Here is a 115,343-nt window from a genome sequence, read left to right as displayed (position 1 = left end):
TATAATTTAATTGGGGTATCAATGTGTTTTTAGATACAATAAAACTAATATTGTCTTTATCAAATTTTTTTATTTTTTTATTTTTTTCATAAATACAATAATTAATTGTTACACGGTCATATGATTTAACTGCTTTGTTGACTGGATTCCAAATATTTTTTTTATTTTTATTTGTTTCTATGTTTTTTTTAATATCTTCTTCTGTTATTTCGACGTTTATTTTATTCACTTTTATTTGTTTTATATCTTTTATTTGAAATTGTGGATATAGTTCGTAAATTACAGAATATTCAAAATATTCTTTTTTTTTATCTTCATCTTGATGGATATAAAATTTCGGAGAACCAATAATTTTTATTTTTTCTGTCTTTATAAATTCATGAAAAAATTTTTGCATTAGTTTTTTAAATATATCATAATAAATAGCACTACCATACTTTTCTTGTATTACTCTAATAGGAGTTTTTCCTTTTCTAAAACCATTAATTTTAGTTGTTTTTCTAATTTTTATAAATTCTTGAAGAAGAGAATTATTGACTGTTGTTTTTGGGATCTTAATTGTAACACGATGACCTGCATCTTTATTTTTTTCCATAAAAAAATTCATCTTATTACCTCAAAACGATTACTTTTATCAGTGTATTTTATATTTTTTACTATTTTTAAAAATGTTTTTATATATCTTAAGTATAATTATTTTAAAAAAATTATATGATTATGATCATAAATATTTTGATTAAATTCATAAAATATTATTTTTTTTTACACACTTAACATTACTAGTCTTTTTAAGTTTTTTATCTTTCCATTCATTTAATGTGTAAGTATTTAAAGTTAACGAATATATTTTTTTTTCTATCATTTTTGATAGCATTGAAAAAATTATTCGGTGTCTATTAATTAGCGTTTGATTAATAAAATCATCGCTAATAATAATTATTCTTAAATGTGTAAGACCTTTTTTAGAGTAATGATGAAATTGGCTATCGTCATAAATTTCAATAAATTTTATATTTATTTTAGATATTAAATATTTTTTTATTTTTTCTAGAGTCATTAATTGATATTATGTCCTTTTTATTAATAAAAAAAATAGATAAAATTTTTTTATGCTATTTTGATAGTATTATATTGTATTTTTTGATAAATAAATTTTTTAAAAAAATGTAATTTTTAATTTTAAATTTTAACAATTTTTAAAAAATAATTCAATTATTTCACAGATTATTACTTTTTATAAGATAATAATTTTCCTATAAAAATTTTTGATAATAACAGTATTATTAAAGATATTTGAATAAAAAATACATTATTTTTGAGGTTTTTGAATGATATTTTTAAACTATAATAATTTTATGAAAACATTATCATTGATATTAATATTTTTTTTTCTGAATGGATGCAACAATCCACTTCTTAATTCTCATGGAACAATTGCTACAGAGGAATATTCATTAATATTAATATCTTTTATAATGATGTTATTTATTATTATTCCTGTAATTTTCATGACTATATATTTTTCTCTTAAGTATCGTTCAACTAATGTTAATCAGATATACAAGCCTAATTGGTGTGATTCCAAAAAAATAGAAATTGTAGTTTGGACGATTCCTATTATAATAGTTTCTTTTTTAGCATTTTTATCTTGGAGTTATACTCATAAATTAGATCCTAAAAAATCTATAGTCTCTTTAAATAATCCTATAAAAATAGACGCAGTAGCGTTAGATTGGAAATGGTTATTTATTTATCCAGATTATAATATTGCTACAATTAATGAAATTATGTTTCCTGTGAATAGACCGATTGTTTTTCGAATTACTTCAAATTCTGTTATGAATGCTTTTTTTATTCCATCTTTAGGTAGTCAAATATATGCTATGCCTGGAATGACAACAAAATTAAATTTAATTGCTAATGATGTAGGTAAATATAAAGGAATATCATCTAATTACAGTGGACACGGTTTTTCTAATATGAAATTCACCGCAATATCTGTTTTAAAAAATTCAACTTTTTTAGATTGGGTAAAAAAAGTACAAGCATCATCTATAAAATTAAATACAATGAAAACTTTTGATATAATATCTATTCCAAATGAAAATTATTCTATTGAATATTTTTCAAGTGTTAAAAAAAATTTATTTAATAAAATTAAAAACCAATATTCTATAAAACATTTTATCTTAGATGAAAATCTTTCGCATGAAATTGTAAAGAAAAATTTTAATATGGAGAAATAGAATAATGTTTGGAAAATTGACGTTTGATGCCATACCCTATCATGAACCAATTATAATGATTACTTATATTGCGATTATTTTAATTGCATTATGCATAGCATCGACTATTACTTATTATAAAAAATGGAAATATTTATGGTATGAATGGTTTACTACGGTTGATCATAAAAAAATATCTATTATGTATGGAATACTTGCATTTGTTATGTTATTTCGTGGTTTTGTTGATGCTATATTAATGCGTACTCAACAAGTTGTTGCATCAGCAGGTTTTAAAGGTTTTTTACCGCCACATCACTATGATCAAATATTTACAGCTCATGGTGTAATAATGATTTTTTTTGTAGCTATGCCGCTGGTTATTGGTTTAATGAACTTAGTAATACCATTGCAAATTGGAGCCCGTGATGTTGCTTTCCCGTTTCTTAATAATCTAAGTTTTTGGTTAAATGTTAGCAGTGCGGTTTTACTTACTTTGTCTTTGGGAATAGGAGAATTTGCTCAAACAGGTTGGTTAGCTTATCCACCATTGTCTGGTATAAAATATAGTTCAGGTGTAGGGGTAGATTATTGGATTTGGAGTTTACAAATTTCAGGTGTTGGAACAACATTAACAGGAATTAATTTTCTAGTAACAATTTTAAAAATGAGAGCTCCGGGTATGTCTTTTTTTAAAATGCCGGTTTTTACTTGGACCTCTTTATGTACTAATATTCTTATAGTTATTTCGTTTCCAGTTTTAACTGTTACTCTTGTATTGCTGACTTTAGATCGTTATTTTAATTTTCATTTTTTTACTAATGATTTAGGCGGTAATGCAATGATGTATGTGAATTTAATATGGATTTGGGGTCATCCAGAAGTTTATATCTTAGTACTACCAGTTTTTGGTGTATTTTCAGAGGTAGTGGCTACTTTTTCTAAAAAACGATTATTTGGATATGTTTCTTTGGTATGGGCAACATTATCTATTACTATTTTATCTTTTATTGTATGGTTACATCATTTTTTTACCATGGGAGCAGGAGCTGATGTAAATACTTTTTTTGGAATTACTACTATGATTATAGCAATTCCTACTGGTGTAAAGATTTTTAACTGGTTATTTACAATATATCAAGGTCGGGTGCATATGCATTCTTCTATATTGTGGACTTTAGGTTTTTTAGTAACATTTTCTATTGGTGGAATGACTGGTGTGTTATTGTCTGTTCCTCCGGCTGATTTTGTTTTACATAATAGCTTGTTTTTAGTTGCACATTTTCACAATGTAATAATTGGCGGAGTTGTTTTTGGTTGTTTCGCTGGTATTAATTATTGGTTTCCTAAATTATTTGGATTTGTTCTAAATGAAATTTGGGGAAAACGTGCTTTTTGGTTTTGGATAATAGGATTTTTTCTTGCTTTCATACCCTTGTATTTTTTAGGTCTAATGGGTATGACTCGTCGTTTAAGTCAAAATATTGACTCCGAATTTCATATGTTGTTATGTATAGCTGCTATTGGCGCTTGTTTTATTGGTATCGGGATTATTTGTCAAGTTATTCAGTTTTTTATTTCAATAAAAGAACGCCGACACAATTTAGATTTAACTGGTGATCCTTGGGATGGTAGGACTTTAGAATGGTCGACCTCTTCACCTGCTCCACTATATAATTTTGCTATTATTCCTAAGGTTGAAGATAGAGACGATTTTTGGCGAAATAAAGAAGGACAACATTACAATAAATTAATTAATAGTATTAATTATCATGATATTCATATGCCTAAAAATACAGGTTTAGGATTTATGATAAGCATATTTTCATTGTTTTTTGGTTTTTCAGCGGTTTGGCATATTACTTGGTTGTGTATTTTATCTTTTCTTGCAATTATTATTAGTTTATTTATCAATAGTCTTAATGAAGATACTGAGTATACTATATCAGCAGAAGAGATAAAAAAAATTGAGCATCAATATTGGAAAAATATTCAAAAAGCAGGTTTAAAATGATAGAAAATAAATTTAATAATACTATATTAAATAGTAATTCTAGTACGCATGATAAAATATCAGAAACTAAAAAGTTATTTGGTTTATGGATATATTTAATGAGCGACTGTATTATGTTTGCGGTTCTTTTTGCCGTTTATGCTATCGTCTCTTCAAATATATCAATTAATTTAATTAGTAATAAAATTTTTAATTTATCTTCTATTTTATTAGAAACATTTTTATTATTATTAAGTTCTTTGTCATGTGGGTTTGTTGTTATCGCAATGAATCAGAAACGTATAAAAATGATTTATTCATTTTTAACAATAACTTTTATATTTGGCTTGATTTTTTTATTAATGGAAGTGCATGAATTTTATGAATTGATTATAGAAAACTTTGGTCCTGATAAAAATGCTTTTTTTTCTATTTTCTTTACTCTTGTTGCCACTCATGGTGTACATATTTTTTTCGGTTTAATTTTGATATTGTCAATTCTTTATCAAATAAAAAAACTAGGTTTGACTAATTCTATTCGAACTAGAATTTTGTGTTTTAGTGTTTTTTGGCATTTTTTAGACATTATATGGATTTGTGTTTTTACTTTTGTTTATTTAAATGGAGCTATTTAATGAGTAGTTTTTTAAACTTTAATATGAATAAAGAAATGAAGTCTTATTTATTAGGTTTTTTATTTTCTTCTCTATTAACTACACTGCCATTTCTATTGGCAATAGAAAAATTCTTTTGCAGCGAAGTTAATTACATTATTTTCTTGTTATGTGCTATTAGTCAAATTATTATTCATTTCGTATATTTTTTACATTTAAGTTTTGATCCAGAAGAAAGATGGAATCTGATTACTTTATTATTTGTGATCATCATTATTTTCATTGTAGTATTTGGTTCTATATGGATTATGTTTAATTTAAATCATAATACAATGTAAAAACTTAATTTAAGAAAATTTATTTATATGTTTAAAAATTATATAGAAATTACTAAACCTGGTATTATTATTGGAAATTCTACTTTAATTACAGGAGGTTTTTTATTTGCATCTAGACATGCTGCTTTCAATTATGTTTTATTTATATATACTATCTTGGGGGCGTCTTTAGTAATTGCTTCTGCTTGTGTTTTTAACAATTTAATCGATATTGATATAGATAAAAAAATGAAGCGTACAAGTAACAGAGTTCTATCAAAAAAATTGCTTCCTGTTTTTTCTGTATTCAATTTTGCTATTTTTTTAGGCGTTTTAGGTTTATCTATATTAGGTTGTTTAGTAAATTTTATATCAATGAGTTTAGCTGTTTTTGGTTTTTTTATTTATGTGGTTTTATATACCATGTTTTATAAAAGAAGATCATTTTATTCTACATTTATCGGAAGTTTTTCGGGTTCTACACCATCTGTTATTGGTTATACCGCAGTTTCTAATACCATTGATATATGTTCTATATTGTTATTTGTTATTGTGATATTTTGGCAAATGTCTCATTTTTATTCTATTTCTATTATGAGAATAAAGGACTATAGAGAAGCTAAAATTCCTGTTTTTTCTGTTGTGAAGGGTGTTGCTATAACAAAAAAACATATTTTTTTTTATGTTCTTAATTTTTCTTTTTTTAGTTCGTTATTTACTTTTTTGGGTTATTTAAGTTATAATTTTTTACTTCTCTCTTCTATTGTAAATTTTTATTGGTCGTTTTTATCTTATTCTAATATAAAAAAGAATAATGATAAGAAAAATGCTAGGAAACTATTTTATTTCTCAATTATTGTTATTGTTTTTTTTAATTTTTTGATATCAATCGATGTTTTTTTTTAAAATATTTTAATTTATTTTTTTTATAAGCATTTGACTGGTTTAGGTATTCCAGCAATTTTGCTGGCTTGTTTAGCAGGTCCTTTAGGAAAGAGTTTAAATAAATAAATACTATTCATTTTAGATTTTCCTATTTCTTTTTGGATGCTTTTAATTAACATTCTCATCGATGGTGTTATATTAAATTTAAAATAAAATTTACGTACAAAAATTATTACTTTCCAGTGATCAGAACTTAGAGTAATATTTTCTCTTTTTGCGATTTCTTCTGCTAATTTTATATTCCAATCTTTAGTTTTCTTTAAATATCCCTCTGAATCTTTTTCAAGATTTTCATATGTATATAATATTTTGTTATCAGTATTCATTTTTTTGATAAATATATTTTAATCTGGATATAAATTTTAAAAAAATATTAAATTGAGTATAAAGGATTATAAAATGAACTTTTTAGAATTACAAGTTACATTAAGTTTTTGCGTAATTTTTTTATTACGTATGTTAGGAATGTTTATGATTCTTCCTATTTTAAGTAAATATGGCATGCTTTTAGATGGTGGTAATAAATTTTTAATCGGGTTATCAATGGGTATTTATGGAATTTCTCAGGTAATTTTTCAAATTCCATTTGGAATATTATCTGATAAATTCAATCGAAAGAAAATAATTTTACTAGGTCTTTTTATGTTTTTTATAGGAAATATTATATCAGCTAGTATTCATTCCATTTGGGGTTTAATTATTGGTAGATTTTTTCAGGGTTCGGGAGCTATATCTGGTGTGTGTATGGCTTTTTTATCTGATTTGATCCGTGAAGAAAACCGTGTTAAATCTATTGCTGCTATAGGTGTTAGCTTTGCTATTTCCTTCTTAATTGCTGTAGTTTCTGGTCCTATAATTGTTCATTATTTTGGGTTTTTTTCTATTTTTTGGATATCTGCATTTTTATCTATTGTTTGTATGATAATTGTTTGTTTTTTTGTTCCTTTTTCAAAAAAAAATATATTAAAACAAAATAAAACTCTCCATTCATATAAAAAAGTATTAAACTTTGTTTTAAATAAAGTTTTTTTTAGATTTTATTTAGGAGTATTTTTTTTACATTTTTTATTGATGATTAAGTTCACGATGATTCCTAATCAGTTTGAAATATCTGGTTTTTCTTTAGACAATCATTGGAAAGTATATTTAGGTACTATATTAATTTCTTTTTTTGTTTTATTCTTATTTATATTTTATTGTAAATATAAATATATTTTAGAAAATATTATTGAAATTTGTATTTTATTTATTCTTTTTTCAGAAATTATTTTTTTATCAGCACAAAAAAATTTATTATTTTTAATAATTTCTTTACAGATTTTTTTTATATCTTTTAACTTTCTTGAAGTTTTTCTTTCTTCACATCTTAGCAGGCAATTATCAAATAATTATAGAGGTAGTATAATGAGCATTTATTCTACTAGTCAATTTTTAGGTATTTTTTTTGGAGGTGTTTTTAGCGGATGGTTATATAGTTTTTTAAACTTTTCACAGATATTTTATTTTGAATTATTTATAATTTTATTATGGTTGATTTTTAGTTTTTTTCTAAGAAATAGATTTTATTTATAGTATAATCAAATTTTTATATATAATAAATATTTATTTTTTTAGGTGCTAAATATGCATTTTTTTCATCTATATGAGAGATACAAACATCGTATTAATCAAAAATTATTTTATACATTAAATCAGTTGCCTTTTCAAAAATCAAGTCTTTTAAAAGCAATGAAATATAGTGTATTTTCAGGTAGTAAAAGATTGCGTTCATCTTTAATATATTCAACTGGAGATGTTTTTAAAGTTAATATTACTACATTAGATGTTATATCTACTGCCATCGAATTTATTCATTCATACTCTTTAATACATGATGACTTACCCTGTATGGATAATGATAATTTTAGAAGAGGAAAGATATCTTGTCATGTAAAATACGGTGAAAGTACTTCTTTACTTGCTGGTGATGCTTTGCAAAGTCTTGCGTTTAATATTCTATCAAACAGTTTTATGCCAAATGTATCTAATTTAAAACGTATAAAAATGATTTCTGAATTATCTTATTCCATTGGTTCATCTGGGATGTGCATGGGTCAAAATTTAGATTTAGAAGCAGAAAAAAAAGATGTAAATTTATCTGAATTAGAAATAATTAATTTATATAAAACTTCTTTTTTAATGCGTTCTGCTGTACGTTTAGTATATTTTTCTTCTAATAATTTTTCTAAATCTATATTATCAATATTAGATCTTTTTTCGATTTCTATTGGTTTGGCATTTCAAATTCAGGATGATATTTTAGATTTTAAAAAAGATAGTGTAAAAACAGACAATAAAAAAATTATTAAAAAACATACTTATCCATTAATAATAGGTTTAGATGAATCAAGAAAAAAAATAAAACAATTACATAAGAAATCATTTTTAGCATTAAATAGTTTAAAAAAAAAAATTTCAATACCAACATACTAGAAAAATTAATAAAATTTATCATCAAATGTATGAAATAAATTTAATAATGAGTATCTAATGAATTTTAATTTTAACAAATATCCAATTTTATCTTTTGCTAATTCAGTAGAAAATTTACGACTTTTAAGTGTCGAACAGTTGCCACAATTATGTTTTGAACTACGAGAATACTTGTTAGACGTAGTGAGTATTTCTAAAGGACACTTTGCTTCTGGATTAGGTGTAGTAGAAATTACTGTAGCTCTTCATTATGTGTATAATACCCCATTTGATAATTTATTATGGGATACAGGGCATCAGGCATATCCTCATAAAATATTGACTGGTAGAGGTGAAAAAATAAACAGTATTAGAAAAAAAAATGGATTACATTCTTTCCCTTGTCGAGAAGAAAGTGAATATGATTCTTTAAGTGTCGGTCATTCTTCTACTTCAATCAGCGCAGGTTTAGGAATGTCTATTGCAGCTGAAAAAGAAGGTAGAAATAGAAAAACTATATGTATTATTGGTGATGGTGCAATGACTGCTGGTATGGCATTTGAAGCTATAAACCATGCTGGTGAAATACAATCTAATTTATTAGTTATATTGAATGATAATCAAATGTCTATTTCAAGAAACGTCGGAGCTTTAAACAAGCATTTAAAAATTTTAAGAAGTGTTCAAAATACTCAAAAAAACCGAAAAAAAATACGTTTATTGAATAAGAAGCTATTTTTTAAAGATAAACGAATTCAAAATCATTCTATATCTTTTAATTCAATTTTTTCTAATTTAGGATGTAAGTATTTAGGACCATTTGATGGGCATAATATTTTTTCTATTATTAATACATTAAAAAAAATCAAGAATAAAAAAGGTACGTATTTATTGCATCTTGTAACTAAAAAAGGAAAAGGTTATCTTCCTGCTGAGCTAAATCCTATCAAATGGCATACAATATCTTCACGTGATTCATCAGTTTCAAAATCTCTTAGTTATTCAGATGTTTTTGGTACCTGGCTTTGTGAAATAGCTGCATTTGATAAAAAATTAATAGCTATCACACCTGCAATGTGTGAAGGGTCTGGAATGGTGAAATTTTCTCGTCTCTTTCCAAATCAATATTTTGATGTTGCTATTGCTGAACAACATGCAGTTACTTTTGCAGCAGGTCTTGCAATTAGTGGCTATAAACCAGTTGTTTCAATTTATTCTACTTTTTTTCAAAGAGCTTATGATCAACTTATACATGACATAGCTTTACAAAAACTATCTGTTTTGTTTGCTGTCGATAGAGCTGGGATTGTTGGGAATGATGGTCAAACTCATCAGGGAGTTTTTGATCTAGCTTATCTAAGGTGTATTCCAGGTATAGTTATTATGACACCTAGCAATGAAAACGAATGTCGTCAAATGCTTTATACTGGCTATATGCATAATAAGGGTCCTAGTGTAGTAAGATATCCTAAAGGATACGGTGTAGGAGAATTATTAATGCCTATGAATAGAATTCCAATAGGAAAATCTCTTATAAAAAGAAGAGGTAAAAAAATAGCTATTTTAAATTTTGGTATTTTGTTGCACAATGCTTATTGTGCAGCAGAAAAGTTAGATGCAACATTAGTTGATATGCGTTTTGTTAAGCCTTTAGATAAAAGTATGATTTTGAAATTATCTTCTCAAAATAAATTCTTTATCACTCTTGAAGAAGGTGTTATTTCTGGTGGAGCAGGCAGTGCTGTTAACGAATTCATTATGGTAAATAAGATTTTTCTGCCAGTTTTAAATATTGGACTACCGGATACATTTATCCCTCAAGGCACGCAAGAAGAAATTAGACATGTCTATAAATTAGATTCTGAAGGTATCTATAAACAAATATTTTATTGGCTAAGACAATAATATAAAAAATATTAATAGTATAGTATAGAATAGATATGATTTTTTATCATATGATTATGCGATAACAACTTTTTTGTTATATCCCATTTTAAATACTGCTTTATCTAAAACACCATTGATAAATTTATGACTATCTTCAGAACCAAATAATTTAGCTAGTTCAATACCTTCATTAATTGAAACTTTATAAGGTATATCATTTCTTTTATGTAATTCATAAAATGAAATTCTAAGAATTGCCCTTTCAATATGTCCTAATTCTTTTAATGATCTAAATAAATAAGGTTTCATTAAATTATCTATATTTTTACAGTCGTATGTAATTCCAATAATTAATTCATAAAAGTATACAATATCAATATTTTTTTTATTTTTTTCTTTTAAAAAATAGATGGCACTTTCTTTAATATTGTTATGAGATATTTCCCAAGAATACAATACTTGTAATGCACATGCGCGTGCTTTTCTTCGAAAAGATGGTTTCATAAATAAAATTTCTCTTATATATTTAATATATTAGTATTATATTTTTTTGGGAGATAAGATTAATCTTATATCGGGACCTATTTGACAAATATTTTTAAACTTGAATTGAAGAGAGTTCGATATTTTTAATTTTTCATAAATCATACATAATGGTTTTGCTTCATGTCCAAGTATTTTAGGAGCCATATATATAATTAATTCATCAATTAAATATGAATTTAATAAGAATCCCGATAAAGTACTGCCAGCTTCTATCCAAACATTGTTAATTTCTGACTGTCCTAAGAATTTTAAAAGAGAAAATATATTAATTTTTTTATTATGATCTTTTTCTATAATTTGAGTTGTATTTTTAGGCCATATTTTTCTATCAGATTTTAATCTAATTAACCAAATTTTCCCTTTTGTTTTAATAATATTATGTGACGGTTGAACACGATTTTTGCTATCTATAATTACTCTTATTGGATGTTGAAATATTTTATTAGGGAAAATAGATAGTGTTTTTTTATCAAGCTCTTTATATCGTACGTTTAATAAAGGATTATCACTTAAAATAGTAGAACTGCTACTTAGAATTACTGAACTTTTTGCTCGAAATTTTTGAACATCTTGACGCGCCTGTTTTGAAGTAATCCATTTACTATCGCCGTTTCTCATTGCAATTCTTCCATCGATTGATATAGCTATTTTAAGCTGTATTCATGGAAATCCAGTTTTCATTCTTTTAAAAAACCCTTTATTATATTGTTTTGATTCTTTTGATAGCAAACCTGTTTTTACACAAATACCGTGTTTTTTTAAATATAGTATTCCATTACCAGAAATTTTAGGATTAGGATCTATATTAGAAATGACAACACGATTAATTCCAGATTTAATGAGTGCATTACAGCATGGAGGGGTTTTACCAAAATGATTACATGGTTCTAATGTTACATAAGCTGTTCCTCCTTGTGCTTTTTCTCCAGCCATAATTAATGCATTAATTTCTGCATGATTTTTTCCTGCTTGTTCATGCCATCCTTCACCAACAATTATGTTATTTTTGACAATAACACATCCTACATTAGGATTTGGTGCTGTAGTAAATTCACCTAATTTACTAAGTTCTATTGCTCTTTTCATGTAAAATATATCGTTCATATTTAACCAACATATTTTTTAAATTTTTTATAAACTTTTAATCAAAGTGATTAAAACCTTTTTTTTTAAAGATAATTTTCTTTTGGTTATCAAATAAATTAAAACCTTGTTCAATAGGTGTAATGTATCCAATACATGTGAAATTTACTAAGAATTTTTTTTTGATTATTTTTAGTTTATCTATATTTTTTTTTGAGATAGTAAAACATAACTCATAATCTTCTCCTACATTTAATGCCCAATTCAGATAATTTTGACTTTGAAAGTTGTCAATTAAAACTTTTGAAATAGGAATTTTATTTAAATTAATATTTGCTCCGCATTGACTATCATTTAATATGTGATCTAAATCGGCAATTAATCCGTCTGATAAATCAATAGCTGCATTTGCAATTTTTCTAAGAGCCATACCTTCAGAAACTCTGGGTATAGGATTTAAATGTTTTTTAATCAAATAATTTCGTATATTTACGTTTTTTATAAAAATATTTTTTTTAAGTAAAAATAAACCGGCTGCACTTTCCCCAAGAGTTCCAGTTACATAAATCAAATCTCCTATATTAGCATTACTTCTTAGCAATGCAATCTGTTTTTTTAGTAACCCATACATACTTAAAGTGATGCTTAATGATCCGCGGTTTGTATCGCCACCAATTAATCGTACATTATACTTGTTTAATATTTTAAAAAAACTGCTACTAAATTTTTTTAGCCATATATTATTAGATTCAGGCATTGTAATAGATAATGTTGTCCACTTGGGTTCAGCACCCATAGCAGCAAGATCACTGAGATTAACTGCTACTGTTTTATATCCTAAATCTTCAGGAGATATATTTTTTAAAAAATGAGTTCCTTCAACTAGTGTATCAGTACTAATTGCAAGAATATTATTTTTTGGTATTTTTATTAAAGCACTATCATCTCCAATACCTTTAATTTCATTAACATCTTTTTTTTGATTACGTTTAAAGTATTTTGATATAATTTCAAATTCAGTATATTTCATTATAAATAGTTGAATATTAAAATAGATGTTTAATAATATATTACTTTTTTTAATTTTTTCATAACATTAATCATTTCTAATGCGGCTAAAGCGGCATCAGATCCTTTGTTTCCCATTTTTGTTCCAGATCTTTCAATTGACTGCTCAATGTTTTTAGTTGTTAGTATCCCTAGTGTAATAGGTAAAAAATATTGAGCGCTAATTCTAGAAAGACTACTACTAGTATCATTAGCGATATATTTAAAATGATCAGTTTGTCCTTTTATAATTGTTCCTATAGCGATGATCGCATCATATTTTCCAGATTTTGCGATATAACTTGCAATAGTTGGTATTTCATATGTTCCAGGAACATATATTTTTAAGATGTTCTCTTCGTGTACCTGACCTATTCTTTTCAAGGTATCTAGTGCTCCTAGTAATAAATTTTTATTAATAAATTCATTAAATCGAGCAATTATTATAGCAATAGATGAGTTTTCAGCTGTAATTCCTGATTGGATTATATTCATTTTTTATATTTTCTTATTATTTAAATTGATATAATTAATTATTTTTTATTCAGTATCCAAGCATATCCATAATGATTATAATAACCTGATAGTATAGATGCTTTTGTACCAATTCCTTCATAAATATCAAAATGATGGCCTTTAATTGCACCTCCTACATCTAAAGCAATTACTAAACGCATTTCATATTTATTTAAAAACACACCATTTTGATCAAGTATTGGTATTTTTAATAAAATTACACTTCCTTTTTTGATTATAGAATTATCAGCTGCTACTGATGTTTGCGCTATTAATGGTACAGCACTTGCTCCATATACCTGTTTTTTTTTTGTTTCTTTAAAGAACACAAAGGATTCATTTTTTTCAAATAAATCTTGTATTTCTTTGTTTGTGTGTTTTGTAAACCATTTATTAATAGCCTGCATAGACATATTTTTTTTTTCTATATCACCTCGATTTATAAGGATTTGTCCAATTGATTTATAGGGCCAACCATTTTTTCCTGCGTAGCTAAAAAATATTAATTTTTTCTTATTTCCATAATCTATAAATGCACTACCTTGAATTTCCATAATAAAGTTATCTATTAAAGAATTACTATAAGCTAAAATATATTTTTTATCTAAAACTCCATTATATATATCTTTTCTTTTTGGTAAAGGTTCATTTTTTTTTAGATGATAAGGCATAGAATATATCGGATATTTAAAGTTATTTTTTTTAATTTTTCTAGCTTGTACTATTGGGGTATAATATCCAGTTATTTTAACATTACCATAGTTATCTATCCCTTTCATTTGAAATAAATTGATTCCAAATTCATTAAGTTCATTAATATTAGAGTTTTTTTTCAACCATTTTAAAATTGTTTTATAAGTAGACTCATTTTTTAAATATAAAGATGGAGAAAATTTTTTTATTTTTTCCACTTGAATATAAAATGATTCTGCATTAATTATTTTTTTTTTAATATTTATTTGCTTTATTTTTGTCAAATTTTGAATGAGTTTTTTTTCATACTGTTGTCCTTGATTGATATTTATATATGCATATGATTTTTCAAATAAAAAAAATAAACTAAAAAATATTATTGTTTTAATGATTTTTTTTTGCATTTTTATATATTCAAACTTATTGATTAATAAAATATTTTTAATTAACAATTTTTTTATAAAAATTATTGCAATTTTTTTATAAAAGTGTAATATGTATATTAATACAGGCGCGGGGTGGAGCAGTCTGGTAGCTCGTCGGGCTCATAACCCGAAGGTCGTTGGTTCAAATCCAGCCCCCGCAACCAATATATTAAAATTATAATTATTAAAATTATAATTATTCTAAAAAAATTAATTCAACCCTGTCTTTTTTCAAATTATTCAAAAAAACCTTTCAGAATTTTAATATTATCTTGTCCGAGATGATAAAAATTAAATTAACAAAAAAATAATATATATATTGCATTAAAAATGCAAGAGGATTGATATGAAAGAACGTAATACTGAATTAGTTCAGGGTTTTCGTCACAGCGTTCCTTACATTAATGCTCATCGAGGTAAAACGTTTGTAATAATGTTAGGTGGTGAAGCGATCAAATATGGAAATTTTTATAGTATCATTAATGATATAGGATTATTACATAGTTTAGGCATTCGTTTGGTAGTTGTATACGGCGCTTGTCCTCAAATTAATACTAGTTTAAAAGAAAAAAATATCAAAATAATTTATCATAAATCTATACGTATTACTGATTTAGCATCTTTGGAGCAAGTGAAACAGGCTGCAGGAAAATTGCAACTTGACATTACCGCACGTTTGTCGATGAGTTTAACTAACACCCCTCTTCAAGGAGCAAATATTAGCGTGGTTAGTGGTAATTTTATTATTTCACAACCATTAGGAGTTGATGATGGCGTAGACTACTGTCATAGTGGCAGAGTTAGGAGGATTGATAAAAATGCAATTAATTGTCAATTAAATAATGGAGCAATAGTTTTAATTGGTCCAGTAGCTGTTTCTGTAACAGGAGAAAGTTTTAATTTAACTTCCGAAGAAATAGCTACTCAAGTTAGCATTGAACTAAAAGCAGAAAAAATGATAGGTTTTTGTGGTAATCAAGGAGTGATTAATGACGAAGGTAAAATTATTTCTGAATTACTGTCTAATGATATAAAAAATATAATTAAAAAATTGGAAAAAAAAGGTGATTATATTTCCTCTACTGTTCGTTTTTTAAAAGGATCAATAAAAGCCTGCAAGAGTGGAGTTAATCGTAGTCATTTAATTAGCTATCATAAAAGCGGAGCTCTTTTACAAGAATTATTTTCTCGTGATGGTATTGGTACTCAAATGGTTATGGAATCAGCAGAAAAAATAAGAGGAGCTAGTATTAATGATATTGGAGGAATATTAGAATTAATTCGTCCATTAGAACATAAAGGAATTTTAGTTCGTAGATCACGAGAGCAATTAGAAATAGAAGTAGATAAATTTACTATTATTGAACATGATAATTTAACTATTGCTTGTGCAGCGTTATATCCTTTTTTTAAGGAAAAAATAGGAGAAATGGCCTGTCTAGCTGTTCATCCCGATTATCGCAATTCTTCTCGTGGGGACGCATTGTTAAAAAAAATTAAAATGAACGCTAAAGACATGCACTTGAAAAGAATTTTTGTATTAACAACCCAGAGTATTCATTGGTTTCAAGAAAGAGGTTTTATTTTAGTGGACATTGAAGTTTTACCGGAAAGTAAAAAGAAGATGTATAACTATCAGCGTGGTTCAAAAATTTTAATGATTGATGTAATTTAAATATTTTCAGGAATTATTAAAAAAATAAATTACTAAAATTAAAATAATATTTTATTCGTATTTTTAAAAATAGTATTTAAAAAAATTTTTTTATCTGAAAAAATACTTAATATTTTTCGAGATCTTGTTATACCAGTATACAAAGTGTCTTTATTTAAAATATGAGAGTTGAAATTAGGTAGTATTAAAGCTGTATTCATAAATTCTGAACCTTGTGATTTATGAACAGTAATAGCCCAGGCAGTTTTATAATTTCTTAATATCTTTACAGGAATATTATTAATTGTATTGTTTTCTTTTAAAAAAGATACTTGTAAAATGCCATTTTTATTGATGTTAGTAATACCTATATTTCCATTTGATACATTTAGAGCACGATTATTATTAATAATCATAATAGGTTTCCCTATATACCATTCTTCTCCATCAATATAAAAATATTTTATAATATTTTTTTTATACATATTTTCTTCTAACTTTTTATTTATAATATTCACACCAAATAAACCATCATGCAATATGCACAAAACTTGATAATTTTGAAAAGATTCTATTATTTCTTTCATTGTCGCTTTTTTATATATTTTTTCCCAAAAATCTTCATAGTTTAAACATATATTTTTGATCATTTTTTTATATTGTTCAGAAGAGTTAGTTTCATAAAAAAAAATGTTTTTTATCGAATTATCAAATAGACTTTCAATGATCCTAGTTTTTTTCTTAAAAATAGCATTAGACAACGTATAAATACCTGAATTTTTATTAAATCTGTAGTTTTTATTTAAAACACATATATTATCACTAATAAAGTTTGTTGTTTTTTTATTTATTTTTTTACACAATTTATATTGTGTAAGTTTTTCAATACTAATCATAGATTTAAAGCTATATCCATCATTTGCGTAATAACAAATTTTTCTTAGAATAGAACCTGATTCTATTGGACCTAATTGATTATGATCTCCTATAAAAATTAACTTGGTATTTTTTGAAATTGAAGATAATATTTTTTCCATCATTAAAATGTCTACCATTGAGATTTCATCGATAATCAAAACATCTAAATCTAAACAGTTACTTTTATTAAAAAAACTTTTTTGTGATATTTTTTGAATACCCAATAGTTGATGTATAGTTGTAGCTGTAGATGGTAGAGAACACTTTTCTTTTTCAGAAAAATACAGATCAAAGATATTGTTTTTTAGAATTTCATTTAAATGTGTTGTCGCTTTTCCTGTCGGTGCAGATAACTGAATTTTTATTGATTTTTTTGAACTTTTTATTAATGCAATTATTATTTTCAATATAGTAGTAGTTTTTCCAGTTCCGGGCCCACCAATAATAAATGTTATATTATTTATTAAAGTTAATGCTACCGCTATTTTCTGAAAACTCATATTTTTTTGAGGAAACAAATTTTCCAATATTTTTGAGCATTTTTTTTGATTAATTTTATTTTTTTTATTTTTTGTATATAAATAGTTAAAAATATTACTTTCAGATTTCCACATTTTATAGAGATATATTTTTTTTTTATGTAAAACTAAAGGTGTAGAAGTACCACCATTACCAATAGATGCATGTTTTAATAACTCAACGGGCCAATTTATTTTTTTTTCTAAAAGAGTCAATATTTTTTTTATAAATACTTCATTTGAACTAGAAAAAAAATAATGTTTTTCAAAATATTTAATTGGCAGAGAAATATAACCTCTACTGCTTTCATAACTTACACAAGCAGCAACTAACATAACAATATTATTTTTTTGTGCGATAAATTGAGAAAAATAAAAATCAATTGGACGTATAATTTTCAATTTTACAGCTTTTTTTAATAAAATAAGCATATTTTTTATGAAATTAAAGTCATCGTTTTTTTTATTAGAGAATAATTAGGCATAGTATAAAAAATTCCATTGTTCTTTTTTGGACAATCTATAGCACGTAAAAAAAAGTAAAAAACACCTCCAAAATCATCTTTATAATTATAGTTTTTTAGTTTTTTTTGTAAATATTTATGAATCGCTATAGTGTATATTTGATATTGTAGATGATATCTTTTTTTAACTATTTCTTTGTTTATATGTATAGAAGAATAAAAATTATTATTTTTTCCTAACCAATTAGATTTATAATCTAATATATAATATTTTTTTTTCCAAATGAAAACTAAATCAACGAATCCTGTTAACATCCCTTTGACTGGATTGAAAGATAATTGTGGAGAAGTAATAGATGTTGGATTAATAGATTGAATAATTTTATTTAGTTCTGTACTATATAACATATTTTTTATCGGAAAAAAAAATTCTAGTTCTCTTATAGATGATTTTTCATCTATTCTGGATAAAATAATTTTTTCATCATTAAGAGGTGTATTTATAATATTTTTTATCCAATATATTAACACGGAAGTCCATTTTATATGAATATTATATTTTTCTAAGATACAAGAAAACCAATTAGAATTTTTATTCTTTAAAACATGTAAATTTTTTAATATATAATGAATCATTAAACCAGTTTTTTTTCCTTTTGGGAAATTATGTATTGTTAATAGAGATTGATTTTTTTTTTCTTGATTTTTTATACATAACTCTTTTAGAGCAACTTCTTTTTGATGATGTTTTGATAATTTATTTATTTTATTTAATTGACTAAAGCTTGTTATACTCCAAGTATTTCTAATATTTTTTTTGTTTAAAAATTTATTTTTACATATTAAACTAATAGTTTGTGGTTTTCTAGAAAAACTAAAATTATCTGTATTATTTTTTACTTCAATAAAATTGTTAATACTCAATTTTTTTAATTTTTCCAACAGACCTTCATAATTCATAGTCTTTCCACCTTGTATGGTGAATCCTAAACCACTTTGATGAATATCACTATTATTTCTATTTTTTATTATTTTTTTTATTAAACAAGCTAATCCAATACTACAATGAAGAATAGATCTTGTAAGTGCAACATATAAAAAACGTATATCTTCTGCTAACCTTTCCTCGTCTGCTATTTTTAAAAATTTATTGCTATAATTTTCATCAAAAAATGTTTTTAAACTTTTTTGATCGTGATAAATAGCTAGTGTTGATTTTTTAAAATCTATACTAAAAGGTATCCAAACAATAGGATATTCTAATCCTTTTGATTTATGTATCGTAATAATTTTAATCGATGGAGATTCATCAAAACACTTTATACTTTCATTATATTCAGGTTGTGTTTTTGTGGATATTTTTTTTTGAAACCAACGAATTAAAGATATTTTTTTATGAAAAAATTGGAATTGCTCTTGTAATAATTCTCCAATATGTAAAAAATTTAAATTTTTTATATGATTTTCATTAATTTCTGTGCAAAAAGAGTTTTTTTGATATTCTAATATCATGATTTTAATCATCTGAAAAACGCCAATTTTTTCCCATATATCATGATATTCATATAATTTTTCTATTATAAAATAAGAGTTTTTATTACTGATTGTTTTGTTTTCAACTACAAGGGATAATTTTTTTAAAATATGTGAAGCCATTGATTGTTGTAATAATATTTCGTTCTCGGGTTCTAAAATAGATTCTAGTATCCATAGTAATTCTTGAGCATCAAGAGTTTGAAATACACTATTTTTATTAGATGAATATATTGAAATTATATTAAGTTTTTCTAATTCATCTTGAATAAGATCAGCTTCTTTTCTATTTCTAACCAGTATAGCGATATCGTTAGCTGTAAGAATTTTTTCCCCATTTTTAGTAGTGATTTTTGCTTTTCCTGTTTTAGCACAAGTTAACCAAAAACTAATTTCATTTGCACATTGTTTAGAAATCCAAACTTGATAATCATCTATAGATACTTCTTTTTCTTCTTGTAAAAAAAAACTAATTGGAGTTTGAGCGACATCATTAATTGTAAAATTCATTTTTAAGTTTTTACTAGAAGGGACAACCGGTATATATGGAATATTTTTAAATATAAATGGATTTATATTTTGAGAAAATAAAAAATTGATGCTTTTACATATATTTATTGAAGAACGCCAATTAGTATCAAGATAATAGTATTTTTTTATTTTAGATTTTGCATATAAATAAGAAAAAATATCTGCACCTCTAAAGCTATATATTGCTTGTTTTGGATCACCAATAAGAAATAATACTGTTGTTTTGTTTTTTTTATATAAAAGATTAAATATTTTATACTGTTGAATATCAGTATCCTGAAATTCATCAATAAATGCCGCGGGATATTTTTTTATTATTAAGTCTTTTAAAAATTTTTCTTTTTTTATAGTTTTTAATAGTATACTTAACAAGTCATTAAATCCTATCAATGATTTTTTTTTCTTTTCTTTAAGTAGAAACTGATGAATTTTTTTTACAGCATAGATTATAATGACATTTTTCAATGAAAATTTCTTTTTTAATATTTTTTCACTTTCTTCAAATATAATATACTTTGAACATGTATTATTGATTGTATTTTTTTCTATATTTTTTTTTGTAAAGTATTTTAGTATAGAAGGAATAGTATAATCTTTAGTTTCAGATTTAGCCCATTCTGTTATCTTATTAATCCATTTAATTAGATTAAATTTACTATATATTTTCTTATTGATTTCTAAATCGTTAATTGTTTTTTGTATTATTTTATGATAAATCAACCACATTTCTTTAAAAAAAATTATTTTTTTTATATTTTCTTCATGATACATAATCAGTTTTTTATTATTTAATATTTTTGTAGGAAAATTAATGGATTTTATATAAAAAAATGGTTTTATCGTTTTTAAAAGATGGTCTGGGCTTTTATAATCTTGATAGATAATTTTGATAATATCTTCTGGTAGTGTATAAAAAAAACGTCTCCAAAAGTCTTGTGTCGCTTGTAAATATAAATTATCTTCATTCTCAATTATTTTTTCTTCAAAAATATCATTAAAATGAAAAGTATGTAATTGTAATATGTGTTGACAAAAACTATGTATTGTGTAAATAGAAGAGCTATTCATGTCATTTTGTGCTCTTTTTAAAACATAAATAGCTTCTTTTATATCATGTATTTCTTTAAAAAAAAACTGAAAAGAAGAATCTGAGGTCGTTTTATTAATACAAGTTAAATACATATTTTGAATTCCATCTTTGATACGTATATACAATTCTTCTTTGGCTTTATTAGTAAAAGTAACTACCAATATTTCATGAACTAATAGTTTTTTTTTATATATTTTTTTTTCTCCAATACCTAATAATAAACGCAAATATAATAGGACTATTGTAAAAGTTTTTCCTGTTCCTGCAGAAGCCTCGATTAATTTTATTCCATTAAGAGGTATTTTAAATATATTAAGTTTTTCTTTTAAACTATCAATTTTCAAATTGTTATTTTTTTTTTCAACCTTTATTTTTTAAAATGGGAATAAGCCACTTTTCAGCACTCTCACAAATTTTTTTGATGTTCTTTTTATTTGATATGGTAATTGTTTTTTTTAAATAATAATCTTCTTGTTCCCCTTCGGTGTAATTATCTCCTTTCCAGGTATATAATAATTTTTTATATGCTTTTATTTTTGTATAATAATCATTTTTAATACAATTATTTCTTTCATCATAAACCTGGTCAAGCCAAGATGCCCCTGATTTTGTTAAAAAAAGAGGTTCTTTCATGCCCTTTATATATCCTTTAATATACTCTAGTAGATAACTATGTGCTCTATGAGAATTTAAAGAAGAAAAAGACCAAATTTGACTTTTATAACCTATTATTTTGCTTTTCCCACAACCTCCTAATATAGAGTAAATTAAATGTTCTAACCATAAAGCAATACGATCGCTATATCTGATTGAGCTTGTTTTCCAACGCAGCAACCCTGTACTTTGTATTTCAGATAAAACGCCATATATTTGGTATTTTTCTATATTTAAATTAATCTTTTTTTCTTCTTTTTCAATTCTATATTGCATTACTTTATTTGCTATCAATTTCATTTCTTTAATATTTTTTATCCAAAATATTTCCCCGAAAAAATGATAAGGTAGTTTTCCAGAAAGAAGGTAGTGTTGGTATAATTTTGTTATATTTTTATTATGTATGATGTAATCTAGTAGTTTATTTTTTATTTTAAAAGAATTTAATGGATTTACTAAAAAAGTTTCTGTTGTATTGATTTTTTGTTTTTTTTGACGAATTTTAATTTTTAAATGAGAATTATAAAAATATCGTATTGGATGTTTCCAAAAATTTATCAAATCTTTCAAATTAATTTCATTATCAGTATTTTTTTTTAGTAAATTTTTATGAGATATATTTTTTTCTGTATGTTTAAAATCATTTTTTATATCATCTTGTATAAAAGATTCTATATTTTTTGTTTCATAGAAAAATTGTTTTTTATGTTTTTTGCACAGATATTTAGTGATTTTTTTAGAATTTTCTTTGTAACTTAAATTTTGATCGCCTATAAAACAAAAATTTAATGTTATATAATTTAATAACTGATCAACTAAAATTGAAGGATGTACTTTGCTTTCGTCTTTAACAGAATATCCGATATAACTAATATAAAAATATTTTTCGGCACAAGATAAGCTTTGAACAAACAAGTAAGAATATTTTTGATACAGATTAATATCTCCAATTAACGGATACTTTTTTAATAAATTAAAGTTATCTAAATAATTTGTTTTCGGAATACTTGTATGATCAGTTCCAATCATACATATTACTTTAAATGGAATATAACATACAGAATCAGGATAGCAAAAATTTACTACTCCAGGTAAAAATATTTCATGATTATTATCATAATATTTATAGAAAAAAATTTTTTTAAGTATATTAATTGAAATTTTTTTTAAATAATTTGATGATAAACTATCATCAATTATTTCTATCCATTTTTTTTGAATTATTTGAATAGATTTTTCTATTTTTGTGTTATTTTGAAAAAAATCACTAACTAAATCGCTATATAATGAACGCCAATATGTAAGGTATTGTAATTTTGATAGTTTTTTTTGCCATTTTTCTAGTATTTTTATAAATGAAATCAGTTTTCCTATCAATTCCGATCTGGAACCGTTAATAAAACTGCATGACAAAACACCATTCCAAATTTTTTCTGTATCATTCATTGCATAACTAAGAAGTAATTTTTCTATACCGTAAAACCATGTATTTTGTTTATTTTTAGGAAACAACAAATAATTTTTATGTTTTTCATTAATACCCCATCGAATATTTGTTTCTTCTATCCAATGGTATAAAATTTTTATTTCTTCTTCTGAAAAATTAAATTTTTCTGCTATTTCAGGAACATCGAGTAATTCTAATATTTCTTCGTTTTCGAACCGACTATTTGATAAATTTAATATTTTTTTAAAAGACCAAAGCATTATTTCTGTTGTTTTAGAAGATTTTTTAGCGATAAAAAAAGGAATGGTTTTTTTATTATCTATTGATTGAAATATTAAATTAATTGATGAAATATATGTATCTAGTGAAAAAGAAGTAACTACTATATCACCTGGTTTTATAGATGAGTTTTCATTAAGAAATATCAATAATTTTTCATATAACACTTCAATTTCATTTTTTTTATTAAAACAAATATTTATAGAAATTGAATGGTCACTTATTTCTAAAAATCTTTTTTTGCGTGTGAATTCACTATCGTTAAAAAAATTATTTTTAATCTGACTTAATAAACTTTTATTTTTATTTTTTTTAAAGCAATTGATTACTTTATTTTTTTTAGACTTAAGAATATAAAAATAATAAATTTCTTCATATTGTCCCCATAATGTTATTAATGAATCATTTAATATATTTTTTTTTTCTATTTTTATATCTGTAAAAATTTTATTATCTTGAATAAAATTAAATATATTTTTCTTAAATGGGGTAATATATAAGAAATAAATATCAGTATATATACTAATATTTTGAAAAATTTTTATATAAGAAGGATTCATTGAAAAAGAGGAAATAATAAAGAAACGTTTAGGTAAATATTTTTTTTTTATTTTTTTTTCTTTAATTATTTTCTGAATATTATAAAATAAATTAGCAAAATGATCACTAGATTGATTTATTTTTTTTGTATTATGTATTATTTCCATCCATAATTTTATTTGCCATTGTTCGTTTTTGTCAAAAATTGATATATTTTTTTCTATTTCCCATTGATTGATCCATTCAGGACGATATAAAATATATTTTTTAAATATACTGGCCATTAAAAATGAAAATTTAAATTTTTTTATCATATCTTTTTTTTTACTGCAATTTTCAAAAAATTTTTTATTATCTAAAATTTTTATAATTTCCCAAATAATCATAGAATGAGTAAATATATTTTTTAACTCTTTTTTAGATAAAATTATTTTAAATAATTTCCATATAAAATCATTGGGATGATAAAATTTAAAATTAGCAGAAATACCTTTTTTTTCAGCAATAAATATATTTAAGTATTGAAATAGCACTTTGTTATCATAAATAAATATCTCTTTTTCAAAAATATTAGAAAAAGGTTTTTCTTCAATAATATGATATGCTTTTAATAGTAGCGTATTAAGAGAATTTGACTTGTAAATGGTAAACATAGCAATTTATTTTTTAAATTAATTAATTTTTTTGAATTTTTTTGAGGATTATATTATCTTATTTTTTTTTATAAACATGTACATCTAGCTGAGGAAAAGGAATGTTGATATTATTTTTATCTAGTTCTTTTTTAAATTTAGCCATTAAGTCCCAATATACTGTATTTAAATCATGATTTTTACTCCAGCAACGTACTATAAAATTTAAAGAAGATGGAGCTAATTCACTAAGTCCAACTATAATGTCTTTATCTTTAATTACCCTTTCTTCTTTTTCTATCACGCTTCGTAATATTTTTATTACTAAATCGATGTCGCTGTTATAAGATACACTTATAATAAATTCATTACGACGTGCAGGTTCTCGTGAATAATTAATAATATTACCAGAAATAATTTTATTATTAGGAACCACTACTATTTTACCGTCTAAAGTACGAAGTGTGGTATAAAAAATATGAATATTTAAAACAGTTCCTGAAACACTTCCTAAATCGACATATTCTTCAGTTTTTAATGGTCTTAATGTGACTAATAACACACCAGCTGCAAAATTAGATAAAGATCCTTGTAAAGCTAAACCTATTGCCATGCCGGCAGCTCCTAATATAGCTATTACTGATGTTGTTTGTACTCCAATCCGACCTAATGCAGCAATAAATGTAAAAGTAATAATAATATATCGCATTAATGCAGAAAGAAATCCTGCAATAGTTGCATCAATATTTCGAGTAATTAATACTTGATTAGCTCCATTTGATATGATTTTAGATATAAACATTCCGACAACTAAAATAATAATAGCAGATGTTAGATTTATTGTATATCTAAGCAATAATTCTTGATTACGTATCAACCAAGTTCCTGCATGATTGATATTATTTACTACATTTAATTCATCCATTTTAATCTCTGTATATTTTTTATTAATAATTAATAAAGTTTTAGCAATTATTTCTATTTTAATAAATAAAATTTATTTTAATAAAGTTTTTTCGGAGAATATTTTATTTATTCCCCGGGATAAAATTAACAGTCTTTATAAAATATTAAAAGAGTTTAGTTCTTTAAATGATTGTTCTAATCTAATTGATATTGATTCCTGTGATTTTCTTATCCACGTTCTTGGATCATAGTATTTTTTATTAGGTTTATGTTTATTAGTTGTATTTCCTAATTGGTGTTGTAGAAATTCTTTATTTTGTTTATAAAAATCTAAAACACCTTTCCATGCGGCCCATTGTATATCAGTATCAATATTCATTTTAACTACTCCATATTGAATCGATTCTTTAATTTCTTTTAAATTGGAACCTGAACCACCATGAAACACTAAATTCAATGGATTTTTTTCTAGATTGTGTTTAGAACTTACAAATTCTTGTGAATTTTTTAAGATAATAGGGCGCAAATCAATATTTCCAGGTTGATAAACACCATGTATATTACCGAATGAAGCCGCAATACTAAAATTCTTACTAATTGTATTTAGTTCTTCATAAGCATAATTAACATCTTGAGGTTGTGTATAAAGTAATTTTTTATCTATCTTAGTATTATCAATACCATCTTCCTCACCCCCTGTACATCCTAATTCTATTTCCAGCATCATATTAATATTCTTAATTCTTTTGAAGTATTTTTTACAGGTACTAATGTTTTCTTCCAAACTTTCTTTTGATAAATCAATCATATGAGAAGTAAAAAGAGGTCTATTATTATTGAAATAATAGTTTTGACCAACTTCTAATAGTCCGTCAATCCATGATAGTGTTTCTTTAGGACAATGATCAGTATGAAGTATTACTGGAATTTCATAATGCTTTGCCATTAAATGTACATGTTGAGCTCCAGATACAGCGCCTTGAATTGCTTGTTCTTGATTCTCTGATAGTTTTTTTTTATAACCAGCAATAAAAGAAGCTCCTCCATGAGAAAATTGTATGATAATTGGAGATTTAACTCTAGCAGCAGTTTCCAAAACAGCATTAATAGAATCAGTACCTATGCAGTTCACGGCTGGTATTGCGAATTGTTTTTTTTTAGCCAACTCAAACACTATTCGAGCTTCGTCACCATTCATAACACCAGGTCTAATAACATTTAAAATATTCAATGTTTTTCCTATTAATTATTTTGATTTATTTTTAAAATTTTCTTCTAACATTTGTATTGCAGGTAGTTTTTTTCCTTCTATAAATTCTAAAAAAGCTCCTCCTCCGGTTGAAATATAAGAGATATTATTTTTTATATTAAACATATCGATAACAGATAATGTATCTCCTCCTCCTGCTATAGAAAATGCATTGCTATTTGCAATTGTCTTTGCAATCATCTCAGTACCTTTTCTAAAGTTTGGAAATTCAAATACCCCAACTGGTCCGTTCCACATAATTGTTTGAGATTGTGTAATAATACTAATAATTTTTTTAATACTTTCATCACCAAAATCCATTATTTCTTCATCTTCTTTGATATTATCAGGTGATTTGATTATAGCCTGTTCGTTCTTACAAAAATTTTTTCCAACACGAGAGTCAATTGGCACAATAATATTGTATTTATCACGTAATTTTTTAGCTTCAAATACAAAATCTGGTTCATATAATGATTTTCCTATTTTGTAATCAATAGCTAAAAATGTATTTGCTATACCACCTCCAACTATTATTGTATCTGCAATTTTAGACAATTTATTTAATACATTAAATTTAGTTGATACTTTTGAGCCTCCAACTATAGCAACCATTGGTCGTTTTGGTTTTTTTAATGCTTTTTTTAAAGCATCAATTTCACTTATTAAAAGAAGTCCAGCACATGCAATTTTAACAAATTTTCCAATCCCATAGGTAGATGATTGCATTCTATGTGCACTTCCAAATGCGTCCATTACAAATATATCGCAAAGATCAGAATATTTTTTAGATAATTGTTCGTCATTGTTTAACTCACCTTTATTGAATCGAGTGTTTTCTAAAAGTGCGATTTCTCCTGGATTCAGTTTAATACCATCTAAAAAATTATTGGAAAAATATATTTTTGTATTATTAAATTTTTTTTTAAAATATTCAAATATAGGAAATAAGGAATATTTTTTTGTATAATATCCTTCTTTTGGTCTTCCTAAATGAGACATAATAATGACTTTAGCTTTTTTCTGAAGAGCCAATTCAATGGTAGGTAGTGCAGCTAGTATTCTAGCATCAGATTGGATAATTCCATTTTCTATAGGGACATTTAAATCACTTCTTATTAAAATTCTTTTCTCTGTTATATTTAGTTCAGTCATTTTTCTTATAGTCATAATAATACCTTTTACAATTACTTATGTATAATTTATTTTTTTTATTCCATTTTTAAGTCGATTATTTTAACCTGTTATTCCATTAATAACAGGTTCTTAAAAAATAATATATTTTAATTTTTAAACCATGCTCTGATTCCATCTAAAAACATTTGGGTAGAAAGCATAATTAACACCAACCCCATAAGACGTTCTAACGCATTGACTCCTTTTGAACCAAATAATTTTAAGAACAAACTAGATGATAGTAATATTATAACAGTAAAAAACCATGAAATTAGTAATGATCCCACTAAATAAAACATATGATGTAAATATTGATGCGATAACAACATTAATGTTGCCAATAAAGATGGTCCTGCAACTAAAGGAATAGCTAATGGTACTAAAAAAGGTTCTTCAGATGAAGAGATCTCATTATTATTATCTTCAGAAGGAAAAATCATTTTAATAGCGATTAAAAATAAAATAACACCTCCAGATATCGAAACTGTTTCAGTTTTTAAATTCAGAATAATAAGTATCTTTTCTCCGACAAATAAGAATAATAACATTACAATTAATGCTATAATCATTTCACGTATAACTACGATTCTTCTTCGTTTTACGTCTAAGTGTTTTAGTATCGTCATGAATATTGGAAGATTGCCTAAAGGATCCATGATTAGAACTAGCAATATGGTTGTAGAGATTATTTCAGTCATTTTAATCTATTATATCCTTTTCAAGTGATAATCTTTATACATAAAATATTTTTTATAATGAAAAATTATAATTTTATAGTATATTTAAAATTAAAATTAAAAATAGAATTTTCTATTTGAATATTTTTCTTAAAAATTCCTTACATTTTTAAAAGCATATATTTTTCTTATATGAAATTGATGATTATTGATTAATTTTTTACTGATTATTTTAGGAGGCGGAAAAATTTTTACTTTAACTACATATCACTTTTGATAAAATTATTGTTAATGTAAATTATCCGTGTATTGATTTATGATAAAAATTGTTGGTTTAGTAGGTTGGCGTGGAATGGTTGGATCAGTTTTATTAAAACGTATGCAAGAAGAAAATGATTTTTCAAGAATTAAACCTGTATTTTTTTCAACATCTCAATTTGGTCAAGATGGTCCCATTATAAATAATATATCATATAATATTTTAGAAAATGCTTATAATATAGATGTATTAAAAGAAATGGATATTATAATTACATGTCAAGGAGGCTCTTATACTAAAGAAATTTATCCGACTTTAAGAAAAAATGGTTGGAAAGGTTATTGGATAGATGCAGCCTCTAATTTGCGTATGAAAAATGACTCTGTAATTATATTAGATCCAGTTAATTATAATGTTATAGAAGATTCTATAAACAAAGGAATTAGAACTTTTGTCGGAGGGAATTGTACTATTAGTTTAATGCTTATGTCTCTAGGAGGTTTGTTTCAAACAGAACTAGTTGAATGGATTGCTGTATCTACTTATCAAGCAGCTTCTGGAGCAGGTGCGCGTCATATGATAGAATTATTAAATCAAATGGGGATATTATATAAAAGTGTTGAAACAGACTTATTAAAAGGTTCTCATTCAATTCTAAGCATTGAAGATAAAGTAACTAAAATATCACGTAGTGTTAATTTTCCTGTAAAAAATTTTTCTGTTCCTTTAGCTGCAAGCCTGATACCTTGGATCGATACAGAAATGAGTAATGGTCAAAGTCGAGAAGAATGGAAAGGACAGGCTGAAACTAACAAAATTTTAGGCACTAAAGATACAATTTTAATTGATGGTACATGTGTACGAATAGGTTCACTTCGTTGCCACAGTCAATCATTTGTTATTAAATTAAAAAAGGATGTTTCTTTAGAAGATATTGAAGAAATTATTAGAAATCATAATAAATGGGTTGATGTAATTCCAAATAGCATACAAGATACATTGCTAAAATTAACTCCATCTTCTGTAACTGGTACATTAAATATACCAATAGGTCGTTTAAGAAAATTAAATATGGGGAAGAAATATTTATCTGCTTTTACTGTCGGAGACCAACTTTTATGGGGTGCTGCAGAACCTTTAAGAAGAATGTTGAATATATTGATTAATATATAAAATATTTTCTATTACTAATAGTAATAGAATTTTTTAATGTATACACTATATTTTCGTATATATAAAATTTCTATATATTAGATATACAGTGTATATATTAAACATTTGATGATGATAAAAAGTGTTTTTGATATTTTTATCAAAACCTATAATCCTTTTTTTAATAAATAACGATAAGGTTTAACTTTAATTTCATTTTTTAATAATTTATGCTCCATAAAATAACAAAAGTTCGGAATATCTCTCTTAGTTGCAGGATCATCTGATAAAATTAGTATTTTTTCATTATCTTTCATATCACGAATAGTTTTTCTTATTATCATAATTGGTTCTGGGCATCTAAGTCCAATTAAATTTAAAATAATGTTTTTTTTCATTTTTTTATCGAATCTATTTTAAATAGATTTTTTTTTATGTGAGATAAAAAATCAAAAGTATTATTGATTAGTATAATATAATTTTTTTAATAAAATATAATTATTTACAATAGACGGTAAGAGTGAATGAGAATTTTTTCCATAAAAATAATTTTTTCTAATTCTACTAGAAGAAATATTGATACAAGGTGCGTGTGAAAAAAAAATCAAACCACATGGTTGCTTATGTAGCAAATTGCAATCATATACAGTGTTCGAATGAATCCATTTTTCTAATTCATCATTTTTTTGTTTTTTGTGTTTTCTAGGATAAATTAATAAATGAGAATATAATAATATTTCTCTCCAATTTTTCCAAAGATAAAATGTTTGTAAGTTATCTTCTCCTATTATAAAGCATAAGGGTTCTAAATGGCTTATTTTTTTTCTAATTTTTTTTAGTGTGTCTATAGTATAAAAAATATTATTTTTTTTTGTTTCTAAATAACTTATTTCAAATAAAGGATTATTGTGAATAGCAAGTTTGATCATTTTTATTTTATCTGATATGGATGTTTGAGTTTTGTTCCTATGAGGAGGATAGTTATTGGGTAATAGTATTATTTTTTTTATAGAAATATCTTTTGCTAATTTTTCAGCTAAATTAATATGACCATAATGAATAGGATCAAAATTTCCACCAAAAATTGCACATAATTTTTTCATTTTTTTATTAATATATAAAATATTAGTTACATAATATTAAAATTAATTCTTGTAGTTGATTCCAAACATAATTATTATATTTTTTTTTGATATTTACTTCTATTTTTACAAGAATTTGAATAGCTTTTAATAAACTATCGTTGTTAATTTTATTAAATGCCTTGATAAAAAACTTACGTCTTGTTACAAAAATATTATATTTTTCTAACATTACATAAATACTTATTTTTTTTTCACGCTTCATATGAATCAATTGTAACAAATCTTTTTGCAAAGAACGTACTAAAATAAGAGGATTATATTTTTTTTTAAAAAAAATATTTAATATATAAAAGGATTTTTCTGTTTTACCTTGAAATATAGAATTGATCCAATATGATGGAGAAACATCAAAAAACTCAATGATAATTTTTTTTATTTTTTTTTCTGTAATACATGTATCGGGCCATATTATAAATAGCATATCTAAAATTTTATATATAAATAAAGTATTACCTTCATAATATTTACATAATAAAAAAAATGCTTTTTCCTCAATATTTATTTTTTTTTCTTGTATTTCATACTTAATCCAATTAATAAAATTTAAATTATACGGCGTAAAACAAGAAACTATATTGTAGTTTTTAAATTCTTTTAATGATTTATTTTTTTGAATAAAACGTGATAAATGATTGAATTTTAATATTATTAATATATCTGGATGCAATAAAGAAAACATTTTATTAAGATTTTGAATTAAAATAACATTTAACTTTTTTATAAGAAAGTTGATTACTAAAGTAGTTTTTTTAAAAAATAAATTATTAGTTTTATAAAATAAAATAATTTTTTTCCAATCTTGATTTTTTTCTACATCAATTATAATTTTTTCTAGGAATCCTTTTTTATATGCAAAATTCAATATCATATCTTGATTTTTTTCTAATAAAAAAAAATCTTCTCCTAAAAAAATATAAAAATAATGCAATTTTTGCATTAAACTTTTTTTTAGTTCATTTGGATATATATTTTTCATATTAGTAATAACGTTATTATTATCAGTATTTTAAAAAATTTATGTTACAAAGTTTATTATTTTTTTCGGGATATATATTATTTTTTTGATATCAACATCCTCTAAATATTTTTTTATTATGGGTTGATTTTGTATGTATAAAAATATTTCTTCTTTAGTTAAAGAATCAGATATTTTTGTAGCACATCGTTTTTTTCCATTAATTTGCGCAACAATAGTACTATATTTTTTTGATAAAATATCTTTTTGAAAGATAGGCCATTTTTCGTTGTCAATAGAGCTATGATTATTAAAATAGTTCCAGACAAAAAAACAAAAATGTGGTGTAAATGGATAAAGCATTTTGATGATACAAATTAAGGATTCTCGCATAATAGATTTATCTTGTTCTTCTTTTATCGGAGCTTTTGACAATTGATTAACTAACTTCATAATTTCAGAAATGGCAGTATTAAATGTTTGTCGGCGACCAATATCATCAGACACTTTAGCAATTGTTTTGTGTAATTGATAACGCAATTCACTTTGTTGATGGTTCAAAAAATCAAAATTTATTTTTTTATGTGTGTTTTTTATATCAATATAATTAAATATTAGCATCCAGAGTTTTTTTAAAAAACGATATATCCCTTTTAAACCAGATTCTTTCCATTCTAGATCAGATTCTACAGGAGCAGAAAACATAATAAATAAACGAATTGTATCTGCTCCATATCGTTGAATTATTAATTCTGGTTCAATTCCATTATTTTTTGATTTAGACATTTTAATCATACCTGCATAAATTAATTTTTCTCCTTTTTGAGTATGTGATTCAATAATTTCTCCTTTTGTATTACGTTTTATTAACACTGATGATGAATTAAACCACTTTCTTTGAGAGTTACTATCAATTTTATAAAAAGCTTCAGAAAGAACCATTCCTTGACATAGTAAATTTTTTACTGGTTCATCAAAATCAACTAATTTAAAATCACGGAGTAATTTATGATAAAATCGAAAATACATTAAATGCATTATTGCGTGTTCTATTCCGCCAATGTATTGATCGACAGGTAACCAATATTTTGATGCTATTGAATCAATCATACCTGTATTAAAATTTGGACAAGTATATCTTGCATAATACCAAGATGATTCCATAAATGTATCAAAAGTATCTATTTCTCTAATAGCATGTTTTCCATGAATAAAAATTTCAGCCCATTTAGAATTAAAATTAATAGCTTGCTGTAATAGATTTGTATTTTTTCTTATTTTGGGTAAAACTACAGGTAATTGGTTTTCTGGTATCGGTATCATTTTACCATTTTTAAATTTTGCCATTGGAATGGGTGTTCCCCAATAACGCTGTCTAGATATGCACCAATCTTGTAATTTGTAATTAATTTTTTCTTTTAATATTTTTTTCTTATACAGTATTTTTTTTATTTTTTCAGTACCATCTTTAAGATTCAATCCATTAAATTCTTGAGAATTAAATAATGTTCCTTTTATATCTAAAAAAGAAGTATATAATTTAGGTTCTTGATGATCGGGATTAAAAATAACATATTTTATTTTTAAATTATTTTTAACTGCAAAATTCCAATCATTTTCATTATGTCCTGGAATAGATAAGACTGCATTAGTTCCATATTCTATATGTGTAGCATTTGAAATCCAAATTGGTATTGTTTTCTTAGTAATTGGATGAACAACAAATAGATTTGTGTTAATTCCTGTATATTTAACTTTATATTGTTCTTCTTGTGAGATATATCTATATTTTTTTATAAATTTTTTAATAAGTTCATTTTTTTTAGATAAATTTATAGATAATTTATGACAAGAAGATATTGAAATATATGTAACACCCATTAAAAGATCCAATCTTTGAGTAAACACTTTTAATTTTTGACAAGTATTAAAAACATTCAGGGTGATTTCAAATCCTTTTATTCGTCCAATCCAATTTCGCTGCATATTTTTTACATTTTCAGGCCAGTGAGTTAACTTCTTTAAATCTTGGTATAAAGATTCAGCATAATTTCTTATTTTTATAAACCATTGTGGAATTTGTTTTATTCTTATTTTATTTTGACATCTCCAACAACAACCATCAATAACTTGTTCATTGGCTAAAACGGTTTTATCATAAGAACACCAATTGACTAAACTATTTTTTTTATAGACTAATTTTTTTTCATATAGCTTAGTAAAAAACCACTGTTCCCAATGATAATATTCTGGATGACATGTAGTTATTTCTCGACTCCAATCATAACTAAAACCTAATGATTGGAGTTGTTTTTTCATGTATTTTATATTTTTTTGGGTCCAAGAAAAGGGATCTGTATTATTTCTTATAGCTGCTTCTTCAGCAGGTAAACCGAAAGCATCCCAACCCATTGGTTGCAGCACATTTTTTCCTAGCATTCTTTGATATCGAGAAATAACATCACTAATAGTATAATTTCTAACATGACCCATGTGTAATTTTCCAGAGGGATATGGAAGCATAGGAAGACAATAATATTTTTCTTTTTTTGGATCTTCTTTGACTTCAAAAGTTTTGTTTTTTTTCCAAAACTCCTGTACGTAATTTTCTATTTTTTTTGGTGAATATTCTTTTTCCATATTTTTCTCTAAAAGAAATATTTATAAAATGTAAAACTTACAATGTTAATGAAAAAAAATAATTTTATTGTTTTATTTTTTCAATTTATAAAGATAAGCAGCATTATGCTTCTATTAAAACAGGTGTTTTATTTTCTGGAATAGTTACATGTATTTGTATAACCTTTCTACTATCTGCTATAGAAATTTTAAAAGAATAACCATCAATATTAATACTTTCACCACGACTTGGTAGGTGACCAAATTCTTTCATTACTAATCCTCCTATAGTATCTACTTCTTCATCACTGAAATTAGTATTAAACGTTTCATTAAATTCTTTTATTTCTGTAAGAGCTCTAATAGAAAATGTGGATTTTTGTATTTTTCTAATATTTAATGTTTCTTCATCATCATATTCGTCTTCAATTTCTCCAACAATTAATTCAAGTATATCTTCTATAGTTACTAAACCTGAAACTGCTCCAAATTCATCTATGACGATAGCCATATGATTTCTTTTTGAACGAAATTCTTTTAACATCCTATCTACATGTTTACTTTCTGGAACTACAACGGCCGGTCGTAATATATTTTTTATACAAAAAATATTTGCTGATTGTTTCATAAATGGAAGCAAATCTTTAGCGATTAGAAAACCTTCAACATAATTGTTATCATTACTCATCACTGGAAAACGTGAATGTGCAGATTCAATAATAACATCAAGACATTCGTTTAAATTATGATGTAATTTTAATGTAATCATTTGTGTTCTTGGTATCATGATTTCTTTTATTCTTTTTTTTGCAATATGCATAACTCCTTCTAACATATCGCAAGTATCTTGATCAATCAGTTCGTTTTGTTCTGAATCACGAATTAATACTAATAATTCTTCTCTATTTTTAGGTTCGTCATGAAAAATTTGATTTAATAGAATAGAAAAAAATCCTTTTCTATTTATTTTATCAGAGTTTTGTAAATGGTTATCACTCATGGTATTAGATTATCTATTTTAAAATATGTTCTACTATTCTATGGTAGAAATACTTAGGTTAAAATATTTTTTATAAAAGATTAAAAACTTTTTAAAATATGTGGTTTTTTGTAATTTAAAGACAACATGATTTTGTTTTCAAGTCGTTCCATAATATCTGCTTCTTTATTGTTTTGATGATCATATCCTAATAAATGCAGTGTTCCATGTATTGTAATGTGAGCCCAATGTGATTCCAATGATTTGTTATACTTTAAAGATTCTTTTTCTATTATATTTTTACACAGTACTAGATCTCCTAATAATTTATAATTGATTTTAATAAATTTATTAAAAGGAAACGACAAAATATTTGTTGGTTTATTTTTTTTTCTATAATTAAAATTTAATTTTTTAATTTCCCATTCATCTACAATACGGATTGTTATAATGTTTATATTTTTTTTTTACATAAAATTTTTTGTATCCATTTTTTAAAATATAATTTTTTGGGTATATTTTTATTATTTTTACAACAATATTGAATGTTTATTATAATATTTTTCAAATTTTTTTTTGAATGAATTACTTTTAAAATAATTCACCTTTTAATGAATGTGTGTGTACTTTTTTGATCTTTACGTTAACAAATTGTCCAATCATTTTAGATGAACCTTGAAAAGTAACAACTCTATTATTTTCTGTTCGACCATATAAGTCCATGATATTTTTATCAGATACACCTTCTACTAAAACAGATTGTATACTTCCGAACATTTTTCTACTCCAGAGCATTGTTTGTATATTTATACGCTCTTGTAAAATATATAAACGTCTTTTTTTTTCTTTTAGATCAAGATCATCATTCATATTAGAGGCCGGTGTTCCAGGTCGAGCAGAGTATATAAAACTAAAACTCATATCAAAATTAATATTTTTTATAAATTCTATAGTTTTTTCAAAATCTATTTCAGATTCTCCAGGAAATCCAACAATAAAATCTGAACTAATTTGAATATCAGGTCTGGCAATTGTTAGTTTTTTAATAATAGATGTATAATCTTCTGTTGTATATGAACGTTTCATTAAATTAAGAATTTTATTAGAACCACTTTGAACAGGAAGATGAAGAAAACTTACTAGTTTTGGTGTGTCTTTATATACTTCAATAATATCATCAGTAAATTCAAGTGGATTACTAGTAGTAAATCGAATTCTCTCGATTCCATCTATTTCTGCAACTAATCTTATTAATTCTGAAAAATAACAAACTTTTCCATTAAAGGTTGGACCTTGATATGCATTTACGTTTTGTCCCAATAAGTTGATTTCTTTTATTCCTTGTTTTGCTAAAAGTGATATTTCAAATAATACATCATCACATGGACGACTAATTTCATTTCCTCTTGTATATGGGACTACACAAAAAGAACAATATTTATTACATCCTTCCATAATAGAAATATCTGCCGTGTATCCTTTTTTTTTAGGTGCTAAAAAATATTTAAATTTTTCTAATTTAGGAAAACTGATGTCAATTGATAACTTGCGTTTTTTTTCTACTTCATCGATCATTTTTGGTAATCTATGTAAAGTTTGAGTCCCAAATATGATATCTACATAATTTGCTCTTTTAAAAATTTCTTTTCCTTCTTGAGTAGCTACACAACCCCCTACAGCAATAATGACTTTTGGGTTATTATTTTTTATTTTTTTCCATCTACCTAGTTGATGAAAAACTTTTTCTTGAGCTTTTTCTCTTATAGAGCAAGTATTTAATATTAAAATATCAGCATTTTCCGCTGACTTGGTAAGTGAGTATTGATTATTTTTTTCTAATAAAGTGATTATCATAGATGAATCATATTCATTCATTTGACAACCCCAAGTTTTTATATATATATATTTCATATGCTTAAAAATTAATCCAATTTAATTTGTAAAAAATATTATCTCTTATACAAGTCTTTTATTTTTTTATATAGATATTTCTCCTTTGATAGCAGGATAAGGATGATATCCAATAATTTTAAAGTCTTCGAAACAATATTGAAATAATGACTGAGGTTTTTTGAGGATGGTTAGTTTGGGAAGCGTTCGAGGTATTCTGAGTATTTGTTTTTTTGCTAATTCTATATGATTATTATATAAGTGAACATCGCCTCCTGTCCACAAAAAATCTCCAACTTTTAAATCACATTGTTGTGCTATCATGTGTATAAGTATTGAGTAACTAGCTATATTAAAAGGTAGTCCTAGAAACACATCACAAGAACGCTGGTACAATTGACAACTTAATGTATTGTTAAATACATAAAATTGAAATAGAACATGGCAAGGAGGTAATCTCATTTTATCTATATCTCCAACATTCCAACTAGAAACTAACATTCTACGGGAATCGGGATTTTTTTTTAATTGTATTAATACATTTTTTATTTGATCAATTTCGTGTCCTTCTGGTGTACTCCAATTACGCCATTGTTTTCCGTATATTGGACCAACATCTCCGGATTCATTTGCCCAATTATTCCAAATTGATATTTTATTTTCATTTAGATAAGAAATGTTTGTGTCTCCTTTTAAAAACCATAAAAGCTCGTAGATGATAGATGCAATATGACATTTTTTTGTAGTAAGAAGTGGAAAACCTTTTTTTAAATCAAATTTCATATTATAACCAAAAATAGATAAAGTTCCTGTTCCTGTGCGATCTTTTTTTTGGTTTCCAACCCTGATGATTTTTTTAATTAATTTGATGTATTGTTTCATAATTCCTCGGAATCTATTTTTTATAATAAGATTTATACATAATAATTAATCCAGCAATAATCATAGGAAGTGATAATATTTGTCCCATAGTAATTATATTTTTTAATAGTCCTATTTGTGGATCTGGTTCTCTAAAAAATTCTATAAATATTCTAAATAATCCATAAAAAATTAAAAATAAACCGCTAATACTACCTGTTGGTCTATCTTTTTTCGAAAAAAAATAAATTATAAAAAACAGAAGAATCCCTTCTAAAAAAAATTCGTATAATTGGGTAGGATGACGCGGCAATGCTCCGTATTGATCTAATAATAGTTGTAATTCGGGATATTTTTTTATTTCTTTTAAATCTTGATTTTGAGAATTGGGAAAAATCATTGCATATGAAAAATTGGGTGATACACGACCCCATAGTTCACTATTAATAAAGTTTCCTATTCTACCAGCGCCTAAACCAAAAGGTATTAGTGGAGTGATGAAATCAGATATTTCTAATATTTTTTTTTTATATTTAAAAGAAAAATACGACATGACGATTATAGCACCTATTAATCCTCCATGAAATGACATGCCTCCTTCCCATATATAAAATACAGATAACATATTTTGAGAATAATATGAAAAATTATAAAAAATAATATATCCTATTCTTCCTCCGATGCATGATCCTAAAAAAATAGAATATAATAATGTTTCTATTTTTTTTTCGTACCATATTTTTTTATTTTTAATACTGCACTTTTTTCCATACCACATAGCAAATAAAAAACTTATAACATACATAAAACCATACCAGCGAGCAGATACAGGACCAATCGTAAAAATTATAGGATTTAATTTAGGAAAAAAAATGTACATTTATTTTATATAATATCCTTTGATTAAAAAAATATTTTCATATGTATAAGTTATTATAAAAAATTTTATTTTTCTAGATTTAGTATTTCTTCAATTGTTTGACGTCTTCGAATAACAATAGAATCATTATTTTTTAGTAAAATTTCTGGAATAAGTGGTCTTGTATTATAATTAGACGACATTGCAGCACCATAGGCTCCTGTATCATGAAAAATTAAATAGTCTCCTACTTTTATAGTAGGCAGTTTTCTGGTTTGAACAGTACCTCCTTCTTTTTGCGTAAAAATATCTCCTGATTCACATAAAGGTCCTGCGACAACAGTATCAATAGTCTCTTTTTCATTCATCTTCCTATCATCTCCATAAATAACAGATATATGGTGGTAGCTACCATACATAGTTGGTCTCATTAAATCATTAAACCCAACATCTACTAAAACGAAATTTTTGTTACCCATTTTTTTTGTAGCCCATACTTTAGAAATTAAAATGCCTGATTCTGCAACCAAAAATCTTCCAGGTTCAATTTCTAATTCAATTTTTTCTCCTAAAAATTTAGATATTTTCTTTCTTGCTATATCCCATAACATAAAATATTTTTTTATATCAATAGGTTGATCATTGAATTTATAGGGTATAGGTAATCCTCCACCAACAGAAATAGATGATATTTTTTGATTTAATTGAAAAGCATATTTAATCATAGCTTGAGATACTTTTTTTAGATGCAAATAGTTGACTCCCGATCCTATATGCATATGTAAGCCTATTAATTTTAATTTATATTTTTTTATAATTGGTATTGCTTGCTCAGGATGCCAAATTCCATGTTTACTATTTTCCCCTCCAGTATTAGTTTTTTTACTATGACCGTATCCAAATCTTGGGTTAATTCTTAACCAAACATGATGACCTGGTGAAATTTTTCCTAATTGTTTTAACATATCTAAAGAACCAGCATTTACTGGTATTTTATATTTTGCTACTTTCAATAAAGTCTCTTCGTCTAAAATATCCGCAGTAAAAATTATTTCATTTGTACTTGGTTTAAATCCAGATAATAAGGCTCGTTCAATTTCGCCTAATGAAACGGCATCTATTTTGACATTTTTATTTTTCATTAATCGCAGTATATTAATATTTGAACAAGATTTTTGAGCAAATCTAATCACATCAAATTTTCTTAACAAATTAATTTTTTTATAGATAATATCGGCGTCATAAACCCAAAATGGAGGGCTATATTTTTTTATTAAATCTTTAATTCTGTTAGTATTTAAGTTATTTTCAGTGTTATTTAAAGGTTTTGGCATATGATATCTCATTAAAAGTCTAAAATTTTTTTATTTATCTTTAAAAAAACATTAATCAATTAAAACTATTTTTTAAATGGACGAAGTGTTGGAAATAAAATTACATCACGAATGCTGATTTGATTAGTTAATATCATAATTAAACGATCTATTCCTATTCCTAATCCAGATGTTGGAGGTAAACCATATTTTAACGCTTCTATATACTCTTTATCGTAAAATAGATTTTTATTATCTTCCTTATTTGATTTTTGAATTTGATTTAAAAATCGTGTTTTTTGATCTTCTACATCATTTAGTTCTGAAAATCCATTTCCTATTTCATATCCACCAATAAAAAGTTCAAATCTATCAGTTATATTTAAATTTATGTCATTACGTCTTGCCAATGGAGAAACTTCTACTGGGTATTGTGTAATAAAAGTTGGTTGAATTAATTTTTTTTCTACTGTCTTTTCAAATATTTCAGTTTCTATCTGGCCGCAACCCCATTTTTTTTCTACTTTTATTCCTATAGATTTTGCAAATTCTCTGATTTTATAAAAATCTTTTAAATCGGATGAGGTAATAGTTGAATTAAATTCAAGAATAGAATCTGTCATAGTTAATCTACGAAATGGTTGACTGAAATCAAAATTATTGTTGTTGAATATAATTTTATTATCTTGAAAAAGAAACTTTGTAATACTTTTAAAAAGATTTTCTGTTAATTCCATCATATCTTCATAGTTAGAATATGCAATGTATGCTTCCATCATAGTAAATTCTGGATTATGACGAGCTGATACTCCTTCGTTACGAAAGTTTCTATTCAGTTCAAAAATACGTTCAAAGCCCCCAATAATTAGTTTTTTTAAATATAATTCAGGAGCTATTCTTAAATACATTTGAGAATCAATTTCATTATGATAAGTAATAAAAGGACGAGCATTAGCTCCTCCAGGAATATTTTGTAGCATTGGAGTTTCGACTTCTAAAAAATCATTTTCTATCATGAAATTACGAATCGCTGTGATAATATTAGAACGATTTTTAAAAATACTATATAATTTATTATTACTAATTAAATCTAGATATCTTTTCCGATAACGTATTTCTTGATTAGATAAACCATGAAACTTGTCTGGTAAAGGTTTTAATGATTTATTAAGTATTGTTACATTTTTACAATAAATAGATAATTCACCTGTTTTAGTTTTAAATAATGTTCCTATCACACCCAAAATATCTCCGATATCCCACTTTTTAAAGTGAAAGCGATAAAAATCAGATGATATTTTTTTTTCATTTATATAAATTTGTATTTTTCCTTCTATATCTTGCAAGGTAAAAAAAGAAGCTTTTCCCATAATACGTCTTTGCACCATACGACCAGCAATGGAAACTTCAATATTTAATGATATGAGTTCATTTCTATTTTTTGTTTGGTATTTTTGATAAATTTTTCTTGAAGTAGTATTTTTTTTAAAACTATTCGGGAAAGAAAATCCTTCTTTTTTCATATTAACAAGTTTTTGTTCTCTTTTTTTTATTTCTTTGTATAAAATATTACAATCACCATGATTTCTTTTTTCTATTTCAGACATTTTTATTCCTCATAACCCCATAATTAAACTTTGTTCAATGAAATCATCTAGATCGCCATCTAAAACAGATTGAACATGATTTTTTTCAACTCCAGTGCGAAGGTCTTTTATTTTAGAGTTATCTAATATATATGATCGTATTTGATTTCCCCATGTTATATCTGATTTATTTTGTTCTATTTTTTGTTTTTCTTCTTGTTTTTTTCTCATTTGTATTTCGTATAGTTTTGATTGCATTTGTTTCATTGCTTGTTCTTTATTTTTGTGTTGAGAACGATTATTTTGACATTGGGTAACAATGTTCGTAGGCAAATGAGTAATACGTACAGCTGATTCCGTTCTATTTACATGTTGTCCTCCTGCTCCAGATGCTCTATACACGTCAATTCTGAGATCAGAATAATTAATATTTATATCAATTTTTTCATTTATATCTGGATATATAAAAATTGAACTAAAGGAAGTATGACGTCTCTTTCCAGAATCAAAAGGACTTTTTCTAATTAAACGATGTATGCCTGTTTCTGTTCTAAACCAACCAAAGGCATATTCTCCACTTACTTTAATAGTAGATGATTTAATCCCAACTATTTCACCGATAGATTCATCAATAATTTCAGTGTGAAATCCTTTTTTATCAGCCCATCTTAAGTACATTCTTAGTAACATTTTAGACCAATCTTGTGCGTCTGTACCTCCGGATCCAGATTGTATATCAATATAGCAGTCGTAGTGGTCATTTTTTTTTGAAAACATACGGTAAAATTCAAGTTTTTTTATTTCTTGTTCTATTTTTTGAATTTCTAATAAAGATTCTTTAAATACTAGGTTATCTTGTGTTTCTATTGCCAATTCTAAAAAAATAACTACTTCTTTAATGTTTTCTTCGATTTCATTGATATTTTGAATTATAGAATTCAATAAATATTTTTCTTTATTAAGTTTTTTTATAGATATCTGTTCTGTCCATGTTTTAGGTGATGATAATTCTAAATCAATTTCTAAAACACGGGATTTTTTTTTGTTATAGTCAAAGATACCTCTTAAGATCTTGTACACGTCTATTAAGACTGTTAATTTGATTTGTAGTCATATTATTTTCTATCATAATTTTATAGTTCTTCTGTTAATTTAATTTGATTAAAAATTTTTTAACCTTTTTAAGGTGTATTTTTCGAATGTTTAAAATTAGATTGTTATTATATCTGTTTAATTAGATAGGTGCATTTATTTTAATTTTGTGTAGTTTGTATTTAATTTATTTTAGGAAATAAAATATGCCATCCTTTATATCGATACAAAATATTATCTATCCTTCAAATGAATTATCATTAACAATGATTCTTCTTGAAGAATGGTCTTTAACTTATGTAGAAGGAATTGATAGTAAAAAGTATCTTCAAGGTCAATTAACTATTGATATAAATTTACTGCTTAAGACCCATCACACACTTTGTGCACATTGTAATTTTAATGGAAGAGTATGGAGTACTATGCATTTGTTTCATTATGAAAAAGGTTATGCTTATATTCAACGCAAAAGTGTTTCTCAAATTCAAATTAAAGAAATTTGTAAGTATTCCATTTTTTCGAAAATAAAAATTCGTGAATTAAATAGTATTTGTTTAATAGGATTTGCAGGTTGCAATGTTAGATCATTTTTATCCAGCTTATTTGTTAAAATACCAAATCAAAGTTGCCCAGTAATTCATGAGGATAATAAAACTATATTATGGTATGAGAAACCATCAGAACGATTTTTATTAGTTTTACCTTTTTTAGATTTTTTAACTTTAAAAAGAAAAATTAATCAAAATATATTTTTAAACAATAGTAAACAATGGTTATTATTAGATATTGAAGCAGGGCTTCCTGTTATTGATAAAATATGTTCTAACAAATTTACACCACAAGCAATTAATTTACATAATCTTAAAGCTATTAGCTTTAAAAAAGGATGTTATTATGGACAAGAAACAATAGCACGAATATTTTTTAAAAAAACAAATAAGTATTTTTTATGTTTTTTGGTAAGTACAGGAAGTATTTTTCCTAAAATTGGTTCATTTATTGAAACTAAAGTTGATAGTGAATGGTTTAAAGTTGGTGTGTTATTATCTATAGTTCATGTTAAGTGTGAAGAAATTTATATACAAGTAGTTTTGCGTAAATCTGTAAATATAAATAATTTATTCAGAATACATGGGTTTGAAAATATTTTTTTAATAAAAAATTAGATAATAATACAAAAATTTTTTTATTTGCATGTTCTATGTTTTAAAAAAACAACATTTATTTTTTATAAAATTTTCGATAAAACTGTCTTTCAAAATATCATGTCTGAAGGTATTCTTTTTATTATTTCTGCTCCAAGTGGAACAGGAAAATCAAGTTTAATTCAAGGATTATTAAAGTCAAAAACTTTATATAATACTCGAGTATCTATTTCTCATACTACTCGAATTATACGACCCGGTGAATTACATGGAAAACATTATTATTTTATATCAAAAAAAGAATTTGAAATTATGATTAAACAAGAATATTTTTTAGAATATGCGAAAGTATTTAGTAATTATTATGGAACTTCGCGTAAATATATTGAAAAAATGCTGTTTTCTGGGATTGATGTTTTTCTTGATATTGATTGGCAGGGAGCTAAACAAATTAAATGTAAAATGCCAAAATCAAAAAGTATTTTTTTGTTACCACCATCTAAAGATACATTATATAAAAGATTAAGAGAAAGAGGCCAAGATAGTGATTCAGTTATTGCAAATAGAATGGAAAAAGCAGTAGATGAAATGCAACATTATTCAGAATATGATTATTTAATTATTAATGATGATTTTAAACAAGCAGTAAATGATTTAATAACAATTATTACTGCCGAACATTTGTGTTTATTTCATCAAAAGAACAAACATAATTTACTGATTTCTAATTTGTTAAAATGTTAATTTTTAAAAATTATTTCATAATTTAGGAACACTTTTATATAATTCTATTGAATAAATAGAATTATATAATTGAAAAAGATAATATTGATTTTTTTAATTTCTTAGTTTATAGTTTTGTTATTTTAAATAGATTTTTTATTACGATTAGCTCTTTTTCTTTCATTTTCTTTTAAATAAAATTTACGTATTCGTATAGAATGAGGCGTGACTTCTACAAGTTCATCATCGTTGATAAATCCTATTGCTTCTTCTAATGTGAAATGAATTGCTGTCGTTAAAACTATTGCTTCGTCTGTACCAGAAGCTCTCATATTAGTTAATTTTTTTCCAGTTAAACAATTAACCGTTAAATCATTAGAACGATTATGAAGTCCTATAATTTGTCCTTCATATACTTGAGCGCCATGTCCTATAAATAATTTTCCTCTTTCTTGTAAATTAAATAGAGAAAACCCTACTGCCATACCTGTACTATTCGATATTAAAACTCCATTTTTTCTTTGTCCAATATTGCTATTTTGGAGGTTATCATAGTGACTAAAAGATGAATAACACAGACCTGTTCCAGAAGTTATACTCATAAATTCCGAACGAAATCCGATTAATGCTCTGCTAGATAATATATATTCAAGGCGCACCCTTCCTTTTGAATCTGGAATCATATTTTTTAATTCCCCTTTTCTGATACCTATAAATTGCATAACACTTCCTTGATTTTTTTCTTCTATATCTAAAGTTACGTTTTCAAAAGGTTCTTTTTGAATCCCATTAATTTCACGAAAAATAATTTTAGGACGGGAAACTTCTAACTCAAACCCTTCACGACGCATATTTTCAATTAATATAGATAAATGTAACTCACCGCGTCCAGATACAGAAAAAATATTTGGATCCTTCGTTTCTTTTATCTGTAAAGCAACATTGTGCATGGTTTCTTTTTTTAATCGTTCTAAAATTTGACGAGATGTAATATATTTCCCTTCCTTTCCTGAAAAAGGTGAGGTATTTACTGAAAAAAACATATTTACAGTAGGTTCATCGATACTTAATGCTGGAAGAGGTTGTAGATTATCTGGATGACAAATTGTATCTGAAATTTTTAATTTATTAAGACCTGTAATAGCAATGATATCTCCAGCATATCCTTGATTGATTTCCATTCTTTTTAATCCAAAATAGTTTAATACTTTATTAACTTTACCACTACGATGTTTTCCAAATCTATCAATAATAGTCACTTTATCATTAGTCTTAATAGAACCTTGTTTAACACGTCCAACCCCTATGACTCCAAGATAACTATTATAATCAAGTTGTGAGATTTGCATTTGAAACTTTTGATCAGAATTAACGTTAGGAGCAGGAGCATATTTGATAATAGATTCATATAATGGAATCATGTTATTTTGCATATTCAAATAATCTGTCCCTGAGGTTCCAAGAACGGCAGATGTATATATAATAGGAAAATCAAGTTGCTCATCACTTGCATTCAAATTAACAAAAAGATCAAAAACTTGATCTACTACCCAATCAGGACGAGAGTGAATTCGATCAATTTTATTAATTACAACTATAGGGTTTAAACCATATTTAAAAGCTTTTTTAGTTACAAACCGAGTTTGCGGCATTGGTCCATCTAATGCGTCTACCACCAAAAGCACTGAGTCTACCATAGACATTACACGTTCTACTTCACCTCCAAAATCAGCATGTCCCGGAGTGTCAACTATATTTATTTTATAATTATTCCATTTTATTGAAGTATTTTTTGATAAAATTGTAATACCTCGTTCTTTTTCTAAATCATTAGAATCCATAATTCTTTCAGTTTTTTCTTCATGTTCTTCAAATGTTCCTGATTGTTGTAATAATTTATCAAGCAATGTTGTTTTACCATGATCAACATGTGCTATAATGGCAATATTTCTTATACTATGATGCATTTTTTTTCCTTTTAAAAAGTAGTAAAATATAGATGTATTACAGACTGGTTATGGATAGAATTACAAGATGAGATTCATTATGCGGAAATAGCATTTTATATATTAAGTTTTATGGGTATGTATAAAAAGTACTTCTTTTATAATCACAGAAGTTAGAGTAAAAATTCTAAATTAAAAAATTTTTTCATATAAAATAATTAAATTTTTATTTGAATAATTTTCTTGCAGATTTAACGACTAGGATTAAATTTTGAATTCATTAGATTACAATAAAACAAATTTTTTAAAAAGTTATTCAAAAATAACTGATATAGATATTCAAAACGGTATTGAAATTGCGTTTATTGGTTATTCTAACACAGGTAAATCTAGTGCCATCAATGCATTAACTAATCAGAAAAAATTAGCTCGTTTCAGCAAAACTCCCGGTAGAACTCAATTAATTAATTTTTTTGAAGTAGTTTCGGGTTTTAGAATAGTTGATTTGCCTGGATATGGTTATTCTCAAGCGCCTTTATTAGTTAGAAGTAAATGGCAAAAAAAAGTATATGATTATTTAGAAAAACGAGAACAAATTAAACTTTTTGTGCTTTTAATGGATATCAGATATCCACTGAAAAAACTTGATCAAAAAATAATTAGTATAGCTGTTCAAAAAAAAATTTCTATTTTAGTACTGTTAACTAAATGTGATAAAATAAAAATCAATCATCAAAAAAATCAAGCAGATATGGTATTTAAAAAGTTAAACGTTCTTTTGGATTCTTTTGAAATTATATTATTTTCGTCATATAAAAAAATTGGTATTGAAAAATTGAAATTAAGTTTAAATAGTTCGTATAAAAAGCATTTTATTTTAAATAGATAATGATGTCTACATAATAAATAAAAATATTATGAATACAACTGCTATAGAAATTTTTTTTATTTTTATGAAGAAAAATAATTTTTAAAAATTTGAAACGTATTTTTAGAACAATATTTTTTTAAAATGATGTCTTTTAATTTAATGTCTATAGGAATATCTAATTTTATTCTTGCTAATTTATATGAAAGTAAAGCTCTTTCCTTATTATTTTTTAGTTGAATAGAAATATTTTTAGCATTTCTTAATGGTAAAGATTTTATTTTTTCAATATTATTATATATATTTTCAATATTAGAAAATTTATTTATCAAAAATAGCGCCGTTTTAATCCCAATTTTAGGCACTCCTGGAATATTATCTGTAGCGTCTCCCATTAAAGCTAAGAAATCAATAAATTCTTTTGGTTTTATACCATATTTTTCTTGTATTATTTCTGATGTAATAATGCAATTATTTTTTTTATGGAATATGTTAATATTTTCTGTTACAAGCTGAAGCATATCTTTATCATGACTTAAAATTAATATTTTTTCTCCTTGTTTTTCGAGTTGATAAGATAAACTTCCAATAACATCATCTGCTTCTATTCCGGGAATAGTTAAAGTTTTTATACCAATTTTTTTAAGTATTTCAAAAAGAGGTTGAATTTGCATAACCAATAAATCAGGCATAGATGATCTATTTTTTTTATATTCTTTAAAGAGCTTATTTCTAAATGTTTTTCGAGATGAATCAAATATTATAATAATTTTTTTTAAATTTTTATATTTTTTAAAGATATTATCTATAATTTTTAACATTCCATATATTGCCCCACAGGGTTTTCCTGAAGTATTTTCTAAATTGCAAAATGCATAATAAGATGCATATAGGTATAAACTACCATCTATTATAATAACTGGATTATTTTTTATGTGATTCATATTTACTCTTTATATTTTACAGATATTTTTGTTAAAATATTTTTATTGATTAGAATAAAAATTTATTATATTAAATATTTATACTAGTAATATGGTCAAAATTTATATTTATAAAAATATTTAAATTTTTTCTTTTTTATTTATTAAAAATTGAATTAATTTAGTATATTTTTCAGCAAAACTATCTTTAAAAATTTCTTCAATTTTTGAGTAATCAATTACATATTTTTCATTAATAAGCATAGTTGGAATATTTTTTAAATTATATTTTCTAATATCTTCTTCTTGTTTACTTATTAATATTTTAATAGTTAAACTATTCCAAAAACTATTAAATTTACTTTCACTTACTCCTGCCTTCTCCTTAAATATTTTTTTTATATCATCAAGATTATTAATTGTATAAGTTTCTTGAATACCTTTAAAAATAGGCAAAACAATTTTTTTTTCAATTCCCATTTGTTGTGCAATTATCCAAGATTTTGTCAAAACATATCCCAATTTTCCTCCTAAAAAGGAAACATGATATTTTTGAATATTTATATTTTTTTTAATTTTTTTTTCAATTAAATATTGTGTATCGTATGTTTTTTCAAATTCATAACAATATGGACAAAAAAATGAAAAAAATTCTATTATACTTGGAATATTAGATATAACTTTATGTTTTTCAGTATATTCTCTTCCATTTTTAAATTCACAAGAAAAAACATTGCAAGATAGAATAAGAATACATAATATAATCAATATTTTTTTCATCTTCATCACCTAATTTTATTTTTTATGTTGTTAATTTTTCAAAAATAAAAACGATCTTTAAAATAACATGATATATAAATTTATAATACTATACCTACATATTTTTATCTGTATCAATCATTGATTGTATAACTGGAGAAATAGAAATTTTATATTATGAAAAAAAAAAATATTAAGAATAGTATGAACAATCATACTCCAATGATAAAACAGTATTTATCTTTAAAATCACAGTATCCTGATATGCTTCTTTTTTATCAAATGGGTGATTTTTATGAGTTGTTTTACGAAGATGCAGAACGTATTTCGGAACTACTGAAAATTACTTTAACAAAAAAAGGATACTCAAATCATAAGATCATACCGATGGCTGGAGTCCCATGCCATAAATCAGAATATTATTTATCTAAACTTGTAAAATTAGGTGAATCTATTGCGATATGTGATCAACAAAAAGAAACTGATTGTAAAAAAAAATTAATTTCTCGTAAAGTAGTTCGCATAATCACGCCTGGAACTGTTACAGATGAAGTACTTCTTGAAGAAAATGAAGATAATTTTATAGCTGCTATCTGGAAAGAAAATAATCAATTTGGATACTCCGTATTAGATTTATCATTAGGTTTTTTTGGTGTATCTAAGATTTTTTCTTCTTGTGATTTGCTTTCAGAAATTGAACGAACTAATCCTAAAGAAATACTCTATCCGGAAAATTTTTCAGATGTTTTTTTAATTGAAAGTAGAAAGTGTATTAGAAAACGCTCATTATTAGAATTCGATTTAGAGACATCATATAAGTTACTTAATTTGCAATATAATACTTGTAGTTTGGATGGATTTGGTATAGAGAAAAACAATTTTGTAATACGTGCTGCTGGTTGTTTATTACAATATGTTAAATCAATGAATATGACTCTCTTACCTAATATTCGTCAGTTAAAATATAATTACATGGAAGATAGCATTTTTATGAATTTTAGTACGCGTAAAAGCTTGGAAATTACTCAAAATATTTCAGGAGAAAAAAAAAATACTTTATCTGCAATATTAAATAAAACAGTTACATCTATGGGTAGTAGAATGTTAAATAGATGGTTAAATTCTCCACTAAAAAACTTTAAAATAGTTAGAAATCGTCATGAAAGTGTGGAAGCTTTGCAGTTTTTTTATAAAGAATTACAATTTATTTTACGTCAAGTTAATGATTTAGAAAGAATTTATTCTCGTTTAGCTTTACGTACTGCTTCGCCTCATGATTTCGTACGAATGCGTTCTACATTAGAAATCTTACCTAATTTACATTTAATATTAAAAAAAATAAAATCAAAACATATAAAAAAAATACGTTTATCTATTGGTTATTTTGAAGAAGTTTTATGTTTATTAAAAAAAGCAATTAGTTTGAAGCCATCTAAATGTATTCGAGATGGTGGTGTAATAGCAGAATTATATAATATTGAACTTGATGAGTTACGATCTATTAAAATAAATTCCAAAGAATATATTAAAAATTTTGAACAGAAAGAAAAAAAAAAATTAATGATTGAATCATTTAAGATAAAATTTAATAAAATTATCGGGTATTATATTCAAATAAGCAAACGTCATACTCATTTAATTCCAAAATATTATGTCATAATACAAACATTAAAAAATACAGAACGTTATAGTGTTCCTTTATTAAAAGAATATGAAGAAAAAGTTTTAAATTCAGAAATGCGATCTTTATTACTAGAAAAAAAATTGTATGCAGAAATTTTTAATATTATTGAACCTTTTTTAGAAAAATTACAAAATAGTGCATTAGCATTGTCAGAATTAGATGTGTTAGTAAATTTATCTGAACGTGCTATATCTCTAAATTATACGCGTCCTATTATGAGCGAAAAATATGGAATTTCTTTACTAGAAAGTCGTCATCCAGTTGTTGAATGTTTTTTAAAAACACCATTTATAAAAAATTCTGTTTTTTTATCCAGAACACAAAGAATGATCATTATAACAGGTCCTAATATGGGTGGAAAAAGTACATACATGCGTCAAATTGCACTCATTGTAATTATGGCCGGTATAGGTAGTTTTGTTCCTGCTAGATATGCTTTAATTGGTTCGATTGATAAAATTTTTACAAGAATAGGTTCTGCAGATGACTTAAGCAATGGATATTCAACATTTATGATGGAAATGATGGAAATATCTAATATTCTACACAATGCAACATCTAATAGTTTAGTTTTAATCGATGAATTAGGAAGAGGAACTTCAACTAATGAGGGTTTATCTTTAGCTTGGTCGTGTTCTAGGTATTTAATAAACATAAATAAATCTATGACGTTATTATCTACTCATTTTGTTGAATTAACAAAATTAGAAGAAAAAGAAAAATTTGTAAAAAATTTTCATTTTTCTGCTATTAAAAGCGATTTACATATAGCTTTTTTATATAAAATTAAAAATGGTATATCAAAAAAAAGTTATGGTATATCAGTAGCTTCATTGTCTGGATTGCCAGATTCTGTTCTAGAAGACGCAGAGAAAAAATTAATAGAAATAGAAAATACATAATGTTTTATTAACAGTAAAGTATTCTTATACATTATATAAATAAATTTATTTAAGATTTTAAAAGTAAAAAATTTTACATAAAAATTTGATTTTTCTATTAGATGGTAGCAAAAAATTAATATCTTCTGTAAATTATATTTTATTGATAATATTAAGTTTTTAATGTAATAAAATTTGGATATTTAGTATAATGAAAAATCAAAACAAGTTTGATCCCGTGTTTCCATTAAGTTCAGAACAATTAAATAATTTAAAAGAACTTGAAAGAACTTGCACTAATATTCAAAGTGCTTGGTTGTCAGGTTATTTTTGGAAAATTGCTAATCAAACATCAAATATAACGTCTTTTCAAACAAATGAATCAGAAAAAAACGATCCAGTTATTACGATTATTTCCGCTTCCCAAACTGGTAATGCAAAATTATTGTCTAAACGTCTTTATGAATATTTTAATAAAAATAATAAAATAAGTCGTCTTATTGATGCTATGGATTATAAATTCAAAAAAATAAAAGATGAAAAGATATTAATTTTAATTATTTCAACTCAAGGTGAGGGTGAACCACCAGAAGAAGCATTATCTTTTTATAAATTTATAATGTCAAAAAATGCACCTAATTTAAATAACTTATATTATAGTGTTTTTGGATTAGGAGATACATCCTATAATTTATTTTGTCAAGCTGGAAAAGATTTTGATAAAAGATTTAAAGAGTTAGGTGGTAATTCTTTATTAGATAGATTTGATGCAGATATTGAATATGAAGATAATTATAATAAATGGTCTCAGGATTTATTACAATCTATTAATAGTAAAGAAAAAATTTATAAATCTTCTGTGTCATATATAGATCAAGAAAATACATTGATACTTTCGAAAAATCATTATACAAAAAAAAATCCTGCTGAAGGTATTATATTAACAAATCAAAAAATTACTGGTCGTAATTCTAAGAAAGATGTTCATCATATTGAAATTGATATTAGTAATTTGAACATTAAGTATTCACCTGGTGATGCATTGGGTGTATGGTATAAAAATGACAGTAATTTAGTGAAAAATATATTAGAATTACTCTCTATTAATATTTCTGAAACAATTACAATTAAAAATGATGTTATTACAATTTTTGATGCTTTACAAAATCATTTCGAATTAACGAATAATACTAAAAATATTATTAAAAGTTATGCAAATTTTTCGAAAAACAAATTTTTAAAAGATATCATATCTAATGATTCTGATTTAGAAAATTATACCATTAACACTCCTTTAATTAAAATGATACATGATCATCCATTAAAATTATCCTCTCAACAATTAATTGGTTTACTTCGCCCACTAACACCTAGATTATATTCCATTTCTTCTTCACAAGAAGAAATTGACAATGAAATTCATATCACAGTAGGAGTAGTAAAAAAATTAATTTCAGGTCATGTATATTTAGGAGGGGCCTCTGGTTATCTTTCACAATCTTTAAAATCTGATGATATAATAAAAATTTTTATTCAAACCAATGATAATTTTCGATTACCTATTAATAAAAACACTCCAATAATAATGATTAGTTCAGGAACAGGCATTGCTCCATTTCGTGCTTTTATGCAGCAAAGAGACAATGATAATGCTGATGGAAAAAATTGGCTTTTTTTTGGAAATCCTAATTTTACTGAAGATTTTTTATATCAAGTAGAATGGCAAAAATATATAAAAAAGGGATTAATCACCAATATGAATTTAGCTTGGTCGCAAGATCAAAAAAATAAAATATACGTACAAGATCGAATAAGAGAAAATTCACAAGAAATATGGTCTTGGATAGAAGAAGGAGCTCAAATATATGTTTGTGGAAACGCTTCTAAAATGGCAAAAGATGTTGAAAAAGCATTATTAGATATTATTAGTCATAACGCTCATTTAAATCTTGAAGAATCTCAAGAATTTTTAAATAATCTGCGTTTAAATAAACGTTATAAAAGAGATGTGTATTAATGAATAAAAAATTTAAAAAAATAGTTACAGAAAAAAAATTAACTGATGCAGAACGAATTAAAGAAAATAGTAATTATCTTAGAGGTACAATTACTGATGATTTAAAAAACGAAATTACTAATGGTTTTACTGGAGATAATTTTTCACTTATTCGATTTCATGGCATGTATCAGCAAGATGATCGCGATTTACGTATAGAACGTAATGAGCAAAAATTAGAACCACGTTACGCAATGATGCTGCGTTGTCGTCTACCAGGAGGAGTTATTAAAGCAAAAAAATGGTTGAAAATTGATTATTTTGCCAGCAAATATACATTGTATGGAACTATTCGTCTAACTAATCGTCAAACTTTTCAATTTCATGGAATTTTAAAGAAAAATTTAAAAGATGTACATAAAATGTTACATAGTATAGGATTAGATTCATTAGCTACTGCTAATGATGTAAACAGAAATGTACTTTGTACATCAAATCCTATGGAATCTTTAATTCATCAAGAAGCTTACGAATGGGCACGAAAAATTTCAAATTTTTTATTACCTCATACTAAGGCATATGCGGAAATTTGGTTAGATCAAAAAAAAATAGTTACGACAGAAAAAGAACCTATATTAGGAAAAACATATTTACCTAGAAAATTTAAAACAACAGTAGTAATTCCACCTTATAACGATGTTGATTTATATGCTAATGATATGAATTTTGTTGCTATCACAAAAAATGAAAAAATTATTGGTTTTAACATATTAATTGGTGGCGGACTATCTTTTATTCATGGTAATAAAAATACATGGCCATTTCTTGCAACTGAAATAGGTTATATTTCTGTAGAAAACACTTTATCTATTGCTAAGGCTATAGTAACAACACAAAGGGATTGGGGAAATCGTACTGATCGTGCAAACGCAAAAACTAGATATACTATTAATAATTTTGGTTTAAATGAATTTAAAAAAGAAATTGAAAAACGAGCAAATGTTAATCTTAAACCAGTTCGCGAATATAGTTTTATCAGCAGAGGAGACAGATTTGGATGGATTAAAGACATCAACAATAATTGGAGTTTAACATTATTTATTCAAAATGGACGTATATATGATGATAATGATAAATTATTTAAATCAGGATTATTGAAAATTGCAAATATTCATGATGGTAATTTTAGAATTACATCTAATCAAAATATAATCATTTCTGAAGTATCTGAAAAAAATAAGAATAAAATAGAAAAAATAGCTTTATCATCTGGATTAATAAATAAAAGTACTAATTTACGTAAAAATTCTATGGCATGCGTTTCATTTCCTACTTGTCCTTTAGCAATGGCGGAAGCTGAACGTATGCTATCCTTTTTTATTACTCAATTAGAAAATATCATGTTAAAATATGGTGTAGAAGATGAGGTGATAATTTTACGTGTCTCTGGCTGTCCTAATGGTTGTGGACGATCCTTATTAGCTGAAATTGGTTTAATTGGAAAATCTATTGGTCGATATAATTTATATATAGGAGGAAATCGTATAGGAAATCGAATTCCAAAAATTTATAAAGAAAATATTACTGAACAAGAAATATTAATTCATTTAAAATATTTAATTAAAACATGGTCTAATGAACGAAAAAATAAAGAAGATTTTGGAGATTTTATAGTTAGAAAAGAATTTGTTAAAGAAGTGATTAATCCTGTTTACGATTTTTGGAGTTAGTATGGAGCAAATATAATGTCTAAATTCTATATTGAAAATATTAATCTGTTAAATTCTGAAAAAAAAAATAATATACTTTCTGAATTAAATTTACTTCTATCCAATTATTCTGCAGAAGAACGTATTTCTTGGGCATTAAGCCATTTACCCCATACACAAATCATGTCATCAAGCTTCGGTATTCAGTCAACAGTATTATTACATCTTATAATCAAAAAAAAACCGGATATTCCTGTTATATTAATTGATACAGGTTATTTGTTTCCTGAAACATATAATTTTATTGATTTTTTAACTAATAAATTTCATTTGAATTTGAAAGTTTTTAGATCAACAATATCTTCTGCGTGGCAGGAAGCGCGATATGGGAAGTTATGGGAAAAAGGTATTGAAGGAATTGATTTTTATAATAATATTAATAAAGTACAGCCCATGAATTTTGCTTTGAATGAACTATCAGTACAAACATGGTTTGCTGGATTGCGTCATGATCAATCAAAAAGTCGAAATTTATTACCATATCTTTCTATTAAAAAAGGAATATTTAAAATTTTACCAATACTAGATTGGTCTAAGGATAAAATAAAAGACTATTTAAAAGAAAATAATTTAGATACCCATCCTTTATATAATAATGGATATTCGTCTGTAGGAGATACACACACTACTAAAAAACACATGCCTGGTATGTTAGAGGAAGAAACTCGTTTTTTTGGATTAAAACGCGAATGTGGTTTACATGAAAATTAAATTTTATTTTTATGATTAATGAAATATTTAATATAAAACATCATATAATTTTCTTGTGTAATTAAATTTATTAAAAAATATTTTTTTGTTTTACAGTAACAAACTGTATCTTAACTATTTTTTTAAGATAAATATAAGATACTAACAACGCATTTTTATAACATTGATATGTTAAAATAATATATTTCTTGCATATTTATATTGTATATCAATATTTTAAAAAGTTTAAATAAATATTAAATAATGTATCTTACATAGGATCTGATGTAAAATTGATAATTTTATTAAAAAAATATTTTTCTATTAATAAGTTTAGTTTTTTTTAAAATAAGGCGACTGTGAACTATCTTCCTATTTTCATAGATTTAAAATCTAAAAATGTTTTAGTTATTGGTGCAGGAGAAGTAGGATTAAATAAAATTAGAATACTACTCCGTGCTAAAGCTAAAGTTAATGTTATTGCTAAAGAATTATGTTCAGAAGTGAAGTTACTTTTACGTGATCAAAAAATAAATTGGTTATCTAAAAATTTTGATTTGATTTATTTAAATAAAATATTTTTAGTAGTTTCAGCTACAAATGATATAAAATTAAATCAATATATATTTAAAAAATGCAATGAGCGCTGCGTATTAGTAAATATAGTTGATGATAAGTTAAAATGTTCTTTTATTTTTCCTTCTATCATCGATCGTTCTCCTTTAATTGTAGCAATTTCTTCAGGCGGCACTGCTCCCGTATTATTACGTCTTTTACGTGAAAAAATTGAAGCAATTTTACCAAATAAATTAGGCGATGTTGCTAAAATTGCAGGTAAATGGAGATTAGCAATTAAAAAACATTTTTCAAATTTTCTAGAAAGACGTAAATTTTGGGAAAAATTGTTTCATAGTATTTTTGTAGAACATATTCTTAATGGCAATAAAGAACAAGCGATTAATGTTTTAAAAAAAAATATGAATCAGAATATTTCATTAACAGGTGAAATTATTCTAGTAGGTGCTGGACCAGGAGATAGTGGTTTATTAACTTTAAGAGGTCTGCAAGTTTTACAACAAGCAGATGTGGTTTTATATGATTATTTAGTTTCTGAAGATATTTTAGATTTGATTCGTCGTGATGCAAAACGAATATGTGTTGGAAAACGAGTTGGTTTAAAAAATATTACTCAGAATGAAATTATTAAATTATTAATTTTTTTCGCACAAAAAGGAAAAAAAGTAGTGCGTTTAAAAGGTGGTGATCCCTTTATTTTCGGACGTGGTAGTGAAGAAATAGAAGCAGCCAAAGATGCAGGTATTCATTTTCAAGTCGTTCCAGGTATTACTTCTGCAATTGGTATTGCAGCTTATACCGGAATACCACTGACACATCGCAAATACTCACAAGGTGTTATATTTATTACAGGACATAAATGTATTGATGGTTTTTTAAATAATTGGTCGATACTATCTGATCCCTCATATACTTTAGTTGTATACATGGGTACATTAAAAGCTGTATATATAGCTCAAAAACTAATTACATTTGGTCGATCTAAATTAACACCAATAGCTATTATTGTACAAGGTACTACTATTCATCAAAAAGTTATTGTAGGTTGTTTAGGTGAAATTGAAAAAATTATTCCATTTGCTGCTACTCCATCTTTATTGATTATTGGAGATGTGGTTCATTTACATAAGAAACTAGCATGGTTTCAAAGTGAAAATATATTAAAGAAAATTAAAAATAAATTTTCTACATTAACATTTATTTGAGGGGCGACAATGTTTAAAAAAAATACTACTCATTTGCGTCAACTAGAATCAGAAAGTATTTATATTATGAGAGAAGTAATGTCAGATTTTCAAAATCCTGTAATGTTATATTCTATCGGAAAAGATTCTTCAGTTATGTTACATTTAGCAAAAAAATCTTTTTATCCTGGAACTATACCTTTTCCTTTGCTGCACATAGATACTGGATGGAAGTTTAAAGAAATGTATATTTTCAGAGATCATATAGCGAGTACTTCTAACATAGAATTAATCGTGCATTCTCATTCAAAAGGGAAATTATTAGGTTTAAATCCTTTTGAAAACGGAGGGAGTAAATATACTGATATCATGAAAACAGAAGGATTAAAAGAAGCTATAAATAAATATAATTTTGATGCAGCCTTTGGTGGCGCTAGACGAGATGAAGAAAAATCACGTTCTAAAGAACGCATCTATTCTTTTCGTGATTCATTACATCAATGGGATCCAAAAAAACAGCGCCCTGAGTTATGGTGGAACTATAATGGTCAAATAAATAAAGGAGAAAATATCCGTGTTTTTCCCCTTTCTAATTGGACGGAATTAGATATTTGGCAATATATTTTTTTAGAAAAAATTGAAATTGTTCCTCTTTATTTTGCTGCCAAGCGTCCAGTATTAGAAAGAAATGGCGTGCTAACAGTGATCGATGATAGTCGTATGAAAATTAAGTCTAACGAAGTAATAAAAGAAAAAATGGTTAGGTTTCGTACATTAGGATGTTGGCCTTTGACTAATGCAATTGAATCAGAAGCTAGAAATGTTGAAGATATAATTAAGGAAACATTAATTGTTAAAACAAGTGAACGAACTGGTCGTGCTATTGATTATGATCAAAAAAGTTCAATGGAATTTAAAAAAAGACAGGGTTATTTTTAAAAAGAGAAATTTAAAAAGATGAACATTAATATGAAAGATAACTTTAAGAAATGGTTAGATTTACAACAAAAGAAAACTTTATTAAAATTTTTAACCTGTGGTAGTGTAGATGATGGAAAGAGCACGTTAATTGGTCGTTTATTACATGATACTAAACAAATTTATGACGACCAATTATTTTTTTTAAAAAGTGATAGTAAACGTCATGGTACACAAGGTAATGAAATAGATCTTGCGCTAGTAGTAGATGGCCTGCAATCAGAGCGTGAGCAAGGGATTACTATTGATGTAGCTTATCGTTACTTTTCTACTAATAAAAGAAAATTTATTATTGCAGATACACCTGGACATGAACAATATACTCGTAATATGGCGACAGGAGCTTCTACATGCGATTTATCTATTTTATTAGTTGACGCTAGGAAAGGATTATCAGAACAAACCTACCGACATAGCTTTATTTCTACTTTACTCGGAATTAAATATTTAATTGTTGCCATTAATAAAATGGATCTAGTTAACTATAAACAAGAAATATTTGAAAATATAAAAAAAGATTTTTTAATTTTTTCTAAAAAACTCGCCAATGATTTAAATATTATTTTTATTCCTATGTCTGCGTTGCTTGGTGAAAATATTGTTTTTAAAACAAAATTAATGCCTTGGTATCAAGGTGTAACCTTGCTAAGTTTTTTAGAAACAATAAAAATTAAAAATAGTATTAGTTCAGAAGAACTGAGATTTCCAGTACAATATATCAATCGTCCAAATTCAGATTTTCGTGGATATTCCGGAATATTACTGTCTGGTAGGATGCATGTCGGACAAACTATTAAAATATTACCTGAGAACATAAACTCTCGTGTCTCTCGAATTGTAACATTTGATAAAGAACTAAAAAAAGCCGAAATAGGTGAATCAATTACAGTAGTATTAAAAGATGAAATAGATATTAATCGCGGTGATTTTTTTGTAAATATTGATTCTATATTACAACCTTCCCAAGAAGCTATCATAGATATTGTTTGGATGACAGATAATATCTTATTAGCAGGAGAATCATATAATGTCAAGTTGTCTGGTAAGAAAATACGTGTTTACATTAAAGAAATTTTATTCAAGTTGGATGTTAATACCTTAAAAAAGGTAAAAAGCCATTCTCTTGTTTTAAATAGTATTGGTCGAGTTAAAATATATTTTAGCAAACCTGTGATTTTTGATAATTATAGTGAAAATAGAATGACTGGTAATATGATTTTTATTGATCTTTTAACTAACATTACAGTAGGCGCCGGAATGATTGTAAATAGTTTAGACAAAAAAGGAAAAATACCGTCTAATAAACAAAAAGATTTTGAATCAGATTTTTATGATTTAATTATTCGTCATTTTCCACATTGGAACATACCAAAAATTTTAATGAAAAAGGTTTATAAGTAAATGAACAATAATTTTCAAAACAATATTTTTTGGCAAAAACATTCAATTACACGCCTAAAACGTGAAAAAAAAAATGGTCATAAATCAATTGTACTATGGTTCACTGGGCTCTCAGGTTCAGGAAAATCAACCATAGCAAATTTTTTAGAAGAAATATTGTTTAAAAATGGAATTAATAGCTATTTATTAGACGGAGACAATATTAGGTCTGGTTTATGTTCTGATTTAAGTTTTAGTTTGGCAGATAGGAATGAAAACATTAGACGCATTGGAGAAGTAGTAAAAATGATGTTACATGCTGGTCTAATAATATTGGTATCAGTTATTTCCCCCTATAGAAATCAAAGGGAAATGGTACGTCAAATGTTAGGAAAAAAAAACTTTTTAGAAGTTTTCATTGATACACCTATTGAAATTTGTGAATCTCGAGATCCTAAAAAATTATATAAACAAGCCCGCACAGGCCAAATATCTGATTTTACTGGTATACAATGTACATACGAAACTCCTAATACACCTGATGTTCTTTTAAAGGGTACAGATTCTTTAAAAAATAACTCAAAAAAATTAATAAAAATTTTATATAATCATAATATAATATCTTTTATTAACATAGATTAAATATATTTGATATGAAAAATTTTTATACATATAAATTAAATTTTTTCAGAGTAATACATGAAGATATTAAAAATATTTTTGCTTTCTTTGTTATTTTGGTTGCAATATTCTCTTTGGTTTGGGAAAAATGGTGTTTTAGATTTTATAAAAATATATAGAAGGGTTACGATAGAAAAAAAAAATAATGAATATCTTGATATGCGTAATAATCAAATAATATTAGAAATTGAAAATTTTAATAATCATATTAATAAAGATAAAAAAAAAACATAATATTTATATAAATTATTTTAAATAAAAGAAAAATTTTTTTTTAAATTTAAAAAAATTTTTTAGTCTTATTTTTGGATATAAAATGATCTTGGTTAATTTATTTGAACCAAAAATTATAGCTATCGTACCTGCTGCTGGAATAGGTAGTAGAATGAAGATAGATGTACCTAAACAATATATAAAAATTCAAAATCGTACTATTCTTGAGCATACCTTAACAACATTATTATTACATCCTAATATAGTTCAAATAATTGTAAGCTTAAATAAAAAAGATAATTACTTTCATAAATTATCTATTTCGTCTAATTTTCGTATTATTTCTGTAGTGGGTGGTGAAAAAAGAATAAATTCAGTTTTATCAGGATTAATAGTAGTAAAAAATGTAGATTGGGTTATAGTTCATGATGCAGTTCGTCCGTGTTTAAGCTATAAAGATTTAGAAAAATTAATATCTATTATTAAAAAAAATCCAGTAGGTGCGATTTTAGCAAGACCTGTATCTGATACTATTAAATATAGTAATTTAAAACAAAAAAAAGCAGTGTACACAGTATATAGAAAAAATCTATGGCATGCTTTGACTCCTCAGTTATTTCAGGTAGAGCTACTAAAAAATTGTTTAAAAAAAATAATTAAAGATCAGATTAGCGTTACAGATGAGGCATCAGCACTAGAATATTGTGGATATAATCCATTACTTGTTTTAGGTAGTTGTAGAAACATTAAAATTACTTGGCCTGAAGATCTTGTTCTTGCAAACTTTTATTTAAAAAATCACATTATAGATAAATAAAAAAAGGTTATTTTTATGAGAATTGGATATGGTTTTGATCTTCATGCTTTTGGAAGCACTAAACCATTAATTATTGGTGGTGTTTTAATACCTTGTGAAAAAGGTTTAATTGCTCACTCTAATGGTGATTTATTAATACATTCTTTAATCGATGCATTATTGGGAGCGACTGCTATGGGTGATATTGGTTCTTTTTTCCCAAGTAACAATTACATCTACAAAAATATTGACAGTAGAATTTTATTAAAAAAAATTTGGAATAAAATCATACTATTAAATTATGATATATGTAATATTGATATTACTATTATTGCAGAATATCCAAAAATGTTGCCTTATATATTTTTTATGCGATCAAATTTATCATTAGATCTTAATACTGAAATAGATAATATCAGTATTAAATCTACAACTTCCAAAAAAATAGGATGCATTGGAAGAAAAGAAGCGATCGCTTGTCACTCGATTGTAATGCTAATAAAAAATAAAAAATGTATTTAAATAAATAAGTCATTCTTTTTAATTTTTTAAATATATAAAAAAATATTGTCTAAGACATTTATTTTTAATGAAATTAAAGGGATAAATATAATGCAATTAAAAATTTTTTTATTTAAATTATTATTTTTAATATTTTTTTCGTTTTCTTTTAATAATTTTGCATTCGGATTTTTTTTTAATAATCGATATGATTCTAATTTTTTTATTGATAAAAAATATACAAAAGATTTTATTTTTTTTAAAAAAAATGAATGTTTTTCTTTTTTAAAATATAAAAAAAATTTTTTTTTAAATAAAAAAATTATTATTGGCAATAATCATTTTATTGGTTTTTTTCAAAAAAATAGATTTAAGATATTTTATATTGTGAAATCAAAAGACACGATGTATTCTATTGCTAAAAATTCTGGTTATAATTATCATGAATTATCTAAATTTAACTCTATCAAAAAACCTTATAAAATAATTATAGGTCAAAAAATATGGATGGGAGATTTTTTAATTGATAAAAATAATAATGATTGTTCTATTCTAAATTTAGAAAAAAACAGTATAAAACAACATAATTCTTGTGAAGTTGTTTTTAAAAATTTATTAAATATTGAAAAATTTTTGAAAGATAATATAAAAACTAAAAAAATATGTTTTTTTTGCATAAAAAAAATAAAAAAAAATAATAATTCTTTAAAATTAAAATTTTTTAATTTTTCTAATAACTGGTCTTGGCCTGTTAAAAATAAGAACACTAAATATTTTTATATTGATAAATTAGGAAATAAAAGAATAGAAATAATTGGTTTTAAAGGACAACCAGTTTTTTCTACAGCTGCAGGGGAAGTGGTTTTCGTTACTAATTTATTTAAAAAATATGGTCTATTAATTATTATTAAGCACGATCAAAATTATCTTAGTATTTATGCTTTTAATAATTCAGTATTAGTAAAAGAAAAAGATAGGGTTTATAAAAATCAGCAAATCGCTACGATGGGATTATCGTCAGATACTAACCTAGCGCGACTTTATTTTGAAATACGTTATTTGGGAGAATCAATAAATCCATTAAGTATATTACCTAAAATTAATACAAATATTTAATTTATGATATTTCTAAAACTTATACTAAACTATATTTTTTAACAAAATAAAACTATTTTTTGTTTGATTTTTTTCTAAATATTTTTTTTTGAATAAGAAACAGGCATGTTTTTAAAATACCTGATTCTTGAAAATATACTACATTCTATTAGTACAATTAAAATGCTGATTTAATTTCTCGTAAACCATGAAACGGAGCGTATTTTGTTCCTAAATTTTCTTCAATTCTAATCAATTGATTATACTTTGAAGTTCTATCAGAACGACTCATAGAACCTGTTTTAATTTGTCCTGATGATGTTCCTACAGATAAATCTGCTATAGAAGCGTCTTCTGTTTCACCTGAACGATGAGAAATAATTACTCCATAGTTTGCTTGTTTTGCTGTTTTTATTGCTTCTAGAGTTTCAGTTAATGTTCCAATTTGATTTAACTTTATTAATATTGAATTTGCAATTCCTTTTTTTATACCTTTTTTTAAAATATTTTTATTTGTAACAAATAAATCATCTCCTACTAACTGTATTTTATTACCTAGTACATGTGTTTGATATAAAAATCCTTCCCAATCTGACTCATCTTGTCCATCTTCGATTGAAACTATCGGATATTTTTGAGATAATTTTTCTAAATAATGAGTGAATTCCTTTGAAGAAAAACTAATATTTTCTCCTTTAAGATTATATTTTTTTTCGTTTTTATTATATAATTCTGAAGCAGCACAATCTATTGCTAATCGTATATCTTGTCCTAATTTATATTTAGTTTTTTGTATTGCATCTTGAATAATATTTAATGCTTCTTCATTAGACTTCAAGTTTGGTGCATAACCTCCTTCATCTCCTACAGTTGTACTCATTCCTTTTTCTTTTAATAATTCACCTAATGCATGAAATATTTCACATCCTATACGTATAGATTCTTTTACTGTTTTTGCGCTGATTGGTTGAATCATAAACTCCTGAATATCTATATTATTATTAGCATGTTTTCCACCATTAATAATATTTATCATAGGCAATGGCATAGAAAAAACACCAGGAGTCTCATTTATTTCTGCAATATGCGCATATAAAGGCATTCTCTTAGATGCAGCAGCTGCTTTAGCAACAGCTAAAGATACAGATAAAATCGCATTAGCACCTAATTTGGATTTATTGATTGTTCCGTCTAAATCAATCATAATATGATCAATATCACTTTGATTTCTAGCATTTTTATTTTTTAATGCAATAGATATTTTTTCGTTTATTAACGAAACAGCTTTTTCCACTCCTTTCCCCATGAATCTGTCTTTATTTTCATCCCTTAATTCTAAAGCTTCTAAAGAACCGGTAGAGGCTCCGGAAGGAGAAGAAGCTAGTCCGACAAATCCGCCTTCTAAATGAACTTCAGATTCAACAGTAGGATTGCCTCGTGAATCTATAATTTCACGAGCTATGATTTTTGTAATTTTAGACATGTTTAACCTTAATATGTTAAAAAATATTTTTATATAAAATTTTTTTTATGTTTTCCTGCTGATTTTATAAAATCTATAAATAATGGATGTCCATCACGTGGTGTAGAAGTAAATTCTGGATGAAACTGACAAGCTAAAAACCATGGATGATTAGACAATTCTATTATTTCTACTACATTATTCTTTTGAGAACGTCCTGTTACCTGCAATCCTGCGGCTTCTATTTTTTTAAATAGAAGATTATTTACTTCATATCGATGTCTGTGTCTTTCTATAATAATTTCTTGGTTATATAATTTTCGAGATAAACTATTTGCACTTAATTTACACGGTTGACTACCTAATCTCATAGTGCCACCTAAATTTATACGATTCTCGATTTTATTGTAATTTTTACTTGAATTATTAGGTCTATTTTTTATTAAATCAATAATTGGATATTTACATTGAGGATCAAATTCTGTTGAATTTGCTTCTTTAATTCCAACTACATTTTGTGCAAATTCTATAATTGCTATTTGCATGCCTAAACAAATACCAAAATATGGAATGTGATTTTCTCGTGCATATTGTATTGATAATAGTTTTCCTACAATTCCTCGATCGCCAAAACCTCCAGGTATCAAGATGCCATTAAGATTTTTTAAGATTTGAAAATTTTTATTTTCTACCTCTTGAGAATCAATTAATTGTATGTCAACTTTTATTTTATTTTTAAAACCTGCATGTTTAAGAGCTTCCATAACCGATTTATATGCATCAGGTAGTTTAATATATTTTCCAATAATTCCAATAACAATAGTATTGTTAAAGTTTTTTTCTGCATAAATTACTTCTTCCCATTCTTGTAAATCAGCTTCAGGGACATTTAATTTAAAATAGTTACAAATATAATCATCTAGTTTTTGGTTTTTTAACAATTTTGGTATTTTATATATTGAATTCACATCTTTTAGAGATATAACAGCATCAACTGGTACATTACAAAATAATGCTATTTTTTTTCGCTCGTGAAGAGGTACAGTTTTTTCAGAACGACAAATTAAAATATCTGGTTGTATTCCTATTGAAAGTAACTGTTTGACTGAGTGTTGAGTGGGTTTAGTTTTTATTTCACCTGCTGTAGCAATATACGGTACTAGTGTTAAATGTATATAAATAACGTTTTTACGTCCAATATCAACTGCCATTTGACGAATTGCCTCTAAAAATGGAAGTGATTCAATATCACCAACAGTTCCGCCTATTTCTACAAGGATGATATTACTATTTTCGGAGCATAGAATGATTCTTTCCTTAATAGCATTAGTAATATGAGGTATAACTTGAATAGTCGCTCCTAAATAATCACCTCTTCTTTCTTTTTTTAAGACTTGAGAATAAACTCCACCTGTAGTAAAATTATTCAAAAATGTCATTTTTGTATGAATAAAACGTTCATAATGACCCAAATCTAAATCTGTTTCCGCACCATCTTCAGTAACAAATACTTCTCCATGTTGAATAGGACTTATCGTTCCAGGGTCTACATTTATATACGGATCTAGTTTTATAATTGTTATGTTTAAATTTCGTGCTTTTAGGATTGCACCCAATGAAGCTGCAGCAATACCTTTTCCTAAAGATGAGACTACTCCGCCAGTAATAAAAATATAATTTTTTGTCATACTAAATATAAAAATATTAGTTAAAATGAATAAGTGTTTAATGTAAAATATTTTATTACAATATTTAATCATAAAAAACTTTTGTGAATATAAATATTTTTTTAAGAATAGATTTTCTTTTTTACCAAATTATATTTTAATTTATAATATAACTTTAATATTATATACTGATACTAATTATTAGTAATGTTTTTTGTTTTAATTTTTTTCGAATCCCATGTATCACGTAATCCAACAGTACGATTAAATACCAACTGATTTTTTTTAGAATCTATAAAATCTATACAAAAATAACCAATTCTTTCAAATTGAAAAAATATTTCTATATTATTATTACTGATTTTTTTTTGTATTTCTTCTCCTATTTTTTTTTCTATAAACCCAAATTTTTTAATTAATGATTTTGAATTTATATACAATAAAAAATTTTCTTGTTGTTCCGGATTTTTTATATTAAATAATTGATCATATAATTTAAATTCTGCTGAAAGTGTATTTTTTTCTGATATCCAGTGTATTACCGCGGGATTTTTATTATCTTTTGGTTTTCTCCCTAAAGTATTAAGATCACAATAACATATAATATTAGAGATATTACCATATTCATCTTTTTCTATTTTCTCAGCATGAATGATGTAAGAATATCTTAGACGTATTTTTTCTCCAAGTTTTAATCTTTTATATTTTTTATCATATTTTTCTTTAAAATCTGAACGGTCAATATATATAGTATTAGTAAAAATAATTTTATGAGTGCCCATTTCAGGGTTATTAGGATGATTTGGGACTATAAATTCTTCTTTATAATTTGAATCTAAATTATATAAAAATATTTTAATTGGATCTAATATGGCCATAGTACGTATAGCAGTCTGGTTCAATTCTTTTCGAATACAATGTTCTAACATAGAAAATTCTATTAAATTATTTTGTTTAGTCACGCCAATTTTTTGACAAAAATTTTTAATAGAAGACGGGGTGTATCCTTTTCTTCTTAAAGCAGAAAGTGTAGGTATTCGAGGATCATCCCAACCTTCTATTATGTTTTTATCAATAAGTATTTTTATTTTTCTTTTAGACAAAATAGAAAATTCTAAATTAAGTCGAGAAAATTCATATTGCTTAGGATAGTGTTTAACACTAGTATTTTTTAAAATCCAATTATATAAGAATTTATTATCTTGAAATTCTAACGTACACAAGGAATGAGTAATGCCTTCAATAGAATCTGAAAGACAGTGAGCAAAATCATACATAGGATATATGCACCATTTATTTTGAGTCTGATGATGCTTAATAAAAATAATTCGGTATAAAACAGGATCTCGCATAATAATAGAAGAAGAACTCATATTTATTTTTGCGCGCAAACATGCTTCTCCTTCGGAGAAGTCTCCTTTTTTCATTTTTTCAAAGAGTTCTATATTTTCTTGGATTGTTCTATTTCTATAAGGGCTATTTTTACCCGGGGTATTTAAAGTTCCTCGATACTCACGTATTTGTTCTTTTGTTAAATGATCTACATACGCTAATCCTTTTTTAATCAATTCCTGTGCATATTGATATAATTTTAAAAAATATTCAGAAGCATAACGAACATTACCATGCCATTTATAACCTAACCAATTAATATCATGTTTGATAGATTCAATGTATTTAATATTTTCTTTTAGTGGGTTTGTATCATCAAACCTTAGATTGCATCGTCCTTTATATAAACTCGCAAGTTCAAAATTTAAACATATTGATTTTGCATGACCAATATGAAGATACCCATTGGGTTCAGGTGGGAAGCGAGTATAAAAAGATAAATTTTTATTTTCATTTAAATCTTTATTAATAATTTGACAAATAAAATTATTGTTTTTAATTTCTTTTTTAGTATCCATTATATTTCCATTGTTATTTTTTCTAATTACAATAATTTTGTTGATTATTCAATTTATATATTATAAAATATATTTTTTTCTTATGTACAAATATTTTTATTAGGCTACGTAGCTCAGTCGGTTAGAGCACAGCACTCATAACGCTGGGGTCATGGGTTCGAGTCCCGTCGTAGCTACCATTTTTAATAGAGCGGGAGTGGCGAAATTGGTAGACGCACCAGATTTAGGTTCTGGCGCCGAAAGGTGTGCGAGTTCAAATCTCGCCTCCCGTATATTACTTAATACAATTTAGAAAATTATTTAAAATAATTTTAATTAAATTCTAATAAAAATAAATAAAAAAACTAAAAAATATTTTATAAAATGGGGTATAGCCAAGTGGTTAAGGCACCGGTTTTTGATACCGGCATCCCTGGTTCGAATCCAGGTACCCCAGCCAATCTAATAAAACTATCTTTTATTTTTGACTTTTCTATTAAACAATTTTCCTTCAAATAAAGAATGACAATGTGTTTTATAAAATTATTTATTTTTAATTATATATTAGATGTCAATTGAATTAGATTAAAAAGCCACTATTTTCGATTTTAAAATTTTTATTTAAAATAAAATAATCTTCTATATCATGAATTTAAACAAACTAAAAAAAAAAGCAGCTTGGGCGGCACTAGATTATATTGATCCTGGTACGATCATTGGAGTTGGAACCGGTACAACTATTTTTTATTTCATTGAAGCACTCGGTACGATAAAAAATTTGATATATGGAGCCGTATCTAGTTCTAATTCGTCTACTGTTTTATTAAAAAAACACGGTATAGAAGTTTTTGATTTAAAAAATTTTAGTTCTCTTGCTATTTATGTCGATAGTGCCGATGAAATCAATAATCATATGCAAATGATTAAAGGTGGAGGAGGTGCTTTAACAAGAGAAAAAATTATTGCTTCAATGTCAAAAAAATTTGTTTGTATTATTGACAAATCAAAAAAAGTAGATGTTCTTGGAACATTTCCTCTACCAATTGAAATTATTCCAATGGCTCTTTCTTATATTTTTCGAGAAATGATAAAAATTGGTGGAACGCCAAAATATCGTAAAAATGTTATTACGGACAATGGAAATATAATTATAGATGTATATAATTTATGTATAAAAGATCCTATATCGATGGAAAAAAAAATTAATTCATTACCCGGAGTAGTTACAGTTGGTTTATTTGCTTCTAGAAGCGCCGATATTGTTTTGATTGGAACACAAAAAGGAATACGAACTATTAATAAAAAAGAAAATAGATAATTATATTTTATATATTTAAAATTTTTTACTTTTAAAAATAATACAAATTAAAAATAATCAAGACTTATTAAATTTACTTAAAATCACCAAACATTGTTTGCAATGCAGTAATGGCTACAACGGAAGCTGTCTCTGTTCTTAAAATTCTAGGACCTAATCTTATAGGAATAAATCCATATTTAATAATTTTTTGAAATTCATCATTAAAAAAACCTCTTTCAGATCCAATAATTATTTGGATATATTTTATAGGTTCGGTTAGACATTTCATCGTTAATGTAGACTTGGGATGAAAAATGATTTTTTTATCATTATTTTGATTGTTTTCACACCAATGAAAGACATTCATGGGAATTTTAATTTTTGGTATAATATTACGATTACACTGTCGACATGCAGAAATAGCTATTTTTTCCCAACGTTTGATTTTATTAGAAAAATTTATTCTTTTTTTTTGAAAATGATCATTTTCAAAAAACAATGGTGTAATGGTTTTAACACCTATTTCAATTGATTTTTGAATTGTAAAATCCATTTTTTCATTTTTAGAAATAACTTGTCCTAAATGGATATGTAGTGGAGATTCTAAATTTTTTAATATTTTTTTAAAAGTTTGAATTTTAATAATTTTCTTAGAAATATCTATTATCTTAGCAAAAAAAATATAGTGAGTGTTATTAAATATTTCTAAGATATCTTCAATCTTCATTCTTAAAACTTTTGTAACATAATGTCTATTTTCATCTGATAAAAAATAAAATTGATTAAGATCTAAATCATCTTCAATATATATACGCGGAATTTTTTTATTTTTTATAGCAGTGCTTGTAAACATAATCGTTGTGATTACCCTGTATGTTGAATATTAATTTTTCTCTTTCACATTCCCATTTTGTTACGGGGAAAATTTTATCCCATATTGTAAACATTTTTCTTTCTTTTTCTGATAATATAATATTATATTTTTTATTCATATAAAAATACGTTCTGGCTATAGCACCTCGAGCTCTTTCAGGTGGTTCTACTATTTTTCGTTTAAAATCTATTTTCATGTTACATCTTCCATATTGTGCAACACTATTATTTAACTGACCATACATAAAATTAGAGCGATCTCCATTTATTTCGCCAATAGCTGGCTGTAAATTATGAAGGTCAGATTCAATATGTTTGTATTTTTTATCTTCCATGCATTTTTTACGACCTCCTTTTTTCCAGCATGTTTTTTGATGTCCAAATTGCCAGGCTGGTACTACGTGCTCCCATTCAATTCTTGTAGCACGATTTTTATTTTTTCGAATTTTATACCCACAAGAATATAGATTAGGAATTCCTTTTTTTTGCTTCCAAATAATTTGACATCCACAGTAAAAAGACCCAGGTGCATTTTTATGAATTTTAATTGATATAATTTTTGCTTGATAGAAATTTTCTATAGTTTTTTTTTTAAAATAGCTTCTTTTGTTTGAAGAGAAAAAAAAAACATACTTATTATAACAATAAACATTTTTTTTATCATTTTTTATTTTTTCTATTTTTAAAAAACAAAATTTTTTAATATGTTGTTATTAAAAAATAAAAACATATCGTTTTTTTATGTTAAAAAATATATTATATTTTATATATTAATAATAAATATCTATTTGTAATTTTTTTATATATAAAAAATATTATAATAAAGTAAGACTTTTTTGTAAATTAAAAACAATATAGATCTTAATCTATACTACATTTATTTTTGTTTCTTAAAAATATAAAGATACAATTATTTTAAAATAAGGTAAATATATAAAATGACCGAGTATCTTTTTACATCTGAATCAGTTTCAGAAGGCCATCCAGATAAAATTGCAGATCAAATTTCTGACGCTCTTCTTGATGAAATACTTAAACAAGATCTTAAAGCACGTGTTGCTTGTGAGACTTATGTAAAAACAGGAATGGTTTTGATTGGTGGAGAGATTACTACAACTGCATGGGTTGATGTTGAAGAAATTACTCGAAAGACTATTAATGATATCGGATATGTTAATTCTGATGCAGGATTCGATGCTAATTCTTGTGCAGTATTAAGTGCAATTGGAAAACAATCACCAGATATTAATCAAGGTATAAATCGTTTTGATCCTTTAAAACAAGGAGCAGGAGATCAAGGAATTATATTTGGTTATGCTACTAATGAAACTGAATTTTTCATGCCAGCACCTATTACTTACGCTCATCTTTTAATGCAAAAACAATCCGAATTGAGAAAAAAAAATATTCTTCCTTGGCTCAGACCTGATGCTAAAAGTCAAGTTACATTTAAATATAATAATGGAAATATAATAGCAATAGATACTGTTGTTTTATCTACACAACATCAAGAAAACATTACTCAGAAATATTTAAAAGAAGCAGTTATGGATGAAATTATTAAACCAGTATTGCCAGATAAATGGTTAACAAAGAATACAAAATTTTTTATTAATCCCACAGGTAGATTTGTAATAGGGGGGCCTATGGGGGACTGTGGTGTAACTGGTCGAAAGATTATTGTTGATACCTATGGAGGCATGTCTAGACATGGCGGTGGTGCTTTTTCTGGTAAAGATCCTTCAAAAGTAGACCGTTCTGCAGCATATGCTGCTAGATACGTAGCTAAAAATATTGTTGCTTCTGGTTTGGCCGCTCGTTGTGAAATTCAACTTTCATACGCTATTGGAATAGCCGAACCTATTTCTATTATGATAGATACTTTCAATACTGGAAAAATAAGCAATAGTGCTTTAATTTCTTTGGTTCGTAGTATTTTTGATTTGCGTCCGTATGGATTAATTAAAATGCTTAATCTTCTTCAGCCTATTTATTTAAAAACAGCAGTATATGGACATTTTGGTAGAAAAGAATTTCCATGGGAAAATCTTGACAAGGTAAATGAATTATCTTAAGAGAATTATTTTGATAATTTGATAATTTGATTTTTTTAAAGATAGAATATCTTAAAAATACTATTTAAATGTAGAAAAAGTGTATGCAATATGAAAGCATGTATTATTATCTTTATGTACATCCCATGTTTGTTAGCATGGGAGAATTATTTGTTTCTAATGTATTCTTCAAATGATAATATATCTTCTCTCTCTATTTCTATTTTTTTTTGATGAGAACGTATAACTTCTTGTTCTAAAACACTTTGATTTAAGTTGAAGTAATTTTTATTAATAAATTTTTCGTGGTATTTATTTGCCAAATAGAGACCTGTTTTTTTTATTCCGGTTGTCATTAAAAAATTTAAACATTGAGCAGAATAAGTTAATTCTGGATTTTTTAAAAATAATTGAGTTTCTTTACATGCTTTTTGATATAATAAATCATTTGAATTGGAATCGAGTATCAAAGCAATTTCATTTAAATCTTTAAATATAATTTGCCCTATTTCAATTAATGTTTTTGTTTCATTGTTATTGTTAATATAAATCTTCTGATTAGGTTTTCTTCCTTCATAAATAATTCTTTCCCAATTTTTAGTTGTCAATAAAAAATCTGTTTTATCAATTTTAGGTGAATCGATTAAAGCACACCAAATTAAAAATAGATCTAATAAAAGTATTTGATTTTTATTTATTCCTATAGGTGAAAATGGATTGACATCTAAAGAACGTATTTCAACATATTCAATACCCCTATTTTTTAACGCTTCTAGAAGAGATTCTCCATCTTTTGTTTTTCTTTTGGGTCTTATTTGAGTGTAAAGTTCGTTTTCTATTTGCAAAATATTAGTATTTAATTGTTTGAAATTGCCATGTTCATCTTTTAATCCTATATTAATAAATTTTTTTGATGGTGTTTTCAGGGCGTTTTGAAATGATTCAATATATTCATTAAAATCATTAAACATAATATTTAGGTCTAGAATGTTAGTGTTAGAATATCCAATGTCACTAAGTCTTAATGAAGTAGACCATGGCAAATAAAATATATCTTCTTTATTTTTTTTAAATTTATATTTTTTTTTTGTATTCTTTAAAAAAAATGATGATATTGCTGGTGATGATCCAAACAAATACGGAACAATCCAACCAAATCGATAATAATTTCTGATTAAATTTAAGTATCCAGATGAAATAAGATCAGTATTATTTTTTTTATTTTGATTATTTTCCCAGTTTGTCCAAAAAAACAAAGGTAATGAAAAATTATAGTGTATACCTGAAATAGTATTTATCAAATCGCCGTAGCGATTTTTTAAACCTATTCTATAAGTAGTTTTCATTTTTCCAATATTAGATTTTCCATATTGAGCTATTTGAATATTTGTTTGATCGTTAAAACAATAAGGGATGCTAAAAGGCCACATGCGTTCATTCTTTATTTTTGATGCTGTAAAAGAATGAAGATCTGTTAAAAAGGATAATAAATAATCTATATTATCGCTAGTAGGTGTGATGAATTCTAATAAATTTTCCGAAAAGTCTGTAGTAATCCATTTATGTGTTAAAGAGGATCCGATTAAATACGGATGTATTGTTTTAGAAAAATGTCCATTTTTTTGAATTCTTAAGGTTTCACGTTCGATTCCTCGAAAAATTCCTTTTAACATTTTTGGATTTTTTTTTAACCAAGCGATTTTTTTTGAGATATCTTCTATCAATGTTATCTCCTAATCTAAAATATTCAAATACTTTTGTAAAAATATTTTTAAATTTATTATTTTTATCGATACTTTTTTTGTTTTTTAGTTGAGAGATGATTTTGATTCTTTATTTTTGCATCCGGAAGGATTCGAACCTCCGACCGCTCGGTTCGTAGCCGAGTACTCTATCCAACTGAGCTACGGATGCAATAAAAATTTAATTGGTGGCGGTGAGAGAGGGATTCGAACCCTCGATGCAGGTATTTCTGCATACTCCCTTAGCAGGGGAGCGCCTTAATCCTCTCGGCCATCTCACCTAACTATAAAAGATATTTTTATTTTATTTTACTTTTTTTTTTATATAAGTCAAACATATTTTTTTATATCAATGATGTCTTTTTCAGTTTATTGAAAAATTAAATATTCAAGCTACATCTTACTTGAGTACAGTAAGACGTAGTATGGATTATATTTTTTATTTTTTTTTCTCAGCTTGAATACGTTGATATATTTCTTCACGATGTACCGAAACTTCTTTAGGGGCATTTACACCAATACGTACTTGGTTTCCTTTTACTCCTAGTACTGTTACAGTTATTTCATCGCCAATTATTAATGTTTCGCCGACCCGACGAGTTAGAATAAGCATTCTTTGTTCCTTGAAAGATCAAAAGAGTTCGGTCTCTTTCGTTCCTAACGTCATGAATAATATAGGGTTAAACGTAAATCACAATATATTTTATAGTATATTCTAATTACATATTTTTCAGTAAATTTTTAACTAACAAATTTTTTAATATTTAGTTCATTTAATATACAATATATATAAAAAATACTGGTTTTTTATTTTTCATTTAATTTATCATTAATCCATAATTTTATAGTATTTAAAATACTAGGTAGTTGTTTTGTATTAGCACCTCCTCCTTCAGCAATTTCTTTTTTTCCACCACCTTTCCCGTTTGTTTTATTAATAATCATCTCCATAATTTTTATTGCTGTTATATAATCAAGTAAATTTCTTGTTACACCTACAATAATCGTAAAACGATTATTGATAATATTTATTAAGATAATAATTGTATTTTTTAGTTCTTTTTTCAATTGATCAACTATCATTCTTAATGATTTTTGTTCATAATCATAAAAAATATTAGTTAAAAGTTTAGTTCCTTTTATCTCAGTAACATTTTTAAGTATTTTTTTTATGTATTGTGTGTTTTCTTTTTTTTGTAGTTGAATTATTTTTTTCTCTAGATTTTTTGTTTTTATTGTAAGTTTTTTAGTTTTTTCTTTAATATCAACAGTACTGCAATTCAGTAAGAGAGAGATATCTTTTATATAATTATCTTTTTCATGTAAATAATCTATAGCTTTTTGTCCTGTTACAGCTTCAATTCTTTTAATTCCTGATGCTACACTTGATTGAGAAATAATTTTAAATAGTCCGATATCACCAGTCCTTTGAGTATGTGTTCCACCACAAAGCTCGATAGAAAAATTATTTATGAATACGACTCGTACAATAGAACCGTACTGATCATCAAAAAGAGCCATTGCTTTTTTCTTTTTAGCTTCTTCTAAATTTAATTCTTCAGTTTTAATTTTAATATTATTACGAATATTCGTATTAATAATATTTTCAATCTTTTGAATTTGAGATGTGTCTATCGATTTAACATAAGAAAAATCAAATCTCAAATATGTATTAGTTACTAAAGAACCTTTTTGAACAATACTGTCCCCTAGAATTTTGCGCAGTGTAGCATGTAATAAATGCGTAGCTGAATGATTTAATTGAATTGCATATCTATAATCTTCATCAATATGGCTAAAAAGAGAATCATTTAGTGTAATTTGCCCTGAAATTAATTTTCCAATATGTCCTATTGTTTTTCCATATTTTTTTGTCTTTTCTACTAGAAAAGATGATTTTTTATGATATAACTGACCTATATCACCTATTTGACCTCCTGATTCACTATAAAATGGCGTTTTATCTAGAAAAATTACGCCTTTTTCATCTTTTATAATTTTCGAAACAGATTGATTATTTACAAAAATATATTTTACTAATGATCGGGTTATAGTTTTTGTATAACCTTCAAAAATACAGGTATCATTTAGAATAATATTGTTGTTATAATTTTTATAAAATTTTTTATTGATATTAGATTGTTCTTTTTGTTTTTCTTTAGCTAGTTCATAGCTATTATAATCTATTTTAATATTTTTTTCACGACAAACATCAGATGTTAAATCAATCGGAAATCCAAAGGTATCATAAAGATAAAATGCAGTTTTTCCAGATAGTATATTATTATCTATTTTTTCTATTTCAGAATTTAATATTTTTAAACCTTTTTCAAGTGTATAGGAAAATTGCATTTCTTCTATTTTTAAAACATTTTCTATTTTTTCTTGTTTTTCTTTTAAAATATCACCAGTTTTTCCCATAACGTGAATTACACTAGATACTAGTTTATGAAAAAAATTTTTTTTAATTCCGATTTTATGTCCATGTCTTAATGCTCTTCTGATAATTCTTCTTAAAATATAACCTCTATGTTCATTTGATGGAAGAATATTATCTGCAATAATGTATGAACAGGATCTAATATGGTCAGCTATTACTTGAAAAGAAATATGGTCTAAATTATTTATAGAGCTTAATTGAGCTATATTTTTTATTAGTTTTTGAAATACATCTATATGATAGTTAGAATACACATTTTGTAAAACAGCAGATATTCTTTCTAATCCCATGCCTGTATCTATGGATTTATTTTTTAAAGAAATAATTTTTGTCTTGGAGATACGATTGAATTCTATAAAAACAATATTCCAAATTTCAACAAAACGGCCGTTTTTATTTTCTAAAAACTCTATTGGATCAATTTTCATTGTATCTGAATAATCATAAAATATTTCAGTACAAGGACCACATGGACCAGTATCACCCATTTGCCAAAAATTTTCAGAATTGTATTTCTCTTTATTTTTGTCACCTATTCTAATAATACGTTCTGAAGGTATTTTAATGATGTCATTCCAAATTTTATATGTTTCAGTATCATCTTTATATACTGAAATCCATAATTTATTTTGTGGTATGTTAAACCATTTTTTTGATGTTAACAATTCCCAAGCATACTCAATAGCTTGTTTTTTAAAATAGTCTCCAAAACTAAAATTTCCAAGCATTTCGAAAAATGTATGATGTTTTGAAGTATATCCAACATTTTCTAAATCATTATGTTTTCCTCCAGTTCTTAAACATCTTTGTACAGTAGCAACACGTGGATAATTGCTTTTTTTTTCACCTAAAAAGATTTCTTTAAATTGATTCATTCCTGCATTAGTAAATAATAATGTAGAATCATTATAAGGAACTAAAGAACTACTGGGAATAATCATATGACCTTTTTCTTTAAAAAATTTTAAGAAATCTTGACGTATTTTATCTGTTGTTTTTTTCATTTTTTTTCTGGTTAGTATGAAAATAATATTACTGATATAAAGTGTTTTTAACAAATAGAATTTATTATATTGTTTTATTTTTATGATCTTTATAAAAGAATATTTTTTGAGATAGATTTTAATAAATAAACGTTTTTTATCTTGAAAATAATAATCAAGTTTTTTTATTGAATTTTATTTAATAAAATTATTTTTGATATTTTTTTTGCTGTATCAAAAATTTTTAATGCATAATAAGATTTTTCTATATATATAAGAGCTTTTCGGGCAGATGGTGTTTCTGAATATCTTTGAAGCATTTCTTCTCCTCTATTTATAACTGCTATATATTCTTTATGAAAGAAATAAAATTTTAAAATTGAAAGATCATGTTCGGAAAGACGATTTTTTATATATATTAAGTTTTTTTTAGCATTGACAACATAGCGACTTTTAGGATATTGATAAATAAAATACTTTAATTGGAAGAATGCATTTTTTGCATAAAAATAATCATTTTTATAATAATTTATAGGGAAAACACTAAAAAATCTGTTTTTATCTAAAGACATGCTAATTAAGCATTGTATATATACAACGTAATCTATATTCGGATGATTTGGATAAAAATACATAAATTCTTCTATATTTTTTCTAGCTTGATCGAAATTTAATATTTTATAGTAAGCATAGATTAAATCTATTTGAATTTTATCATTACTAATATTAGCGGTATTATTATTTTTTTTTATTTTTTCTAATATAGAAATTGCATTATCAAAGTTTTCTTTTCTTAATTCTTTATTAGATTTTTCATAAAGAGTATATCTTTCTGTAAAATAATTTTTTTTAAAAGACTGAGACTGTACTGTTGAGTTAAAGAATAAAATCATAAAAACAAATATAATACTGTTCTTTTTTTTCATTATTATGTATTCAGTTTAAATTAATAAAATTTCTTATTAAAAATATTTATGTTTCTAATTCTATAGAATATCATATTATAAAAGTAGAATGTCATATTCTGTAAATATTAAAGATGTAGCGTTAAAATTAAAGAAATATTTATTTAGTTATAAGGATAACTATATTGAAAAAAATACAATTAAATTCTATTGCATCATCTTGTTCATTATCAGGGCAAAGATTAGATCTAGTTTTATCTAAATTATTCAGAGAATATTCTCGTTCTTATTTAAAAAAATTAATTATTATGAATCAGGTCTTAGTTAATGAAAGTATTGTAAATCAACCTGATAAAAAAATATTAGGAGGAGAGACTCTTACAATTCATCCTTTTTCTAAAGATTTATTAGTTGATATCCCAGAAAATATTTTTTTAGATATTGTGTATGAAGATAGCGATATATTAATAATCAATAAACCTGCTGGATTAGTTGTTCATCCAGGTTCTGGAAATAAATCAGGAACAATTTTAAATGCTTTATTATATCACTATAAAAATAGTAAAGATTTACCTCGTGCCGGAATAGTGCATCGTTTAGATAAAGATACTAGCGGATTGATGGTAATTGCAAAAAATATTTTTTCTTATAACCACTTGTTATTATTATTGAAAGAAAAGAAAATTATTCGAGAATATGAAGGAATTGTTCACGGGAAAATGATTGCCGGTGGGACTATAAACAAACCTATAATGCGTCATTATAACAGAAGAACATGTATGATGGTTCATCATTTAGGAAAACCATCAGTAACACATTATAAGGTCCTCAGTCGTTTTAAATTTCATACACATATAGCAATACGATTAGAAACGGGGCGTACGCATCAAATTCGAGTTCATATGTTGCACATCAAATACCCATTAGTTGGAGATCCTTGTTACAGTGGTTTTAAAATCCAGTCGAATTATAGAAAAGATAAAAAAACTAATAAAATATATAAATTTCCTCGTCAAGCACTGCACGCAAACCATCTTTCTCTTCATCATCCTATTAAAAAAAATGTAATGTCATGGACAGTACCACTTCCTCAAGATATTCAAGAACTGCTTTTAAAAATATAGAATATATTATAAATTTTCTTATTGAATATATTTATTCTTAATAAGAATTATTATTTATTATACGAAAAACTTAAAATGTATTATTAAATATATAAAAATTAATATTTTCAGTATAATTTTTTTTAAAAAATATATACAATATAAAAAAAAATCAGAGTCGATAGTACTATGCTAGAAAAAAAAACAAATACAGAATTTTTAGTTTTATCTACTACTAATACTCAAGATAAAAATATCAAACAACCTTTATGTGAATTAGTAAAAAAATCTTTAAAATATTATTTATCTAATTTAAATGGCAAAGATGTTAATAATTTATATGAATTAGCACTATCTGAATTAGAACAACCTCTTTTAGATATGATAATGCAGTATACCAGAGGAAATCAAACACGTGCTGCTTTAATGCTGGGAATTAATCGTAGTACATTGCGTAAAAAATTAAAGAAATATAGTATGAATTAAATATTTTATATATTTTTTAAATTGCACTTTCTATTTTGAAAAAATATAAGAGAGTGCAAAATTATATTTTTCATCTCGAAAAAAAATTTAACTATTTTTTTAAAAAAATAATATATTTTTTAAAAAGAATTAATACTAATTAATACTTTATTTTTTAATATTCGTATATTTTTATATTTTTTTTAAAATCTTTTATTTTAAATGAATAAGTCTATTAGATATTGTTTCTAATGCCCAATGATAACCATCTAAACCAAGTCCACAAATTACACCTTGAGAAATATCAGATAACCATGAGTGGGAACGAAAATCTTCTCTTGAATAAATATTTGAAATATGAATTTCAATAAAAGGAATCTCTACTGCAATTAATGCATCTCTTATAGCTATACTAGTGTGTGTAAATGCGGCAGGATTGATAATGATATAATTAATATTTTTTCTTGAAGAATGAATTTTGTCAATTAATACATGTTCTGCATTAGATTGTATATGTTTTAAAGACATATTAAGTTTTTTTGCTCTTTTTTCTAAATTTTTCAATAAATCGGGCAGAGTAATATCACCGTAAATCTCAGTTTCTCTTGTTCCCAGAAGATTTAAATTAGGTCCATTTATTAATAATATATTTATATTATTTTTCATGTTAATCTCTTTTTAAATGATTATATCTCAAATTTACTAGAAGACTTATCTAATAAAATATTATATAACATTTTTTTAGAAAAATTATTTTTTTCTTTTTTTGTTTTATCTTTTATAATAAACATTTACAACATTATCATAAATTAAGTGAGTTCAAATGACATTTGAATTAGTAACTGAATCTTTATTAAATGCGAATAAAATAAACGATCAAGATGTTTTTATTGCCTTGGAAGAACTGTGTACACGTCAATTAGATTATGGAGATCTTTATTTTCAATCTCATATTCACGAGTCTTGGATTCTAGAGAATAGTATTATAAAAGAAGGAAATTATCATTCTGATGCAGGTATCGGAGTACGAGCAATAAGAGGAGAAAGCACTGGATTTGCGTACTCAGATCAAATATCATTAGATTCTTTAAGAAGGAGTACGAAAAAAGCACACAGTATTATTTTAACAAAAGGATCGGGAAAAACAAAAACTTTATCAAAAAAAACAATTGAACCTATCTATAAAAATGTTAATCCCCTAGAAGGATTTTCTTCTAAAGAAAAAACTGATCTTCTTTATAGAGCAAATTACATAGCACGTAGTCTTGACCATCGTGTTATAGAAGTGAATGCTTCTTTAACAGGATCATATGAACAAATTTTAGTTGCTTCTACTGATGGAAATTTAGTATCAGATATCAGGCCGTCAATACAATTTTCAATTAGTGTTTTAGTTGAAGATCATGGGAAAAGAGAGCGTGGTCGTAGCGGTGGAGGAAGCCGTACAGATTATAACTTTTTTTTAAATCAAGATGATTCTTCAAAAGAAATTAGAATTGATCATTGGTCTAAAGAAGCTGTGCGTATAGCCTTATTAAATTTATCTTCAAAAGAGGCTCTATCAGGAACATTTCCAGTAGTTTTAGGATCTGGATGGCCGGGCGTTTTGTTACATGAGGCTATAGGTCATGGATTAGAAGGTGATTTTAACAGAAAAGGCACTTCAATCTTTACTAATATGATAGGTAAAAAGGTTGCATCAGAGTTGTGTACTATTATCGATGATGGAACAATTAAAAATCAACGTGGATCATTAAGCATTGATGACGAAGGTACTCCAGGTCAAAAGAATATTTTAATTGAAAATGGAATATTAAAAAAATATATGCAAGATAAACTTAATGCGCGTTTAATGGGTGTTAAGTCTACCGGAAATGGTCGTCGTGAATCTTATTCGTGTCTACCTATGCCTCGTATGACTAATACCTATATGTTATCTGGAAAGTCTAAATTAGATGATATAATTAAAAGCGTCGACTATGGAATATATGCTGTAAATTTTTCTGGAGGACAGGTAGATATTACTTCCGGAAAATTTGTATTTTCTACTTCGGAAGCTTATTTAATAAAAAATGGAAAAATTGTTACACCAATTAAAAACACTACTCTCATAGGATCAGGATTAGAAGTTATGCAAAAAATATCAATGGTTGGTGATGATTTAAAAATGGATGAAGGGATGGGTATTTGTGGAAAAGACGGTCAAAATATTCCAGTTGGAATAGGTCAACCATCTATGAAATTAGAAAATTTAACTATTGGTGGAACTGTTTAATTTGATTAAATAAAAATTTATTATAGCTTATATACCATAAAAAATAATGCAGTCAAGAATTATGTCATGACTGCATATTAAAATTAATTTAATCGCTCTTTAATACGAGCGGCCTTTCCAGTTCGCGTTCTCAAATAATATAATTTTGCTTTTCTAACTAAACCCTTTCTTTTAACTAGAATTTCTTCGATACCATGAGAATGAGTTTGAAAAACTCGTTCAACACCTTCTCCATTAGATATTTTACGCACAGTAAAAGATGAATTTAAACAACGATTCTTTATTGCTATCACTATTCCTTCAAAAGATTGTAAGCGTTTTTTCGAGCCTTCAATAACCCATACTTTTACTTCTATAGTATCTCCGGATCTAAAAACAGGTATATTTTTTTTTATTTGTTCTTTTTCTATGTTTTGAATAATACTGAACATGTTTTCCTCTTAAATTTAAATAAATAAAAAAAATTAGTCATTATTTTTTAATTTTATTTTTTTTTTAAATTCATCCAAAAGAATTTTTTCTTCTTTTTTTAATATTTTTTTTTTATAAGGTCTGGACGTTTAATCCATGTTGTTCCAAGTGACTGTTTTAAACGCCAAAGGCGAATTTCATTGTGGTTTCCGGATAATAAAACTTGAGGAACTGACATATTTTTTATAATTTTAGGTCGAGTATAATTAGGATAATCAAGTAAATCATTCGTAAAGGAATCTTCTTCTATCGACTTTTTTGTTTTTATAACACCTGGAATTAAACGAGAAATGGCATCAATCATAACCATGGCGGCCAATTCTCCTCCAGTGAGTATATAGCTTCCAATAGACCATTCTTCATCCACTTGATTATCAATAATTCTCTGATCTATTCCTTCATATCGACCACATATGAAAACAATTTTTTTCTTCTTGACTAATAATTCTTCGATATGATTTTGTTTTAATTCTTTTCCTTGGGGAGATAAATAAATAACAGTTACATTTTTTGATGTAGATTTGGCTTGTTGAATAGCTAGATACAATGGTTCGAAACTCATCAACATTCCTGGTCCTCCTCCATAAGGACGATCGTCTACAGATTTATATTTATTTTTGCTAAAATTTCTTGGATTAAAAAAATTAATATTAATAATTTTTTTTTTGATTGCTTGTCCGATTATGCCGTAATTGGTGATCGCATAGAACATTTCTGGAAAAATAGTAATAATATTAAAGCATATTATAGTTTCATTATATTTTTTTTTCATTTAAATCACATAATCTAGTCCCATTGAACTAAAATAAATTTTTTATCAGTATTTACATTTTTTATTATTTTGTTGTCGATAAATGGAATTAATATATTTTTTTGATGTATCTTTAATTTATTTTTCACTATAAGAATATCGTTATTTCTTGTCCTTATTAAATTAATTACTGTTCCTAAATAATGCTGATCTATATTAAATACTTTATAATTGATAATATCATTCCAATAGTAATCATTTTTTTTCAACGCAGGTAATGTATGTTTACTAATTATTATGTCTGCATTAGTAAACTGACTGACTACTGAACGATCAGAAATATCTTTTATGTGAACAATAAAATTATTCTTATATTTTTTCCAGTTTTTAATTTGAATTCTTGTCCAATTTTTTTCTTTAAAAAAAAACCATGGAAGATAATTGAATATTTTTTCTTGTTCTTCTGTGAAAGAAAAAATATTTATCCAACCTAATATTCCGTAAGATTTTCCAACTTTTCCTATTAGTAATGGTTGAATTGGTTTGTTAATACTAATATTTATAATATTACCTCTTTTGTTTGATTAATTTTTTAGTTCTTTCTGACATTTGGGCACCCTGATTAGTCCAGTGTTCAATACGTTCTAAATTTAATTTTAATATCTCAGATTTTCCTTTGGCAATAGGATTAAAATAACCCAGACGTTCAATAAAACGACCATTTCTAGAAAAACGACTATCTGCTACTACCAGCTTATAAAATGGACGTTTTTTTGTTCCATATCTAGCTAAACGAATTTTTACCATATTTTTTCTTCTTAAAAAGTTATTAAATAAAAAGGATTATTTGAAAAAAATTAAAAAAATTATACTACTGAGATTTTAAAAAATTTTTTATATTTTTAAGACAATTTTTCAAAACTTTTTAGGTAGCATATTTTTTATTCCACGTATTACTTTTGCTATTCCATCAGTTTTAATTTTTTTCATAATTCTTCGTATATCATCAAAATTTTTTAATAATTTGTTGACGTCTTGTATTTGTGTTCCAGAACCTAAAGCTATTCTGCGTTTTCTTGAACCTTTTATAATTATAGGTTTTATTCTTTCTTTAGGTGTCATCGAACATATCATTGCTTCTATTTTTTTTAAAGTATTTTTATCTGTGTTTAATAATGATATATTATTAGATAATTGATGATTGATAGAGAATTTATTTGCAAAATAATTTAAACCTCCTATTTTTTTCATTTGTTTAATTTGTGTTAAAAAATCATTTAAATTAAAATCATGACCTTTTTTTAATTTTTTTGTTAGTTTTTGAATCTGAGATTGATCTACTTTTTCTTCAATGTCTTCAATAAGCGACATAATATCATTCATTCCTAGAATTCTATCAGCTATTCTTTCAGGATGAAATGGTTCTAATGATATTATTTTTTCCCCTGTTCCTATAAATTTAATAGGTTTTCCTGTAATGTAACGCATAGATAGAGCAATTCCACTCCTAGAATCACCATCTGTTTTAGTTAATATTATACCAGATATCAATAAATCATTATTAAATATTTTTGCCATGTTTATTGCATCTTGCCCCATCATTGAATCTACTATTAATAATGTTTCAATAGCTTTTGATATAACTTGTATTTGCTGAATTTCATTCATCATTTTTTTATCAATATGCAAACGACCTGCTGTGTCAATTAATAGCACGTCATATAATTTTAATTTTGCATATTTTATCGCATTTTTAGTGATTTCTATTGGTGTATGGTGCTTATCAGACTCAAAAAAATCTATCTCGATTTGATCAGATAATATTTTTAGTTGTTCAATAGCAGCCGCACGATAGGTATCGGTAGATGTAATTAATATTTTTTTTTTATACTTATTTTTAATCCATTTTCCCAATTTAGCTAAACTAGTAGTTTTTCCTGAACCTTGCAGACCAACTACTAATATAACCGCAGGGGGTTCAATGGAAAAATTTAAAGAATGATTTTTTTCACCCATTGCAAATATTAATTCATGTTTAACTATTTTTATAAATTCTTGTCCGGGAGTTAAACTTTTATTGATTTCATGCCCAATTGATTTTTTTTTTACATTCTCTATAAATTTTTTTATTACTGATAAAGCCACATCTGCTTCTAATAAAGCTTTTCGAACTTCTCTTATAGTTTCTTTAATGTTTTCTTCTGTAAGTCTTCCTTTATTTAAAATTTTTTTTAAACTATCTGAAAGACGTTGAGTTAAATTATTAAACATTATTTATTACTCACATTAAATTTATTAATATTTTATTTGAGGTAAAAACAATCACCTTTAAAATATAATTTCTGTTAATTAAAAAATAATTATCTTTTATTTTTAAAAATTATTAAAAAAATTTTTCATATTTGAACGCATGATTTTTATTTTCTTAAAAAAAAATCGTTTTTTAGAAATTTTACGGTGCTATTGGGGTTATTTTTTCACTAGGATAACAGCCTAAAATTTTTATAAATCTAGTAATTTTTTTGATTTTTTCAAGAGCATCTTGCATTAGTGTTGATGATAAATTGACTTGAATATCAATATAAAACATTTCCTCCCATGGATTTTTGTAAATTTTTTGAGAAGTTAATTTTTTCATAATTAATTTTTTTTCTTGCAATATTGATAATACTTTAGAAAGAGATCCTGCTTCTTGTCCTGTAGTAAATATTAATGTTGTTGTAGTTGGTATGTTTTTAGAAATTTTTTTAGGATTGCGATTTAATAAAATAAATCTCGTAATATTATTTTCTTTATTTGCTAAATTTTTCATTAATATTTCTAATCCGTAAATTTTGCTTCCTATTTCGCTTCCTAATGCTGCATTAGTTACGTCATTATATTTCTTAATTTTTTTCATTGCATCTGCAGTACTCTTAGTATATTTAATTTTCCATTCTGGAAATTTTTTAATAAAATCACTGCATTGTTGAAATGGCTGAGGATGACTATATATTGTTTTAATCTTATTTAGTTCAATTTTTTTAAGAGTAAGTAAATTATGGTTTATAAAAATATTAATTTCTCCAATAATAAATAAATTAGTTTTTTTTAAAATATCAAAAACTTCATTAATAGAACCAGAACAGGTGTTTTCAATTGGTAAAACAGCATAATCTGATTGATTATTTTCGACTGATAGAACTACTTCTTCAAATGTTGAGCATTCATTTGTAATACATTTTTGAAAATTGAGATCTGCATATTTATAAGCAGCAATATGAGAGTAAGAACCTTTAGGACCGAGAAATGAAAAATTAGCAGGAATTAATTTATTATGATTGCAAAATTTCTTTAATAACTTTTTTTGAGTTGCCACAGATTCTTCAATTATTAGTTGAAATAATTGAGTGATATATTCGGATTTTAAATTGTATTTTTTCCCCAAAAAAATTAATTTTTGCAACATTTTTTTTTCACGTTCTATATCTCTTATCGCCTGATTATTTTCTATTTTTGATTGAGCTATTTTAAATACTAAATTTTTTCTTTCGGCCAATAATTTTACTATTTTTTTATCAATGTTATTAATTTCGTCACGAAAGATTAGCAAGGAATTGTTAGCAGGCATAATTTATTACCTATAAAAGATATAATGTATCTGAATATAAAATAGAATATTTATAAAAATTTTTTATAAAGTTAATACAGAAAAATATATATCATTATTAAAAATATGATTGATTTAATTAATTTAATTCTAGAAATGATATATATAAATACTTTAAAAATATATTTTAGTAAAATATGTTTACTATATCTTATTAATGCCAATCATAGTATTATTTTCTATATAAATAATCACATTTAAGTAGATTTTATATGAAAACTTTTTCAATTAAATCAAGTAATATTAAAAGACATTGGTATTATGTAGATGCCACAAATAAAATATTAGGCCGATTAGCAAGTGCATTATCGTTTCATCTTAGAGGGAAACATAAGACAGAATATACTCCGCATCTTGATACTGGTGATTATATCATCGTTATAAATGCTTCTAAAATATTAGTCACAGGAAATAAAAGGATTAATAAAATTTATTATCATCATACAGGTTACGTAGGTGGTATAAAACAATCTAGATTTGAAGAAATGATTTCTAGTCATCCAGAAAGAGTTATTGAAATTGCTGTAAAAGGTATGCTTCCAAAAGGTGCTCTAGGACGTTCTATGTTTAAAAAGTTAAAAGTTTTTTCTAATGAAAATCATGAACATATAGCTCAGTGTCCTCAATTATTAAATATTTGACAGAAAGGTATATAAAATAAATGATTCAAACTCAAAACTATGGTACCGGTCGTCGTAAAAGCTCTTCTGCTAGAGTATTTCTTAGATCTGGTAATGGAGAGATTGTTGTCAACAAACGTTCTTTAAACGAATATTTTGGTCGTGAAACTTCTTGTATGATTGTACGTCAACCATTAGAATTAGTAGACATGGTAGACAAATTTAATATTTATATCACGGTAAAAGGAGGAGGTATTTCTGGTCAAGCAGGTGCAATTCGTCAAGGTATTACTCGTGCTTTAATTAAATATAATCAAACATTGCGTTTTGAATTAAGAAAAGCTGGATTTGTAACACGTGATTCGCGTCAAGTTGAACGTAAAAAAGTCGGTTTCCGAAAAGCTAGAAAACGTCCGCAATTTTCTAAACGTTAAACTTGAACAAGATGTAAGTAGTTTTGATTAAAAAGAACTTGGTTTTCTTAATGAACCGAGTTCTTTTTTATTTTTTCAAGTATTTAGTTATATCTGAACACAACTTCTTGATACCTATTTTTTTCATGGAAGAAATCAAATAATATTTTTCATGTATTTTAAATTGAAATATTATTTCTTTAATTATTTGATTTAGTTCTTCTACACTTAATAAGTCTATTTTATTAAAAATGAACCATCTCGGTTTATTATATAATTTTAAGCTATATTTTTTTAACTCATTTAAGACAGTCTTTATATTATCTGATGGATGACAATTATTTTGAGGAACTAAATCAATAATATGAAGTAATAATTTGCATCTTTCTAAATGCTTTAAAAAACGAATTCCTAATCCGGCACCATAAGATGCCCCTTTAATTATACCTGGAATATCTGCTATGATAAATTTTTTATTTTTTTGAATATTTACACTGCCTAATACAGGATGTAAGGTCGTGAATGGATAATCTGAAATTTTTGTTTTAGCTCCAGATATGTTTGTGACTAGAGTAGATTTTCCAACATTAGGCATTCCCAATGTCCCTACATCAGCAAGCAACATTAATTCTAATTGTATATCTCTTTTTTCTCCGATTGAACCTAATGTGCTTTGTCTAGGTGTTCTATTTGTAGAAGATTTAAATCTAGCATTACCCAATCCGTGCCAACCTCCTTTAGCAATTAGCATTTTTTGTTTGTGTTGAATTAAGTCACCTATTATTTCCCGAGTTTGATAGTTTATTACTTTAGTTCCGATAGGCACATGTATTTTTATGTCATCTCCTTTTTTACCTGAAGATTTTCTACTTGATCCATTTTGTCCATTTTGAGCTTGAAACTTTTTTTTAAACCTAAGATCTATGAGAGTATTTAAATTATTATTAGCTTCTAACCAAATATTTCCACCATCTCCACCATTTCCACCATCTGGACCTCCTTTAGGAATGTATTTTTCTCTTCTAAAACTAACGCAACCATTTCCACCATTACCAGCAATTACATGTATTATAGCTTGATCAATAAATTTCATTGTTTATCCGTTTTTAATATTCCATCATTATTAGTAAGCATTTTGACATTTAATACTTATATTTACGAAATTTATTAACTTTTTATATCTTATATTTTGATAAAAAAGATAGAACCCCTTGAAAAGGGGTTTGTTTATATAAATAACATGTCTAATTTATAATGTTTATGTATGTTCTTTTTTTTAATCCTTTTTTTTTAAATTCCACTTTTCCTTTTACTATTGCAAAAATAGTGTGATCTTTCCCACATCCTACATTTTTACCAGGATGAAATTTTGTCCCACGTTGTTTTACAATTATACTGCCTGCTGAGATTAATTGCCCCCCAAAACATTTAACACCCAATCTTTGAGCATTAGAATCTCGTCCATTTCTAGTAGAACCACCAGCTTTTTTGTGTGCCATTTATTTAAACTTCTCCTTTAATACTATTAATATCTATGATTTTTACGTCGGTAAAATATTGACGATGACCTTGCTGTTTTTTATAATGTTTACGACGATTAAATTTAATTATTTTAATTTTTTTAAGACGACCATGATTTTGAATATGAGCTTTTATTGTTCCTCCTTCTACAAAAGGGGTTCCAATTTTTATAGAATCTTTATCAAAAAGCATTAAAATCTTATCAAATTCTATTGTTGTTCCTAGTGGACTGTTTAATTTCTCTAATCTAATAATTTGATTTTTAACTACTCGATATTGTTTTCCACCACTTATAAAAACTGCATACATAAAACACTCCAGTTATTTAATAATTATATTTTTATAATGTTTTTACAAAAAATCATTAAATTTTTTAAAAAAACATTTTTAATAAAGAATATTATTATTCAAAATTTTGTTAAATATTATAGAAAAAATTGATTATATCTATATTATCTTAATATTAGCTCCTATCTTATTTAATTTTTTAGGAAATGATTCATATCCTCTGACAAGATGATAAGTATGATTAACTATTGTTATACCTGCCGCAATACATCCTGCTAATATTAATGTTGCTGATGCTCTTAAATCACTAGAAAAGACATTAGAAGATATTAATTTAGGTATTCCATAACATATAATGGTGTTATTTTTAATTTTTATTTTAGCTCCCATCCTAATTAATTCAGAGGTGTAAATAAAACGGTTTTCAAATATGGTTTCAGTAATAGTACCTATGCCTTTAGAAATACTGTTTAATAGAGCAAATTGAGCCTGCATATCTGTTGGAAATCCAGGATAAGGAGCAGTGCAAATATTTAAAGATTTAGGTCTTTTACCTCTCATGTCTAATTTAATCCAATCTTTTCCTGTTTTTATTTTTGCTCCGGCTTCAGTTAGTTTCATCAATACATTTGTTAAATGTTTAGGTTCAGTCTTATGACAAGTAATATGACCTTGAGAGGCTGCCGCAGCAACTAAAAATGTTCCTGTTTCAATTCTATCAGGAATGACTTGATGTGTACCACCAGTTAATTTTAAGACGCCTTTAATACATATTTTATTACTTCCTGCCCCAATAATATCAGCTCCTAAGGTATTTAAAAACTTTGCAATATCAACAATTTCTGGTTCGCAAGCGGCGTTATCAATAATTGTAGAGCCTTTCGCTAAAGTGGCTGCACTCATAATTGTAATGGTAGCACCAACACTAATTTTTTCCATTAAAATGTATTTTCCTTGTAAACGTCCTTTAACATAAGCATCAATACAGTTATTTTTTAAGTTAATTGTTGCACCTAATTGTGTTAAACCATTTAAATGTAAATCTATAGGTCTACTGCCAATTTTACATCCTCCAGGTAAAAATATTTTAGCTTTGCCAAAACGAGCTAAAAGAGGACCTAACATCCAGATAGAAGCTCTGATTTTATTGATTAAATTGTATGGAGGACAAAAAATATTTATCGAACTAGCATCAATACATAATGTTTCGTTTCCTGTTATTTTTACTCCTAAATATACTAGCAATTTAAGTGCTATGTTAATGTCCGTTAAATTCGGAATATTTCCGATTTTTATTTTTCCTTCTGTTAATATAGTCATAAATAAAATAGGTAAAGCCGCGTTTTTAGAACCAGAAATGATAACATGGCCATTTAATATTTTATTTCCTTCTACGTATAATTTTTCCATGTATCCATTAATCTCTGTATGTATTAATATAATTTTTATTTCAATAGATCATTAGAAATATTTATTTTTTTGTTTTTTCCCATTCTTCCGGTGTATAGGACATTATAGATACAGCATGAATATGTTTTTCTTTAATCATATCTATTAAAGGGGCATAAATTATTTGTTGTCTTTTTACTTGGCTGACATTTTTGAAAATATTTCCTATAGCAATTATTTTTATATGATTGCTGTCTCCTGTAATATTAGCTTGTTCTAAATTTAATTTTTTAATAAGTAATAATTTTATTTCTTGATTGTCCATTTTAAAATTTACTTTTAATTAGATATTTCACTATTCTATGAAAATATTAAAAATAATTAATATTTGCTTATTAAGTGAAAATATAGGTTATTAAGTCAAACGAGAATAGATGAATATATAACTAAATTTTTAAAGTTTTGATAAATTATATTTTTTACTTTAAAATAGATAGATATATTTCAATCTTAAAAGATATCTTTTTTGTAAAAAATTATTAAATTTTATAAAAATAAGTTTTAAGTAATTTATTAAATAAATTTAATTTTTTTTATATTTTTTAAATATCTTTTTATATAATTTATCTGATTTTATTAGATCTTTTTAAAATAAAGCTATATTTTTATGGTTTTCTATTTAAAAAGTTTTAAATATCTAAAATAGAAAGCTAATAGTAAAAATTATATAAAGCTATAATCTTATCAAACACAATAAGACAATTTAACATTTTTTTGAATTTTAAAAAATATTTTTATTTTTTAGATATTATGGTGAAATATTAAATAAAAAATGATGGAGTATTAATATGATTAATCTAATTCCAATGACTGTAAGAGGGGCTGAAAAACTTCGTCGAGAACTAAAAAAATTAAAAAGTATAAATCGTCCTCGTATTATTGCAGCAATAGCAGAAGCTAGAGAACATGGTGATTTAAAAGAGAATGCTGAATATCATTCAGCTCGTGAAGAACAGAGTTTCTGTGAAGGACGTATTAAAGAAATTGAATTAAAACTATCTAATTCTCAAATTATAGATGTAACAAAAATATCTAATAATGGCAGAGTAATTTTTGGTTCTACTGTTAGTATTTTAAATATTAAAAACAATGAAAAGTTTACCTATCGGATTGTAGGCGATGATGAATCTGATTTTAAAAAAAATTTAATTTCTATTAATTCTCCAATAGCAAGAGGTCTTATTGGAAAAGAAATTAATGATGTTGTAATCATATGTACACCAGGAGGTGATGTTGAATATAAAATTTTAAAGATAAATTACATATAATTTTAAAAAATTTTAAAATGATTTAGTTTTATTAAAATTTTTATTGAAAAATTGATTTTAAAATAGAGAAAACATGATTGTTCAAAAAAAAAAACATCGTTCAAATCGTTGGTTATTAGAACATTTTCAAGATCAATATGTCAAGGCAGCAAAAAAAAATAATATACGTTCAAGAGCTTGGTTTAAATTAGAACAATTAGACAAAAATAATAAAATATTTAAAATTGGTATGAATGTTATTGATTTAGGCGCTGCTCCTGGAAGTTGGTCACAATATGCCAGTAATAGAATAGGAAAAAAGGGACGTATTATAGCTTGTGATATATTACCTATTAGACCAATAACAGGTGTTGATATTTTTCAAGGAGATTTTCGTAATAAAAAAACACTCAATTTAATGCTAAATACTTTTAGCAATATTACATTTCATTTAGTTATGTCAGATATGGCTCCTAATATAACAGGGAATTTTTCTATTGATATGCCGCGTATTATTGAGTTATGCAAGTTAGCATTAAAAATATCAGAACATGTTTTATCTAAAAATGGTATTTTTTTGTTAAAATCATTTCAGGGAGAGGGTTTTAATGAATTGTATAAAGAAATTAAAATGTTATTTAAAAAAATTAAAATTTGCAAACCTAAAACTTCTCGAACAAGATCTCGAGAGATATTCATTCTGGCAACCAGATAAATATTATAATAGTCTGTGTTGTTTTTAAAATATAGATTCAATGAGAGGTTGTTCCTTTGAGTGACATGGTTAAAAACCTTATCTTCTGGTTAGTTATTACAGTTGTATTAATGTCTATTTTTCAAAATTTTAACACTAATGATGTAAATAACCATAAAGTTGACTATTCAACTTTTTTATCAGAAGTAAATCAAGATCAAATCCGTGAAGCATATATTAACGGACGCATGATTAGTGTTACTAAAAAAGATAGCAGTAAATACACTACCTATATTCCTATTAATGATCCTAAACTCTTAGATAATCTTTTAGTGAAAAGAGTTAAAATTATCGGTGCAATTCCCGAGGAACCGAGTCTCTTTATTTCTATTCTTATATCTTGGTTTCCAATGTTATTACTTATTGGTGTTTGGATTTTTTTTATGCGTCAAATGCAAATGGGTGGTGGAAAAGGTGCGATGTCATTTGGAAAAAGCAAAGCACGTATGCTATCAGAAGATCAAATTCAAACTACTTTTGCAGACGTTGCTGGATGTGATGAGGCAAAAGAGGAAGTTAGTGAATTAGTGGAATATCTTAAAGAACCTAGTCGTTTTCAAAAATTAGGAGGAAAGATTCCCAAGGGTATATTAATGGTTGGACCACCCGGTACGGGAAAAACATTATTGGCAAAAGCAATAGCTGGAGAAGCTAAAGTTCCTTTTTTTACGATTTCTGGATCTGATTTTGTTGAAATGTTTGTTGGAGTAGGTGCTTCAAGAGTGAGAGATATGTTTGAACATTCAAGAAAATCTGCACCTTGTATAATTTTTATTGATGAAATTGATGCAGTAGGACGTCAAAGAGGTGCTGGATTAGGTGGAGGACATGATGAAAGAGAACAAACACTTAATCAAATGCTAGTAGAAATGGACGGTTTTGATGGAAACGAAGGTATTATTTTAATAGCTGCGACTAATAGACCTGATGTTTTAGATCCTGCACTCTTACGACCTGGTCGTTTTGATCGTCAAGTTATTGTCGCATTACCAGATATTCGTGGAAGAGAACAAATTTTAAAAGTACATATGAGGAAAGTGCCTTTATCTAAAGATGTAGATCCTATGATTATTGCACGAGGTACGCCAGGTTTTTCAGGTGCTGATTTAGCAAATTTAGTTAACGAAGCAGCTCTTTTTGCGGCTAGACTTGATAAACGTGTAGTTTCTATGTTGGAATTTGAAAGAGCAAAAGATAAAATGATGATGGGTTCTGAACGAAGATCTATGGTAATGAGTGATTTTCAAAAAGAATCTACGGCATATCATGAAGCTGGCCATGTGATTATTGGAAGACTGGTTCCTGATCATGATCCTGCACATAAAGTAACTATCATTCCTAGAGGACGAGCACTTGGTGTTACATTTTTTTTACCAGAATCCGATACTCTTAGTATTAGTCGTCAAAAATTAGAAAGTCAAATATCTACTTTATATGGTGGACGTTTAGCAGAAGAGATTATTTATGGTGCTAAAAATGTTTCTACTGGTGCTTATAATGATATTAAAATAGCTACAAGCTTAGCGAAAAATATGGTAACTCAATGGGGTTTTTCAGAAAAATTAGGACCTTTATTGTACGCTGAAGAAGAAGGAGAAATATTTTTAGGACGTTCGGTTGCTAAGGCAAAACATATGTCTGACGAAACGGCTAGAATCATTGATGAAGAAGTAAAGTTGTTAATTGAAATAAATTATAGCAGGGCTCGAAATATTTTAAATGAAAATATTGATATATTACATGCTATGAAAGAAGCATTAATAAAATATGAGACTATTGATGCATTTCAAATTGATGATTTAATGAAAAGAAGAGAAGTACGACAACCAAAGGGATGGATTGAGACAGATACAAATAAATAATTTCTTTTAATTAAGAAATATAAATATTTTTTTTTATGTATTTTATAGAAATTTTATTTTAAAAAAATACTAATCTTATAATATTCAACATTCCTTTATTTAATGTATCTTAAAATAAGATGAAGTGATAAAATTACTATAACTTCATCTTATTTTCTAAAAAAATAATATTTATTGCAAAATATAATTATTTTCCAATAATACAGGAATGAAATCATTATGACTTTTTTGCAATATTTTAAAACAGATGGTATACGTGGAAAAGTAGGAGTAAATCCAATAACACCTGATTTTTTATTAAAATTAGGATGGTCTATTGGAATAGTTTTAGGTAAAAATAAAACACAAAAAATTATTATTGGAAGAGATACTCGTATTTCTGGAACCATGTTACAGTCTATTTTAGAATTTGGTATTTTGTCTACAGGAGTATCTACTTTACTAGCTGGTTGTATGCCCACATCAGCCATCTCTTATTTTACTAAATCTTTAAATGCTTCTGCTGGAATTGTTATTTCGGGTTCCCACAATCCTTTTTATGACAATGGAATAAAAATCTTCTATAAAAATGGGGTTAAATTAACTAAAGAAATAGAGTTTTCTATTGAGCAAAAAGTACAACATACTTTTTTATATCCTGATTATGTAAATTTTGGTCATTCTAATAATATTTTAGATCCTGAAAGTCTGTATATTGACTTTTGCAAAAAAAATTTTCCAAAAGATTTAAATTTATCAAAATTTACTATTATTTTAGATTGCGCTAATGGTGCAACTTTTAAGATAGCACCTAAAATTTTTGAAGATTTAGGAGCAAGGGTAATCACTGTTGCTATTAATCCTAATGGAGTTAATATAAATCAAAATTCAGGATCTACTAATATCTTGATGTTAAAAAAAATAGTTTTATCAGAATCAGCTGATCTTGGTTTAGCATTTGATGGAGATGGAGATCGTGTCATTATGGTAGATCATTTAGGAAATCAAGTAGATGGAGATCAAATAATTTATATTATTGCAAAAGAATATTTAAAAGAAAATAAATTAAAAGGTGGTGTTGTAGGTACTTCAATGACTAATATGGGTGTAATTCTAGGTTTAAAAAAACTTGGAATTCCTTTTTGTCCCGCACAAATAGGGGATCGAAATGTATACGAAAAAATTAAAGAAAAAAAGTGGATACTAGGAGCAGAAAAATCAGGACATATTGTTTTGTTAGATAAGCATTCTACTGGTGATGGAATTATAGCTAGTTTACAAGTTTTGTTAACTATGATTAATAATCATATGACTTTATATGATTTATCAAATCAAATAAAACTTTTTCCTCAAGTTTTTCTTAATATTTTTTTAAAACAAGATAAAGATTTTGAAAAAGATATAAAAATACAAAATATTCTCACTCAATATAAAAATATTTTAGGTCAAAATAGTCGTGTTTTAGTACGACGATCTGGTACAGAACCATGTATTAGAATTATGGTAGAAGGTGAAGATTATTTAAAAGTTTATGAATTAGCTCAATATATTGGAAAAACTATTAAATTACTTTAATTTATATATTTCATAAAAATAATAGTTGTGATAAATTTTGGGAAATTATCATTTATTTATTTATTCAGAGTATAAAATAGAAAAATATATATTTTATAGAATAGACAAGCAATATCATTTAAAAAATAGATAATTTATATGTAAAATCTTATATATAAATTCTTTATAAAAAATAAAAATTTTTTTTAATAAAAAAGCATATTTAAGTAAACAGTAATATATTTTAATAATTATTTTTTTTAACAAAGGAAATAACTCTTTATGTATTTATTTTTTTTGATTGTTTTTATTTTTATTTCCTTTTCTTTAATTTTTTTTATTTTACTTCAACCGGGAAAAGGACTGAATAATACAGTTCATTCACATACGAAAAATAATATTAAATTTTTTAATAGTATAGGAACTAATAATTTTATTACTAAAATTATTAAAATTCTTGCTTTTTTCTTTTTATTGATAAGTATTATTTTGTGTAATATTAATAGTAAAAGAATTGATTCGGATTTTTTTTGGGAAGATAATCAAAACAACACCATAACAAAAAAACATGTTTTAGATAAAAAAAAATTAAATCTCGATATACCTAATTAATTATTTTCATTTAATATAAAAAATATGTAATTATAATACATTTTTGCCGAGGTGGTGGAATTGGTAGACACGCTATCTTGAGGGGGTAGTGCCGAATAGGCGTGTGGGTTCGAGTCCCATTCTCGGTACCAAAGTATTATTAAATGATTTTTTCATGATTGTACTACATTTAAAAGTAATAATATTTTTCTATATTTCAGAGATAAAAAATTATTAATAATAACTTTATACATAGGGTAATAGCACCTAAAACCCCGACTTTTCGGGGTTTTTTATTACAATGTTTCTTCTAAATAATATAGTTTAATTGATCTTTAAATATTAAGTAATAATTAATTATACAAACTCTTGATTAATAAAAATTAGTGTATTAATTATCTAATTTCATAATTAATTTTTTTTTCAATTAATACATGTAAAAAATGAGTTGTAATTATTCATTTTAAAAATTTTTATTTTGAGGTTCCATAAGATGAATAAAGAAATCTTAGCTGTTGTCGAGGCTGTTTCTAATGAAAAATCTCTACCTCGCGAAAAAATTTTTGAAGCTTTAGAAATGGCATTAGCAACGGCGACTAAGAAAAAACATGAACAAGAAATTGATATCAGAGTAAGTATTAATCGAAAAACTGGGGGCTTCACTACTTTTCGACGTTGGATGGTAGTAGAAACAGTAACTCAACCAACTAGAGAAATCACTTTAGAAGCAGCATGTTTTGATGGCGAAAAAGTTTATCTTAATGATTATATAGAAGAACAAATTGAATCTGTTGATTTTGATAGAATAACAACTCAAACTGCAAAACAAGTGATTGTTCAAAAAGTTCGTGAAGCAGAACGAGCAATGTTAGTGGAACAATTTCGCAAATATACCGGTCAAATAATTACCGGAATAGTTAAAAAAATTAATCGAGACAACATAATGTTAGATCTAGGTAATAATGCTGAAGCATTAATTTTACGTGAAGGCATGCTGCCAAGAGAAAACTTTCGTCCAGGAGATCGTATTCGTGGTATTTTATATGGGGTGTATCCAGAAGCTCGTGGTGCTCAGCTATTTATAAGTCGTTCAAAAACTGAAATGCTTACTGAATTGTTTCGAATAGAAGTCCCTGAGATTGGAGAAGAAGTAATCGAAATAAAAGCTGCTGCACGAGACCCAGGTTCTCGTGCTAAAATTGCAGTTAAGACTAATGATAAGCGTATTGATCCTGTAGGAGCTTGTGTGGGTATGAGAGGTGCTCGGGTACAAGCGGTATCTAGCGAATTATGTGGAGAGCGTATTGATATTATTTTATGGGATGATAATCCAGCTCAATTCGTTATAAATGCTATGGCTCCGGCTGATGTAGCTTCTATTGTTGTAGATGAGGATTGTCATACTATGGATATAGCAGTAGATATAAATAATTTAGCTCAAGCCATTGGTCGAAATGGTCAAAATGTTCGTTTAGCTTCTCAAATTAGTGGTTGGGAATTAAATGTTATGACTACAGAAGATCTTCATTCTAAACATAAAGAAGAAGCTCATACTGCTTTTAATTTTTTTAAAAAAAATTTAAATATAAATGAAAATATTATTAAAATTTTAGTTAAAGAAGGTTTTTCTTCTCTTGAAGAGTTGGCATACATACCATTTAACGAATTACTAGAAGTTAAAAATTTAACTGAAGATCAAGCAAAAAAAGTACGTGAAGGCGCGAAAAGTAAACTTCTCTTAATGGAATCAGATAAAAATAAAATGATAATACAAGAAAGAAAAACAGAAAAAGAGTTATTAAAAATAAATGGAATGAACGCAGTACTAGCTTTGCAATTAGCCGAAAAAAATATATTTACTATAGAAGAATTAGCTGATCAAGGAATTGACGATTTAACTGATATTAAAAATTTAAATTCTGAACAAGCTGGGTTATTAATTATGACTGCTCGTAATATCTGTTGGTTTAGTAGTAAAGTCTGATAAATAGGAAGAATAGTATGCCAGATATAAGTTTAAAAGTTTTATCTAATGAAATAAAGATATCAATTCAAGAATTAATAAAAGAATTATCTATTATCGGTATAACAAAAACTGAAGACAATTATATTAATGTACTTGAAAAAAATATTTTATTGAAACATTTAGAATCTAAAAAAAAATACTCTTTAGATACTTTAGTTTTACAAAGAAAAACACGCAGTACTTTAAGAATTTCAACGGTTGGAGGAAAAAACAAATCTGTACAAGTAGAAGTTAGAAAAAAAAGAGCTTATGTAAAAAACAATAAATTTGAAAATGAATCTTTTTTAAATGAAAAAAAAGTAATTAAACATTCAATGCAGAAAACGTCATCTTTAAAGAATAAAGAAAAAAAATACATAAAAAATATAGAAAAAATAGAGTTAAATAAAAGTGATTCAAGATCTTTAAATACAAAAAAAGAAAACAAACTAAAAATTTCAAATAAAGATGAACAAAATAAAAAATTCAATCAACATAGAGAATCTAATTCTTTTGATTTAAACCACAAAAAAAGAATTAAAGAAAACAAAGATATTCGGATATCTCATAAAGAAGAAAAACAAGATTATCATTTAACAACATTTTTACACGCACGTCAGGCCGAAGATGAGAATGATAGAGAAGTAGAAATAGATAAAAGAAATCATGGGCGAATTTTAAAAAATTATCGTCAAAAGAAGAATAATAAAAATTTTCATAATGGAAGATATAATAAAGAAGAAATTCGTACTTTTAATCGTAATAAGAAAAATAGTAAACAAAAAAATAAACCTATTTTATTACAACAAGTTTTTCAAAAACCAGAATCTATAATTAATAGAGATGTTATCATAAGTAATACGATTACTGTGTCCGATTTAGCAAATAAAATGGCTATAAAAAGTTCCGAAGTCATTAAAAATATGATGAACATGGGTATTATTGGAACTATTAATCATGTTCTTGACCAAGATACAGCTCAGTTAATTGCAGAAGAAATGGGTCATAAAGTTATTGTACATCGTGAAAATGCATTAGAAGAACTAATTATGAAAGATCGTGACACAGGAAACGATGTTTCTGCTATTAGAGCTCCAGTCGTTACTATAATGGGACATGTTGATCATGGAAAAACATCTTTATTAGATTATATTCGTTCAACAAAAACCGCATTTTACGAAGCAGGTGGAATTACACAAAACATTGGTGCCTATCATGTAAAAACTGATTTAGGTTCCATTACCTTTTTAGACACACCCGGACACTCAGCATTTACTGCAATGAGATCTCGTGGAGTTCAGATAACTGATATTGTTATTTTAGTTGTTGCTGCAGATGACGGGGTAATGCCACAAACAATTGAGGCTATCCAACACGCAAAAGAAGCTAATGTTCCTGTAATAGTTGCTATTAATAAAATTGATAAAACCGATTCTGATATTGATAAAGTAAGAAACGACTTGATGAAATATAACATTCTTTCAGAAGAATGGGGTGGTGAGAATATTTTCGTATCCGTTTCTGCAAAAACAGGAAAAGGGATTAATAAATTATTAAACGTAATTTTACTACAAGCAGAAATGTTAGAATTAAAAGCAGTAACTACTGGAATGGCTGAAGGTATTGTTGTAGAGTCTTTTTTAGATAAAGGACGAGGTCCAATAGCTACAGTATTAGTGAAAAAAGGACAGCTAAAAAAAGGAGATGTAATATTGTGTGGATTTGAATATGGTCGTATTAAATCTTTACGTGATGCTAGTGGAAATGAAGTTTTCAGTGCAGGTCCATCTATTCCAGTAGAAGTTTTAGGGTTATCTAAAGTACCCTTTTCTGGTGATGTAGTTACTGTGGTTCGTGATGAGAAAAAAGCAAGAGAAGTAGCTTCTTATCGTAAAGAAAAGTCTCGTGAAAAAAAATTATCAAACCAAAACAGAATAAATTTAGAAAATATGTTTGATGACATAAATAAAAATAATGTTTCCGAATTAAAAATTATTCTAAAATCTGATATACAAGGTTCTTTAGAAGCGATTTCTGGAGCTTTATTAAAATTATCTACTGAAGAAGTAAAAATAAAAATAATAGGATTAGGAATTGGAGGTATTACAGAAACAGATGCTTCTTTAGCACTAGCGTCTAATGCTATTATTTTAGGATTTAATGTTCGTGCAGATACTTCTGCTAAAAAAATAATTAATTCAGAACATTTAGATCTGCGATATTATTCAGTTATTTATGATTTACTCGATGAAGTTAAAGCAGCCATGACGGGTCTATTATCACCCGAATACAAAGAAAATATTATTGGTTTAGCTGAAGTAAGAAATACATTTAAATCTCCTAAATTTGGTTTAATTGCTGGTTGCATGGTTACAGAAGGAGTAATTAAGCGCAGCAATCCAATTCATATATTAAGAAATAACATCGTAATATATGAAGGCGAATTGGAATCGTTGCGTCGTTTTAAAGAGGATGTGAATGAAATACGTAATGGATTAGAGTGTGGAATTGGTATAAAAAATTACAATGATATACGTGTTGGAGATATTATTGAGGTTTTTGAAGTTAGAGAAATGAAGAGAATATTATAAACCATAATGTATATTTTATAAGATATTTAATTGGGTAGTATAATTATGGAAAAATTATTCAATCGCTCTGATCGTATTGCTCAAGAATTGCAAAAAAAAATAGCTGCAATTATACAGCATTCACTTAAAGATCCACGTATTAAAACAATTATAACAGTTTCTGAAGTACAAGTTTCAAAAGATTTATCTTATGCACAAATATTTGTTAGTTTTTTAGAAAGTGATAATAATGAGAAGGTAAAAAAAAAAATAACTATATTAAATAGAGCTTCTAGTTATATCCGAAAGTTATTATGTAAAAGAATGAAATTACGAATCGTTCCAAATATTATTTTTCATCATGATGATTCTTTTTTAAAAGGTAATAAAATTTCTTGTATTTTAGAAAATTTGACAAAAAAAGAATAAGAATACTTTTTTTTATCAATAAAATAAAGGAAAATAGATGTTTTTTCATAAAAAACGCGATGTTCATGGATTACTTTTACTAGATAAACCACAGGGAATATCTTCTAATAATGCCTTACAAAAAGTTAAGATGCTTTTTAGTGCAAAAAAAGCAGGTTATATTGGTACTCTAGATCCGTTAGCAACAGGTATGCTACCAATTTGTTTTGGAGAATGTTCAAAATTTTCTCATTATTTAATGGAATCTAATAAAAAATATCATGTTATTGCTAAATTAGGGGAAAAAACATCTACATCTGATTCTGATGGAATTATCATAAAAAAACGCCCTATTTTAATTAATTCTTTTAAAATAAAATCTGCTCTCAAGGAGTTAACTGGTTTGATTGAACAAATTCCTCCAATGTATTCTGCAATCAAACATAATGGTGTGCCCTTGTATAAATATGCACGTCAAGGATTAAATATTAAGCGTAGTATAAGAAAAGTTCTTATACATGATATAAGTTCTATTCATCAAGAAAAAAACTTAATCGAATTTAAAATATTTTGTTCAAAAGGAACATATGTTCGCACATTAGTGGAGGATTTAGGGGAAAAATTAGGTTGTGGAGCTCATGTGATTTTTTTACGTCGTTTAGAAATGGCTTCATATCTTCATAGTCAACTAGTCACAATTTCATATTTACATAAATTATTAAGAAAAGAAAAAAACAATAATTTTAATTTCTTCGAAAAAATAGATAATTTATTAATGCCTATAGATAGCCCTGTATCTTTTTTACCTAAAGTATATCTTTTTCCTCAACAATCATATAATTTTCAATTAGGACAAACTGTAATTTTTTTTTCTGATATCAAAAATAGTCTAGTACGTGTAATAGCATTAGAAAATAATAAATTTATTGGATTAGGAAGAATTAATACAGAAGAATTATTGATTCCATATAGATTAGTTTCTAGATCTATTAATTAAGTTATTCACTATTAAATTTAAGATTAGCATGATATTATTTTAAAATAACCTGATTAATTTGGAAGTAATTTAATACAGTTTTTAATATATTGGAGTACTACTACATGTCTTTATCTGCAATAGATACTAAAAAAATTATTTTAAAATATGGTAAATCAGAACAAAATAGTGGAATAACAGAAGTACAAGTTGTATTGTTGACAAATCAAATTAATTACCTTCAAATACATTTTTCTCAACATAAAAAAGATCATTGTAGTCGTAGAGGTCTTTTAAATATGGTATCAAAACGTCGTAAATTATTAGATTATTTAAAGAAAAAGAATATATCTCGTTATAGTGCCTTAATTGAAGATCTACATTTAAGACGATAAGAAGTTTTTATAAAAATCATAAAATTAAAATATTTTCATAAAATAAAAAATAAATTTTTCAAAGGGCTTTATTAGCCCTTTTTTTACGATTTTATTTCGATTTTGTAAATTAAAAACCTATTTTTTTATTTATGATAAAAAAAAATTCAATAATATAGTATATTTTTATTAAAAAATTAGTTTCATGTTAAGGATATTATTTTGCTAAATCCAATTGTACGCAAATTTCAATACGGTCAACATACAATCACTTTAGAAACGGGTGTAATAGCTCGACAGGCTAACGCTGCTGTTATGGCTAGTATGGATGAAACTGCAGTTTTTGTAACTGTTGTTGGACAAAAAAAAATACACACAGGACAGAAATTTTTTCCACTTACTGTTAATTATCAAGAACGTACATATGCTGCGGGTCGGATACCTGGCGGTTTTTTTAGAAGGGAAGGACGCCCTAGTGAAAATGAAATATTAACTGCTCGATTAATAGATCGACCCCTTCGACCGTTATTCCCGAAAAAATTTCTTAATGAAATTCAAATAATTGCTACAGTAGTATCAGTTAACCCCCAGATTAATCCTGATATAATTTCCATCATAGGCGCATCTGCGGCTCTTAGTTTATCGGGGATTCCATTTTATGGACCAGTAGGTGCAGCTAGAGTAGGTTATATCAATAATCAATATATTTTAAATCCTATTAGTGATGATATGAAAAATAGTTCGTTAGATTTAGTCGTATCGGGCACTCAAAATGCAATTCTTATGGTTGAAGCTGAATCTAAAATACTTAGCGAGGAAAAAATTCTCGGAGCTATTATATTCGGACATCAGCAACAACAAGTGGTAATTAATAATATTCGTTCTCTATCAAATGAAGCGAGCAAGCTTCCTTGGGTTATATCTTACCCAGAAACAAACAAAACATTAGAATTAAAAATTATCAATTCATTTGAAAAAAATATAAGTGATGCTTACGTCATTTTTAACAAACAAGATAGAATTGAAAAATTAAATAGTATTAAGGAAAATATAATTAAATTATTTTTAGATGAAAATTCAAACATAGATACGCTAGAAATAGAAGATATTTTTCAAAAAATTGAGAAAAAAGTTGTGCGTAAACGTATATTAAGCAACCAAACACGTATTGATGGACGAGAAAAAGATATGATTCGTGCATTAGATGTTCGTACTGGTATTTTACCTAGAACACATGGTTCCGCTTTGTTTACTAGAGGAGAAACACAATCCTTAGTTTCTGTAACTTTAGGTACATCTCGAGATGCACAAAATTTAGATGAATTATTAGGAGACAGAATAGATAATTTTTTATTTCATTACAATTTTCCTCCTTATTCTGTTGGGGAAATAGGAATGGTTGGATCCCCTAAAAGACGAGAGATTGGTCATGGTCGTCTTGCTAAGAGAAGTCTTTTAGCCGTCATGCCGACATTAGAGAATTTTCCTTATACTATCAGAGTAGTATCTGAAATTACTGAATCTAACGGCTCTTCTTCTATGGCTTCTGTTTGTGGTGCTTCTTTAGCTTTAATGGATGCTGGGGTACCGATTAAATCTGCTGTTGCTGGAATTTCGATGGGTTTAGTTAAAGAAGGAAATCAACACGTATTGCTTTCAGATATTTTAGGAGATGAAGATCATTTAGGAGACATGGATTTTAAAGTTGCTGGTACAGAAGAAGGGATTACAGCATTACAGATGGATATGAAGATAGAGGGTATTACTAATGAAATTATACATTCAGCTTTAAATGAGGCAAGATTAGCTAGACTTCATATTTTAAACGTAATGAACCAAGCATTAAATGAGTCTAGAAGTGAAATCTCTGAATTTGCACCCCGTATTCACATCATAAAAATAAATCCTGAAAAAATTAAGGATGTTATAGGCAAAGGTGGTTCTGTTATTCGCATGTTAACTGAAGAAACTGGAACAATTATTGAAATTGAAGATGACGGTACAGTAAAAATATCATCTACAGTTAAAGAAAAAGCAAAAAATGCTATTCGTAGAATTAAAGAAATAACAGCTGAAATTGAAGTAGGTCGTATTTATTCTGGAAAAGTCACTCGTATTGTTGATTTTGGTGCTTTTGTTTCGATTGGTTTGGGAAAAGAAGGTTTAGTACATATTTCACAAATTTCTGATAAAAGAGTAGATAAAGTATCTAATCATTTAAAAATTGATCAAATAATATCTGTAAAAGTACTGGAAATAGACCGTCAAGGTCGTTTAAGATTAAGTATTAAAGAAATAGACAGTTCTATTCTTTCTAATAAATCAATAAATAATTCTATTATCTGATATAATTAATTTAATTTGATATCATTTATGTTTTTTTGATAAAATATACATTTATATCTTTTTAAAAATATCTATATAAATAGAAAAAATATAAAAATTAATTCATTTTATTTTAATATAATTATTATATAACATAAATATATAATTTTTAAAAAAATAAACTTCAATAAGTTGCTAATGTTGTTTTTTTAGATTTTTAATATTTAAAAAATCATTAGCAATAACTAATAAATACTATTGTTGATTCTTAAAAATTCAATTATTTTATTTTTTAGATCATTTAATTTACGCCGGTTCATACTTTTCAATGAGAATAAATAAATATTTTCATCATGAGCTATGTAGACTGGCCGTTGTAACTTAAAAGGCATATCTACTGCATGACTCATATTGAAAGCACATTTTCTTTTCTTGGTTTAAATCCTTTTATTATTCAATCTTTAAATGAAATGGGATATGTTAAACCTTCCCCTATTCAAGCATCTTGTATTCCCTTGCTTTTAGAAGGACGTGATGTATTAGGAATGGCACAAACTGGAAGTGGCAAAACGGCTGCTTTTTCATTACCGCTATTACACAATCTTAATATTAATTTAAAAGCTCCTCAAATATTAGTATTAGCTCCTACAAGAGAATTAGCCGTCCAAGTAGCAGAAGCATTTTCAGATTTTTCTAAATACATGATTGGAATTCATGTGTTACCTTTGTATGGTGGTCAAAGATACGAACTCCAATTACGTGCACTACGACAAGGACCTCAAATTGTTGTAGGAACTCCAGGTAGATTATTAGATCATTTAAAAAGAGGGACACTTAATCTTTCTAATTTACATGGATTAGTTTTAGATGAAGCAGATGAGATGTTACGTATGGGTTTTATTGAAGATGTAGAGACAATTATGGCTCAAATTCCGAAGGAACATCAAACTGCATTATTTTCAGCTACTATGCCAGAAGCAATTCGTCGTATTTCTAAACGATTCATGAGAAATCCAAAAGAAATAAAAATACAGTCCAATATTACTACACGTCCTGATATCAAACAAAGTTATTGGATGGTATATGGTCGAAAAACTGATGCATTAATTCGTTTTTTAGAAGCCGAAGATTTTTCTGCTACAATCATTTTTGTAAGAACTAAAAATGCAACTTTAGAAGTATCTGAAGCATTAGAACGTAATGGATATAATAGTGCCGCGTTAAATGGAGATATGAATCAAGCATTGCGTGAACAAACTCTCGAAAGATTAAAAAATGGTAGATTAGATATTTTAATTGCTACAGATGTTGCGGCGCGTGGTTTAGATGTTGATCGTATAAGTTTTGTTATTAATTATGATATTCCTATGGACTCAGAATCTTATGTTCATCGTATAGGTCGAACAGGTCGAGCAGGTCGAGCAGGTCGAGCGTTATTATTTGTTGAAAATCGTGAACGTCGTTTGCTACGTAATATTGAACGTACTATGAAACAATCTATTCCCGAAGTACAATTACCTAAAGTAGAATTATTATGTCAAAGACGTCTTGAACAATTCGCAAAAAAAGTACAACAACAATTAGAAAGCCGAGATTTAGATGAATATAGTGCTTTATTAGATAAATTATACTCTACAGATGATTTAGATATAAAAACTTTAGCAGCCGCTTTGTTAAAAATGGCTCAAGGAGAACGTCCTTTAATTATTAAACCTGATGTAATTAAACGTCAGTCTCGTGATTTATTGTTCCAAGACGATCGTCGACGCGAAGACAACCGAAACAGTCGAACCCGTCGCGATCGTCGTGATATCAATAAAGACGCAGAGTTATATCGTATTGAAGTAGGTCGTAATGATGGAGTTGAAGTACGTCATATAGTTGGAGCAATTGCTAATGAAGGAAATATTAATAGTCGTAATATTGGTAATATTAAACTTTTTTCTTCTTATTCGACAATTGAATTGCCTAAGGGAATGTCTAAAGATTTATTACAAACCTTTAATCGTACTAGAATATTAAATAAACCAATTAATATGAAATTATTACGAGATTCAAGACATTATGAAAATAAGACAACTCATCGTTCTATTTTTAACAAAGATAAAAATAGTAACCGTCGTGTTTCTGATGGTAGTTTCAATAAATCTAACTCTCCTAAAAAAACTGAATTTAAGTCATCTTTTTTTCGTCGTAGAAATGTTTAATTTTGTATTTTTTATGCCGCTTTGCGGCATACTAAGTGTATTTATTCTTTTTTAAATATTTTAATAAATAAATTATGATTAAAAAATTATTTTTTAAACGCCATTGCTTCAATTTCTATTTTTACATTTTTAGGTAATTTTTGAACTTCTACACATGATCGAGCAGGAAAGTTTGACTTATTATCTATAAAAAATTTTTTATAAATTTCATTAATAATATTAATTTTTTTCAAATCAGTAGTAAAAACAGTAGTTTTTATAATATTGTGTACTTGAAACTTAGCATGAACTAAGATTAATTTAATATTTTTTAATACAAGGTAAGTTTGTTCAGCAATATTTTCAGGTATTTGGTTGGATATGACATCGATCGGTATTTGTCCAGATAATATAATAAAATTATCAATTTTTAAAGCTTGTGAATAAGGTCCAATAGGTTTAGGAGCATCTTTAGTTTCAATTATATGATTCATGGAGTATATCGCTCATGTATTGAATAGATTATATTAATTTTTTTTTTATTGACAAGACAAAACTATTTTCTTATAAAATTCTTTTTCACAATATTTGCATTTCAAATTCATATTAAAAAATTGGTCTTCTTTAAGAATAAAACTAGAATTAATAAGATGATGATTAGTAACACAATTACTATTTGGACAAATTAAAATTCTATCAATTGTTTCAGGCAAAGTTGGAAAAACTTTTCTTACTAGATTGTATTCGTTTATATAATTAACAGTAGCATGCGGTGCATAAATAGCTAATTGATTAATTTGTTCGTCACTAAGAAAAGTATTTTCAATCTTTATAATATCTTTTCTCCCTAATTTTTTAGACGGAAGATTTAAACCTATAGTAATACGTTTTTCTGTCTCGGTAAATCTAAATAAAGATAGTAATTTAAAACCGATATATTCAGGAATATGATCAATTACACTGCCAGATTTGATAGCTTCTACTTGGAGTTTATTTATTTCCATATTTTCATTATAAATGTTTTTCTATTAGTACTAAAGATAAAATTGCTTGACGTGCATAAATACCATTTGCTGCTTGTTTAAAATACCAAGCATAAGGGGTATAGTCAACATCACGATCTATTTCATCTATACGAGGTAAAGGATGTAATATCTTCATATTATTACGTGCATTTTTTAAAATAGCAGCACGCAATACAAATTTTGATTTTGCATTGGCATATTCAGTAGAATCGAGACGTTCTTTTTGAATACGAGTCATATAAAGAATATCTATTTCTGAAATTATTTCTTCAATATTATTATGTCTTTTCCAGTAAATTTCTTTTTTATCAAGCATATTGTTAATATAATTTGGCATTTTTAAAGCATCAGGTGAAATAAAATAAAATTTATTGTGTTTAAATTTAGCTAATGCTTGTGTTAATGAATGTACTGTTCTTCCATATTTAAGGTCTCCGACTATAGCTATATTTAATTGAGTTAATCTATTTTGTGTTTCTTGTATAGTAAATAAATCTAATAGTGTTTGTGTAGGATGTTGATTTGCTCCATCTCCTGCATTAAATATTGGTTTTTTATTAGAAAATTCTGCAGCTAAACGTGCAGATCCTTCTTGAGGATGTCGAATAATAATTGCATCTACATAAGAACTAATCACTGAAATAGTGTCTGTTAATGTTTCTCCTTTTTTTTCTAAAGAAATATTATTCCCATCAGAAAACCCTACTATCGAAGCCCCTAATCGATAAATTGCAGTTTCAAATGACAAACGAGTGCGAGTGGATGCCTCAAAAAAACAACTGGCAATAACTTTATTTTTTAATAAATTAGGTTGTGGTGTTTTCTTTAGCATTGCAGATTTATTTAAAACTAATTCTAATTCATTGCGTTGAAGATCATTAATTGAAATAATATTTTTTTTATATAGAGAATTTCTCAAAATTTATTTTCCTTGATTGTTGAAGAAAAGATTGTTTGAAATGTTTTTCAACAGTATAAAGAAATTAAAAAATATTGAGTATGTTAAAGGCATTTATATTGTTCACTATAATTATTTTTTAAAATTTAATAGTTTTTAATAAACTAGATACAAGAATAGCTTTAATAGTATGCAATCTATTTTCTGCTTGTTCGAAAATAATTTTTTGGTTTTTTTGAAAAACTTCATCTGTTATTTCCATTCCATTTTTAAAACCATATTTTTTTAATATAGATTTAACTGTACAAGTTTTTTGATCATGTAAAGCAGGAAGGCAATGCAATACTTTTACTTGTGGATTATTAGTTATTTTTAACATTAAACTATTTACTTGATAAGAGCTCAATAATTCAATTCTTTTTTTCCATACTTCTTGAGATTCTCCCATAGATACCCAGACATCAGTGTATATAAAATCTACATTTTTTACTCCTTCGTTAATGTTTTCAGTACATATTATATTCCCTTTTTTATTTTTCATTTGTTCTTTACAAAATTTAAATATATTTTTTTCGGGCCAACATTCTTTAGGAGCTACTAAACGTAAATCTAATCCAACTAATGACGCAGCTTCTAATAAACTATTGCCCATATTATTATGTGCATCTCCAACATAAGCACATTTTATTTCATAAAATTTTCTTTCTGGAAAAATTTCTTTTATAGTTAGTAAATCAGCAAGCAATTGTGTAGGGTGAAATTTTTCAGTCAAACCATTCCAAACTGGCACTTTTGAATTTTTAGCTAAAATTTCTATTGTACTATGATGGTGTCCTCGATATTGAATACCGTCATATAAACGTCCGAGTATTTTAGCAGTATCTTCTATAGACTCTTTTGTTCCAAGATGTGTACTACCAGGTCCAAGATACGTGACATGAGCTCCTTGATCAAATGCAGCTACTTCAAATGAGCATCTTGTACGAGTGGATTCTTTTTCAAAAATTAAAGCAATATTTTTTTTTTTGAGTAGTTGAATTTCTTTATTGTTTTTTTTATATTGTTTTAGCTTTTGAGCCAGTGTAATTATATTTTGTAATTCTAAAGAAGTAAAATCTAATAGTCTTAAACAATCACGTTGATAAAGATTATTCATATTAACGTCTCATCATTAGATAAAAATATATTTTTAAAAATTGCAATTAAAGCAGGATTAGTTTTATAGTATATAATATTTTTAATAAAATTTAAAAGAATCATATTTATTAATTAAATAATGATTAAAAAAATTTATACTATATAGGAATATAATAAAATTAATAGTATCAATTTTATATAAAGATATTAACCTAGAGATGTTTTTATTATCTTGATAATTTAATTAATTCATCTTATTTAAACATAGAGAAATAATCATGAATTTTTTTATAAAAAGTTGTTTCTTAGATAAAGAAAAAACTGATTGTATAGTAGTTTCTGTTTTCGAACTATCTGAACTTTCCGATTCGGCCATTTATTTAGATAAATGTAGCAACGGTCATATAACTTCTTTAATTAAACTAGGTGATATTCAAGGAAAAATAGGAGATACACTTATGTTGTATAAAGTTCCTAAGATACTTTCAAAAAGAATATTACTTGTAGGATGTGGAAAAAAAGATGAAATCAACATAATACGTTTTAAAAAAATCTTAAAAAATACTATACACGCAATAAAAAAAAAATCTATAACAAATATTGTTTATTCTTTTTCTAACATTAATATTGATAATATATATTGGATGATTAGAAGAATGGTTCTTTCTTTAAAAGAATCATTATATGAAACAATTAAAATAAATAATATAAATATAAAAAATACTAATATACATTCTATTACATTAAATATAATAAAAAAAAATGATTTATTTATAGCAAAAACAGCATTAAAACACGCACTAGCTATTGACCATGCAATTACATCTACAAAAAACTTAAGCAATTTACCACCTAATATCTGTAATCCTCTGTATTTATCTTATAAAGCTCAAGAACTTTCTAAAAAATATGAAAATAATATTGTTGTGGAAATTATTGATATAAAAAAAATGAAAGAATTAGGTATGAATGCTTATATAGCAGTAGGAAATGGATCAAAAAATAAACCATTCATGTCTGTAATAAAATATTCTGGCAATAATATTGTAAATAAAAAAATTATCGCTTTTGTCGGAAAAGGTTTGACTTTCGATTCTGGAGGAATATCTATCAAACCAGCTCTTCATATGCATGAAATGAAGTATGACATGTGTGGTGCTGCAGCAGTATACGGAACTTTAATTATGGCTGCTGAGTTACAATTACCTTTAACAGTAATTGGAATTTTATCTGGTTGTGAAAACATGGTAGGTAGTCATTCTTTTAGACCTGGAGATGTTTTAACTACTATGTCAGGTCAAACAGTAGAAATATTAAATACTGATGCTGAAGGACGTCTAGTTTTATGTGACTCATTAACATATTTAGAACGTTTTTCTCCTGATATAGTCATTGACGTCGCGACATTAACTGGAGCTTGTGTTACAGCATTAGGGGAATCGGTAAGTGGACTCTTTAGTAATAATGAAGAGTTATCAAATCAATTACTCCATGCATCGCAGGAAACAGATGATAAAATATGGAGTTTACCATTATTTTCAGAATATCATAAAGAATTAAATTCTGATATTGCAGATTTCTCTAATATAGGACGAGGGAAAGCAGGAGCTATAACTGCAGCTTGTTTTCTTTCTAAATTTACTAAAAAGTATAATTGGGCACATTTAGATATTGCTGGAACGGCATGGAAATCAGGAAAAAAATCAGGTGCAACAGGACGTCCTGTTGAATTATTATGTCAATTTTTATTAAATCAGTCTAATTATATTTATAATTAAAAAAATATATTTTCAACTGAGATACTATCATCATTACATGGCAATATCGCCTTTTTTATTAAAATAGTTAAATAAAATGGAAAAAATTTATAATCCTAAACATATCGAAGAATCTTTATATTTTTTTTGGGAAAAAAATGGGTTTTTTAAACCTAATCATTTAGAAAAATCAACTTTTTGTATTATGATGCCTCCTCCTAATATTACAGGAAGCTTGCATATGGGACATGCATTTCAACAAACCATTATGGATATATTGATTCGTTATCATAGAATGCAGGGAAAAAACACATTTTGGCAAGTAGGAACAGATCATGCTGGAATAGCAACACAAATTTTAGTTGAACGTCAAATTTTTGAAAAAGAACAGAAGACTAAAAAAGATTATAGCAGAGATGATTTTATTAAGAAAATTTGGGAATGGAAAAAACAATCAAGTAATATTATTACAAAACAAATGCGACGTCTAGGAATATCAGTAGATTGGGATTACGAAAAATTTACTTTAGATCCTGATATTTCTAATTCTGTTAGAGAAGCTTTTATTATATTATATAAAAATAATTTAATTTACCAGAAAAAAAAATTAGTACATTGGGACTCAAAATTAGAAACTGTTATTTCAGATTTAGAAGTTGAGCATCGTTTAATAAAAGGAAAAAAATGGTTTATTCGTTATCCAATTATTGAAAATGATATGTCCTTAAGAAGTAAAGTAAAATATTTAATAGTTTCAACTACTAGACCCGAGACTTTATTAGGTGATACAGCTATTGCTGTAAATCCTGAAGATTATAAATATAATCAATTTATTGGAAATCATGTTTCCTGTCCTTTAACTAATAG

The 115,343-nt window shown here is 25.8% G+C and carries 99 protein-coding genes, 7 tRNA genes and 2 pseudogenes (2 of these 108 only partly in view); 51 read left to right on the top strand and 57 right to left on the bottom strand.

The features are described 5' to 3' along the window. On the bottom strand, positions 1-607 hold the 5' portion of the coding sequence (gene tig / locus BU_RS02470; RefSeq protein ID WP_010896134.1) for a trigger factor. The gene continues 722 nt to the left of window position 1, outside the view; only the first 607 of its 1,329 coding nucleotides appear in the window; the start codon lies at positions 605-607; the stop codon falls past the left edge of the window. A gap of 135 nt (positions 608-742) precedes the next feature. Then, entirely contained in the window at positions 743-1,057 is a 315-nt protein-coding gene (locus BU_RS02465) for a BolA family protein (RefSeq protein ID WP_009874425.1), read from the bottom strand. Between the two features lie 298 nt (positions 1,058-1,355). Between BU_RS02465 and cyoA the strand changes: the two genes are divergently transcribed. The 5 genes from cyoA to cyoE are packed head-to-tail and all read left to right on the top strand — an operon-like array spanning position 1,356 to position 6,055. After that, positions 1,356-2,246 (top strand): ubiquinol oxidase subunit II, encoded by an 891-nt coding sequence (cyoA, locus tag BU_RS02460; protein WP_010896133.1) that lies wholly within the window; start codon positions 1,356-1,358, stop codon positions 2,244-2,246. A 4-nt stretch (positions 2,247-2,250) separates the two neighbouring features. Further along, a complete protein-coding gene (cyoB, locus tag BU_RS02455) occupies positions 2,251-4,239 on the top strand; it encodes a cytochrome o ubiquinol oxidase subunit I (RefSeq protein ID WP_010896132.1) in 1,989 nt (662 codons plus the stop codon). Then, positions 4,236-4,853 (top strand): cytochrome o ubiquinol oxidase subunit III, encoded by a 618-nt coding sequence (gene cyoC / locus BU_RS02450; RefSeq protein ID WP_009874422.1) that lies wholly within the window; start codon positions 4,236-4,238, stop codon positions 4,851-4,853. The genes cyoB and cyoC overlap by 4 nt, the downstream gene beginning before the upstream one ends. After that, entirely contained in the window at positions 4,853-5,170 is a 318-nt protein-coding gene (cyoD, locus tag BU_RS02445; RefSeq protein WP_009874421.1) for a cytochrome o ubiquinol oxidase subunit IV, read from the top strand. Before cyoC ends, cyoD begins: the two co-directional genes overlap by 1 nt. A 27-nt stretch (positions 5,171-5,197) precedes the next feature. Further along, complete coding sequence (cyoE, locus tag BU_RS02440; RefSeq protein WP_009874420.1) at positions 5,198-6,055, top strand: heme o synthase; 858 nt, start codon at positions 5,198-5,200, stop codon at positions 6,053-6,055. A gap of 20 nt (positions 6,056-6,075) precedes the next feature. Here the strand turns inward: cyoE and BU_RS02435 are convergent, their stop codons facing one another. After that, the gene (locus BU_RS02435) at positions 6,076-6,420 is read right to left on the bottom strand and encodes a TusE/DsrC/DsvC family sulfur relay protein (RefSeq protein ID WP_009874419.1); all 345 of its coding nucleotides are present in this window, start codon (positions 6,418-6,420) and stop codon (positions 6,076-6,078) included. 73 nt (positions 6,421-6,493) lie between these two features. On the opposite strand from BU_RS02435, the gene BU_RS02430 reads away from it, so the two are divergent. From BU_RS02430 to dxs, 3 genes are read left to right on the top strand one after another with little or no spacing between them, the layout of a single operon-like run. Continuing rightward, positions 6,494-7,666, top strand: coding sequence for an MFS transporter (locus BU_RS02430; protein ID WP_010896131.1), 1,173 nt, complete (start codon positions 6,494-6,496; stop codon positions 7,664-7,666). 51 nt (positions 7,667-7,717) lie between these two features. Further along, a complete protein-coding gene (locus BU_RS02425; protein WP_009874417.1) occupies positions 7,718-8,566 on the top strand; it encodes a polyprenyl synthetase family protein in 849 nt (282 codons plus the stop codon). A gap of 57 nt (positions 8,567-8,623) precedes the next feature. Then, entirely contained in the window at positions 8,624-10,450 is a 1,827-nt protein-coding gene (gene dxs, locus BU_RS02420) for a 1-deoxy-D-xylulose-5-phosphate synthase (protein WP_010896130.1), read from the top strand. Positions 10,451-10,504: 54 nt separating this feature from the next. On the opposite strand, the gene nusB is transcribed toward dxs, so the two are convergent. From nusB to mltA, 5 genes and pseudogenes are all read right to left on the bottom strand, one after another. Further along, positions 10,505-10,936 (bottom strand): transcription antitermination factor NusB, encoded by a 432-nt coding sequence (gene nusB, locus BU_RS02415; protein WP_010896129.1) that lies wholly within the window; start codon positions 10,934-10,936, stop codon positions 10,505-10,507. 36 nt (positions 10,937-10,972) lie between these two features. Continuing rightward, positions 10,973-12,064, bottom strand: a pseudogene (gene ribD / locus BU_RS03210) (bifunctional diaminohydroxyphosphoribosylaminopyrimidine deaminase/5-amino-6-(5-phosphoribosylamino)uracil reductase RibD). Between the two features lie 55 nt (positions 12,065-12,119). After that, positions 12,120-13,091, bottom strand: coding sequence for a thiamine-phosphate kinase (thiL, locus tag BU_RS02400; RefSeq protein WP_009874412.1), 972 nt, complete (start codon positions 13,089-13,091; stop codon positions 12,120-12,122). 29 nt (positions 13,092-13,120) lie between these two features. Next, positions 13,121-13,603, bottom strand: coding sequence for a 6,7-dimethyl-8-ribityllumazine synthase (gene ribE, locus BU_RS02395; RefSeq protein ID WP_010896128.1), 483 nt, complete (start codon positions 13,601-13,603; stop codon positions 13,121-13,123). A gap of 38 nt (positions 13,604-13,641) precedes the next feature. Further along, positions 13,642-14,721 (bottom strand): murein transglycosylase A, encoded by a 1,080-nt coding sequence (gene mltA / locus BU_RS02390; protein ID WP_009874410.1) that lies wholly within the window; start codon positions 14,719-14,721, stop codon positions 13,642-13,644. Positions 14,722-14,829: 108 nt separating this feature from the next. On the opposite strand from mltA, the gene BU_RS02385 reads away from it, so the two are divergent. Beyond that, positions 14,830-14,906 (top strand) — tRNA-Met (locus BU_RS02385). A 182-nt stretch (positions 14,907-15,088) separates the two neighbouring features. Beyond that, positions 15,089-16,417, top strand: a complete 1,329-nt coding sequence (argA, locus tag BU_RS02380) for an amino-acid N-acetyltransferase (RefSeq protein WP_009874409.1) — start codon at positions 15,089-15,091, stop codon at positions 16,415-16,417. Positions 16,418-16,455: 38 nt separating this feature from the next. Here the strand turns inward: argA and recD are convergent, their stop codons facing one another. From recD to BU_RS02345, 7 genes are all read right to left on the bottom strand, one after another. Further along, entirely contained in the window at positions 16,456-18,264 is a 1,809-nt protein-coding gene (recD, locus tag BU_RS02375; RefSeq protein ID WP_010896127.1) for an exodeoxyribonuclease V subunit alpha, read from the bottom strand. A 5-nt stretch (positions 18,265-18,269) separates the two neighbouring features. Beyond that, positions 18,270-21,794 carry an exodeoxyribonuclease V subunit beta gene (recB, locus tag BU_RS02370; RefSeq protein WP_010896126.1) on the bottom strand — a complete coding sequence of 1,175 codons (3,525 nt, stop codon included), beginning with the start codon at positions 21,792-21,794 and terminating at the stop codon, positions 18,270-18,272. Positions 21,795-21,810: 16 nt separating this feature from the next. Then, positions 21,811-25,023, bottom strand: a complete 3,213-nt coding sequence (gene recC, locus BU_RS02365) for an exodeoxyribonuclease V subunit gamma (protein WP_010896125.1) — start codon at positions 25,021-25,023, stop codon at positions 21,811-21,813. A gap of 58 nt (positions 25,024-25,081) precedes the next feature. Further along, complete coding sequence (mscS, locus tag BU_RS02360; RefSeq protein ID WP_010896124.1) at positions 25,082-25,927, bottom strand: small-conductance mechanosensitive channel MscS; 846 nt, start codon at positions 25,925-25,927, stop codon at positions 25,082-25,084. Between the two features lie 135 nt (positions 25,928-26,062). Next, positions 26,063-27,139: a class II fructose-bisphosphate aldolase gene (gene fbaA / locus BU_RS02355; RefSeq protein WP_009874405.1), complete on the bottom strand. Its 1,077-nt coding sequence runs from the start codon at positions 27,137-27,139 to the stop codon at positions 26,063-26,065. 15 nt (positions 27,140-27,154) lie between these two features. Next, positions 27,155-28,327, bottom strand: a complete 1,173-nt coding sequence (locus BU_RS02350) for a phosphoglycerate kinase (protein ID WP_010896123.1) — start codon at positions 28,325-28,327, stop codon at positions 27,155-27,157. Positions 28,328-28,440: 113 nt separating this feature from the next. Then, positions 28,441-29,031, bottom strand: a complete 591-nt coding sequence (locus BU_RS02345; protein ID WP_010896122.1) for a YhgN family NAAT transporter — start codon at positions 29,029-29,031, stop codon at positions 28,441-28,443. 295 nt (positions 29,032-29,326) lie between these two features. On the opposite strand from BU_RS02345, the gene asd reads away from it, so the two are divergent. After that, positions 29,327-30,442, top strand: a complete 1,116-nt coding sequence (asd, locus tag BU_RS02340) for an aspartate-semialdehyde dehydrogenase (protein WP_010896121.1) — start codon at positions 29,327-29,329, stop codon at positions 30,440-30,442. Positions 30,443-30,588: 146 nt separating this feature from the next. Here asd and tusA read toward each other — a convergent pair whose 3' ends face one another. From tusA to prfB, 12 genes are all read right to left on the bottom strand, one after another. Next, positions 30,589-30,819: a sulfurtransferase TusA gene (gene tusA / locus BU_RS02335; RefSeq protein ID WP_009874401.1), complete on the bottom strand. Its 231-nt coding sequence runs from the start codon at positions 30,817-30,819 to the stop codon at positions 30,589-30,591. Between the two features lie 60 nt (positions 30,820-30,879). Then, a complete protein-coding gene (gene nadD / locus BU_RS02330) occupies positions 30,880-31,524 on the bottom strand; it encodes a nicotinate (nicotinamide) nucleotide adenylyltransferase (protein WP_009874400.1) in 645 nt (214 codons plus the stop codon). A gap of 22 nt (positions 31,525-31,546) precedes the next feature. Continuing rightward, positions 31,547-32,542, bottom strand: coding sequence for a DNA polymerase III subunit delta (gene holA, locus BU_RS02325; RefSeq protein WP_009874399.1), 996 nt, complete (start codon positions 32,540-32,542; stop codon positions 31,547-31,549). 39 nt (positions 32,543-32,581) lie between these two features. Continuing rightward, a complete protein-coding gene (gene leuS, locus BU_RS02320) occupies positions 32,582-35,161 on the bottom strand; it encodes a leucine--tRNA ligase (protein WP_010896120.1) in 2,580 nt (859 codons plus the stop codon). 103 nt (positions 35,162-35,264) lie between these two features. Beyond that, the gene (gene corC / locus BU_RS02315; protein WP_009874397.1) at positions 35,265-36,140 is read right to left on the bottom strand and encodes a CNNM family magnesium/cobalt transport protein CorC; all 876 of its coding nucleotides are present in this window, start codon (positions 36,138-36,140) and stop codon (positions 35,265-35,267) included. Between the two features lie 80 nt (positions 36,141-36,220). Further along, positions 36,221-36,538 (bottom strand): rRNA maturation RNase YbeY, encoded by a 318-nt coding sequence (gene ybeY, locus BU_RS02310; protein ID WP_231834390.1) that lies wholly within the window; start codon positions 36,536-36,538, stop codon positions 36,221-36,223. Positions 36,539-36,710: 172 nt separating this feature from the next. After that, positions 36,711-38,030, bottom strand: coding sequence for a tRNA (N6-isopentenyl adenosine(37)-C2)-methylthiotransferase MiaB (gene miaB / locus BU_RS02305; RefSeq protein WP_010896118.1), 1,320 nt, complete (start codon positions 38,028-38,030; stop codon positions 36,711-36,713). 66 nt (positions 38,031-38,096) lie between these two features. Beyond that, on the bottom strand, positions 38,097-38,891 hold the full coding sequence (gene thyA / locus BU_RS02300) for a thymidylate synthase (RefSeq protein ID WP_010896117.1): 795 nt from the start codon (positions 38,889-38,891) through the stop codon (positions 38,097-38,099). Between the two features lie 13 nt (positions 38,892-38,904). Next, complete coding sequence (gene lgt / locus BU_RS02295; RefSeq protein WP_010896116.1) at positions 38,905-39,750, bottom strand: prolipoprotein diacylglyceryl transferase; 846 nt, start codon at positions 39,748-39,750, stop codon at positions 38,905-38,907. A 65-nt stretch (positions 39,751-39,815) separates the two neighbouring features. Continuing rightward, positions 39,816-41,063, bottom strand: coding sequence for a diaminopimelate decarboxylase (gene lysA / locus BU_RS02290; protein WP_010896115.1), 1,248 nt, complete (start codon positions 41,061-41,063; stop codon positions 39,816-39,818). 65 nt (positions 41,064-41,128) lie between these two features. Continuing rightward, the gene (gene lysS / locus BU_RS02285; protein WP_009874390.1) at positions 41,129-42,649 is read right to left on the bottom strand and encodes a lysine--tRNA ligase; all 1,521 of its coding nucleotides are present in this window, start codon (positions 42,647-42,649) and stop codon (positions 41,129-41,131) included. 9 nt (positions 42,650-42,658) lie between these two features. Beyond that, positions 42,659-43,757 (bottom strand): peptide chain release factor 2 gene (gene prfB / locus BU_RS02280; RefSeq protein WP_226988357.1). Its coding sequence is split into 2 segments (ribosomal slippage): positions 42,659-43,681 and positions 43,683-43,757, totalling 1,098 coding nucleotides; the frame shifts between segments, so codons are not numbered across the junction. Between the two features lie 169 nt (positions 43,758-43,926). Between prfB and ygfZ the strand changes: the two genes are divergently transcribed. Together ygfZ and gmk are read left to right on the top strand one after the other, a co-directional pair. Continuing rightward, positions 43,927-44,886: a tRNA-modifying protein YgfZ gene (gene ygfZ / locus BU_RS02275; protein ID WP_009874388.1), complete on the top strand. Its 960-nt coding sequence runs from the start codon at positions 43,927-43,929 to the stop codon at positions 44,884-44,886. A gap of 99 nt (positions 44,887-44,985) precedes the next feature. Next, positions 44,986-45,609: a guanylate kinase gene (gmk, locus tag BU_RS02270; protein ID WP_009874387.1), complete on the top strand. Its 624-nt coding sequence runs from the start codon at positions 44,986-44,988 to the stop codon at positions 45,607-45,609. Between the two features lie 122 nt (positions 45,610-45,731). Here gmk and typA read toward each other — a convergent pair whose 3' ends face one another. After that, on the bottom strand, positions 45,732-47,555 hold the full coding sequence (typA, locus tag BU_RS02265) for a translational GTPase TypA (protein ID WP_010896114.1): 1,824 nt from the start codon (positions 47,553-47,555) through the stop codon (positions 45,732-45,734). A 250-nt stretch (positions 47,556-47,805) separates the two neighbouring features. Between typA and yihA the strand changes: the two genes are divergently transcribed. Continuing rightward, positions 47,806-48,423, top strand: coding sequence for a ribosome biogenesis GTP-binding protein YihA/YsxC (gene yihA, locus BU_RS02260; RefSeq protein ID WP_009874385.1), 618 nt, complete (start codon positions 47,806-47,808; stop codon positions 48,421-48,423). A 62-nt stretch (positions 48,424-48,485) separates the two neighbouring features. Here yihA and BU_RS02255 read toward each other — a convergent pair whose 3' ends face one another. Both BU_RS02255 and BU_RS02250 read right to left on the bottom strand, forming a co-directional pair. Further along, on the bottom strand, positions 48,486-49,346 hold the full coding sequence (locus BU_RS02255; protein WP_010896113.1) for a 5'-3' exonuclease: 861 nt from the start codon (positions 49,344-49,346) through the stop codon (positions 48,486-48,488). 120 nt (positions 49,347-49,466) lie between these two features. Continuing rightward, entirely contained in the window at positions 49,467-50,105 is a 639-nt protein-coding gene (locus BU_RS02250; RefSeq protein ID WP_009874383.1) for a DsbA family protein, read from the bottom strand. A 156-nt stretch (positions 50,106-50,261) separates the two neighbouring features. Here BU_RS02250 and mutS point away from each other — a divergent pair, with 156 nt between their 5' ends. The 12 genes from mutS (at position 50,262) to BU_RS02190 (ending at position 64,529) form a co-directional block, all read left to right on the top strand. Continuing rightward, positions 50,262-52,670 (top strand): DNA mismatch repair protein MutS, encoded by a 2,409-nt coding sequence (gene mutS, locus BU_RS02245; protein WP_010896112.1) that lies wholly within the window; start codon positions 50,262-50,264, stop codon positions 52,668-52,670. Positions 52,671-52,860: 190 nt separating this feature from the next. Then, positions 52,861-54,666 carry an assimilatory sulfite reductase (NADPH) flavoprotein subunit gene (locus tag BU_RS02240; protein ID WP_010896111.1) on the top strand — a complete coding sequence of 602 codons (1,806 nt, stop codon included), beginning with the start codon at positions 52,861-52,863 and terminating at the stop codon, positions 54,664-54,666. Continuing rightward, the gene (cysI, locus tag BU_RS02235; protein WP_009874380.1) at positions 54,666-56,375 is read left to right on the top strand and encodes an assimilatory sulfite reductase (NADPH) hemoprotein subunit; all 1,710 of its coding nucleotides are present in this window, start codon (positions 54,666-54,668) and stop codon (positions 56,373-56,375) included. Before BU_RS02240 ends, cysI begins: the two co-directional genes overlap by 1 nt. 15 nt (positions 56,376-56,390) lie before the next feature. Then, positions 56,391-57,125, top strand: a complete 735-nt coding sequence (locus BU_RS02230; RefSeq protein WP_010896110.1) for a phosphoadenylyl-sulfate reductase — start codon at positions 56,391-56,393, stop codon at positions 57,123-57,125. Between the two features lie 338 nt (positions 57,126-57,463). After that, positions 57,464-58,885, top strand: coding sequence for a siroheme synthase CysG (cysG, locus tag BU_RS02225; protein ID WP_009874378.1), 1,422 nt, complete (start codon positions 57,464-57,466; stop codon positions 58,883-58,885). A 9-nt stretch (positions 58,886-58,894) separates the two neighbouring features. Next, positions 58,895-59,803, top strand: coding sequence for a sulfate adenylyltransferase subunit CysD (gene cysD, locus BU_RS02220; RefSeq protein ID WP_009874377.1), 909 nt, complete (start codon positions 58,895-58,897; stop codon positions 59,801-59,803). A gap of 18 nt (positions 59,804-59,821) precedes the next feature. After that, positions 59,822-61,243: a sulfate adenylyltransferase subunit CysN gene (gene cysN, locus BU_RS02215; protein WP_010896109.1), complete on the top strand. Its 1,422-nt coding sequence runs from the start codon at positions 59,822-59,824 to the stop codon at positions 61,241-61,243. Further along, entirely contained in the window at positions 61,244-61,864 is a 621-nt protein-coding gene (gene cysC / locus BU_RS02210) for an adenylyl-sulfate kinase (RefSeq protein ID WP_010896108.1), read from the top strand. 57 nt (positions 61,865-61,921) lie between these two features. Further along, positions 61,922-62,137: a cell division protein FtsB gene (locus BU_RS02205; RefSeq protein WP_010896107.1), complete on the top strand. Its 216-nt coding sequence runs from the start codon at positions 61,922-61,924 to the stop codon at positions 62,135-62,137. A gap of 82 nt (positions 62,138-62,219) precedes the next feature. Continuing rightward, positions 62,220-62,933, top strand: a complete 714-nt coding sequence (gene ispD, locus BU_RS02200) for a 2-C-methyl-D-erythritol 4-phosphate cytidylyltransferase (RefSeq protein WP_010896106.1) — start codon at positions 62,220-62,222, stop codon at positions 62,931-62,933. A gap of 15 nt (positions 62,934-62,948) precedes the next feature. After that, on the top strand, positions 62,949-63,434 hold the full coding sequence (ispF, locus tag BU_RS02195; protein ID WP_009874372.1) for a 2-C-methyl-D-erythritol 2,4-cyclodiphosphate synthase: 486 nt from the start codon (positions 62,949-62,951) through the stop codon (positions 63,432-63,434). Positions 63,435-63,524: 90 nt separating this feature from the next. Next, on the top strand, positions 63,525-64,529 hold the full coding sequence (locus tag BU_RS02190) for a peptidoglycan DD-metalloendopeptidase family protein (RefSeq protein ID WP_009874371.1): 1,005 nt from the start codon (positions 63,525-63,527) through the stop codon (positions 64,527-64,529). A gap of 157 nt (positions 64,530-64,686) precedes the next feature. On the opposite strand, the gene eno is transcribed toward BU_RS02190, so the two are convergent. The 3 genes from eno to glnS all read right to left on the bottom strand — a co-directional run bounded on the left by eno (position 64,687) and on the right by glnS (position 69,547). After that, complete coding sequence (eno, locus tag BU_RS02185) at positions 64,687-65,991, bottom strand: phosphopyruvate hydratase (RefSeq protein ID WP_010896105.1); 1,305 nt, start codon at positions 65,989-65,991, stop codon at positions 64,687-64,689. A 29-nt stretch (positions 65,992-66,020) separates the two neighbouring features. Continuing rightward, the gene (locus BU_RS02180; protein ID WP_010896104.1) at positions 66,021-67,658 is read right to left on the bottom strand and encodes a CTP synthase; all 1,638 of its coding nucleotides are present in this window, start codon (positions 67,656-67,658) and stop codon (positions 66,021-66,023) included. Between the two features lie 173 nt (positions 67,659-67,831). Then, positions 67,832-69,547, bottom strand: a complete 1,716-nt coding sequence (gene glnS, locus BU_RS02175) for a glutamine--tRNA ligase (protein ID WP_010896103.1) — start codon at positions 69,545-69,547, stop codon at positions 67,832-67,834. A gap of 102 nt (positions 69,548-69,649) precedes the next feature. Here glnS and BU_RS02170 point away from each other — a divergent pair. From BU_RS02170 to rpiA, 4 genes are all read left to right on the top strand, one after another. Beyond that, positions 69,650-69,726: transfer RNA gene (locus BU_RS02170), tRNA-Met, on the top strand. An 11-nt stretch (positions 69,727-69,737) separates the two neighbouring features. Then, positions 69,738-69,819 (top strand) — tRNA-Leu (locus tag BU_RS02165). 92 nt (positions 69,820-69,911) lie between these two features. Further along, positions 69,912-69,986: transfer RNA gene (locus BU_RS02160), tRNA-Gln, on the top strand. Between the two features lie 186 nt (positions 69,987-70,172). After that, positions 70,173-70,844 carry a ribose-5-phosphate isomerase RpiA gene (gene rpiA, locus BU_RS02155; protein ID WP_009874367.1) on the top strand — a complete coding sequence of 224 codons (672 nt, stop codon included), beginning with the start codon at positions 70,173-70,175 and terminating at the stop codon, positions 70,842-70,844. A gap of 73 nt (positions 70,845-70,917) precedes the next feature. On the opposite strand, the gene BU_RS02150 is transcribed toward rpiA, so the two are convergent. Both BU_RS02150 and BU_RS02145 read right to left on the bottom strand, forming a co-directional pair. Continuing rightward, a complete protein-coding gene (locus tag BU_RS02150) occupies positions 70,918-71,679 on the bottom strand; it encodes a 16S rRNA (uracil(1498)-N(3))-methyltransferase (protein ID WP_009874366.1) in 762 nt (253 codons plus the stop codon). After that, a pseudogene (locus BU_RS02145) lies at positions 71,651-72,280 on the bottom strand (endonuclease); the annotation flags it as partial. The pseudogene BU_RS02145 and the gene BU_RS02150, both read right to left, overlap by 29 nt. A 357-nt stretch (positions 72,281-72,637) precedes the next feature. Between BU_RS02145 and metK the strand changes: the two are divergent. Beyond that, positions 72,638-73,774: a methionine adenosyltransferase gene (gene metK / locus BU_RS02140; protein WP_009874364.1), complete on the top strand. Its 1,137-nt coding sequence runs from the start codon at positions 72,638-72,640 to the stop codon at positions 73,772-73,774. Between the two features lie 146 nt (positions 73,775-73,920). On the opposite strand, the gene gshA is transcribed toward metK, so the two are convergent. The 6 genes from gshA to BU_RS02110 all read right to left on the bottom strand — a co-directional run bounded on the left by gshA (position 73,921) and on the right by BU_RS02110 (position 79,844). Beyond that, positions 73,921-75,477, bottom strand: coding sequence for a glutamate--cysteine ligase (gene gshA, locus BU_RS02135; RefSeq protein ID WP_010896101.1), 1,557 nt, complete (start codon positions 75,475-75,477; stop codon positions 73,921-73,923). A 116-nt stretch (positions 75,478-75,593) separates the two neighbouring features. Beyond that, positions 75,594-75,667: transfer RNA gene (locus tag BU_RS02130), tRNA-Arg, on the bottom strand. Positions 75,668-75,684: 17 nt separating this feature from the next. Continuing rightward, positions 75,685-75,776, bottom strand: a tRNA-Ser gene (locus BU_RS02125). A gap of 158 nt (positions 75,777-75,934) precedes the next feature. Next, positions 75,935-76,108, bottom strand: a complete 174-nt coding sequence (gene csrA, locus BU_RS02120) for a carbon storage regulator CsrA (protein WP_009874362.1) — start codon at positions 76,106-76,108, stop codon at positions 75,935-75,937. A gap of 194 nt (positions 76,109-76,302) precedes the next feature. After that, positions 76,303-78,939, bottom strand: a complete 2,637-nt coding sequence (gene alaS / locus BU_RS02115; protein WP_010896100.1) for an alanine--tRNA ligase — start codon at positions 78,937-78,939, stop codon at positions 76,303-76,305. Between the two features lie 164 nt (positions 78,940-79,103). Continuing rightward, positions 79,104-79,844, bottom strand: a complete 741-nt coding sequence (locus BU_RS02110) for an outer membrane protein assembly factor BamD (RefSeq protein ID WP_009874360.1) — start codon at positions 79,842-79,844, stop codon at positions 79,104-79,106. Between the two features lie 164 nt (positions 79,845-80,008). Between BU_RS02110 and rluD the strand changes: the two genes are divergently transcribed. Next, a complete protein-coding gene (gene rluD, locus BU_RS02105; protein WP_009874359.1) occupies positions 80,009-80,947 on the top strand; it encodes a 23S rRNA pseudouridine(1911/1915/1917) synthase RluD in 939 nt (312 codons plus the stop codon). Between the two features lie 168 nt (positions 80,948-81,115). Then, a complete protein-coding gene (gene fis, locus BU_RS02100; RefSeq protein ID WP_009874358.1) occupies positions 81,116-81,412 on the top strand; it encodes a DNA-binding transcriptional regulator Fis in 297 nt (98 codons plus the stop codon). 192 nt (positions 81,413-81,604) lie between these two features. Here fis and aroQ read toward each other — a convergent pair whose 3' ends face one another. Further along, the gene (aroQ, locus tag BU_RS02095; protein ID WP_009874357.1) at positions 81,605-82,057 is read right to left on the bottom strand and encodes a type II 3-dehydroquinate dehydratase; all 453 of its coding nucleotides are present in this window, start codon (positions 82,055-82,057) and stop codon (positions 81,605-81,607) included. Between the two features lie 157 nt (positions 82,058-82,214). On the opposite strand from aroQ, the gene tldD reads away from it, so the two are divergent. Continuing rightward, the gene (gene tldD / locus BU_RS02090; RefSeq protein WP_010896099.1) at positions 82,215-83,666 is read left to right on the top strand and encodes a metalloprotease TldD; all 1,452 of its coding nucleotides are present in this window, start codon (positions 82,215-82,217) and stop codon (positions 83,664-83,666) included. An 83-nt stretch (positions 83,667-83,749) separates the two neighbouring features. Here tldD and rplS read toward each other — a convergent pair whose 3' ends face one another. From rplS to BU_RS02060, 6 genes are all read right to left on the bottom strand, one after another. Further along, entirely contained in the window at positions 83,750-84,097 is a 348-nt protein-coding gene (gene rplS, locus BU_RS02085; protein ID WP_010896098.1) for a 50S ribosomal protein L19, read from the bottom strand. Between the two features lie 98 nt (positions 84,098-84,195). Further along, positions 84,196-84,909 (bottom strand): tRNA (guanosine(37)-N1)-methyltransferase TrmD, encoded by a 714-nt coding sequence (gene trmD / locus BU_RS02080; protein WP_009874353.1) that lies wholly within the window; start codon positions 84,907-84,909, stop codon positions 84,196-84,198. A gap of 14 nt (positions 84,910-84,923) precedes the next feature. Next, a complete protein-coding gene (rimM, locus tag BU_RS02075; RefSeq protein ID WP_010896097.1) occupies positions 84,924-85,454 on the bottom strand; it encodes a ribosome maturation factor RimM in 531 nt (176 codons plus the stop codon). Position 85,455: 1 nt separating this feature from the next. Continuing rightward, positions 85,456-85,695 carry a 30S ribosomal protein S16 gene (gene rpsP / locus BU_RS02070; protein WP_009874351.1) on the bottom strand — a complete coding sequence of 80 codons (240 nt, stop codon included), beginning with the start codon at positions 85,693-85,695 and terminating at the stop codon, positions 85,456-85,458. Between the two features lie 108 nt (positions 85,696-85,803). After that, positions 85,804-87,159 carry a signal recognition particle protein gene (gene ffh / locus BU_RS02065; RefSeq protein ID WP_010896096.1) on the bottom strand — a complete coding sequence of 452 codons (1,356 nt, stop codon included), beginning with the start codon at positions 87,157-87,159 and terminating at the stop codon, positions 85,804-85,806. A gap of 181 nt (positions 87,160-87,340) precedes the next feature. Further along, positions 87,341-88,498: a chorismate mutase gene (locus BU_RS02060; RefSeq protein ID WP_010896095.1), complete on the bottom strand. Its 1,158-nt coding sequence runs from the start codon at positions 88,496-88,498 to the stop codon at positions 87,341-87,343. 251 nt (positions 88,499-88,749) lie between these two features. On the opposite strand from BU_RS02060, the gene rplM reads away from it, so the two are divergent. Further along, positions 88,750-89,178, top strand: coding sequence for a 50S ribosomal protein L13 (rplM, locus tag BU_RS02055; RefSeq protein WP_009874348.1), 429 nt, complete (start codon positions 88,750-88,752; stop codon positions 89,176-89,178). A gap of 20 nt (positions 89,179-89,198) precedes the next feature. Beyond that, positions 89,199-89,591, top strand: coding sequence for a 30S ribosomal protein S9 (rpsI, locus tag BU_RS02050; protein ID WP_009874347.1), 393 nt, complete (start codon positions 89,199-89,201; stop codon positions 89,589-89,591). A gap of 67 nt (positions 89,592-89,658) precedes the next feature. Here the strand turns inward: rpsI and cgtA are convergent, their stop codons facing one another. The 5 genes from cgtA to BU_RS02025 all read right to left on the bottom strand — a co-directional run bounded on the left by cgtA (position 89,659) and on the right by BU_RS02025 (position 93,093). After that, the gene (cgtA, locus tag BU_RS02045; protein ID WP_009874346.1) at positions 89,659-90,663 is read right to left on the bottom strand and encodes an Obg family GTPase CgtA; all 1,005 of its coding nucleotides are present in this window, start codon (positions 90,661-90,663) and stop codon (positions 89,659-89,661) included. Between the two features lie 151 nt (positions 90,664-90,814). Then, positions 90,815-91,069 (bottom strand): 50S ribosomal protein L27, encoded by a 255-nt coding sequence (rpmA, locus tag BU_RS02040; RefSeq protein ID WP_009874345.1) that lies wholly within the window; start codon positions 91,067-91,069, stop codon positions 90,815-90,817. A gap of 4 nt (positions 91,070-91,073) precedes the next feature. After that, positions 91,074-91,400, bottom strand: a complete 327-nt coding sequence (gene rplU, locus BU_RS02035; protein ID WP_009874344.1) for a 50S ribosomal protein L21 — start codon at positions 91,398-91,400, stop codon at positions 91,074-91,076. Positions 91,401-91,538: 138 nt separating this feature from the next. Beyond that, positions 91,539-92,789: a UDP-N-acetylglucosamine 1-carboxyvinyltransferase gene (murA, locus tag BU_RS02030; protein ID WP_010896094.1), complete on the bottom strand. Its 1,251-nt coding sequence runs from the start codon at positions 92,787-92,789 to the stop codon at positions 91,539-91,541. Positions 92,790-92,850: 61 nt separating this feature from the next. Further along, complete coding sequence (locus tag BU_RS02025) at positions 92,851-93,093, bottom strand: BolA/IbaG family iron-sulfur metabolism protein (protein ID WP_009874342.1); 243 nt, start codon at positions 93,091-93,093, stop codon at positions 92,851-92,853. A 526-nt stretch (positions 93,094-93,619) separates the two neighbouring features. Here BU_RS02025 and greA point away from each other — a divergent pair. The 13 genes from greA (at position 93,620) to BU_RS01960 (ending at position 109,680) form a co-directional block, all read left to right on the top strand. After that, positions 93,620-94,096, top strand: a complete 477-nt coding sequence (gene greA / locus BU_RS02020) for a transcription elongation factor GreA (RefSeq protein WP_165439039.1) — start codon at positions 93,620-93,622, stop codon at positions 94,094-94,096. 73 nt (positions 94,097-94,169) lie between these two features. Continuing rightward, the gene (gene rlmE, locus BU_RS02015; RefSeq protein WP_010896093.1) at positions 94,170-94,790 is read left to right on the top strand and encodes a 23S rRNA (uridine(2552)-2'-O)-methyltransferase RlmE; all 621 of its coding nucleotides are present in this window, start codon (positions 94,170-94,172) and stop codon (positions 94,788-94,790) included. Between the two features lie 65 nt (positions 94,791-94,855). Then, complete coding sequence (gene ftsH / locus BU_RS02010; protein ID WP_010896092.1) at positions 94,856-96,691, top strand: ATP-dependent zinc metalloprotease FtsH; 1,836 nt, start codon at positions 94,856-94,858, stop codon at positions 96,689-96,691. A 219-nt stretch (positions 96,692-96,910) separates the two neighbouring features. Continuing rightward, complete coding sequence (gene glmM, locus BU_RS02005; protein ID WP_009874338.1) at positions 96,911-98,245, top strand: phosphoglucosamine mutase; 1,335 nt, start codon at positions 96,911-96,913, stop codon at positions 98,243-98,245. A 261-nt stretch (positions 98,246-98,506) separates the two neighbouring features. Then, on the top strand, positions 98,507-98,836 hold the full coding sequence (gene secG, locus BU_RS02000; protein WP_009874337.1) for a preprotein translocase subunit SecG: 330 nt from the start codon (positions 98,507-98,509) through the stop codon (positions 98,834-98,836). A 45-nt stretch (positions 98,837-98,881) separates the two neighbouring features. Beyond that, positions 98,882-98,967, top strand: a tRNA-Leu gene (locus BU_RS01995). A 341-nt stretch (positions 98,968-99,308) separates the two neighbouring features. Then, positions 99,309-100,799: a transcription termination factor NusA gene (gene nusA, locus BU_RS01990; RefSeq protein WP_009874336.1), complete on the top strand. Its 1,491-nt coding sequence runs from the start codon at positions 99,309-99,311 to the stop codon at positions 100,797-100,799. 17 nt (positions 100,800-100,816) lie between these two features. Then, positions 100,817-103,411, top strand: coding sequence for a translation initiation factor IF-2 (infB, locus tag BU_RS01985; protein ID WP_009874335.1), 2,595 nt, complete (start codon positions 100,817-100,819; stop codon positions 103,409-103,411). Positions 103,412-103,456: 45 nt separating this feature from the next. Next, positions 103,457-103,819, top strand: a complete 363-nt coding sequence (gene rbfA, locus BU_RS01980; RefSeq protein ID WP_009874334.1) for a 30S ribosome-binding factor RbfA — start codon at positions 103,457-103,459, stop codon at positions 103,817-103,819. Positions 103,820-103,856: 37 nt separating this feature from the next. Beyond that, positions 103,857-104,795, top strand: coding sequence for a tRNA pseudouridine(55) synthase TruB (gene truB / locus BU_RS01975; protein ID WP_009874333.1), 939 nt, complete (start codon positions 103,857-103,859; stop codon positions 104,793-104,795). Between the two features lie 104 nt (positions 104,796-104,899). Beyond that, positions 104,900-105,169 carry a 30S ribosomal protein S15 gene (gene rpsO, locus BU_RS01970; RefSeq protein ID WP_009874332.1) on the top strand — a complete coding sequence of 90 codons (270 nt, stop codon included), beginning with the start codon at positions 104,900-104,902 and terminating at the stop codon, positions 105,167-105,169. Between the two features lie 201 nt (positions 105,170-105,370). Further along, the gene (gene pnp, locus BU_RS01965; RefSeq protein WP_009874331.1) at positions 105,371-107,494 is read left to right on the top strand and encodes a polyribonucleotide nucleotidyltransferase; all 2,124 of its coding nucleotides are present in this window, start codon (positions 105,371-105,373) and stop codon (positions 107,492-107,494) included. A 380-nt stretch (positions 107,495-107,874) separates the two neighbouring features. Next, positions 107,875-109,680: a DEAD/DEAH family ATP-dependent RNA helicase gene (locus tag BU_RS01960; RefSeq protein ID WP_009874330.1), complete on the top strand. Its 1,806-nt coding sequence runs from the start codon at positions 107,875-107,877 to the stop codon at positions 109,678-109,680. 86 nt (positions 109,681-109,766) lie between these two features. Here the strand turns inward: BU_RS01960 and BU_RS01955 are convergent, their stop codons facing one another. The 4 genes from BU_RS01955 to argF form a co-directional block, all read right to left on the bottom strand. Continuing rightward, positions 109,767-110,153, bottom strand: a complete 387-nt coding sequence (locus tag BU_RS01955; RefSeq protein ID WP_009874329.1) for a Rid family detoxifying hydrolase — start codon at positions 110,151-110,153, stop codon at positions 109,767-109,769. A gap of 45 nt (positions 110,154-110,198) precedes the next feature. Next, positions 110,199-110,663 (bottom strand): aspartate carbamoyltransferase regulatory subunit, encoded by a 465-nt coding sequence (pyrI, locus tag BU_RS01950; protein ID WP_009874328.1) that lies wholly within the window; start codon positions 110,661-110,663, stop codon positions 110,199-110,201. Positions 110,664-110,670: 7 nt separating this feature from the next. Further along, complete coding sequence (gene pyrB / locus BU_RS01945; protein WP_010896091.1) at positions 110,671-111,603, bottom strand: aspartate carbamoyltransferase; 933 nt, start codon at positions 111,601-111,603, stop codon at positions 110,671-110,673. A 118-nt stretch (positions 111,604-111,721) separates the two neighbouring features. Further along, positions 111,722-112,738 carry an ornithine carbamoyltransferase gene (gene argF / locus BU_RS01940; protein ID WP_010896090.1) on the bottom strand — a complete coding sequence of 339 codons (1,017 nt, stop codon included), beginning with the start codon at positions 112,736-112,738 and terminating at the stop codon, positions 111,722-111,724. Positions 112,739-112,997: 259 nt separating this feature from the next. Between argF and BU_RS01935 the strand changes: the two genes are divergently transcribed. Beyond that, positions 112,998-114,497 carry a leucyl aminopeptidase gene (locus tag BU_RS01935; protein WP_010896089.1) on the top strand — a complete coding sequence of 500 codons (1,500 nt, stop codon included), beginning with the start codon at positions 112,998-113,000 and terminating at the stop codon, positions 114,495-114,497. A 76-nt stretch (positions 114,498-114,573) separates the two neighbouring features. Continuing rightward, positions 114,574-115,343: the start of a valine--tRNA ligase gene (locus BU_RS01930; RefSeq protein ID WP_010896088.1), read on the top strand. Its footprint extends 2,098 nt past the window's final position; only the first 770 of its 2,868 coding nucleotides appear in the window; it begins with the start codon at positions 114,574-114,576; the stop codon falls past the right edge of the window.

It is taken from the genome of Buchnera aphidicola str. APS (Acyrthosiphon pisum), from assembly GCF_000009605.1.
GTDB lineage: Bacteria > Pseudomonadota > Gammaproteobacteria > Enterobacterales > Enterobacteriaceae > Buchnera > Buchnera aphidicola_I.
Note: the sequence above shows the minus strand (reverse complement) of the source record. Positions and strands in the feature narration are given on the sequence as shown.

Coding starts and splice junctions, on each gene's coding strand:
- BU_RS02465 (WP_009874425.1), bottom strand. CDS start 1,057: ATGACTCTAGAAAAAATAAAAAAATATTTAATATCTAAAATAAATATA.
- cyoA (WP_010896133.1), top strand. CDS start 1,356: ATGAAAACATTATCATTGATATTAATATTTTTTTTTCTGAATGGATGC.
- cyoB (WP_010896132.1), top strand. CDS start 2,251: ATGTTTGGAAAATTGACGTTTGATGCCATACCCTATCATGAACCAATT.
- cyoC (WP_009874422.1), top strand. CDS start 4,236: ATGATAGAAAATAAATTTAATAATACTATATTAAATAGTAATTCTAGT.
- cyoD (WP_009874421.1), top strand. CDS start 4,853: ATGAGTAGTTTTTTAAACTTTAATATGAATAAAGAAATGAAGTCTTAT.
- cyoE (WP_009874420.1), top strand. CDS start 5,198: ATGTTTAAAAATTATATAGAAATTACTAAACCTGGTATTATTATTGGA.
- BU_RS02435 (WP_009874419.1), bottom strand. CDS start 6,420: ATGAATACTGATAACAAAATATTATATACATATGAAAATCTTGAAAAA.
- BU_RS02430 (WP_010896131.1), top strand. CDS start 6,494: ATGAACTTTTTAGAATTACAAGTTACATTAAGTTTTTGCGTAATTTTT.
- BU_RS02425 (WP_009874417.1), top strand. CDS start 7,718: ATGCATTTTTTTCATCTATATGAGAGATACAAACATCGTATTAATCAA.
- dxs (WP_010896130.1), top strand. CDS start 8,624: ATGAATTTTAATTTTAACAAATATCCAATTTTATCTTTTGCTAATTCA.
- nusB (WP_010896129.1), bottom strand. CDS start 10,936: ATGAAACCATCTTTTCGAAGAAAAGCACGCGCATGTGCATTACAAGTA.
- thiL (WP_009874412.1), bottom strand. CDS start 13,091: ATGAAATATACTGAATTTGAAATTATATCAAAATACTTTAAACGTAAT.
- ribE (WP_010896128.1), bottom strand. CDS start 13,603: ATGAATATAATCCAATCAGGAATTACAGCTGAAAACTCATCTATTGCT.
- mltA (WP_009874410.1), bottom strand. CDS start 14,721: ATGCAAAAAAAAATCATTAAAACAATAATATTTTTTAGTTTATTTTTT.
- argA (WP_009874409.1), top strand. CDS start 15,089: ATGAAAGAACGTAATACTGAATTAGTTCAGGGTTTTCGTCACAGCGTT.
- recD (WP_010896127.1), bottom strand. CDS start 18,264: ATGCTTATTTTATTAAAAAAAGCTGTAAAATTGAAAATTATACGTCCA.
- recC (WP_010896125.1), bottom strand. CDS start 25,023: ATGTTTACCATTTACAAGTCAAATTCTCTTAATACGCTACTATTAAAA.
- mscS (WP_010896124.1), bottom strand. CDS start 25,927: ATGGATGAATTAAATGTAGTAAATAATATCAATCATGCAGGAACTTGG.
- BU_RS02350 (WP_010896123.1), bottom strand. CDS start 28,327: ATGACTATAAGAAAAATGACTGAACTAAATATAACAGAGAAAAGAATT.
- BU_RS02345 (WP_010896122.1), bottom strand. CDS start 29,031: ATGACTGAAATAATCTCTACAACCATATTGCTAGTTCTAATCATGGAT.
- asd (WP_010896121.1), top strand. CDS start 29,327: ATGATAAAAATTGTTGGTTTAGTAGGTTGGCGTGGAATGGTTGGATCA.
- tusA (WP_009874401.1), bottom strand. CDS start 30,819: ATGAAAAAAAACATTATTTTAAATTTAATTGGACTTAGATGCCCAGAA.
- nadD (WP_009874400.1), bottom strand. CDS start 31,524: ATGAAAAAATTATGTGCAATTTTTGGTGGAAATTTTGATCCTATTCAT.
- holA (WP_009874399.1), bottom strand. CDS start 32,542: ATGAAAAATATATATCCAAATGAACTAAAAAAAAGTTTAATGCAAAAA.
- leuS (WP_010896120.1), bottom strand. CDS start 35,161: ATGGAAAAAGAATATTCACCAAAAAAAATAGAAAATTACGTACAGGAG.
- corC (WP_009874397.1), bottom strand. CDS start 36,140: ATGAGTGATAACCATTTACAAAACTCTGATAAAATAAATAGAAAAGGA.
- miaB (WP_010896118.1), bottom strand. CDS start 38,030: ATGAAATATATATATATAAAAACTTGGGGTTGTCAAATGAATGAATAT.
- thyA (WP_010896117.1), bottom strand. CDS start 38,891: ATGAAACAATACATCAAATTAATTAAAAAAATCATCAGGGTTGGAAAC.
- lgt (WP_010896116.1), bottom strand. CDS start 39,750: ATGTACATTTTTTTTCCTAAATTAAATCCTATAATTTTTACGATTGGT.
- lysA (WP_010896115.1), bottom strand. CDS start 41,063: ATGCCAAAACCTTTAAATAACACTGAAAATAACTTAAATACTAACAGA.
- lysS (WP_009874390.1), bottom strand. CDS start 42,649: ATGTCTGAAATAGAAAAAAGAAATCATGGTGATTGTAATATTTTATAC.
- ygfZ (WP_009874388.1), top strand. CDS start 43,927: ATGCCATCCTTTATATCGATACAAAATATTATCTATCCTTCAAATGAA.
- gmk (WP_009874387.1), top strand. CDS start 44,986: ATGTCTGAAGGTATTCTTTTTATTATTTCTGCTCCAAGTGGAACAGGA.
- typA (WP_010896114.1), bottom strand. CDS start 47,555: ATGCATCATAGTATAAGAAATATTGCCATTATAGCACATGTTGATCAT.
- BU_RS02255 (WP_010896113.1), bottom strand. CDS start 49,346: ATGAATCACATAAAAAATAATCCAGTTATTATAATAGATGGTAGTTTA.
- BU_RS02250 (WP_009874383.1), bottom strand. CDS start 50,105: ATGAAAAAAATATTGATTATATTATGTATTCTTATTCTATCTTGCAAT.
- mutS (WP_010896112.1), top strand. CDS start 50,262: ATGAAAAAAAAAAATATTAAGAATAGTATGAACAATCATACTCCAATG.
- BU_RS02240 (WP_010896111.1), top strand. CDS start 52,861: ATGAAAAATCAAAACAAGTTTGATCCCGTGTTTCCATTAAGTTCAGAA.
- cysI (WP_009874380.1), top strand. CDS start 54,666: ATGAATAAAAAATTTAAAAAAATAGTTACAGAAAAAAAATTAACTGAT.
- BU_RS02230 (WP_010896110.1), top strand. CDS start 56,391: ATGTCTAAATTCTATATTGAAAATATTAATCTGTTAAATTCTGAAAAA.
- cysD (WP_009874377.1), top strand. CDS start 58,895: ATGTTTAAAAAAAATACTACTCATTTGCGTCAACTAGAATCAGAAAGT.
- cysN (WP_010896109.1), top strand. CDS start 59,822: ATGAACATTAATATGAAAGATAACTTTAAGAAATGGTTAGATTTACAA.
- cysC (WP_010896108.1), top strand. CDS start 61,244: ATGAACAATAATTTTCAAAACAATATTTTTTGGCAAAAACATTCAATT.
- BU_RS02205 (WP_010896107.1), top strand. CDS start 61,922: ATGAAGATATTAAAAATATTTTTGCTTTCTTTGTTATTTTGGTTGCAA.
- ispD (WP_010896106.1), top strand. CDS start 62,220: ATGATCTTGGTTAATTTATTTGAACCAAAAATTATAGCTATCGTACCT.
- ispF (WP_009874372.1), top strand. CDS start 62,949: ATGAGAATTGGATATGGTTTTGATCTTCATGCTTTTGGAAGCACTAAA.
- BU_RS02190 (WP_009874371.1), top strand. CDS start 63,525: ATGCAATTAAAAATTTTTTTATTTAAATTATTATTTTTAATATTTTTT.
- eno (WP_010896105.1), bottom strand. CDS start 65,991: ATGTCTAAAATTACAAAAATCATAGCTCGTGAAATTATAGATTCACGA.
- BU_RS02180 (WP_010896104.1), bottom strand. CDS start 67,658: ATGACAAAAAATTATATTTTTATTACTGGCGGAGTAGTCTCATCTTTA.
- glnS (WP_010896103.1), bottom strand. CDS start 69,547: ATGGATACTAAAAAAGAAATTAAAAACAATAATTTTATTTGTCAAATT.
- rpiA (WP_009874367.1), top strand. CDS start 70,173: ATGAATTTAAACAAACTAAAAAAAAAAGCAGCTTGGGCGGCACTAGAT.
- BU_RS02150 (WP_009874366.1), bottom strand. CDS start 71,679: ATGTTTACAAGCACTGCTATAAAAAATAAAAAAATTCCGCGTATATAT.
- metK (WP_009874364.1), top strand. CDS start 72,638: ATGACCGAGTATCTTTTTACATCTGAATCAGTTTCAGAAGGCCATCCA.
- csrA (WP_009874362.1), bottom strand. CDS start 76,108: ATGCTTATTCTAACTCGTCGGGTCGGCGAAACATTAATAATTGGCGAT.
- alaS (WP_010896100.1), bottom strand. CDS start 78,939: ATGAAAAAAACAACAGATAAAATACGTCAAGATTTCTTAAAATTTTTT.
- BU_RS02110 (WP_009874360.1), bottom strand. CDS start 79,844: ATGAAAAAAAAGAACAGTATTATATTTGTTTTTATGATTTTATTCTTT.
- fis (WP_009874358.1), top strand. CDS start 81,116: ATGCTAGAAAAAAAAACAAATACAGAATTTTTAGTTTTATCTACTACT.
- aroQ (WP_009874357.1), bottom strand. CDS start 82,057: ATGAAAAATAATATAAATATATTATTAATAAATGGACCTAATTTAAAT.
- tldD (WP_010896099.1), top strand. CDS start 82,215: ATGACATTTGAATTAGTAACTGAATCTTTATTAAATGCGAATAAAATA.
- rplS (WP_010896098.1), bottom strand. CDS start 84,097: ATGTTCAGTATTATTCAAAACATAGAAAAAGAACAAATAAAAAAAAAT.
- trmD (WP_009874353.1), bottom strand. CDS start 84,909: ATGAAAAAAAAATATAATGAAACTATAATATGCTTTAATATTATTACT.
- rpsP (WP_009874351.1), bottom strand. CDS start 85,695: ATGGTAAAAATTCGTTTAGCTAGATATGGAACAAAAAAACGTCCATTT.
- ffh (WP_010896096.1), bottom strand. CDS start 87,159: ATGTTTAATAATTTAACTCAACGTCTTTCAGATAGTTTAAAAAAAATT.
- BU_RS02060 (WP_010896095.1), bottom strand. CDS start 88,498: ATGCCTGCTAACAATTCCTTGCTAATCTTTCGTGACGAAATTAATAAC.
- rplM (WP_009874348.1), top strand. CDS start 88,750: ATGAAAACTTTTTCAATTAAATCAAGTAATATTAAAAGACATTGGTAT.
- rpsI (WP_009874347.1), top strand. CDS start 89,199: ATGATTCAAACTCAAAACTATGGTACCGGTCGTCGTAAAAGCTCTTCT.
- cgtA (WP_009874346.1), bottom strand. CDS start 90,663: ATGAAATTTATTGATCAAGCTATAATACATGTAATTGCTGGTAATGGT.
- rpmA (WP_009874345.1), bottom strand. CDS start 91,069: ATGGCACACAAAAAAGCTGGTGGTTCTACTAGAAATGGACGAGATTCT.
- rplU (WP_009874344.1), bottom strand. CDS start 91,400: ATGTATGCAGTTTTTATAAGTGGTGGAAAACAATATCGAGTAGTTAAA.
- murA (WP_010896094.1), bottom strand. CDS start 92,789: ATGGAAAAATTATACGTAGAAGGAAATAAAATATTAAATGGCCATGTT.
- BU_RS02025 (WP_009874342.1), bottom strand. CDS start 93,093: ATGGACAATCAAGAAATAAAATTATTACTTATTAAAAAATTAAATTTA.
- rlmE (WP_010896093.1), top strand. CDS start 94,170: ATGATTGTTCAAAAAAAAAAACATCGTTCAAATCGTTGGTTATTAGAA.
- ftsH (WP_010896092.1), top strand. CDS start 94,856: ATGGTTAAAAACCTTATCTTCTGGTTAGTTATTACAGTTGTATTAATG.
- glmM (WP_009874338.1), top strand. CDS start 96,911: ATGACTTTTTTGCAATATTTTAAAACAGATGGTATACGTGGAAAAGTA.
- secG (WP_009874337.1), top strand. CDS start 98,507: ATGTATTTATTTTTTTTGATTGTTTTTATTTTTATTTCCTTTTCTTTA.
- nusA (WP_009874336.1), top strand. CDS start 99,309: ATGAATAAAGAAATCTTAGCTGTTGTCGAGGCTGTTTCTAATGAAAAA.
- infB (WP_009874335.1), top strand. CDS start 100,817: ATGCCAGATATAAGTTTAAAAGTTTTATCTAATGAAATAAAGATATCA.
- rbfA (WP_009874334.1), top strand. CDS start 103,457: ATGGAAAAATTATTCAATCGCTCTGATCGTATTGCTCAAGAATTGCAA.
- truB (WP_009874333.1), top strand. CDS start 103,857: ATGTTTTTTCATAAAAAACGCGATGTTCATGGATTACTTTTACTAGAT.
- rpsO (WP_009874332.1), top strand. CDS start 104,900: ATGTCTTTATCTGCAATAGATACTAAAAAAATTATTTTAAAATATGGT.
- BU_RS01960 (WP_009874330.1), top strand. CDS start 107,875: ATGACTCATATTGAAAGCACATTTTCTTTTCTTGGTTTAAATCCTTTT.
- BU_RS01955 (WP_009874329.1), bottom strand. CDS start 110,153: ATGAATCATATAATTGAAACTAAAGATGCTCCTAAACCTATTGGACCT.
- pyrI (WP_009874328.1), bottom strand. CDS start 110,663: ATGGAAATAAATAAACTCCAAGTAGAAGCTATCAAATCTGGCAGTGTA.
- argF (WP_010896090.1), bottom strand. CDS start 112,738: ATGAATAATCTTTATCAACGTGATTGTTTAAGACTATTAGATTTTACT.
- BU_RS01935 (WP_010896089.1), top strand. CDS start 112,998: ATGAATTTTTTTATAAAAAGTTGTTTCTTAGATAAAGAAAAAACTGAT.